The following is an 82,929-nucleotide window of genomic DNA, read 5'->3' as shown; positions in this document are numbered from 1 at the left end:
CTAGACAGCTCCACTCCACAACCGGAGGCCTTCGTCATCACGTCTATCTACGTCGTGTCGTCACACAACCTCAACCAACGTCCCTGGGCAGTACAGCTAGGTCGTGATCTCGTGTGGTTGAAGGGGGCAGCCATGCAACTTGCGTTGCTGGAGCTGCTGTCGTGGATCGCGCTCGGCCTGGGGTTGGCCAGCTCGGCCTTGATCGTCGCCGATATTCGTATTCTCGGGTACCACCAGCCGATCAAGAGCCTGGAGTTTGTCTGGGCCGTGACTGGCGTCTACCTGGGCCCGGCCGGCATCGCGGCGTACCGGCGTTGGGCTAGGCCACAGTCGCCCCGGTGGCAGCGGCGACACGGCAGGCCGCCGGCACGGCCACGGCAGATAGCCATTCTGACCGGGCTTTGTCACTGCGGCGCCCACTGCGTTCTCGGCGTCATCCTCGGTGAGCTGGTGGTATCTTTCAGTGGCGTCAGCGTGGCGGGTGAGACGCTGTGGGCAAGCTACATCAGTGATTATTCAGGGGCGCTAGTAGTTGGTGTCACGTTCCGATACATCACCTCGGTGCGCAGAGGCCGGCAGCGGATGCGGGACGCGGTGGTGAATGTCGCAAAAGCTGATCTGCTCGGTGTGACCACCTTCGAGATAGCTTTGTTTATCTGGTTGGCGATTTCACATTATGTCACCGGCCCGGAGCCAGCAACGGATCCGTCGAGCCCGGTATTCTGGTTCGTCATCCAAATCGGGCTGGCCAGTGGTTTCGTCGTCGCTTGGCCGGCAACCGCCTGGTTGGTCCGTCGTGGAGTCAAGATGACGCCTGATCACAGCCCGAGCCGTGCGCGATAGTCGAGCGCCGACTGGCATGCGTGTCAAGGGCAAAGACATGTCGTACGACCAGCAGGGCAGAGCCTCGCAGATGGACTTAGCAGTCCACCCGACGCCCTGTAGGGGATTCGTCAGATGAGATCCCCGGCCTGCCCGTTGGACGCGTTGCTGCTGCTCAGGGCAGCGGCGGTCGGCGAAGTTTGCCCGTCGACGCCGTGCCGCCCTATGCTGGACGTGATGGTCCAACTTATTTGCGCAGGGTCGTGGGGGACCACGTTCCCACCGCAGGGAATCTCATCACCGGGGACCCGCTGACCATGACGTCATGGGCGGGTACCACATCGACTTCCACCGGCGGAGTGGAAGCACGGGCGGCAGCGGAATCGCGGCCGCCCTGCCACCTGGGGAGAGGCACATGGCATTGATCACACGCGGCTTCGGCGGCCGCAGACGCGACGACCCCAACCTCCCGCCCGGCCAGTACCGCACGGACGACTTCCCGGTGCTGTCGGCGGGGCCCACGCCGCGCATCAGCCTCGACGACTGGGAACTCGCTGTCGTCACCGAGAGCGGCGAGCGGAGCACGTGGTCATGGGCGGAGTTCACCGCCCTTCCTGCCGACGAGCCGACCGTGGACATCCATTGCGTCACGCACTGGTCGAAGTTCGGCACGAGGTGGCGAGGCGTCTCGCTGGACACCTTGCTGGCCGATGTCGAAACTGCGGCCGAGTACGTCGTCGCCCACTCCTACGGCGGCTACACCACCAACATCCCGCTCGAGGACCTGCTCGACGGCCAGGCTTGGGTGGCGTACGAGTTCGACGGCGAGCCGCTGGTTCCGGCGCACGGCGGGCCGGCTCGTCTCCTCGTTCCTCACCTGTACTTCTGGAAGAGCGCGAAGTGGCTGCGCGCTCTGGAACTGCGTCTCGACGACGAACCCGGGTTCTGGGAGACGGCCGGCTACCACAACTATGGTGACCCGTGGCGCGAGCAGCGGTACCAGGCAGATTGACCTGGCAGCCGGCGACCGTCGCCGCCGCCCGGGCGGAGACTGCGACGGCACGGACCCTGGTCCTCGACGTCGACGGCTGGGCAGGTCACGTGCCGGGCCAGCACATCGACCTCCGGTTGACGGCTCCCGACGGCTACCGGGCCTACCGCAGCTACTCGATCTCGTCGGCCCCGGGACCCGGCCGCCTCGAGGTGACCGTCCAGGCGGTGACCGACGGTGAGGTCTCGCCGTACCTCGTCGACGTCGCGGAGCCGGGTGATCAACTCGAGATCCGTGGACCGCTCGGCGGCTGGTTCGTACGTCGACCCGCCGATCCGCGTCCGGCGTTGCTGATCGGCGGCGGGTCGGGCGTGGCGCCGCTGATGTCGATGCTGCGTGCGGCGACACATCCCACCAGGCTGCTCTACTCGACCCGATCCCCGTCCGAGGCGCTGTTCACCGCGGATCTTGCAACTGCCCGAGCCGCAGACGATGGGCGAATCGACGTCACGTACGTCTATACCAGGGTCGCGCCCCCGGGCTGGCCGGCCCCACCCGGACGACTGGACGCGGACGCCCTCGCCCGCGTCGCCTGGCCCCGCGATGCCGACGCCGTGACGTTCGTCTGCGGGCCTACCGGATTCGTCGAGGCCGTTGCCGACCTCCTCGTCGACATCGGCCACGATCCCGCGAACATCCGTACCGAACGTTTCGGACCCACCGGAGGATGACCATGTCGACCACCAACGTCGGAGCCGACGACGCACCGTGGGTGGACGGTAACGCCCTCGCCGGACCGCTCGGCGAGGTCATGGGCACCGACCTCACCGTTGCCGAGCTCACCTGCGCCGGGTGCCGGACGAGCCGTCCGCTGGCCGCGATGCGCGTCTTCGACCGAACCCCCGGCCTCGTCGCCCGCTGTCCCGGCTGCGAGGACGTCGTCATGCGCGTGGTGCGCACGGCCGACCGGGTCCTGGTCGACCTGCGCGGATCGCTCCTGCTCAGCCTCCCGGTGCCGACTTCCTGAGCAGAGGGTGTTCGGGAAGGTGCTGCCCTACTGCGCCGGCCGCAGGTGACGGGCGAGCCTTCTCGAACACCCTCCATGGGTATGCCCGCCTTGCGGTGGCGGCCGCCAGTCAGCCTCTCGGGCCTCAGTTGGCAACAGGTCGCGGCGGGATACTGTTGCCGCACCATTCGGCCTGACCGGGGCACTCCCGGACGGCTGACCAAGGTGAGATTCAGGAGACAACATGGCGGCCAACGCCGAGGACATGGTCACGTTGACCAGTGCCGAGAACGATCTGCACGACTCGAACGCGGCGGACGCCACCGCGCCCGACGGGGAAGACTTCGTCATTACCGACAACAGCGCGCTCGGCATCTACGAGGCCGCTATAGGGGGCCGGACTGTCGCTGGGCTCGTTTACAACAAGGTCGGCAACCGCGTCGTATTGTCGGCGACGTCGGTGTTCCCTGAGTTCCGGGGCAGGGGAGTGGCCGGCAGGCTCATCGGCGGCGTCCTCGACGAGCTGCGTGCGCAGGGAAAGACCGCCACTATCACGTGTCCGTTCGCTGCGGCATTCGTCAATGCTCATCCGGAATATGCCGACGTGCTGGACCCGGCATTCCCCGGGTCGCACGCAGCGGCGCAGCAGCATTGAGTGAGATCGTCCGCGGCTGAACGCGCGGAACTCGGCCGGCCAGGACGCGGACGTCGGCGACGGCGCTGGTCGATGACGTCGACCGGCCCTCCCCGCGGTTGGCGCTGATCCGCACGGAGGGCCGGACACTCGTTGTTCCCCAGTTCTCACGGACGAACGCGGATGACCGTCTTCCCCCTGGTCGGCTGGGTCGAGTTGAAGGCGGCGACGGCGTCGTCGAGGGCCGCGACGGTGCCGATGTTCGTGCGTACGCGTCCGTCCCGGACCAGCCGCGCGATTTCCCCCAGCTGGGCGCGGTCGGACACGACGACGAAGTCGATCGCCAGGCCGTCAGCGGGCCGCGCCTCCGGCGGCCCGGTGACGGTCACCAGCGTTCCTCCGGCTCGAACCAGACGTGCGGACCGCTTCTGGATGTCGCCGCCGATGACGTCGAAGACCAGATCCACTCCGCCGACGTCTTCCAGGGTGTCGTTGTCGAGGTCGACGTACTCGTGTGCGCCGAAGTCGACTGCGGTCTGCCGGCCGCTGGCACGTCCGGTGCCGATGACGTGGGCGCCGGCGTGACGGGCGAGCTGCGTCGCCATCGAACCGACTGCGCCGGCCGCGCCGTGCACCAGGACGCTCTGCCCCTCCAGGAGGCGGCCGTGATCGAACAGCCCTTGCCACGCGGTCAGGCCCGCCATCGCGACGCCGGCACCCACCGTGAAGTCGACGTCGGCCGGCAGCGGCGCAAGGTTGCGCGCCTCGACGACGACATACTCCGCCAGCGTGCCGTCGCGAGTCCAGTCGGTGAGGCCGAACACCCGCTGCCCCACCGACAACCCCGTTGCGCCATAGCTGAGAGCGGTGACCACCCCGGCCACCTCATGGCCTGGGATCGACGGAGTCCGGTAGAAACCGCGGCGATCGACCCAGGTCGAGGGCCACTCCAGCTCATTGCCGGTGAATCCCGAGGCGTGAACTTCAACGACGACATCGCCGTAGTTCGCGCCCTCGAGACTGGCGAGCATCGCCACGTCCGGCTCGGGCCGCTCCACCAGCGTCATCCCCGCCGTTCCCGCGGTCCGGTCCGTTACCACGATCGCTTTCATTCAAATGCTCCTCTTCCTCAGTTCTCGTCCATCCCGGACCGCTGGACGACTCGAACGACGTCCGAAGGCCGGAGGGCTACCGCACGTCGTTCTCGAACGCGGTGAGTTCCTCGTCGTGGTCGCCTGCCGTGGTTTCCTGCTTCGGGTAGGCGCCGGCGCCGGGATGAACCTTGTCGATGAGATCGAGGTATTTCGGGTTGCGGGCGATGAACCTGCCCACGACCGGGCAGATGACGGTGATCTTCTTGCCACTCTCGCGGACCTCGTCCAGCACGCGAGCGATGAGCTCTGTCGCCACCCGGTTGTGGCGGTAGGCGGGGTCGACCCAGGTCGTCAGTAGCACGACACGGCCGCCCACGAACCGATACTGGAGCTCGGCGATCGCTTCGGCGCCGAGGGCGGCGATCCACCGACCGTGCTCCGCGTCGTTGATGACATCGAGCACCCAGCTGGATTCCACCTCGCTGGGACTCGTCTCGTTCAATGCGGCGATGAGCGCCGCGTTGTTCTCTTCCCGAGTGGCTGCCTCGAGATCGATCGTCATTGTCACACTTTCTGCCGAGGAGCTGATAGGAAGTCAGGACGAATGGGGGCGACGCTGGGTCACTCCCGGGTGCTTGACGTCGATGAGGTCGGCGTACTCGGGGTTGTGCTCGATGAAGGTGCGCACGATCGCGCACAGGATGGTCACCGTCTTCCCTTGCGCGCGCACGTCGTCGAGGACGTGTCGGATCAGCGCGGTGGCGACGCCCTGTTTGCGGAACTCGGGCAACACCGAAGTGCCCAGTAGCACGATTCGGTCGTCTCCGGTCGTGCTGTAGGTCAGCCCGGCCACCTCTCGGTCCCCGACGATGGCGTCGTAGGTGCCGCGGTTCTCGTCGTGGACGACTCGAAAGCCGGACGCGGTGGTGTGCGAGGCGTCGATCACCTCGTCGATGAGGACGGCCTGGTCCTCGCTGAGGGTGCCGTTCTCGTCGTGTCCGGCTTCGTCGGGGCGCTCGGCGGAGCGTACCTGCCCGCTCGGGTCAGTCATGAGGCTGCGCTCTTGCTGGTCATCAGATCACTCCCGGATCGGTTCTCGTGCTTGGAGGTGCAACGTCCTCACGGACGGACGCGGATGATCGTCTTCCCCATGATCCGCTGGGTCGGGTTGAGGGCGGCGACGGCGTCGTCGAGGGTCGCGACGTTGCCGATGATCGTCCGCAGTCGTCCGTCCCGGACCCGCCGGACGATTTCGCCGAGTTGGGCGCGATCGGGCACGACGACGAAGTCGACCGCCAGGCCGTCTACGGGTCGCGCCTCGGGCGGCCCGGCGATGGTCACCAGCGTTCCGCCGGTCCGGATCACGTCTGCGGACCGCTTCCCGATGTCGCCGCCGATGACGTCGAACACCAGATCGATTTCGCCGACGTCCTCCAGGGCGTCGTTGTCGAGGTCGAGGAACTCCTGCGCGCCGAAGTCGAGCGCCGTCTGACGGTCGGCGGTGCGTCCGGTGCCGATGACGTGGGCGCCGGCCTCGCGTGCGAGCTGCGTCACCATCGATCCGACTCCGCCGGCCGCGCCGTGCACGAGGACGCTCTGTCCCGCCTGGAGTCGGCCGTGCTCGAACAGCCCCTGCCAGGCGGTCAGGCCCGAGATCGGCAGGCTCGCGCCCACCGTGAAGTCGACGTCGCCGGGCAACGGCGCGAGGTTACGCGCTTCGATGGCCACGTACTCCGCCAAAGTGCCGTCGCGAGTCCAGTCGGCGAGGCCGAACACCCGCTGTCCCACCGACAGTCCCGTCGTGCCATAGCCGAGCGCGCTGACCACTCCGGCCAGCTCGTGCCCGGGGATCGACGGGGTCCGGTCACGGCCGAGTCGATCAGCCCAGGTCGAGGGCCAGGTCAGCTCACCCGGGGTGAATCCCGACGCGTGAACCTGGACGACGACGTCGTTCAGCGCCGGCGCCGGCTCGGGCCGCTCCACCAGCGTCATCCCTGCCGTTCCCGCGGTTTCGTCCGTCACTACGATCGCCTTCATCCGGCGCCTCCCTGTATCCAGGTTCTGGTCCGCACCCTCAGGTGCAGGTTTCGGTTCATCACCTTCACGCGGCGCACGGTCCTCGGTGTCTCACCACGTCGACCGGTAGCGGTTGTGGCGTACGGGTTTCGAGAAACGAGCGCGACTGCGAATTGGCCGGGACGGCGCCGGCGGAGCCGAGGCCCCGCCGGCGCCGTCCCGGCCTTCCGTTTCGAGGTCAGTTGCGGCCGGCCATGATGCCGCCGTCGACGTCGACGATGGCGCCGGTCATCCAGCTCGCCTGGTCCGACAGCAGGAACGACACCGCGTTCGCGATGTCCTCCGGGCTTCCCACACGCCCCAGCGGGTGGAAGCCGTCGAAGCTGTCGACGGTCTCATCGAACTTGTCCGCCGGGACGAAGCCCAGGTACAGGGGCGTCTTCACGACCGCGGGCGCGACCGCGTTGACCCGGATCTTGTGCGGCGCCAGCTCGATCGCGAGGGCCTTGGTGAACGAGTGCAGGCCGCCCTTCTGCACGGAGTAGCCGGTGTGCGGCGTCGCCGCGATGCCCTGGTGCGCCCACATCGAGCCGACGTTGACGATGGCGCCGCCCCGGCCCCCGGCGACCATGCCCGCGACGACGGTCTGCGTGATGAAGAACAGCGCCCGGTTGAGTTCGTTGTACGAGTCGTAGAAGGCCTCGTCGTACTCGCTGAACGCCTTCGGGATGAAGAAACCCGCGGCGTTGACGAGCAGCGTCGCGTCGGCGTGCTCGGCGGCGAGCTGCTTTCGGAGCTCCGGCACCTGGTCGCGGTCGGTCAGCTCGGCGGTGATGCCCCATGCCTTTCCGTGCTGCGACAAGGCCTCGACCGCGGCCCCCACCTTGTCCTGGTCTCGACCTGTGATCACGGCAGTGCCGCCCCCGGCGACGACCTGGTGGGCCGTGGCCAGGCCCATGCCACTGCTGCCGCCGACGACCACGACCTTGCGGCCCTCGAAACTCTTACTCATACCAATTAGTCCTTCCCACCGATTCGCGTGTTTTGTCGGCGGCACCCGATTCCCCGGGGTGGCCCGACGTCCGTAGAACTCGGCGCCGGTGGGCACGCCGGACAGTTCGTCGCCAGCGGAGGCACCGAGTCGGACGCCCCGAAACCTAGCCGCGCTGGAACTGGTCGGTCAAGTCCAGTTCCGGGACCGAGCGGATGCTACTGTGGAATCGAGGCACCCAGGCGGTACGCCGTAACAGCGGCGCTCATCCGGCCATCGCCGGGCATGTTCCCGGGACCTGATGGTCCATAAAAGATGGGTCCTGCGGGAATACCAGCGGCCCGTAAGGCGTCTGTACGTATGCGTGTCCAGGCGCATCTCGCCTGGTTCCTCAGCTCTGCGCCGAAAGGCCGGGAAGGGAGAGCTGTGTCCCAGCACACCCAGTACCACAAGAGCCCGGAGGCGGTCTCGCGGCTCGACCCGGAGCAGTACCGGGTCACCCAGCAGGACGGCACCGAACGTCCGTTCGCGAACGCCTACTGGGACAACCACGAGCCCGGCATCTACGTCGACGTCGTGTCCGGCGAGCCGCTGTTCGCATCGGTCGACAAGTACGACAGCAGGTCCGGCTGGCCGAGCTTCACGAAGCCGATTACCAGGACGAACGTTGTCGAGCGCGAGGACTCAAGCCACGGGATGATCCGGGTTGAGGCCCGTTCGCTGCACGGCGACAGTCACCTCGGCCACATCTTCAACGACGGTCCCCGCGACAAGGGTGGACTGCGGTACTGCATCAACTCGGCGTCGTTGCGGTTCATCCACCTCGACGACCTGGAGAACGCGGGGTACGGCGAATACCGCACCCTGTTCACGAGTGACACCAACCCTGACACCGACGACAAGTAGGGAGACGACGTGAGCACCGAGAAGGCGATCCTCGCCGGAGGCTGTTTCTGGGGCATGGAGGAGTTGTTCCGCCACCAGCCCGGCGTCGTGTCCACGCGCGTGGGCTACAGCGGCGGCGATGTCCCGAACGCCACCTACCGCAACCACGGCACCCACGCGGAGTCCATCGAGGTCATCTACGACACCGAGAAGACCGACTTCCGCGCGCTGCTCGAGTTCTTCTTCCAGATCCACGACCCGTCGACGAAGAACCGCCAGGGCAACGACATCGGCACGAGCTACCGCTCGGCGATCTTCTACACCAACGACGAGCAGAAGCGGGTCGCCGAGGACACGATCGCCGACGTCGACGCCTCGGGCCTGTGGCCGGGCAAGGTCGTCACCGAGGTAACCCCGGCAGGCGACTTCTGGGAGGCCGAGCCCGAGCACCAGAACTACCTGCAGACCTACCCCAACGGTTACACCTGCCACTTCCCTCGCCCCGGGTGGAAGCTCCCGAAGCGGGCGACGGCCTGACATCTCCGGCGCGCGGACCTCGGGTCCGCGCGCCGGTCCGTTTCCCCCGGCGGCTCGCCAGAAGGCCGGCCACGCGACAAACGGCCTGGACCGTGCTCACCTGCGCCGTCGAACGCGTTACTCCCGGGTCGCTGGCGCCTCGCGGCCGAGGCGGGCCCGGGCTCGGGCCATACGAATGGCCTCGGTCAGGGTCGTGATGTCGTACGCGCCGTAGTGGCGGCGACCGTTGATGAAGAACGTCGGCGTGCCGGACACTCCGCTCCTGTCGGCCGAGTCGATGTCGCTCTCGATGCGCTCGGCGTGGGTCTGGCTGATCAGATCGTCGTGGAAGCGTTCCTGATCCAGACCGAGGTCGACGGCATATTTGATCAGGTCACTGATGTTCAGCTTGTCCTGGTGGTCGAGCAGCAGGTCGTGCATCTGCCAGAACTTGCCCTGGGCGCCCGCCGCTTCCGCGGCCTCGGCGGCGAGCCGGGCGTGCGGGTGGATGTCCGACAGCGGCAGGTGACGCCACACGAAACGCAGGTCGGCGTGGCCCAGCAACTGCCGGACGACCGGCTCGGCCTTCCCGCAGTACGGGCACTGGAAGTCGCCGTACTGCACCAGCGTCACCGACGCGCCGGCCGGGCCGCGGACGTGGTCGTACCTCTCGTCGACCTCTGGGATGAGATCGATCAGCTCCGTCACATCGCCGAAGAGCGCTCGGATGCGCTTGTCGTTGGGCAGCATGTTCGTGACGCGGAACGCGATCCAGGTCAGCGCGGAGGATACGATCGCGGCGCTGAACACCCCGACCTTGGCCTCGGCCAGTTGATCGCCGGTGAAGGCCAGGCTGGCGACCAGAAGCGACACCGTGAAGCTGACACCGGCGATCGTGCCGCTGCCGAGCACGCCCGCCCACCCCACAGCCGGACGGATGCGGCCGTGTGAGATCCAGGTGAGCACGGCAGAGGTACCGATCACGGCGAGCGGCTTGCCGGCGACATACCCGAGCAGCACGCCCCAGGTGACAGGCGACGTGAACGCCCGGCTCAGGAACGGACCGTCGATGCTGATGCCAGCGTTGGCCAGGCCGAACAGCGGGACGATGACGTAGCTGGACCAGGGGTGGTAGATGCGCTGAAGGCGGTCGTTGGGCGACAGCGTGTTCGCGAGTCCGAGCGAGGCCGTCCGTGCGAGCCTGGGCGTCGGCTGTTCGCGGAACGACCGAAACATGCCGCTGAGCTGCTCGAGCTCAGCTCGGCCGGGGGAGTAGGCGAACGCGGTCAACCCGATGGCCAGCCCGGCCACCACCGGATCGACTCCGCTGACCAGCAGCGCGCCCCACATCACGACGGCGACCGGCACGTACGCCGAGTCACGCCGGATGCCGGCTGCGCGGATGGCCAGCATGACCGCGAACGCCGCTACGGCCACCACGATGGGCATCATCTTGATGTCGTCGCTGTAGACCAGAGCGATGACGACGAGCGCGATCAGGTCGTCGACCACGAACACGGTGAGCAGGAAGATCCGGACCCGGTCGGGCACGCCCCGGCCGAGCAGTGCCAGCAGGCCCAGCGCGAGGGCGGTGTCGGTCGACATGGCCACGCCCCAGCCGTGCGCGCCCGGCCCGCCGTGGTTGATCACCAGGAAGATCAGCACCGGGATCAGCATGCCGATCACGCCGGCCACGCTGGGCAGCACGAAACGTCGCCGGTCGCGCAGGTCGCCGAGGTCGAACTCGCGTCGCGCCTCAAGGCCGACGACCAGGAAGAACAGCGTCATCAAGCCGCTGTTGATCCAGGTGTGCAGGTCGCGAGAGAGCTCGAGGGGCCCGAGTCGCAGGGAGAGTTGGGTACGCCAGACGGCTTCGTAGGAGCTGACGTCGATGTTGGCCCAAAGCAGTGCGGCGACGATGGCGGCCACGAGCACACCGGCGCTGCCGGACTCGGTTCGCAGGAAGGACCGCAGCGGTGCCGCGAGACTTCCCATCCAGATGCTTCGGTCGCTCATCTTGGTTCCGGTCACACGTCACCTTTCGACGCGCTGGCCGGGCCAGCACGGGTAGCAACAAATCGTGCCGCGAGGCAGGCGCGACCCCACGGCTCAGTCCTGATCGCGCTGCCGCAGCTGAAGTGGGCTGCGGAGCGAGCGTCGAGGCCGGCGATACGGGGTGCGGGTGACTACCAGTGAACTCATGGCCGGGCCGCGTCGATGGAAACACCGTCACTGCCGCCCGCGGCGCAGCGGCAACCGCTTGCTGCTCGGTCGTGATGGCCGAGCAGCAAGCTGCCTGACGTCAGCGCGGCCCGACGAACTCCGTCTTCACGCTCCAGGCGAACTGGATCAGCAGGGTCACCGGCGACCTCTCGGCGATCTCATGCATCACCTTCAAGTCGTCGGGGTCAGGTTCCTCGCTCAGCGTGATCGTGCGCTTCAGGTAGCGCTCTGCGCCCTCCTGCTCGGGCTCGTGGTAGTCGATCTCGACGATGATGTCACCGGCGTTGTCGTACTTGTAGTCGACGTACTGCCGCAGCGTCTGAGCGGTGCAGGACGCGAGCGCCATCAACAGGTACTCCGTCGGCGTCGGGCCGTCGCCGACCGCGCCGTTGTGCGGTTCATCGGCGACGAACGTGAAGCCGCGGCTGGTCATGTCCGTGCGCCGGCGCTCAGTGAGCGGAAGGACAGCTCGGGCGGATGCGACGACACGATCCCGATCGGTTTCCATGAGCCGTGCCTTCCTGTAGATCGATCCTGGTAGTGACGGTCCGGATACGCGCATCCAGCAACAGCCGAGCCGCAGTCCGAGCGGGGTGGTGGCCAGGCGTCCCACCCCTGACCGAGTGCGTGAGCAGGCTAGCCTCCACGGACTGAATAGTCCAATCGGTCATTCGTCGCCAGACCGCTCGGCCCGCGTGGATCCTCACCTCTGGGTAGATCAGGACGCGCAACGGACGTGGCGACGGGCGACTCGCCCTCAGCTGGACGTGCTGAGTGTCGAGCTGCGGATCGGACCAAACAGTCCGTGAAGGTGTGGGATGTGCCGTCGCTCACGCACCAGGACGGCGAGCCTCGTCGCCCTCTGGCGGCGTGGTCGCACTCGAATCCGGACGACATGAGGAACATCCCGATGCGCGATGGCCCGCAGTCGCAGCACAACCGATCAAGAAACGCGGGGGACGACATGATGGCGTTCTCACCGCGGTGAAGGCGACCGGCATCTGCTGTCGGCCATCGCGTCGCGGGCAAGGATCCCCGCACCTGGCTGTGACCCGGATCCGCGCGATCATCGACCTCCGGGCTGCTCGCACCCCCGCCGGCGAACAGCCTGAGCGCGATGAAAAAGGGGCTCAGTTAACGGGTCGGCTCACCGGTCGGCTCCGTGAGGAACGACTTGATGTGGTCCAGCGCCATGTCCAGCGCAACTTCCATGGGCGCCACATCGTGGGCAGCGTTCGCCAGGAGGTAGCCGCCTTGCAGAGCTGCCATCAACCCGGTGGCCAGCTTCTCCGGGTCGGCGTCCTGGCGCAGTGCACCGCTGTCCCGCATCCGGTGCAGGCCATCGCTGATCAGCTTCTCCCATGCCGCGAACGTCTCCGACAGCATCGATCGAGCCTGCTCGTCTTGGTCGGACAGCTCGACAGCCATTGACCCGAGGCCGCACCCGTATTTGCCGTTGTTGAGCGAGTTGGCCTGGACCAGCGCGTTACGCCACCGGACCAGCCCGGAGAATGATCTCAGTCGTTCGAGTCCGCCACGCTCACGCTGAAGCACGAGCGCGCCCCGATATTTGACCAACGCGCGGACGAGTTCCTGTTTGTCGGCGAAGTGGTGGTAAAGCTGAGACTTGCTCGTCTGGCTTGCCTCGCGGATGTCGTCAAGGGTCGTCGCGTTCACTCCGCGTACGAACATCAGCCGATTCGCCGCCTCGAGAATCCGCTCCCGGGTCGCGATGCCCCGTTGACTGATCCTCCGCTGCTTCGTCGGCGCAGCCACCTGCTCGTCGGCCATCCCTCAAGTGTATCCAGTAGTGCCCCTAAACAGCGGAGATTGGGACCGCAGAGTCCATCTCGTGATGCGCCGCATTTCGGCTGACGGTGGCCGACGAGCGCCGCGCTGCCAGCTCGATTAGCCGGTCCGATGTCCGCTGGACCGCCGACAGGCGGAGCCTTGATTTGGACTATCCGGTCCTCGCCGCGACAAGCTTCCGCTTGGGGGCTGCCCCGCGTTGACCCGGCAGCGGCGGCCGGGGCAGGCGAGTGTCGACGCTTCGGTGTGGCGCGCGCATCACCCGCAGCTGGATCCGGTGGCCACCATTACCGTAAAAAAGGGGACCAATGTCGCGTATTCCGGTACCGGGGGTCGAATGCATCCCTGCTGCCCCGCGACCCGCCCTGGACGTAACCGAGATGCGGCTGGGTGCCGTTCCCGACGGGCGCGCGGCCTGTCCGCCAACGCGGGCGCCCTGAACGGTTGGAACGATCTTCGTCGCCCCTGGTCGGCGGATCTTCAGTCAAACCGGCAACGCCTCACCTTAACGGCTGTTATCGTGATTGACCGTGCTCACCGTGCGTGTTGCTGTCGCCACGCCTGGTGTCGCCCTGGTCGTGCCTGGTGTAGGGGTCGCGCCAGCAATGCGGGAGGCGGTGGCAGCGGACGTAGCGTGCCCGGCCGCCAGGTCGCCGGCTTCTCCGCTACCACGGCAGTGACGTTCCGACGAGGTTGTCATCCCCCGTCACTGGCATTGCATTCAATGCCCCGCGGTGAGAGGGAGATTGTTCTGCAATCAACATGGCTCGTGGTGCTCTCGTGGGCCACGCTCATAGTGGGCCTCGCGAGTACCGTCGTCATAGTTGTCGACCATTTCGTTCTTCGATACCGCCAGCCGGTCAAAGTCATGGAGATCGTCTGGCCGGCAACCGCTCTCTACTTTGGTCCGGCGGGTGTCCTGGCCTACCGGCGGTGGGGTAGACCCCAGTCTCCTCGCTGGCTGGAGCGGCACCGTACCCCGCCAAAGATCTCACGACACGCGGTCACGATAATCGAAACACTACATTGCGCGACGCACTGCGTTCTGGGTGCCATCATTGCCACTGTGGTCGTCTTCGGCTTCAGCCTCGAGATGTTCGACAAGAGATTGTGGCCAGAATTCATAGGCGACTACTTAGCCGCGGTCCTGGTAGGTTTCGCATTCCGATACTCCACTGAGGCCGACCGGGGTGCTCGAAGGGTGCGGGCGGCAGTGCGGAGATTTCTCAAGGGAGACCTGTTGAGCGTCACCGTCTTCGAGATCGCCCTGTTGGGTTGGCTGGCGCTGATGGAGTTGGCGGTTTTCCATGAGACCCTGCCACCCAGCAATCCGGTGTTCTGGCTCATCGTCCAGATCGGGTTGATCATCGGCTTCCTTGTCGCTTGGCCGCCGACCCAGTGGCTGATCCGCCGCGGTGCCAAGGGGGAGCTGCTGGGTGCGCCGTAGTAGGCGCGCCGCGCCGACGCCCATGGCGGAAAGCTCAGCTCGTGCTCCGCCGAGCATCCTGGCGGAAGCCGGTCATGGGCACCGACCCGACCGGCCCGAGCGCCGCTCACGCACCCCAGGTAAGCGGTCAGGTGGCCCTGAGAGCGGCGGCGCCGAAGGAGACGCTGAAGCGCTTGCACCAGATCGACACGCTCCGGAACTTTGCCGGATCGACGGAGGTCGGCAGGTCGTACACCTGGTCGCCGCGGTTGCCCTTGAGTCGTGCCACCTCGAACCAGGTGCCGTCGTCGAAGACCCGCCAGCCGGCCACCCCGCTTTTCACCGGCTGGTCGGTCAACCAGACCCGTAGGTCCGGCCCGTCGGACGTGTCGAGATCGCGCAGGACGAGCTGGTGCCGCCCGTCGGCGAGCCGGACAATCTCCGCACCGCCGGTCGTCTCATGCTCCTGAGTGATGAAGTCGCCGGCGGACACGATCCGATTCGCGACCGGCGTCGTGGTGGCCGAGCTGGGCAGCGCGCCGGCGGAGACGGAGCCGGTCGGCGGGGGAGTCCGCTCGACCACCGGTAGCGCCTCGTCGACGTGAGTGTCGGTGAGCAGCTTCCACGGCTGGAACCAGAAGAGTCCAAGAGCGGCGATCATGCCGACCACGACCATGCTCGCCCAGGCCAACGGCGACCGTAGTCTCTTCGTCCACACCCCTGCGAGGGTACGGCGCATCGGTCGCCGGATCGGCAACCATTGTTGCGAAACCCTTACCGCCGCTCCACCCGCCGCAGACGGCGAAACAGCGGAGCTGCGACAGCTTCCGGCAGTTCCCAGCACATGCGTTGGCCCCGGTCGCGTCAGCGACCGGGGCCAACGATGGACGTCAGTCAGGAGGCGGCGATGCCTTCCATCCCGATTCCGTTCTCGAACTTCGGCAGGCCGCTCACCTCGGTGACGAGGTGGAGGGAGCCGTCCTTGCCGATCTCGTAACCCTGCACGTTGCCGGCTGCGGCGTTCTGCACGTAGAGGAATCCGTCGGCGGCCGTCAGGTCGATTGAACCGCCGCCGGTGTCGGCGGCGACAGCCTTCACGAGGACCAGTTTTCCGTCCCTGTCGACCTTGTACGAGCTGATGGTGGAGCTTCCGGCGTTGGCGACGAAGAAGTAGTCGCCGACCTGCTGGATCCAGCACGGCGCCTGCTGGCCGTTGGGCACCGACGGCCCGATCTGGTCGAGCCGGCCGTCCCTCTCCAGTTCGAACCGGCTGACCTCGTTGCTGCCGGACTCGGTGACCAGCAGCGTGTCCTCGGTGTCGAAGGTGAACCCGAACGGCGTGTTGCCCGCGTCGCTGATCACCGGGTTCCGGGACAGCTCACCGTCGCGGCCGATCCGGTAGGTGAACATGACGTTGGCGGCCTTGGTGCTCACCAGCACGAACTTGCCCTCCGGGTCGATCTCGACCTGGGCCGGGGCGGTCATGAAGGCGGGCGGGTTGCCGTTGTGCAGCCCGAGCGACCGGTGGGCTCCCTCGATCGGCGACAACCGGCCCTTGTGCAGGTGGAAGCCCTGCACCGAGCCTTCACCGCCGGCGTTGAGCACGTAGACGAGGTCGTCGCGTACGTCGATGCTGACCGGCAGCAGGCCGTGCGACCAGATCACCTGCAGCCGGTTGAGTTTGGTGCCGTCGACCCGGAACACGGTAACCGTGTTGCTGCCCGCGTTCACCGCGAACAACAGCCCGTCGTGGTACCTCAGCGAACCCTGCGACGCCAGTGCGTCGCCCGGCGCGCCGACGGTGAAACCGCCCAGGCCACCGGTCTCGAACTCGCCTCTGGGCGAGAGGCGGCCGTCCTCGTCGCGGTCGTAGACCTTGATCGTGTTGCCCTCCGCCTTGTTCGTCTGGACGAACACGGCTCCGTCGTCGCCGTCCTCCTGGTGGTGTCCGTGACCACCGCGGTCGTCGTTCCGGTAGTCCGGGCCGCCCCCGTCGGCGAATGCCAGCCCGGGGACCGCTCCGACACCGGTCAATCCGGCGAGCAGCACAGCGGCGGCGAACGTTTTGCGCTTCATGATCCACCTTTCGCGCCTGACCAACCTGAACGGGAAGAACCTTCCTGTTTGCAGGCTATGGTCACCGGACGCCATGCTCGTTCCGTTTACCCGGAAGGAGGATTTTGGGTGAAGTTGTGGTCCTTCCTGCCGATCCGCCCAAGCGAGTGTTTCCCACCGCTGCGAAGTCGCGAGGCCGGGCCGCTGTCGGTCACGCTGTAAGCCGCCCCAGCCTCAAGTTCGTCGCAGTCACGACATCGGTGAGATCCCGGTACGGTTCGTCCCACGGGTCCTTCAGCCCGAAACCCCGGTGCGGGTTCTCCAGCCAGCTGCACCAGTGCCAGCCCAGGCACCATGGCCGCTCGGCGAACGCCTCACCGAAGGCCACGTAGGCCAAACCGCGTTCACGCTGATTGCGGAAGGAACCGGTACGGCCCGGGCTCATCACGGTCGGACACCAGTTGCCGGTATCGGCGATGAGGACCGGCCGGCCGGTTCGTTCGTGCCAGCGGTCCACCACGTCCAGAGCCGCCTCCAGGCGCCCCGGCCCGGGCCCGGGAAACACCTGCACGGAGAGAACGTCGATGTACGGCGCCATGGCGTCGAGTACCGGCTCGGGCGCGCCGACCCGAATGCCGTACCGGTCACCCAGGATCAGGTGGTTCGGGTCGTGCCGCCGGATCGCCTCACTGGCGACCCGGTAGTACGCCTCGGCGATGGCCGCCAGCTCTCCCCCCGGATGGCCGGCACCGGTCGGGTGCCGGCCCCAGCAGGGGACGTCGACCAGGAAGTAGCCGAGCAGGTTCGGGTCGTCGGGGCGGCAGAGCGTACGCGCCAGGTGGTCGCACCACTGCGCGAAGGCGGGCTCACGCGGATCGCGGTACGCCGGCACGCCGTTCCAGTGCTCGATCTCGGCGACCCGCAGCGACAGCGTGTACGGCAGACCGGTGTCGGCGAGCTCGTCGGGAGGCAGTCCCTCCGAGTGACCCAGGTCGACGACCCGCCCCTCGGTGGCCAGTCCGCTGCCGCTGACGTACTCGGAGGTCCAGCCCACGGTGTTGAATCCCCACGACGTCATCTCCGGGATCAGGCCCTCGCGCAGCCAACGCCGGCGCGAGCCGCCGTACCGGGCCCGGTAGATGTCGATGTTGTGGGGATAACGCAGGTTGGTGTCGTCGGCGTGCACGACCCCGATGGAGCGGAACGGCTCACCGCCGGGCGTACGGAACCGCCAGCCGTCGCCGTGCTCAACGGTGAAGGCGGGAAGGGTGCTGGTCATCTCCTGGCTCACTTCCGCGGTGTTCGGCGCTACGCGGTCTGGTGCTCACGCAGGTATCGGACCAGGCCGGCGACATCCTCGGGGACGAGGCGTCCGATCGCACCGCTGGAGTAGACGCTGACCACGACCTTGCCCTCCGGGTCGAGCACGAAGCCGGTCGACTGGAGGTGCCTCGGGTCGTCGTTGACGAATGCGCCGGTCGCTTCGGCGAACGCGGCGGCGTCGGCGCTGTGGCCCACCGGGAACTCCAGACCGTGCTCGGCGATCGTCTGCTTCGTGGTCGCCTCGTCATCGACGGAGACCGCGACCACCTTGACGCCGAGTTCGGCGAGCTTCCCCAGTGACCGCTGGAACGCGCGCAGTTGCGCCTTGCAGTACGGACACCACGAGCCGCGGTAGAAGAGCACCACACCGAAGCCGCCGGCGAGGGCGTCGGGCACTCGCAGGGTCTCCCCGTCGGGCAGGGAGAACGTCAGCGCGGGAAACTGCTCACCAGGCTGCAGCAGGCTCATTTCTGAATCTCCTTCGTTTCGATTTGCGGATCGTTTCTGGGTCGGGTCGGCGAGTTTCCGGCGCGGATGGAGAACCCGCGTGGCAGGTCGCCGTCTCGCCGGGCCGTCGGGCGACCGGTGGCCGGGCGCGCGGCGGAAGGCCCGGGTGCCCGCTCACCGGCCGGGTCAGGCGGGATCGAAGACGTCCCAGACCTGTGCGGTGCGGTCGTCCGCGCCCAGGCGGGCGAGCAGCACACCTGCGGAGTGCTCTGGAGTGAGCAGCTTCCCGTCGGCGTGCGAGCGGACGAACCGCTGGTGCAGCGCGGAGCCGATCGCGGCCGGATCCTGGTCGCGGATCCAGGTCTGGATGGCGGTGTCGACCGGCCCGGGGCGGTAGACGTTGGCGGTGACGCCGCTGCCGTCGAGTTCCAATCCGAGGTTGATCGTGTGAGCCTCGAGCGCGGCCTTGCTCGCGAGGTACGCGTTGCCGCCGATCATGCTGGCCATGTTGGCGACGGCGCCGGTGGAGACGTTCACGATCCGCCCCCAGCCGCGCTCGACCATCCCGGGCAGGAAGGCGAACGTGAGCGTCACGGCCGCGACCACGTTGATCTTCATGGCCGCGGCCCACTCGGTGGGGTCTGCCCGGACGCTCGGCGCGAGCGGCCAGACCACCCCCGCGTTGTTGACGAGGATGTCGACGTCGCCCAGCTCGTCGCGTACGCGCCCGATGGCGCTGGAGAGCTGCTCGTCCTCGCCGAGGTCCACCGGTACGACGAGTGCCCGGGAACCCGCCTCCTGGATGAGAGCCGCGGTTTCGGCGAGTTCGTTTTCGGAACGCGCCAGCAGAGCGACGGTCGCGCCCGCCCGGCCGAGTCCTACGGCGATCGCCCGGCCGATGCCCCGACCGGCGCCGGTCACCAACGCGGTCCTGCCTGCGAACGAATCAGTCATGCAATCTTGGCGTCGTGCTCCGGGCGAGTTCTTACCGCCATGAGACCGCCGTCACAGCGTAGGCCCGCGAGGCGTCTCGGCCGACCCGCCTCCTGGGCCGCGCTGGAGGTCGTTGGGCGTGGCCGTGGTTAGAGTTCGGTACGTGATGCCGGCAGACCCGACGACGCTGGACGACGGCCTCGACGCCTCAAGCCGACTCGACCCGGAGTCGGCCGAGTGGGTGCGCGCCCTCACCGGCAGCGGCGCGGAGCGGGAGGCGGCTGTCGTACGGCTGCACGAGCTCCTGCTGCGGGTCGCACGCGGTGAGGTACGGCGCCGCAGCGGGCTGCTGCGCGTCGACGGACCGGAGCTCGACGACCTGGCGCACCAGGCGGCGGCCGACGCGCTGCTGGCGATCACCAGCAAGATCGGGCAGTTCCGGGGAGAGAGTCGCTTCAGCACCTGGGCCTACAAGTTCGTGATCTTCGAGGTGTCGAGCAAGATCGGCCGCCACTTCTGGCGCCGGCCCCAGGTGCCGCTGGAGGCCGAGGACTGGGAGCGGCTGCCGGACCGGTTCGGCCTCGACCCGGCGCGGGAATCCGAGTGGCGCGAGCTGATCACCGCGCTGCGCCGGGCGGTGGAGACGGAGCTGACCGACCGGCAGCGCCAGGTATTCGTCGAGATCGTGCTGAACGGCGTACCGTTGGATGCCCTGGTCGCGCGGCTCGGCTCGAACCGGAACGCGGTCTACAAAATCATGTTCGACGCCCGGCGTAAGCTGCGGACCGCTCTCGCCGCTCATGGGTATCCGCATGTCAACACCTCGGAGCAGCGATGAACGGCTTGTCCGCACTCGACCGGTTTCTGCACACCGATCCTGAAGACGTCGGCTGCGGCCAGGCGATGGAGCTTCTGCACCTGTACGCCGAGCTGGCCGCCACAAACGCCGAGGCGGCGGCCGAGCGCTACCGCGGAGTCGCCGCCCACCTGCGCGACTGCGGCCCGTGTAAAGAGGACCTCGAAGGTCTGCTGGCCGCGATGACCGAGCCAAGGCCCTGACCCGAGGCACTCGTCGGGCCTGACGTCGAGGCCCTTGACCGCTGCCCCTTACGGCGCCCAGGTGCGGAAGCACGTGCGCCACCGCGCGAATCGCGCTGTGAGGTGCGCGTCGGCAGGCCCAGCCCGGGTGGCGGGAAGTCAGGGAGTCACGGTTCGGGCGAGCGTCGCCAGTAGGTGCTCGAGCGCTCTGCGGTCATTGTCGGTGAGGCCGCGGAGCACGGCCTCCTCGTTGGCCAGATGCTTCTCGATGAGCTGGTCGGTCAACGTGACTCCGGCCGGGGTCAACCCCACCACTCTGCCGCGGGCGTCGGCTGCCGAGACCGAGCGTGACACGAGGCCTCGGGCGATCAGCCGATCCACCCGCTTGGTCACCGCGCCGGTGGTGACAAGCATCCGCTGGCTCAGCTGACCCGCTGTTAGCGTGTACGGCTCGCCCTCTCGGCGTAGGGCCGCGAGCACGTTGAAGTCGCCATTGCCGAGATCTGCCGCGGCGAACGTCGGCCGCAGGGCAGCGTCGAGCGCCTCGGCCAGCTGTTGGATCCGCCCGATGATCAGCAACGGACTGGCGTCGAGGTCCGGTCGTTCACGGCGCCACTGACCAACGATCTCGGCGATGCGGTCCTCATCCACTCTTGCATCTTACCTTCCGTGGAAGATAAATTCTCTTCCGTGGAAGATAACTTTGATGGTACGTCGGCCTCGGTGGTGACGACGTACGTGGACCCATCCTGTCCGTTCGCCTGGATCACCTCGCGCTGGCTGATGGAGGTAGCGCGGATGCGTCCGATCGAGCTGCGGTTCGAGGTGCTGAGCCTCGCGGTGATCAACGAGCATCGCGACCTGGAGCCCTGGTACCGCGAATTCAACGACCGAGCCTGGGGCCCGGCGCGGGTGTGCGCGGCGGTAGTCGCACAACACGGCGCCGCTGCCCTCGCCCGGCTGTACCCGGCACTCGGGCGCCGGATCCACGACCAGGCCGACAAGGACTTCGACACCGTCATCCCGGCGGCCCTGGCGGAGGCGGGCCTGCCCGTCGAACTGGCCGACGCGGCTCATCGAAGCGACTTCGACCAGGAGATGCGGGCGAGCACCGCCCGCGCACAGCAACTCGTCGGCGAGGATCTCGGTACCCCGACGATCGCCGTCGATGACGTCGCCTTCTTCGGCCCCGTGCTGACCTCGATCCCCCGCGGCGAAGAGGCTCTGCGCGTCTTCGACGGCGTCCGCCTACTCGCAGGCTGTCGAGCGTTCTCCGAACTGAAGCGCGCCCGGGCTGAGGACCTCAGTTTCGCGTAGTTCTTCACGGTGATTAGAGAACACGCCCATCGCCGGTCGGGCCGCCGCGCGGGGCCGTGATCCACGGCGCGGCCCCGCGCGTGGCCCTGCCCACGGCCCCGTTGCCTCCCCTTGGAGGTGGCCTCGGTGGACGCACCTCTCTTCTCGTCGCCGGCCCGGTTGCGGCCATGGCGAGCCGTGCGCCTCGACGCCGCGGCGAAGTGTCTCTTGCCGCGGCGTCGAGGCGCTGCGGCGAAGTGTCTGTCGCCGGCCGTCACGCCGTCGCCCGGCCCGAGATTCCGACAGACCTGCACGGCGTGACCATTCAAGAGGCGGGTCAACCGGCATCGGAGCCCGAGGCGGTTTCGCTGACGCGGACGGACCTCGCCCGCCAGTCAGGGTGAGAGCGTTAACAATCGTGGGCCGCGAACCTCGATTCGCAGGCCTCAATGGATTGCCGAGGACGACCTGGAGCGGTGGAACGCCCGCCTGAAACAGGACGACCTGTGCGGTGCACGATTCATCGTGCCGAGCCTTTTGTCCCGCCGAGGAAGTGGCCACGGGTCAGGCGGCCCTGCGCAGTTGAGCGTCGTGGTCTACCGGCGCGGGCATCCGGCTCGGCGTGCTCGAATCCGGGTCACCGAGCATCTGTCCAAAGCGGACAATCGCCGTCTTTCGGGGGCGCGGCCCGCCCGGCGTCACCCGGGAGGAGCGCACCCAGCGCCGTTGACAGTGTTTTTCATCGATGTTTCAATGGGGCACCGTAGAATGTTACCGTTAACAGTGGAGACATCATGAGCAACCGAAGGGTGTCCCGGTTATGTGTCGGGGCATCAGTAGCCGTGGCGGTGCTGGCCCTGACGATGGCCGCACCAGCGGCCGGGGTTGTCGCCGTCGTTCTGGTTCTCGCCGCCGCCCTGGTGAAGCACTTGAGTGCCGGTGTGACCCGGCACAAGAGCGTGCGTGGACTCTCGATCGCGACGATCGGTGCGCTCGTGTGCGCCGGTCTGATGGCGCCGGCCGGCGTGGCGTCTGCCGCCGAAGGATGGTCGCCCCGGTCGTCGTACACGTCGACCGACAAGGGTGACGGCTCGTACTCGGTGCCGCTGCTCAACTCCGACGTGCCGGACATCAGCGTGGAGCGGGTCCCCGCCGCGGAGAACGACGAGGGCCGGGACGTCTACTACATGATCAGCACGACGATGCACCTGAGCCCCGGTGCGCCGATCATGAAGTCCTACGACCTGGTGAACTGGGAGATCGTCAACTACGTGTTCGATCGGGCGAGCATCGGTGACGCGTTCTCGCTGCGCAACGGGCAGAACTCGTACGGTCAGGGCCAGTGGGCGTCGTCGCTGCGTTACCACGACGGCATGTTCTACGTCGTCTTCAACACGAACAACCTCGGTGGGGCGTACCTCTACCGCACCGACGACATCGACAACGGGGCGTGGCAGCGCACCCCGCTGGGTCGTGGCCTGCACGACCCGTCACTCTTCTTCGATGTCGACGGTACGGCGTACATCTTCTACGGCTCCGGCGGGACGAGCGCGGTACGTCTCAACTCCGACCTGACCGCCATCGAGCAGACCTACTCCAACATCTTCACGGCGAACGACTACGCCGGTAAGCCGTTCATCGGCGGCCTGTTCGAGGGCGCCCAGTTCTACTACATCGACGGCTACTACTACGCGGTCATCATCACCTGGCCTTCGGGCCAGGGGCGCCAGGTGGTCATGTTCCGCTCACGAGATCTGCTCGGGCGCTACACGTCCGCGGGCGGCGTGAACACGTACGAGGCGCGTGGGGTGCTCAACTCGAACGGCTTCGCGCAGGGCAGCCTGGTGCCGATCTCCCGCGAGGGCGGCGGGACCGACTGGTACGGCATGTTCTTCCGCGACACGTTCCCGATCGGCCGCATCCCGGCGCTCATCCCGGCCACGTGGCAGGACGGCTGGCCGACCTTCGGCAACAACGGGGTCGTACCGGTGGACGGTGTGTTCGAAAAGCCGATCAAGCTCAGCCCGGCCGATGAGCTGTTCGAGCGGCAGAAGAGCGTCGTCGCCTCGGATGACTTCGCCAACGACGCGCCGCACAGGAAGTACACGGACGAGGAGTGGGCGATCCCGGAGCCGCCCGAATACGACGAGTCCCTCATCGGCGTCGAGCTTCTGCAGAATCCCGGTTTCGAGTCCGGATCGGTGTCGCCGTGGGGCGCTCAGTACGGTGCGACGGTCAGCCTGGGCTCGGCCGATCCGGCTGCGGGATCGGCGGCGTTGAAGGTGAGCAACCGGACCCTCAACGGTTCCGGTCCGAACCAGTTCCTCAACGGCAAGATGCAGCACGGCTTGACCTACACCGTCTCCGCGAAGATCAAGTACACCTCCGGCCCGAGCGCGGTGCAGTTCAACCTGGCCGCTGACTGGGGTGCGGGCGTGCAGGTCATGGCGTCCAGGAGCGTGCCGGTCGGGCAGTGGACGACGGTGTCGGGCCAGTACACGGTGCCGGCGACGGCGAACCTGGACAACTTCAAGTTCGCGGTGGAGACGCCGTGGGCCAACCCGCAGCCGCCGTCGTCGAGCGTCGAGTACCTGATCGACGACGTCTCGATCATCGGGCAGCCGGTGACGGCCGAGTACCCGACGGAGGAGGAGATCAAGCCCAACGGGTCGCGCCTGGACGTGGCGTGGCAGTGGAACCACGCGCCCGACAACCGGTACTGGTCGCTCACCGACCGGGACGGATGGCTGCGGCTGACGACCGGCAAGGTGGTGACCGGCAAGTACGTCTACACGAAGCTCTCCAACCGCGCCGAGCTGGCCTGGTTCGAGGAGGCCCGGAACACGCTGTCGCAGCGTACGTTCGGGCCGCGGCAGTCGGCGGAGACCAAGCTGGACATCGGCGGGATGAAGAACGGCGATGTCGCCGGCCTGGCCGCCTACAACCGCGGATTCTCGTACGTGGCGGTCAAGCGCACCGGCGGTGCGAACACCCTCGGGATCGTCAACCGGGTCCAGCCGTTCGCGGTCGACCTCGACCAGGCGACGCTGGAGAACTTCCTGCCGGGCACGACCGTGTCGCTGGGGGACGCGACCGAGGTGTACCTGAAGGCCGACCTGGACTTCGCGTCCCCCGTCGGCCAGCTGTGGACGACCTTCTACTACAGCCTCGACGGGCTCAACTGGACGCGCCTGGGCAGCCGGGTCGGCCCGCAGACGCTGGACGGCAGCCTCGCCCACTTCATGGGGCACCGGGTCGGCTTGTTCAACTACGCGACCCAGGAGACCGGTGGACATGTCGACTTCGACTACTACCTGCTCAGCGACAAGCTGACCGCGCAGGGCCTGCCGCTCGACACCACCGACCTCGACGCGGCCATCGCGCACGCCGGCACGCTCGACAAGCACTACTACCCGAAGGACGCGTGGGCGGCGATGCAGGCCGCGCTCGCCGGCGCGAAGGCGGCGCGGGCCGGTGGGTTCGGCAGCCAGAACCAGATCGACGCGCCGGAGCGGGCACTCAGCTACCAGCTCGCCCGACTCGGCGTGCTCAGGACCGACACGCCGTCGTTGGACCTGTCCGTCGTCGCCGGCACCCGGTGCGCCGACGGCAGGGCGATGGTGACGGTGCAGGTCACGAACAACGAAACGGTCCAGGTCAGGGCTTCGGCGACCTCGGCGTACGGACAGACGCCGTTCGGGGTGCTGCCGGCGGGGAAGCAGAAGTCCCGGGTCTTCCCGACGGGCGCGGCACGTGTGCCGGCCGGCGAATTGACGGTGACCGGGTCGGCGAGGCTGAACGGCGTGCCGGCCGAGGTGACGGTGACGGCACCGTACGAGGCACGATCCTGTGACTGAGTGACGGACGGGGCGGCCCGGCTGAGCCTCGGGCCGCCCCGCCCTCCAACACACCCCCTGGCTCCGGTCGAGCCGGCCGACGCACCCCGACGGCGGCCCGCTCAGCGACCGGATCCGCTCCGGGCCGTACCGCAACCGACACCGGGCACCCACGAACCGTTTCCCGGTTCACCTCGCAGATCAAGGAGGAAGTGTCGTGGAACAACGTCTGCTGAGATCGACTCGACGGCGGATCACCGCCGTCGCGGCGGTCGTCGCACTGGTGATGGGATCCGGCGCCGTCGCGGCGGCGCCCGTCCAGGCGGCCAGCTCGAACCTCATCGTGAACGGCGGGTTCGAGGACGGCCTCGCCGGTTGGTTCGCGAACAACGGCAACGCCGCCGACACCGCCGCGCTGTCGACCACGACGGACGCCCACTCCGGTACGAGCGCGGTGCTCGTCACCAACCGGAGCACGACCGGTTCCGGCCCGATGCAGGACCTCTCCGGCAAGGTGCAGGCCGGCAAGACCTACCTGGTCACTGCGCAGGTGAAGTACGAGAACCCGAACAGCCCGTCGACCAAGCAGTTCTTCGTCACCATGCACTACGGCGGCTCCACGTACACCAACCTCGGCACGGTCACCGTGCCGCGCGGGCAGTGGGGACTCATCCAGGGCACCTTCACGATCCCCGCTGGGCAGAATGTCAGCACCGCGCGGATCTTCGTCGAGACGCCGTGGACGTCGACCCCGTCGAGCGCACCGGACACCCACCTCATGGACTTCAAGGTCGACGACGTGACGCTCCAGGAATACGTCGTGTCGAAGACCATCGAGGTGGTCGGCAAACTCCCCGGCGAGCACAACCCGCTCATCGGGCACAAGTTCGGCGCCGACGGGTTCGGCTTCGTGCACGACGGCCGGGTGTACCTATACATGACCAACGACACCCAGGGGTACGCCCCCAACCCGTCCACCGGTGTCTCCCCGGGCATCAACTACGGCGACATCAACCAGATCACCGTGATCTCCTCCACCGACCTGGTCAACTGGACGGACCACGGTGAGATCCAGGTGGCCGGCCCGAACGGCGTGGCGCCGTTCACCGGCAACTCGTGGGCGCCCGGCATGGCGAAGAAGGTCGTGAACGGGCAGGAGAAGTTCTTCCTCTACTACGCCAACGGTGGCGGCTCGAGCAACGTGATCACCGGCAGTTCACCGGTCGGCCCGTGGACCAGCGAGCGCACCAGCACCCTGATCAACGGTGGCACTCCCGGCGCGGAGACCGTCGCCTGGAAGTTCGACCCGGCGCCGCTGGTGGACGACGACGGCCAGGCGTACCTCTACTTCGGTGGCGGCCCGGCGTCGACGAGCCTGCCGCCGGTCGAGCGGTTCAACAACCCGAAGAACCTGCGGGGGATCAAGCTGGGTGACGACATGGTCTCCACCGAGGGATCCGCGGTCGTGGTCGACGCCCCGGTCGCCTTCGAGGCGGGTCATGTGTTCAAGCGGGAGGGCAAGTACTACTTCTCGTACTCCTCGCACTTCGGCGGCAACGACTTCGGCGGTAACCAGCCGCGCGTGCCCGGTTACCCCGGCGGCGGCCAGATCGGCTACATGATCTCCGACGACCCGATGTCGTGGCCGAAGGAGACCTACGCCGGTGTGCTGTTCCCGAATCAGTCGCAGTTCTTCGGCGCCGGCACCGGCGGCAACAACCACCAGTCGGTGTTCGAGTTCGAGGGCAAGTACTACTTCACGTACCACGCGCCGACGCTGAACAAGCGGATCAACGGCAACACCACCCAGGGGTACCGCAGCCCCCACCTGCAGGAGCTGACGTTCAACCCGGACGGCACCATCCAGCAGGTCGTCGGCGACTACGCCGGGGTCGACCAGGTGCGCAACTTCGACCCCTACCGGGTGTTCGAGGCGGAGACCCTGGGCTGGAGCAAGGGCATCGCGACCGCGAAGGTCGACGGCGCCTCCGCCGAGTTCGGCACCGCGGCACCGAACCTGGTGGTGCGTGACATCGACGACGCGGACTGGACGGCGCTGTCGTCGGTCGACTTCGGCGCCGACGGCGCGGCCAGCGTGACGGCCAAGGTGCGTGCGCTCGCCGCCGGCGGACGCATCGAGGTGCGGTTGGATGACGTCGCTGGCCCGGTGGTCGGCACCATCCAGGTCGACACGCCGACCGGCGACTGGGCCGAGGTGACCGCCGACCTCCAGGGCGCGTCCGGCGTGCACGACGTCTACTTCACCTACCGCGGCCCGGCTGGTGAGGACCTCTTCGAGATCGACTCCTGGGCGTTCGAGGCCGTACCCCCGCTCGACCTGTCGGTGACCGCGGACACCCGCTGTGTCGGCGAGAAGGTGATGGTCACGGTCCGGACGGCGAACAACGAGGCGGTCCACGTGTCGGCGTCGGCGGAGTCGGCGTACGGGACGCGGCCGTTCGGGTCGGTGCCGCCCGGCAAGGAGAAGTTCCGGTCGTTCCCCACCGCGGCGGCCAGCGTGCCGGCGGGTGAGGTGACGGTGACGGCCACGGCGACCGTCGACGGCGAGCCGGTGTCGGCGTCGTTCACGGCGAGCTACGCCGCCCGCTCCTGCGGCTGATCATCGCGATGGTGGCGGCGGCTCGGCATCACCGGGCCGCCGCCACCTGCAGTTCAGCGCCCGGATACAGCGCCGGCGCCGATGCTCTGCGCGTCGTTGCCGCCCAGCGCACCGCCTGTGCTCCGCGGGCGGTCGCACGGACGGCGCCCGCCTGAGAGGCCGGGCTCAGGCAGTCAGATCCATCGACTCGCTTCGCACGTCTGCCGGCGTGCGTTGACCGACTGGTCGTCGGGCCTCGGCAGGATCACGGTCCGCCGAGGACGCAGGTGTGTAGCCGAGTTCGTGCGAGATCCGGTTCGCGGTCTCCAAGAGGAGCGGAAGACTGCTCTTCAGTTGGTCGAGGTTCGAGATGACCTCGATCGCGGTGATCGAGGCGGCGGCGATGACCCGCCCGCGCGAATCCCTGACCGGTGCGGCGACGCACATAACGTACGCGTCGTGCTCGCCGTTGTCCGTGGCCCAGCCGTGTTCGCGGATGCGGGCGAGTTCGGCTTCGAGGGAGTCGCGGTCGGCGAAGGTGGTGTCGGTGAACCGCTCGTAGGTGACGTGGGAGAGAAGGCGGTCTCGTTCCTCGGCCGGCAGGTAGGCCAGGATCGTCTTGCCGACGGCGCTCGCGTAGATCGACACCGCGCGCCCTATCCGGGACGGCAGCTTCACCGCGTCGAACGCCGGGCTGTCCACCTTGTCGATGTAGATGATCTCGTCGCCGGTCAGCTGCGCCAGGTGGACGGTGTGGCCGGTCTCGCGCTGCAGCACACGTAGGTGCGTGGCGGCGAACTGGCGCAGGTCCATCGAGCCGAGCGCGAGCTCCGACAGTTCGATGAGGCCGCTGCCGAGCACGTACGTCCCCGCACCGGTGCGGCGAACGAAGCGCGCGGACTCCAAGGTCTGCAGGATCCGCAGGGCTGTGGACTTGTGGACGCCCAGCACGTCCGCCGCCTCGGTGAGTGACAGCGGGTGCTCTGCGGAGCGACGGATCAGGTCGATCGCGCGGCGAATCGATTGCGACAAGGCGAAGTCTCCCTTCGCACGGCGGCTCTCTGCCGCCGCCACATTGCAATATGCGCAATGATAGGGCGCTCCACGCGCAACCGCCACTTGACACCGTTGCATATGTCGCTACGATCGTTGCAAATTTAATCTCGACGACTCTGACCTGTTGCAGAGGAGTAACGATGAGTAAGCAGCCCGCCCGCTTCCGCGTCGTCGGGGCGGCATGTGCCCTCGGCTTGGTCGCCGCTCTTCTGACTGGCTGTGGCTCCGACGGCGGTTCCGGTGATGGCGTCGCGAAACTGACCTTCGCCGCTTCGACCTTCGGCGACCCGGGTCGCGGTCCGCAACTGACCGCCTGGCTCGAGGAGTTCAACAAGAGCCAGGACAAGGTGCAGGTCTCCGCCGCCGCGGTGCCGTACCCGACCTTCGGTCAGACGGTGCTCACGCAGATGGGCAGCGGCAAGGGACCCGACCTGGTCCGCTTCGACATGCCCGAGTTCGAGGCCGCCGCGGACGCCGGCCTCATCGCGCCGCTTGACAAGCTGGTCGACGCCGGCAAGTACGACCTGCTCAAGCAGCCGGACCAGTTCATGGTCCACGATGGCGTCCGGCACGGCATCATCTTCGAAGCGTCGAACTACGCGATGTTCTACAACGCGGACCTGATCCCGAAGCCACCCGCCACCTATGAGGAGTTCACCGCCACGGCCAAGTCGCTGACCAAGGGCGACGTCTTCGGCCTGGCGTTCCGCCAGACCGAGGCCGAGGAGGCCGGCGTCTGGCAGGACATCTTCAATTACGTCTACGGCTTCGGCGGTGCGTGGTCCGACGGCAAGAACCTGACGATCAACTCGCCCGAGAACCTCAAGGGCCTGCAGGCGTACAAGGACCTCTACGACGCGAACGTCATCCCGCGCGGCGCGGACGCGGCGACGTTCCGACGGATGTTCGCCGAGGGCAAGGTCGGGATGGAACTCAACAACGGGGGGTACGTGACCGCGACGCGCGGCCAGAACCCGCAGCTCAATTTCAACGTCGCGCCCATCCCGTTCCCGGTACGCAAGCAGGGCGCGATCCTCGCACCGATCGTGATCAACGAGGCGAGCCCGGCCAAGGACGAGGCGGCCACGTTCATCAAGTGGGCGCTGGAGCCTCAGAACCAGGTCAAGTTGCAGGAGATCCTCGGCGCGAGCAGCGTCGCCACCACCACGCAACGCAGCGCGGCATCGCTGGAAAAGACCCCGTTCCTCACCGTCTTCGACGAGCTCACCGAGACCAGCCTGCCGCAGATCGTGCTCGGCTTCGAGGCCAAGACCCCGGACATCCGCAAGGTGGTCGTGCAGAACGTGATCGCGGCACTGCAGGGCAAGGCCGACCTGAAGTCCGCACTCGATCGAGCCCAGCAGCAGGCGACCGAACTGGTCGGCTGACAGCTCGACAGGACGACGCCGCCGGCGTGACGGTCGGCCCCGCCGGCGGCGTCCTACCCCGAAGGATCACACCCGATGACTGTGCTCGACCAGACGAGAGCACCGGGCACGACGCGTGGCCCCGGAGCACGGCGCAGGCGCAGCCCGCTCGGCAGCAAGTGGACGCCGTATCTGTTCCTGGCACCCGCCGCCCTGTTCATCCTGGTCTTCCAGGCGGTACCGCTCCTCCAGGAGATCTACCTCAGCTTCACGCGAACGTCGCTGCTCAATCCCACCCGCAGTGAGTGGGTGGGGCTCGGCAACTTCAACCGCATCTTCGGCGACCCCGACTTCCGCCACACCCTGCTGATCACCTTCGTCTACGTGGTCGCCTGCGTCGTCGGCGCGGTCGGCACCGGACTCGTCGTCGCGCTCCTGCTCAACAGGGGTTTTCGGGGCCGGGGCGTGGCTCGGGCGCTCGTGACCATTCCCTGGGCCGCCCCCGGAATCGCGGTCGCGCTCATCGCGACGTGGATGCTCAACGCGCAGTACGGCATCGTCAACCGGCTCCTCGACGCGGTGGGCCTCGGCGTACCCGGCGGCGCGATCCTGGACAGCCCCCGGTACGCGCTCCCGGCGGTGCTCGCGACGACCATCTGGCAGCTCTTCCCGTTCACCTCCGTGGTGCTGCTCTCCGCGCTGCAGGCCGTTCCACAGGACCTCAACGAGGCCGCGACCATGGACGGCGCCGGGCGGTGGGCGAGCTTCCGTGCCGTCACCTGGCAGGTCATCAAGCCGACCGTCGGACTGCTGGCGCTGCTCATGACGATCTGGTCGCTGCGGCGGTTCGAGCTCATCTGGCTCATGACCAAGGGCGGACCGGTCGGTGCGACCGAGACCCTCGTCATCGACCTCTACTCGCAGGCCTTCGACTCGAAGGAACTCGGCTCGGCGGCGGCCATCGGCATGGTCGGCGTCATCATCTCGCTCATCGTCATCACCGGTAGCCGACTGGTCGCTCGCGCCGTGGAGAAGGAGAACGTCCGATGAGGCGCTTGCGCTTCGGCCTCACCGCGCGGATCGTAGCCGTGCTGGTCGTACTGGGCATCGCGGTGTTCCCGCTGTACTGGATGCTCGTCACGGCGCTGTCCAGCAACGGCGACCTGTTCGCCGAGCGGCCGCGCCTCACGCCGGACCTCGGCCGGTTCGGGATCTTCGTCGACGCGCTGGCCGAGGGCAAGGCGGCCGGGTGGCTGCTCAACAGCCTGGTGATCGCCGTCGGCACGATGGTCCTCTCCGTCGGCCTGGGTATCCCGCTCGGTTACGCGCTGTCCCGGTTCTCGTTCCGGGGCAAGGCCGTGCTGACCGTCGTGCTGCTGTTCACCCAGATGCTTCCCGAGGCGCTGATGGTGGTGCCGCTGTTCGCGCTGTTCCGCCGCTTCGACCTGCTCGACTCGCTGACCGGCCTGGTCCTGGTGAACTCCGCGTTCGTCCTGCCGATCGTCGCGCTGATCCTCAAGGGCGCGATCGACGGCATCCCGAAGGAGCTGGAGGAGGCAGGACGCGCCGACGGCGCACGGCCCTTCACCATCCTGACCCGCATCAACGTACCGCTGATCGCCCCCTCGATCGCGGCGACCGCGGTCATCGCCTTCTTCCACGCCTGGAACGAGTACGTGTTCGCGGTGACGTTCGTCTTCACTCCGGAGCTGCAGCCGGCCTCCGTCGGGATCGCGAACTTCATCGGCGAGCTGGGCACACCGATCCAGACGGTGATGGCCGTCGCCTTCCTGTTCACGCTGCCCGCCGTCGCCTTCTACCTGTTGGCGCAGAAGTACGTCGTGTCCGGCATGACCGCCGGTGCGGTGAAGGGTTGACCCGACAAATGAAGATCATCTCCGTCGACACGCTGGTCGTCGACTTCTACCGCACCAACCTCGTCATCGTCCGCGTCCACACGGACGAGGGGATCGTCGGGCTCGGCGAGGCCACCCTGGAAGGCAAGGAACGGGCCGTCCAGGGCGCGATCGCCGAAGTCGCGGAAGCAGTCGTGGGCCTGGACCCCACCCGGATCTCGAAGATCCTCTACGAACTCGCACGCGACTGGTACTGGCGCGGCGGACCGGTCATCATGACCGCGCTGAGCTCGCTGGAGATGGCCCTGTGGGACATCTCGGCCCGAGACCTCGGCGTCCCCGTCTCCCGGCTGCTCGGCGGCGCCACAAGGGACCGCGTGCGCGCGTACGCGAACGGCTGGTTCTCCGGGGCGGTCACACCGGAGGACTACGCGGCCGCCGCACGCAAGACGGTGGATACCGGCTTCCGGGGCCTCAAATGGGACCCGTTCGAGAACTACGACCTGACCATCACGACCCAGCAGCTGGACCGGGTGCTCGCCCAGATCGACGCCGTTCGCGCCGCGGTCGGTCGCGAGGTCGAGCTGTTCATCGAGGGGCACGGCCGCTTCGACGTCCGCCACGCGATCAAGATCTCGAAGGAGATCGCCCAGTTCGACCCGGTGTGGTTCGAGGAGCCGTGCCCGCCGGACAACCTCGACGCGCTGGTCGACATCCGCCGGGCCTCGCCCGTGCCCATCGCCGCGGGCGAGCGGTGGTACGGCCGGCAGGGCTTCGCGCCGGCGCTCGCGCGCCAGGCCGTCGACTTCGTCCAACCCGACGTGACGCACGCCGGCGGGATCGCCGAGCTCGCCTTCATCTCGACACTCGCCTCGACCAGCTATGTGGGATTCGCGCCGCACAACCCGAGCGGTCCGCTCAGCACGGCCGCGACGCTGCAGCTCGGCGCTACGCTGCCGAACTTCCGGTACCTGGAGATCATGGCGACGGACGTACCCTGGCGCCCCGAGATCACCAACGAACGGCTGGTGCTGACCGACGACGGCGACCTGCTGATCCCGACCGGGATCGGCCTGGGCATCGAGGTCGACCTCGATGCGATCGAGCGCCACCCGTTCACACCGCACCCGATGCGCATGTTCCGTGATGCCGTCTACGACATCCGTCCTCGCGACGAGCGGTCGTTCTTCAACCTGGAGAGCGGCTCATGACCGTGCCACGTCCCCGCGCCGCCGAGTCGCAGTGGTGCGGGACCGCCAGCGACGCGTTGCCGTACGACGGCGAACACAGCGTGCTCATCGGCCGGATCTGGGACCCGTCCGTCGACGGCCCGTCACCCGTGGTCGTACGAGACGGCGAGGTCTTCGACATCAGTCACCAGTTCCCGACGGCCCGCGACATCTGCGAGCTGCCCGATCCCGCCGCGGTGGTCGCCGGGCTCGACGGGCCGCGGGTATGCGGATTCGGGGAGATCCTGGCCAACACGGGCGCCGAGACCCGCGACCCCGACCGGCCCTGGCTGCTCGCCCCGGTCGATCTTCAAGCGCTCAAGGCCGCCGGGGTGACCTTCCCGGTCTCGATGATCGAACGCGTCATCGAGGAGCGGGCCAGGGGAGACCTCGCGCTCGCGGCGGACATCCGTCACCGGATGCTCGCCGACATCGGTGTCGACCTGCACGGCCTGGTTTCCGGCTCGGCGGAGGCGGAGCGGCTGAAGAATCTGCTGGTCGCCGAGGGCATCTGGAGCCAGTACCTGGAGGTGGGAATCGGACCGGACGCCGAGATCTTCACCAAGGGGCAGATCCTCTCCGCCGTCGGCACCGCCGTTCCGGTCGGCGTGCTCGCCGCATCGACCTGGAACAACCCGGAGCCCGAGGTGGCTCTCATCGTCGCGTCCAGCGGCCGGATCGTCGGCGCCACCCTCGGCAACGACGTGAACCTGCGGGATGTCGAGGGGCGCTCGGCGCTCCTGCTTCCCAAGGCGAAGGACAACAACGCCTCCTGTGCGCTCGGTCCCTTGATCCGGTTGTTCGACGAGCGGTTCGGCCTGGAACGGGTGCGCGAACTCGAGGTGCGCCTGCAGGTCCGGGGCGCGGACGGCTTCCAGTTGGAGGCAGTCTCGGAGATGTCCCGGATGTCGCGGGATCCGGAAGCACTGGTGCGGCAGTTGATCGGCCCGCACCACCAGTATCCCGACGGTGCCGTCCTGATGCTCGGGACCATGTTCGCGCCCGTCGAGGACCGGGACCGCCCCGGCGACGGGTTCACCCACAAGCTCGACGACGTGGTCCGGATCAGCTGCCCGGCGCTCGGCACCCTGGTCAACCGGGTGCGGCACGCGGAGGAGTGCGCGCCCTGGCAGTTCGGCGTCCGCGATCTCATGGGAAACCTCGTCCGGAGGGGGCTGCTGTGAACGTGGTGACCACAGTCGACCCGCGCGACGGTCGGAGCCGCTCGGCCGACCTCACCGAGACGGGCGGGTCCCGGCTGAAGACGATCGCGGGCGACGACGCCGCAGTGGTGCACGGGCTGGTCGACGTGCCGGCCGCCGGCGTGTGGGTCGCATCGTCTTCGACGGTTGTCGGTTCTGCCTGAGGAACTGCGAGATGAATACCGGGTCATTCCCCGGCGGGTAGATGGGAGGTTGGAACCAGGAGCGGAATAGTCGCGTCGACAAGTGGATTCCGACCGGCGCTTCGCGGCGACAGCCGGCGGCTCTCGATTGTTCGAACGACCAAAACCTGGGAAGAATCTGCGCGCCAGCACTTCTGGCGCCGATCCCGCCTGCCCTAATTGCATTCCTTGCGATTTGCCAACCCTATTTCCTCTTCAGGCATTGACCATCGCTAAAATTCATGGTTGTATCTTTTGCAGGGAACGATGTGAGCGCTCACATAGCGACATCTCTCGTCACTGGTATCCGTTCACCTCACCATCGATTGGTCGGTCGGCCGCTCGATGCGGTCTGACCACGAGCCGAAGAGGGAGCAGGAACATGCCCGTTGCACCTCCCCGTCCCCTGACACCGGCGCCGAGGCGCCGGCTGATGCTCGCACTGCTCGCCACCGCCACCGTCGCGGCCGGAGCGGTCGCCGCCGCCCCGGTGTCCGCCGCCCCACCTGCACCCGTGGGGCCGACCGTCACCCGTACCGACCAGCCGCCGACCGGGTACTCGGTCACCTTCAGGTACCGGGCGCCCGCGGACGTCCAGCAGGTCCACATCTACGGCGACTGGTTCTACTCCCGGCCCGAGAACATCCAATGCCAGGACTGCGGCGACGCCCGGCCACCCGCCGAGTGGCAGCCCGGCGACGTCGCGGCCACCCCGTGGCACATCCAGGCCATGCAGAAGGGCCCCGACGGGGTGTGGACGTTCACCACGCCGCTGCCCGCGGGCACCTTCCGCTACGCGTTCACGCACGACTGCACCAACGAACTCGCGACCGGTTGCACGCTGCACGACGACCCCGCCAACCCGTGGCAGATCCAGCCGCAGTACCCGGGCGCGCCCGGTGCCGTACGCAGCACCATCTACGTCCCGACCAGCAACAAGTTCCCCACGTACGACACCGGCTACCAGGCGCCGGTCGCCAAGGTCGGCACGCTGGAGACCCGGCGGTACACCTCGCCGCTGTCGACCAACCCGCCGGGGGTGCACGACATCGTCGTCTACCTGCCGCACGGCTACGACCCCGACCGGGAAAAGCCGTACCCGACCCTGTACCTGAGCCACGGCGGCGGTGACCACTCGACCGCCTGGACGATGCAGGGCGTGGCCCACCTCATCCTGGAGAACGCGATCAAGGATCGGGCCGTGGAGCCGATGGTGATCGTGTCCACCGACTTCAACGGCCTTCCCGGCGGCAACGAGGGCTACGTCAACGAGCTGCGGAACAACATCTTCCCGTTCGTCGAGCAGAACTACCACGTCTCCACCCGCCCGCAGGACCGGGCGTTCGGCGGCTTCTCCGCAGGCGGCAGCCGGGCGTACACCCTCATGTACAACCACACCGACCTGTTCGGCTACCACGCCGCCTGGAGCGCGGGCGGACCCGCCGCCACCCAGGCGCAGATCGACCGCATGAAGGCGGTGGCCGGCGGCATCATGATCGGCACCGGGCTCCAGGACCGCCTGGGCAACATCGCCGAGAACTCGCAGCGGAACGCCGCCGCCCTGCGGGCCGCCGGCGTCGAACTCGACGAGTACAACGTGCCCGGCGTGCACACCTGGCACGTCTGGCGCCCCCTGCTGAACCACTACCTGCGCGACCTGGCGTTCCGCACCACCGCGACCGGACTCGACGTCGAGACCGCCCCCGCGGGCGCCTCGCCCAACATCAAGGTCACCGCGACCGCGACGGTTGACGCCGTCAGCACCAGCATCGCCGCCCCCTCCGGCACTGTCGATTTCTACGCCGGCGACACGTACCTCGGGTCCGCTCCCGTGCACAAGGGAGTCGCCCAGCTGAAGAAGACCGTCCACGGCGAGCTCGACGCCCCGGTCGTCGCCCACTACCAGGGCGACAAGCTCTTCAACGGTTCGCAGAGCGCACCGGTCGCCGCCCGGTGACACCAGCCCCCGTGCCGACCTCCTAGGACCCCGGCCGCTCGCCCCCGGTCACACCGGGAGTGGGCGGCCGGGGCGTGCCACCTCGGCGCCGTGGCGAGGTGACGGCGAGCCCTCTGGCCGTGGTGGCCACAACCGGCACTGCGCCACGTCGGGAACGGCTCGTCCGGTCGGGCCCGGCCAGGCATCCCAGGCAATGCCTGGTCAGGCGGACATGGGCTCGCTGGGGCTGACCGTCAAACGCGCCATGCTCCACGACGCGGGCGGGAGGGTCAGCCGGATGTCGGAGCCGACCCGCCGTGCCGTGTCGTTGGGGCGAGGGGCGGCGTGATCCGGACCGCGGGCGGTGTTCCTGGCGTCGAGGTCGGTGCCGCCGACGGTCACGCACTCGATGATCCCTCGCACCTGGGCGCCGCTGAGGTCGACGGTCACCTCGGCGGGTGCGGCCAGGGCGCGGTTGACCAGGAACACGGCCATCTCGCCGGCGGCGTCGTCCCAGGTGGCGACCGCGTCCACCGCATCGATCTCGCCGTGCCGGTCGGTGGTCGTCGTGCTGCCGTCACGGAGTACGTCGAGGACGGCTCCGCGGGCGTGCCGGGCGGTGCGGGCGAAGGGGTGGAAGATGGTCTGGCGCCAGGCCGATCCACCCGGTTCGGTCATGATCGGTGCGATGACGTTGACCAGCTGGGCCTGGCAGGCCGCAGTGACCCGGTCGCTGTGCCGGAGCAGGCTGATGAGCAGGCCGCCGACGACGACGGCGTCCGCCACGCTGTAGTGATCCTCCAGCAACGGCGGTGCGACCGGCCAGTCCTCACCGCTCGGCGGCGTGGACGGCGCGGCGGACTGGTACCAGACGTTCCACTCGTCGAACGCGATCATGATCTTCTTGCTGGACCTGCGGATCGCCCCGACGGAGTCGGCGATGGCGGTGACGGAGTCGATGTACCTGTCCATCTCCTCGGCGGAGGCGAGGAAGCTGGGCAGGTCGTCGTCGACCGGCTGGTAGTAGGCGTGCAGGGAGATCAGGTCGACGTCGTCGTACGCCTCGGTGAGCACGTCGCGTTCCCAGCTGCCGAAGGTGGGCATGCCCATGTACGACGACCCGCAGGCGATGAGTTCGAGAGCGGGATCGAAACGGCGCATGGCCTTGGCGGTCTGCGCGGCGAGGCGTCCGTACTCGGGCGCGGTCCGCGCGCCCACCTGCCACGGGCCGTCCATCTCGTTGCCGAGGCACCACAACCTGATCCCGTACGGATCGGTAGCGCCGTTGTCGCGGCGCTGGTCGGCGAGGTGACTGCCGCCGCGGTGATTGGCGTATTCGAGCAGGTCGACGGCTTCGGCGGTGCCGCGGGTGCCGAGGTTGACCGCCATGATCGGTTCGGCGCCGGCCTTGCGGATCCAGCGCATGAACTCGTCGAGCCCGAACGCGTTGGTCTCCAGGCTGTGCCAGGCGAGGTCGAGCCGCGGCGGTCGTCGGTCGACCGGACCGACGCCGTCCTCCCACCGGTAGGAGGAGACGAAGTTCCCGCCCGGATAGCGGACCGTGGTGACGCCCAACTCCCGCACGAGCGCGAGGACGTCACGCCGGAACCCGTCCGGGTCGGCAGTCGGGTGCTCCGGCTCGTAGATGCCGGTGTAGACGCAGCGGCCCAGATGCTCCACGAACGACCCGAAGAGCCGGCGCGGTACCGGCGCGACCCGCCGGCGTGGGTCCAGCATCAAACGTGCCGTGTTCACGACGCCTCCCGGCGGACGGTCGACCGGGGCTCGGCCCGCAGGTGCCGCCGCGACCGGGCCGGCAGTCCGTGGCGGTGGGGGAGTGGGCTCTCGGCGCCGGCCAGGCGTTCCGGCGCTTCATCGAGGTGGGGGTTCAGGGGTGGCTCCCTTCGTGCGTGATCCCGACGCCACGATCTGCGCCGCTGCTCGGAACCGAGGGGTGGTGGGGACTGTGCGGGCTCTGGACAACACGACAGTCATCTATTACGGTCACGATCAATGTAAACGTTACCGATTACGTTTACGATAGGGGACACGATGCCCTCGATCAATGTCTGGACCGGGCGTACCTGAGCGATCGGCTTCTCGGTCGTCGGGCTTGCCGCAACCACGGAACGGTGCCGGCAGACGTCAGGGTGACCGTCCCCGTCCCTCCTTGCTCCGGCGACGGCCGGCGGCCGCACCAGGCCCGATCCGAAGTGGACGAACGGCTTCGAGGATCGGACACCGGCTCGGCGACGGCCGTGACGGGGGACACGGCCAGGGGCATGGAGCGTCCTGACCGGTGGGGCCGGAAGACAGGTTGTGGCGGTGATTGGGGTGACCGGATGACCACTGTGAAGCCGGAGGCTGGGGCGACCTACGCCGATGCGACAGCGCCTGTCGCGGAGCGGGTGTCGGATCTGCTGGCGCGAATGACCCGTGCGGAGAAGCTCGCACAACTGGGCAGCACGTGGGCGTTCAGGGTGCTGGAGGGCGGACGGTTCTCGGCAGAGCGGGCCCGGCCGATCCTCGGAAACGGTCTGGGCCACGTGACCCGCGTCGCGGGGGCGACCAGCCTGAAGGCGGCGCAGGTGGCGCGCGCCGCCAACGCGATCCAGCGGTTCCTGGTGACCGAGACTCGGCTGGGAATCCCGGCGATCGTGCACGAGGAGGTCTGCTCGGGAGTGATGGCGCGCGAGGCGACCATCTTTCCGCAGGCGATCGGCGTCGCGAGCACCTGGGCGCCGGAGCTCAACCGGCAGTTGGCGGACGCCGTTCGCGCCCAGATGCGCGCCATGGGAGGCCACCAGGGGCTGTCGCCGGTGCTGGACGTGGTGCGTGACCCGCGGTGGGGCCGGACGGAGGAGACCTACGGCGAGGATCCGTATCTGGTGGCCCGGATGGGCGTGGCGTTCGTTCGGGGACTCCAGGGTGCCGACCTGACCGACGGCGTGCTCGCGACGGCCAAGCACTTCGTCGGCTACGGCGCGTCCGAAGGCGGGTTGAACTGGGCGCCGGCCCACCTGCCACCGCGCCTGCTGCGTGAGGTGTACCTGTATCCGTTCGAGGCGGCGGTCCGCGAGGGCGGGCTCCAGTCGGTGATGGCCGGCTACCACGAGCTTGACGGCATTCCCTGCCATGCCAACCGGGAACTGCTCGCCGACATCCTCCGGGGGCGGTGGGGCTTCGCGGGAAGCGTGGTGTCCGACTACTTCGCCGTCAACGATCTCCACTCGTACCACCACTTCGCACAGGACAAGCAGCGGGCCGCGATGCTGGCCCTCAGTGCGGGTGTCGACGTCGAGCTTCCGGCGACGGACGCGTACGCCGACGCCCTCGAGCACGCCCTGGACGCCGGTGAGGTCAGCGAGGCCCGGCTCGACGAAGCGGTCTCGCGGGTTCTGCGGCACAAGTTCGAACTCGGGCTATTCGAGGATCCGTACGTCGACGAGGGTGCGGTCCTGACGGCGGTGAGCGCCGAGCGGCATCGGGACGTGGCGCTCGAGATCGGGCGCCGCAGCCTCGTCCTGCTCAAGAACGACGGTGTCCTGCCACTGCTCGATGGCCCCGGAACGGTCGCGCTCATCGGGCCGAATGCCGACGACGCGCGACACCTGCTCGGTGACTACTCGTTCGCGGCCCACATCGAGGCCCTGACCGAAGCGCGCGAGCGGCGGGGGCTGCTCGGCGAGATGATGACGATCCCGGACGACCTGGAGATCGACGAGAGTACCGACGGTGTGCCCACGGTGCGGGACGAGCTCGCGGTCCGACTGGGTGACCGGCTGCGCTACGTACCGGGCTGCGATGTGGTCGATCCCTCGACGGACGGATTCGCCGCGGCCGTCGCGGCAGCCGCGGCCGCCGACGTCGCCGTGCTGGTGCTGGGGGACCGCTCGGGGCTGACGCCCAGGGCGACCACGGGCGAGTCGCGGGACAGGTCCAGCCTGGACCTCCCCGGCGTACAGGAGGATCTCGTCCGCGCCGTCGTAGCCACCGGTACCCCCGTCGTGGCGGTGCTCGTCGCCGGTCGACCGGTGGGCAGCGACTTCCTGCACGAGAAGTGCGCCGCGGTGCTGATGGCCTGGCTGCCCGGCGAGACCGGGGCCCAGGCGATCGCCGAGGTGCTCCTCGGCGAGGTGAATCCGAGCGGAAAGCTGCCGATCTCGTATCCGCGTACGGTGGGTCAGATCCCCGTCTTCTACGGCCACAAGGTGTCCGGCGGCCGGTCGCACTGGCACGGTGACTACGTGGATTCGCCGGTCGGGCCGCGCTACGCCTTCGGTCACGGCCTCGGATACGCGCCCTTCACGATCGACCGGGCCGCGGTGGAAGCCGCGGAGGTCCGGGCCGGAGACAGCGTCGGCGTCGCGGTCACGCTCACCAATGCCGGAGACCGGGCCGGCGAGGAAGTCGTCCAGCTCTACGTCCGTGACCCGCAGGCAACGGTCACCCGGCCGGTGCTCGAGCTGAAGGGCTTCGCCCGGGTGTCGGCCGCCGCCGGCCAGCGGGTGGCGGTGCGGTTCGAGCTGCCCACGGGCCAGCTCGGCTTCTACGACCGCGACCTGAACTACACCGTGGAACCTGGCGAGATCGAGGTGTACGTCGGCCTCTCGGCCCACGACCGCGCCCTCGCCGGCAGCTTCGTCATCCGTGCGGACGCGAACCGGCCGGTGACGCCGAAGGCGTATACGGGCACGACCGAAGTCCGTGACCTGTCCGGCGAGGCCGTCGCGTCGCCGTTCGGCGGAGACGGCGGTGGCCCAGGTCCGGCGGTGGGACGGGTATGAGTCCGGCGCCGAGGTGAACGACAGGCGCGGTCATGGTGCCGGATTACGCGTTTCCGTCGGCCATGCCGCACTGCGAAATCAATCCACCCCGACGATCACGCCTACGGGTTGCCGGGCCGAACGACCCACCGGAAACGAGTTGCCGCATTGGGGCGTCGAGGGCGACAGCCGCTCCCGCGTCCACAGCAGCGGCCGGTCACCGATTGCGCCATTGCGCGCCTCCGGGTGAACGGTCACAACCGGGTTGCGAGAGATCGAAGAGGTCTTGTGTTCGTAATCGTTGCCGGTTACGTTGACAACATCCTGGAAACGTAACCGATAACGATTGCAGTCCAGAGAGAGCGGGCATGACCGAAGTCAATGCGCCGGTAACGATGAGTGACGTCGCTCGGGCGGCCGGCGTTTCCACCGCCACCGTGTCGCGCGTGGTCAACGGGCATTACGGCGTCAGCGCCCGCACGAGCGCGCAGGTCCGTTCAGCCATTGAGCGACTCGGCTACGAGTCCAGCCTGGTGGCGACCAGCCTTCGGCGTAGCCGCACCAACGTCCTGGGTCTTGTCACGCACAGCTTCCAGTCGTATACGGCAGAGGTGCTCAAGGGGGTGATGAAGGCCCTGAGCCGCTCCGGATTCGACCTCATCATCTACGCCAACAGTGATCTCTACGGGTCCTATTCGGAGGGTTGGGAGCAGCGGCATCTGACCCGCCTGTCGGGCACTCTCACCGACGGGTGCATCGTTGTCACGCCATGGGGCGAAGTGCAGAGCCGGACGCCGGTTGTGGCCATCGACCCGGCGAGGCACTCGACAGCGCCCTCGGTGACCGCCGACAACCTCGCCGGCGCCACCGCCGCCGTTGAGCACCTGCTCGGCCTGGGCCATCGGCGCATCGGGTTCATCGCCGGCCGATCCAACCTCGCGGCGGCATGGTCGCGGGAGGAGGGGTACCGGACCGCGCTGACCGGCGCGGGCGTCCCGGTCGATCTGACGCTGATCGGCAGAGGCGATTTCAACCCCGAGTCCGCCTCTCCCTTGGCGCGCGCGTTGTTGCAACGGGCGGACCGGCCGACGGCGATCTTCGCGGCGAGCGACGGGATGGCGCTCAAGGTTCTGGAAGTGGCAAAGGAGTTGGGGATCTCCGTGCCCGGGGACCTGTCGGTCGTCGGGTTCGACAACATCCCGGAGTCGGCGTTGACCGAGCCCGGGTTGACCACTGTGGACCAGTCGATGTACCAGCTCGGATACGAGGCCGCGCGGATGCTGAAGTCACTGGTGACCGGCGAGTGGGAGGGGCCGCGCCAGGTGGTGCTGCCTACCAGGCTCGTGGTCCGCGGCTCGACCGCGCCGCCGAAGAGCACCACAAGATCCTGAAACGTCCCCGGTGCGACCGACTGGTCGCACCGGACACCGAAGCCGCACCGGGCGATCACGTCAGGTGCATCCGTGGCGAACCTGTGAAGGAGGCATGGACGCAGACCAGCAGCGAAATCCACCGATGAGTTGAGCCGGCCAGTCGGGTCGCATCCGCGGTCGGCGCAGAAAAGGAGTGGAACGTGACAACTGGATTCTACCATGGGCGCTTACGCCGTACGGGCGTGCGTCGGCTCTCGGCGGCGTTCACCGCCGGAGCCATGGCAGTCGCGGCGGTTCTGTTCACGCCGCAACCGGCTGCGGCGGACACGCCGTGGCTGGGTGTCTCGGAAGACCGCTACGCGTCGTTCAGCGTCCCGGCCGCCTATGTGCAAGACCACGTGGGCGCGGTGTCGCAGGTCGTCGTCGAGGGGAACTTCGGTCCCTCCTCCAGCTGGGCGGAGTTCGGTCTGACCCGCCGTGGTGACGTCTGGTCGGGGGTGCTCGGTCCACTGGAGCCCGGCCAGTACCACTACCAGGTCACCGGCGACGACACCAAGAGTCTGAAGGACCCGACGAACGGCACCAGTGTGACGTCCGAGCCGCTCTGGAGCACCTTCTTCGTCCCCGGTGACTCGGCACGATGGCTCGCGGACGCCCCCGAGGGGACCGGCGGCAAGGTCGAGCCGCTGACGTACCGGACCAGGACGGGGCAACGGTCGGCCCTGGTCTGGACACCGCCCGACTACGTGGCCAAGGGTGGCAAGGGCTATCCGGTGCTGTACCTGCAGTCCGGCGATGGCGAGGCCACCACCGACTGGCTCGACCTCGGCCGAACGAAGCAGATCCTCGACAACCTCTCGACCGCCGGCGCCATCAGACCGATGGTGGTCGTGATCAACGACGACGACAGCTCGGACGACAAGGAGCTGAAGGACCTCCGCAAGGCGGTCGCGGACAGCTACCACGTCCTGCGTGACCCGGCGCACCAGGCGATCGCGGGGGTGTCGGACGGCGGATCGAAGGCGTTGGCGACGGCGCTCACCAAGCCGCGGCAGTTCGCCTACGTCGGCTCGTTCTCCGGCCTGCAGGTCCCCGACGTGGACCGCGGGAACGCCAAGGAGATCAACCGCGAGGTCAAGCTGCTGCGCCTGTACACGGGGAACGTGACCGACCCCGCGTACAACGTCACCTACCGTCTGATGAAGGCGCTGGGCCGAGCCGGCGTCGAGTTCGAGTTCGACGGGGTCAACCCGGACGGTGGCGGGAACTGGGACACCTGGCAGGAGAACCTCGTCGATTTCCTGCCGCGGCTGTTCCGTGACGTGTCGGACCACGGCCCGAGCCCGGGCCACGGGCGGCTGGACGGCGAGTTCGCCCCGCCGCCGGCCGGCACCACCCCGACGCCGTTCGTCACCGAGGACGGCTTCGTCACCTTCGAGACGACCACGGGCTTCGCCGACGCCCAGCACGTCACGGTGTGGGCGAACGTGGCGCCGGGCGGCAGTTGGCTACGGGTGCCGCTGTCCCGCGACGGCGACCGGTGGCGCGGGACAGTGGGCCCGCTGGACCCGTGGTTCTACTACTACCGGCTCATCGTCGACCGGGTCGCGGTCAAGGACACGTCCAACCCGACGAAGGTGACCACCGAGCCGACGTGGAGCACCTTCCTCATTCCGGGGGCGGCCGCGCGCCTGCTGTCCGACGTGCCGGCCGGTCAGGGCGGGCAGGTCGAGAGCATGACCTACCGAAGCACCGTGGCAGGCCAGGACCGCACCGCCCTGGTGTGGACGCCTCCCGGGTACGACCCGAGCAGGGCGCAGCCGTATCCCGTCCTCTACCTGCAGCATGGTGGCGGCCAGAACTACACGGACTGGGTCGAGATGGGACGCGCCAAGCAGATCCTGGACCACCAGTTCCTCGACGGCGACCTGGTCCCGATGGTGGTCGTGATGGGCAACGGCAACTCGTCCAACTTCAACAGGGAGCTGCTGGAGAACATCGTGCCGACGGCCCGCGCCCGGTACCACATCTCGAGCGAGCCGTCCCAGCAGGCCATCGCCGGACTGTCGATGGGCGGCGGGCAGGCGCTGGGGGTGCTCAGGACGTACCCCGGTCAGTTCGCCTACGTCGCGGCCTTCTCGGCGGGGTTCGGTAGCGGCACCGGCGTCGACGTGGAGGCGATCAACAACGGGACCAAGATGCTGCGCCTGTACGTCGGCGACCAGACCGACTTCGTGTACCCGAGCTTCATGGCGTCCCTGACCACGCTGAACGACCTCGGTGTCCGCTACGAGTTCGACGGGGTGACCCCCGGGCCGCACGGTTGGGACGTGTGGCAGAAGAACCTCATCGACCTGGCGCCGCGTCTGTTCAAGCGCTAGGAGCCCGTGCGGGCGACGCCACCGGGAGCCGGACGCTTCCTGCGCCCGGTGGCACCCGCCAGGCATGGGCGTGTTCCGCGAAGAGGATCGGCGTGCGGGACGGGCCGGGGGCAGCCGCCCCCTGCCTGTCCCCGGTCGATCGCCAGCCCCACACGACGGCGCGTGGACGTCGCGCATCCCCCCGATCCCCCGAAGGGAATCACGTCAATGAAGAGGAAACAGATTCTCGCCACGGTAGCCATGCTCGCGGCCGGCGCCGGCCTCGCCGCCTGCTCCGACGGGGGTGGGGGCGGTGGCGGAAGCGACGCGAGCAACTGCACGAACACGATCACCAAGAAGGACCTGCCGGCCGTGACGATGTGGGGCTGGTATCCCAACATGCAGCTCGTCGTCGACAACTTCAACAAGTTGAACGACGAGGTGCAGGTCTGCTGGACCAATGTCGGGCAGGGCGGCGACGAGTACGACAAGTTCCAGACGGCCATCTCGGCGGGCACCGGTGCGCCCGACGTGATCATGATCGAGGCGGACCGGATCCCGACCTTCCAGATCCAGGGCGCGCTCGTCGACATCAAGCAGTACGGCTTCGACGCGGTCAAGGCCAACTACAGCGAGGGCGCCTGGAAGGACGTGTCGGTCGGCGACGCGGTCTACGGCGTCCCGGTCGACGGTGGCCCGATGGGCATGATCTACCGGAAGGACATCTTCGACAAGTACAAGATCACCCCGCCGAAGACCTGGGCCGAGTACGAGCAGGCAGCGCAGAAGGTGAAGGACGCCGGCGGTCCGCTCTTCGGGGACCTCGGCGCGAACGTCCCGGCGGTGATGATGGCGCTGCAGATCCAGAAGGGCGCCACCCCCTTCGCCTTCGATCCGGCACAGCCGAACTCGATCGGCGTCAAGCTCAACGACCAGGCGTCCAAGGACGTGCTGGACTACTGGGGTGGCCTCGTCAAGAAGGGGCTGGTCGGGACGCAGAACCAGTTCACCCCGGAATACATCTCCGGCGTGATCAACGGCAACTACGCGACGTACATCTCGGCGGCGTGGGCGCCCGGCTACCTCACCGGCGCGGGCGTCGGCAAGGGCCAGGACACCGGCAAGTTCGCGGTGGCGCCGCTGCCCCAGTGGGACCCGGCCAACCCGGTGCAGGTGAACTGGGGCGGGTCGGCGTTCTCGGTGACCAAGCAGTCCAAGAAGCCGGAGCTGGCGGCGAAGGCCGCCTACGGGCTCTACGCCGACAAGGAGTCGCTCACCGACGGCTGGACCAACCAGATCATCTTCCCGCTGAACCTCACGGCGCTCAAGGATCCCGCGTTCATCGACCTGAAGGTGGCGTTCTTCGACGGCCAGCAGGCGAACAAGGAGGTCTACGTTCCCGCCGCGGACGCCTACAAGGGCGTCCAGTACGCCCCCTTCGGCCAGTACTACCTAGACGCCATGGAGAAGCAGGTCAGCGAGGTCATCAAGGGTTCCATCACGGGATCGCAGGCGGCCGACCGGATTCAGGAGGACGTGGCGAAGTACGCCAAGGAGCAAGGCTTCACCGTTCAGTGACCGGACGGGTGGGCCGTGCCGTCAGCGGGCGGCCCACCCCCGACCCCTCGGCGTCCACGTCCCGGAGACCACAAATGACAGTCCTGACCGAGCAGCGCGAGCCGCGTACCCAACCCGAGACGCGCAAGATCCGTGGCAAGGTGCACCTCCGTGAACACCTGATGGGGTGGTTCTTCGTCGGGCCGTTCGGGATCGTGTTCCTGGCGTTCCTCATCGCCCCGCTGGGGTACGCGCTGTATCTCAGCCTCTTTCAGAAGAAGCTGATCGGCGGCACCAGCTTCGTCCTGTTCGACAACTACGTGAAGGCGTTCACCGACCCGAGCTTCCTGTCCGGGGCGTGGTTCGTCATCCGCTTCTCGCTGGTCTCCATCCCGGTGCAGATCGCCCTCGCGCTCGCGATGGCCCTCATCCTGGACGCGGTGACCACGCTGTTCGCGCGCTTCTCCCGCCTGATGATCTTCCTGCCGTACGCGATCCCCACCGTCATCGGGGCCGTGATGTGGGGCTTCCTCTACAGCAAGGGCTTCGGTCCGTTGACCGACATCTTCGGGTTGTTCGGCACCACCGCGCCCGACTTCCTGGGCAGTAACCTGATCTTCTACGGTCTGCTCAACGTGGTCACCTGGCAGTGGGCCGGCTATTACATGATCATCCTGTACTCGGCGTTGCAGGGCATCGACCCGACGCTCTACGAGGCCGCCCGGATGGACGGTGCCGGGCGATGGCAGATCGCGACCCGGATCAAAATTCCGCTGATCGCCCCTGCGCTGATCCTGATCCTGGTCTTCTCGCTCATCGGCACCCTGCAGTTCTTCAACGAACCGCAGATCCTGCGCTACCTCGCCGCGGGCACGATCGGGACGGACTTCACCCCCAATATGTACGCGTACCAGCAGGCGTTCGGGCTGGCCAACTTCAACTACGGCTCGGCGATCTCGTTCGCCCTCGGCGGAGTCGTGTTCATCTGCGTGTACGCATTCCTGTTCTTCACCCGCAAGCGGAGGAGCTTCCTCTGATGGCCGACCGCACCAGCGTCCGCGCAGGCTCCCGCCGACCGCAACGCTACCTCCCGCTGCAGATCCTCCTCGGCTTCCTGGTGATCTATTTCCTCGTGCCGTTCTGGTGGATCATCGTCAACAGCTCCAAGGACGCGCCGGGCCTGTTCGGCGGCGGAAACACCCTGTGGTTCACCGACCGGATCGACTACCTCGGGAACCTCGAGCAGTTGTTCACCTACGACGGTGGCATCTACCTCCGGTGGATCCTCAACTCCACGCTGTACGCCATCGCCGGCGGGATCGGCGCCACCGTCCTGGCGGTCATGGCCGGCTACGGGTTCGCCAAGTACCGTTTCGCCGCCCGGCGTTTCAGCTTCGCCGTCGTGCTCGGCGCGTTGATGGTGCCCGCCACCGCACTGGTCATCCCGACCTTCATCATGTTCTCTCGGCTCGGCATGACGAACACGATCTGGGCGGTCATCCTCCCGTCGCTGCTCAACCCGTTCGGCGTCTACCTGATGCACGTGTACGCCCGCGACGCGGTCCCCGACGAACTCCTCGACGCGGCACGGGTCGACGGCGCGGGAGAGCTGCGAACCTTCCTCCAGATCGCCCTGCCGATGATGCGACCCGCCGTCGTCACAGTGCTGCTCCTGTCGGCCGTGGCCTCCTGGAACAACTACTTCCTGCCGCTGGCCATGCTCTCCGACAACCGCCTCTTCCCGGTCACCGTCGGCCTCGGCCTCTGGCAGGGCATCGCCTCGGCGAACAACTCGGGCAGCACGTCCCTCTGGAGCCTCATCATCCTGGGGTCGCTCGTCTCGGTGATTCCGCTCATCGTCGCGTTCTTCAGCCTGCAACGGCACTGGCGCGGCGGTCTGTCGGTCGGCGGCCTCAGATAGGCCGCACGGTGCCACCAGCCGATCAAACACTTCGATCGCCGCGTACCCCCGCGGCCGCTCAGATCACGGAGGCGTGCTGATGACGACCACCGATCGACCGCTGCGCAGCGGGCAATGGTTCGGCGCGGAGGGCCGCAACGGGTTCATCCATCGATCCTGGATGCGCAACCAGGGGTTCGCCGACGACGTCTTCGACGGTCGCCCGGTGATCGGCATCGCCACCACCTGGTCCGAGCTGACACCCTGCAACGCCCACCTGCGAGACCTGGCGGAATCGGTGAAGCGGGGTGTATGGGAGAGCGGGGGCCTGCCGCTGGAGTTCCCGGCGATGAGCCTGGGCGAGCCCCTCATGCGGCCGACGACCATGCTCTACCGCAACCTGCTGGCGATGGAGTTGGAGGAGTCGGTCCGCGCCAACCCGCTCGACGGGGTGATCCTGCTCTCCGGTTGTGACAAGACGACTCCCGGCCTGCTGATGGGCGCGGCGAGCGTCGACCTGCCGACCCTGATGATCACCGGTGGTCCGATGCTCAACGGCAAGTTCCGCGGCCAGGACATCGGCTCCGGCACGGTCGTCTGGCGCTTCACCGAGGAGATGCGGGCCGGCCGGATGACCGCGGCCGACTGCGCCGAGGCGGAGGTCGGCATGTCCCGCAGCCGGGGTCACTGCATGACCATGGGCACCGCCTCCACGATGGCCTGCGTGACCGAGGCGCTCGGCGTGCAACTGCCGGGGGCCGCCGCCGTGCCGGCGGTCGACTCCCGGAGGTACGCGCTCGCGCACGCCGCCGGACGCCGGATCGTCGCCATGGTCGGGCAGGACCAACGCCTGTCCACCGTGCTCACCCGGCAGGCGTTCGAGAACGCGATCCGGGTCAACGCCGCGATCGGCGGTTCCACCAACGCCGTCGTACACCTGCTCGCGATCGCCGGACGCCTCGGCGTCCCGCTGTCGCTGGACGATTTCGACACCCTCACCGCGGACGTGCCCATGCTCGTCAACCTGATGCCGTCCGGGACGTACCTGATGGAGGACTTCGCCTACGCGGGCGGCGTTCCCGCGGTGATGAAGGAGATCGGTTCATTGCTCCACCTGGACCACATCACGGTCAGTGGGGAAAGCGTGGCCCAGAACATCAGCGGCGCCCAGTGCTGGAACCGCGAGGTCATCGGCACCATGACCGAGCCGGTCCAACCCGCCGGCTCCGGCACCGTGGTGCTGCGCGGGTCGCTCGCACCGTCCGGAGCTGTGCTGAAGGTCTCCGCCGCCTCCGCCCACCTGCTCAAGCACACCGGACCGGCGCTCGTCTTCGACCGGATCGAAGACTACGTCGTCGCAGCCGACGATCCCGAGCTCGACGTCACCCCCGACACGGTGATCGTCGTACGAAACGCCGGACCACGCGGCTACCCCGGCTTTCCCGAGGTGGGTAACGTGCCCATGCCCCGGCGGCTGCTCGCCGAGGGTGTCACCGACATGGTGCGGATCTCCGACGCGCGGATGAGCGGCACCGGGTACGGAACCTGCATCCTGCACGTGGCCCCGGAGGCGGCGGTGGGCGGCCCGCTCGCGCTCGTGCGCACCGGCGACCAGGTCCGGGTCGACGTTCCAGCCCGGTGCCTGGACCTGCTGGTCGACGACGCGGAACTCGCCCGACGCCGCTCCGCCTGGCAGTCACCACCACCGGTCGCCGACCGGGGATGGGTACGGCTGTACAGCGAGCATGTCCTGCAGGCCGACCGAGGCGCTGACCTCGACTTCCTCGTCGGCGGCAGCGGCAGCGCCGTGCCCCGTCACTCACACTGACCACCGCGGAACTGACGAGGCCCACGAGGAACTGATCCCATGGGAGAACGGACGGCCCGCCAGGGCGAGTTTCGTACGGCGGCAGTCACGGCGGCGACCGCTCGGCCGCCGGTCATGGCCGACGTCGCTCGACTCGCGGGCGTGTCGCACCAGACGGTGTCGCGGGTCATCAACGGCGCGGCCGGTATCCGGCAGGAGACGCGGCAGCGGGTCCTCGAGGCCATCGAGCGGCTCGGCTACCGCCCCAACATCGCCGCCCGGGCGCTGGTCCGTGGACGCTCCGGAATGATCGGCATCATCGGCACGGCCAGGACGCTGTTCGGTCCGACGAGCATCCACCGGAGCGTCGAGGATGCCGCCCGCGCCGCCGGATACTTCGCCACCTCCGTGAGCCTCTCGGAGGTGACGCTGCACGCCCTCATCGACGCCACCGAACACCTGATGCGCGTCGGGGTGGAGGGCGTCGTGATGATCGCCGGCAACGACGAGGCTCTCGACGTGGTGCGCATGACCCGCACCAGCGTTCCCTTCGTCGTCGTGGAGGGCGACTTGTCCAGGGCCAACGTCACCGTCGGCGTCGACCAGGTGCTCGGCGCTCGGATGGCCACCGAACACCTCCTCCAGCTCGGGCACCGCGAGATCGTGCAGGTGAGCGGCCCGCTCAACTGGGCGGAGGCCCGCGCCCGCATCGAAGGCTGGCGCCGGGCGATGACCGGAGCGGGCCTCCGCCCGCCCGAGCCGGTTCAGGGTGACTGGAGCGCCCACAGCGGCTATGTCGCCGGGCTGCGGATCTGCGAGATGCGCGGGACCACCGCGGTGTTCGCCGCCAACGACCAGATGGCGATCGGCGTGCTCCGGGCGCTGCACGAGCGCGGTCGACGGGTGCCGCAGGACATCTCCCTCGCCGGATTCGACGACGTCCCAGAAGCGGCGTACCTCGTTCCGCCGTTGACCACCATCCAACAGGACTTCGCCGCAGTCGGCCGTCGCGCGATCACGGCCGTCACCCAGGCGATCAACGGAACCGAGCCGCAGGCCTTGCCGCTGGTCGTTCCGAAGCTGGTCGTACGGCAGAGCACCACCCGCCCGCCCAGGATCGAAACGTGATCAGGCCGTGTCCCCTTCGACCGGCCACGCCTGTCTGAGCCGCAAGGTCCTGCCGGTCAGGTGGTCTCGGAGCGGTCCACCGCTCCGGCGAGGGGGGTGCCGTCCGGGAAGGCGCGGTCGAGCAGCGCCACCCCGTCCTGCGGGTGAGCGCGGTCCACCAGTCCGGAGCGCGAGGAGCGTTTCTCCATGCGGTCGACTCCCATGGCCTCGTTACGGTGCTGTTCCAGGGCCGGGTCGCACTGCCCGTCGCGGTTGAACGACCACATCAGCATCGGGTCACCCATCGGTAGCGGGTCACCCGGACCGGTATCGAGCCGGCCGGTGTGCCAGGTGTGCCAGGTCTTCCCATAGCTGTTCATCAGCATCGCCATGAACGCCCGCTCGGCCGGCTCCGGCAGGCCCGGCGCGATCAGGGAACCGCCGAGCACCTCGAAGTTGTGCGGGTGCCAGTAGTGGCGTTCACCCTCGGGTAGCGTCCCGTACAGCCGCTCGGAGACGATGTACTCGACACCGATGAGGTTCGCCTCGGCGGTGTTGCCGTCGAAAAGCACGCACTGCAGGAAGTCGTCGTTGACCTGACGGCAGTAGTGGTGCGCCTCCATCTGCATCGACGGGTCGTCCTTCGCCGGATGGAAACCGACGACGTACGCGTCGAAGCCCTTCAGCGGCGTCGTCTCCTGCATGACCTTGGCGCCGAGGTTCAGCCCCTGGTGCCAGAGACCGGTCGACTCCCCAGGCGGCTGCACCGGGCTGTCGCGGCGGTGTCTGTCCACGATCCGCTCCCGTTCTCGCGGCTCGGCAGGTCCTTCCTGACGCTAAGTCGTCCGCCGCCTCCGCCGGTGGTGCTCGCCGGCCAGATACCACGAAGGGAATCGTGTCCGAGCAGCCGCACCCGCGCACCGCACCGAAGCGGGTGGGGGGCACTATCGTTCTGGCGTGCACATCCGCTTTGACGTCCCGGCCGATCCCACCTACCCAGGCCGCGTGGCCGCTGCGCTCAGCAGTGTCCGGCTGCGCAAGTACGGATACATCGGCGCGGTGCTGGCGGCGGTCGGGGCGATCTTCTTCGCCGTCTCGCGGGGCTTCGCGTGGGGCGACCGGGTGGTACCGCTGTGCACGGCCCTGGTCGTGGGTGGCCTGCTGTCGATGCTGTACTCGCCGTGGGTGCGGTCGCGCGCCCGGCGCCGCTCCAGCCGCTACGCCGTCGCGGGTGCCTACGACATCACCGACGACAACATCATGATGCGCAGCGGCTCGGAGTCCGGCGGTATCGCCTGGGACGGGGTCGCCCAGGTGAGGGACACTCCCGACTTCTGGATCGTGTACGTCGGCCGGATGCCGGCGACCGTGATTCCGCGCAGCTTGATGTCCGCCGAGGACGCAGAAACGCTGCGAGCCTATATGGCCGAGCGTGGGCTGCTCCGACGCCGGTGAAATCGGGTAGCGCCATCACCTGACGGCGGGCTGACCGGCGGCCGACGATTCGTCGTCGAAGCTGGTGTCTGCGATCTCCTTGACGGTGCGCACGAAGGCCGCCACCGCAGGTGAGCGCGACTCGGCGGGCCAGGCAACCGCAAGCGTCGTCGGCTCGAGTCCATCCACCGGTCGATAGGCGATGTTGGGGCGGGGGAAGCGCCGAGCCACCCAGTCCGGCAGGAACCAGACGATGTTGCCGACTTCGACCAGGTTGAAGATCTGCGACAGGTCCAGCCTGCTCCGCCAGTTCGCAGGCGGCTGCTGCGTGCGGCCCGTCTCGGCCGGCGTGCCGTCCGGAAGCCGCCGCCCGGCCAGGTCGGCCAGGCGTACGGTCGTCCGCGCGGCCAGCGGGTCGGCGGCCGCCAGCGCCACCAGGCGTGGGCCTGTCACCAGCGGTTCCGTGTCCAGTCCACGCTCGTCGAACGGCGTCGGCAGCAGCGCCACGTCGGCACGCCCGTCACGCAGCGCCGGAACCTGCTCGCCGTGCCCACCGAGAAGCAACTCCACCGGCAGGGTCCGGTACGCGTCAATGATCTTCGGCAGCAGGCCCGCGTCGTAGTCTGCCTTCAACGCCAGCCGCAGCGTCGGTACCGGCCGCCCGGCGTGACGCGCCCGGTGTTCCGCCGCGGCGACCGCATCCAGTGCCACCCGGGCGTCGGCCAGCAGCGTCTCCCCGGCCGACGTGAGCGTGACCTGGCGCGTCGTGCGGATCAGGAGCTGCACGCCGAGCTGCCGCTCCAGGTCGCGGATCGCACGGGACAGTGGCGGCTGAGCCATGCCCAGCCGCTCGGCGGCCCGCCCGAAGTGCCGCTCCTCGGCCACCGCCACGAAGTAGCGCAGCTGCCGCGTCTCCAGACCACTCATACCGCCAGGGTATCAATCGGGACGGAAGCGATCCTTCCGCCGAGCACCTGACCGGCGTTCACTGGACCGCGTCAAGTTCGATACCGAATTGAGGAAAGACATGATCGTGGTTACCGCTCCGACCGGCAACATCGGCCGTCGGTTGGTGCAGGATCTGCTCGACACCGACGCGTCGGTCCGCGTCGTGGTCCGGAACCCGGCGCGGCTCGCGCCGGGCGTAGCCGAGCGGGTCGAAATCGTGCACGGCTCCCACAGCGACCCTGCCGTCGTGGCCGAGGCGTTCGCCGGCGCCGACGCCGTCTTCTGGCTCGTGGCGGCCGATCGGCGCGCGGACGATGTCGACGCCGCGTACTCCGGCTTCACGCGCCCGGTGCTCGAAGCGTTCACGGCGCAGAGCGTCGGACGGGTGGTCGGTATCTCGGCTTTGGGGCGGGGCACTCCGGTCGCCGGGCACGCCGGTCACGTCACCGCGACGCTGGCCATGGATGACCTGATCGCCGACACCGGTGTGCCGTACCGGGCTCTGGCCATGCCGTCCTTCATGGACAACACGCTGTGGCAGGCCGGCCCGATCGCGGCCGAGGGCGTGTTCTACGGGCCGAATCTGCCGAACCTGCCGGCACCGATGGTCGCCACCCGGGACATCGCCGCGGTCGCCGCCCGGCTGCTACGCGATGACACCTGGACCGGGTTCGACGAGGTGCCGGTGCTCGGCCCGCAGGACCTCACCTACGACGAGATGGCCGCGATCATCTCCGACGTGCTCAGTCGACCGGTGCGTTACCAGCAGATCCCAGGCGAGGTGTACAAGGCGAACATGACGCGGGTCGGCTACTCCGAGCCGATGGCCCAGGCCCTGCTCGACATGGCTCTCGCCAAGAACGACGGCCTGGACAACGGCGTCGCACGTACGGCACAGAACAGCACCCCGACCACGTTCCGCCAGTGGTGCTCCGATGTGCTGAAGCCGGCCGTCGACTCGCTGTAGGCGCCCACCGTCGCCGCCGGTGGCCTCTCGCACGACGAGGTGTGGATTCACGACCTCTGCGGAGGCTGCGGCACCAGGAGGAGGTCGGCCAGGCCGGCGGCGGTGAACGCGGCACGGACGTCGGCGAGGCCCTCGGTGAAATGGGACCAACTGTCGACGTGAGCGGGGACCACGGTCGACGCGCCGAGGATCCTGGTCGCCTCCACCATCTCGTTCGCGTCGAGGGTCAGGTTCGCGTCCGCGACCAGCGGGGTCCGGGCGGCACCGCCGAACAGGATCGCGACGTCGATGTCCGGGAACCGGGCGGCGATCTCCCTGACCACCCGCAGCGAGGCGTTGTCGCCACTGACGTAGACGGTGGGCACCCCGTCGCCGTCCAGGACGAACCCGGTGACGGGGCCGGTGAGGTGTTCGGTGCCGTCGGGTCCGTGCTGGGCGGGGACGGCGGTGACCCGCAGATCGCCGGCGCCGTCCGGCCGGGGCAGGTCGATGTGTGTGAAGGTGGGCAGCGCGCGGGCGGGCGGACCCAGCCGCTCGGCCGCGGTCGTGGTGCACAGCACCAGCGGCACGGTGGCGCAGAAGTCGCGGCCCGCGGCGTCGAGGTTGTCCGGGTGCTGGTCGTGGGAGAGCAGGACAACGTCGACCGGGCCGGCGTCCGCGGGTGTGCCGGCCGCCGCGGCGGTCTTGGTCAGGGTGCGGGTACCCATCGGGTATTCGCCCGGGGCGTCGAACGTGGGGTCGGTGATGAAGGTGAGGCCCCCGAGGGTAAATGTCACGGTTGGGCCGCCGAAGAGGCGGATCGCAAGGCTCATGCAGGCAAGTATGCGGCCCGCCGATCCTGCACGGGAGCGCCCGGAAACCAGTCCTCCGGCACACTCGAGCTGGTACGCCACTGCTCCCGGACCGGTTCGGCGATGCCGGCGTCGGCATGGCGGTCTCAGTGCTGAATCAGACCACCGACCGGGACGGGAGCGACGTGGCCGGTGGCCGGAAGGGTCTGTGCCAGTGCGAGGCCGACGTCGACCAGCGATGATCGGCGCAGGCGGGCCACGTCGCGCATCGGCGTCCAGACCGACTCGGCGACGGCGCCGTTCGCCTCGGGACGGAGTGTGCCACCGGTGATACGGACCCGATAGAAGATGCCGACGTTCTGGTGCTCGGTCCCCAGCCAGGCCTCGGCGGCGGGAATCACCCTCGAGTCCACGCCCAGCAGGCGCTCAACCAACGCGTCGTAGCCGGTCTCTTCGGCGACCTCCCGGAGCACCGCATCGAACGGATCCTCCATGTGCTCGACCTTGCCACCAGGAAGAGTCCAGTGGGCGCCCGCGGGTGACACGCAATGGGCGAGCAGTACCCGTTCGTTTTCGATGCACACGGCGTATGCCGCCAGCCGGAAACTCATCCGCGTACCCCCGGGCGGACCCTACCCGAGCGACCTCTCGGTGTCGCGGACCGGCGATCACGGGCGCGAGCCAGAACCCGACAGCCATCGAGTTGGGGCGGCAGGTCCGCCGCTGACAGTGCTGGCCGACGTTCTGGGGAGCCGGGCGCTGCGTGCCCGTACGATCTCGGCCGTGCACACGACCCCGCAGGTTCCGATCGACATGGATGCCGTCTTCCCGCAGTTGCGTGCGCTCGCGCAGACCACCACGCGGTTGCATCCACGAAAGGGCTCGCCGTCGGAGGAGCAGAGTTCCGTCGGCGGCCCGCTGTTGTGGCCCGTGAGCGAGCCCTGGCCGACCTGCGACGGCAGCGGCCTGGACGACCACCCCGGCGAGGTCGGGGTGCCGCTCGTGCCGGTCCTGCAACTGTTCGCCGACGACGTGCCCGAGCTGCCATTCCCGAAGGGCTCGGACGTGCTGCAGGTGCTGTGGTGCCCGTTCGACCATGATCCCTGGAGCGCTCCGCTTCCACGCGTGCGCTGGCGGCGACGATCAGCGATCGGACCACGACTTGCGACGATGCCGGAGCCGCACGAGGACGCCGAGGCGTGGTATGTGCCCGACCCGTGCGTCGTCGATCCCGAGCGCGTGGTCGAGTATCCGTCGTACGACCTGCCAAGGGAGGTGTGGTCACAGATCCAGGAAGCGGCCCGGCGTGTCGAGGCTGACCACGGCTGGGAGTACGACACCGACCTGGCGGTGGCCCCAGGGATCAAGGCCGGCGGCTACCCCGGCTGGACGCAGTCGCCCGACTGGCCGGTTTGCCCGTGCGGCAGTCGGATGGAGCATCTGCTCACCATCGCGACCTGGGAGTTCAGCCGGGGCGACGAGCAACGTTGGATCCCGCTGGAGGATCGGCCCGCAATGATCGGGTGGGGCTTCGACAGCCCCGATGACGATCCGTGGCGGTCGCTTCAGAACCCCACAGGATTGATGCTCGGCGACGCCGGAGGCATCTACCTCTTCGTCTGCACGGCATGCCCGGAGCGTCCCTACGACCACCGATTCGACTGCTCCTGATCTGCGCGACTGCCCAGCGTGGCTCGTTGCGTTCAGCTGGACGACTGACTGCACCGCGCCGTCGGGGTTTCACCCGTGCAGCGCTACAGGTCCACTGTGGTCGCGCGGTCCAGCCGCAGGGTGATCTCCTCGTGCACGCGCAGCCGCCGTCCAGGTCAGCTGAGGGTCGATGTGCGCGGTGCGAGACTTCGGATCGCGCTCACCACGTAGAGCGGCACCACGGGTAGGAACGCCACCCCGATGCCGAGTGCCAGCAACAGTCCCCAGCCGCAGATGACGGCCGCCGCGACGAGGTCGGCGATCCCGGCGAGGCGAGCGGAACGGCTGGCCAGCATTGGAACCGTCGCCGCGAGGACGGGCACACCGAGCAGATAGCTTGCCGCTGCTCCGGAATCCTGCACGGTCCATGGGGTGAGAACGGCGGCGACCAGCACGGTGATCACCAGGCCGGCCAGGCGGACGAGCCGTTGGGCGGCTGCGGGCCGGCGGATCAGCAGCAGGACACCGACCGCCACAACAGCCGCGAGAGCACCCAGCGTCACGAAACTGGTCATTGTCCCTCCCAGATCGCGTAGCGCTGGTCTAGGCAGTCCTTGCGGCCATGCTGGTCACGATAGCGGGCCTCTTGAATCGGTGGCATGCTGCTGCGCCCCCACGACCGCCGCGAGGGCCCGATTCCACGTCCCATCTGCGGTCCACCGACGCATCCTTGACGAACTTGCACTACACGACCGACAGGACAGGTCTAGAGGAGAACGGAGACGACCCGCGCCGTGGCCTCGGAAATCAGGACGTCTACGGGCGGGGTGTCGTATCCGCGCCGGTCGGACATGACGGCCACCACGAGCGGGCCGGTGTCGGGTGGCCAAACGACGCCGACGTCGACTGCGCGGCCGTAGTCGCCGGTTCCGGTCTTGTCGGCCACGGTCCATCCCTTGGGAACTCCAGCCCGGATGCGCTTGGCGCCGGTGGTGTTGTGGTTGAGCCAGCCCGTGAGCAGGGCGCGTTTGTCGGCGCTCAGCGCGTCACCGAGTAGAAGCTTCCGGTAGTTGGTGGCGATGGCCCGGGGAGTTGTGGTGTCGCGCGGATCATGTGGGGGGACCCGGTTCAGCTGCGGCTCGTAGTCGTCCATGCGGCTCACGGTGTCGCCGAGTCGGCGCAGGTAGGCGGTCAACTCTGCCGGACCGCCGAGGTCGCGCATCAGGAGGTTTCCCGCCGTACCGTCGCTGTAGCGGACGGCGGCGTCGCATAGTTGCCTGATGGTCATCCCACTGCGGACGTGGTTCTTGGTGATCGGCGAGATTGAGTTGACGTCGGCCTCGGTGTAGGTGACGCGCTCGGCCAGATGCTGGAGCGGGTTTCGGTGCAGGACGGCCGCCGCGGCGAATGCCTTGAAGGTGGAGCAGAACGCGAACCGTTCATCCGCGCGGTAGGCCACTGTGGCGCCGGTACCGGTCGCCAGGGCATACACACCGAGACGGGCATCGTGCTTGCACTCGAGCGTCGCGAAGCGCGAGCCGTCTCCGGCGGCGCTGCGGTTCGGCGTTGGGGACGGCGCGGGGACCGATCGGCGGCCGGGTGTCGGGGACGGTCTGGCGGCAGAGCGATCAGATGCGCCGCACCCTACCAGCGGCAGGAGGGCGGTGGCGACCAGCAGAGAGCGTCGGGACGGGCCGGACCGCGCGGAGGACATCCGGTGATACCTACTTTCCCTCTTGCAACCGGTCGATCCCCGAGGATCGGTTCAGGGTATGACTGGCGCCCAGGGTGTCCGCCGGGTCTCAGGCCGGCGGACAGCCCTGGGGCCTCACAGCGTCACAGCGGCAGCTGGAACGGGCGGGGGTACGGGTCAGGCCGGTATGTGGCGTAGGCGTGGATGGCCGTGGGATCCAGTTCAGCCGCGAGTCTGTTCAGCGCGGCTGGTCCGGTGTCGGGCCACTGCCCCGTGCCGATCCGGTGTTCGAGGGTGCGGACGGCTGCCAGCATTTCACCGGTGGTGAAGGTGCAGTGTCCGGCGCGATGCACGTACGCCTGGCGTAGCAACGGCGAGCGCCCGGCGTCGCGGGCCGCTTCGGCATAGGCTTGCTCCGCCTGTACCGGAACGAGCGGGTCACCGATGGTGTGGATGCTTACCATCGGCTTGGTGAGCCGGCCGGTGAAGGAAATGTTCCGGCTCATGTAGCTGACTGCTGTCGGATCAGCGGTGATGCGCGGCGCGGCGTCCAGCGCGGCCAGGTCATTGCGCGGCGACATTCCGGACCGCGCGTACAACTCCTCGACCTCCTGTCGGTTGGGGGAGTGAGCCAAGATTCGGGCGTAGTCGACGCCGGTGTTCCAGGACATGTTGCCGCCGGCATGCTCTTCGGCGTCCTGCCGCCAGGTGAGCGTCTGGGTGATGACCTGGTGGAGTATTTCGAATTGGTTGCGCTGCGCGGTGTCGTAGTCGTCCGCGTCTGGCTCCGGCTGCGCCGGGTTGGTCCACGCCGGGGTGTTGCGCAACGCCGCGGCCAGCGCGATCCGTGCGCGGCCCTGCGCTGTCGCTTGTGCCGCATCGAGGGCGGCGGTCAGTTCGGCGGCCGAGGCGAGTGCCGTGGCCTGGTCGGGCAGGCGAACCAACGGCGCGGTCGAGCCCGGCGCCAGCAGGGTACGGATGGCGAAAATCGTGTCGAGGCCGTTGTTGTAGTTGGCCACGGCGCCTTGTTCGAGCCCGCACATCGCCACCGCGCCGTCGAACCGGCCGCCGAACCGTTCGGCGAGCCCGGTCGTGATCATGCCGCCCATGGATGTGCCCCAGGCGATCGTTCGCCGAGCCGGGCCGAACCGGGCCTGAAACTTGTCCAGCGTGGCGAGTTGGTCGGGCAGCGCCTGCTCCACGACCCAGCCGGTCTCCGGGTACGAGGATCCGATCTGAGCGTATCCGGCCTCCAGCAACGCGTCGCGGGCATAGTCACTGGGCGCATTCCGGGCCGGGTTCGACGAGTTGTCCGGCACGTACCCGTGGCTGTACAGCAGCACGGTGCCGTTCCAGTTCGCCGGCACGTCCATCACGTAGGGGGAGCCATCCGGGAGAACACCTTCGACATGGGAGGCCGCGGCAGTGTGCTCGAGCGCGGCCTCCGCACTGCCGGCGGGGCCGAGCAGGGCGGCGAGTAGTACTACGCCGACGGTGGTGGCGGCCCGGCGGTGTTTGGTGAGTCGGCTACGGCCACGGCGGGTCCGCGGTGCAGGCGCGCGGCGGAAGGGGGAAGCGTTACGCGGCATCGGTACTCCGCTCGTCGAACTAGTTTCGGCTGCAAGGTCAAGCCGAGCTAACCAGCGTTTTTGATCTAGGTCCAAGAGCTATATCTCAAGGAGCTATAGCGTTGTGATATGCATGGTCCGGATGGGTTCGAGCGGCGGTCAGCGCTCGGCAGGCGCTGGACGTTGATACGCGAGCGGCCAGGTCCGGGGTTCAGCGGGCCGGCCTCGATGCGTGTGGCTCGGTGCACCCGACGAGACCCGCACGGTAACTCCGAGCTCAGCCGCGGAGCCGTTCGAAGGCGGAGCGGGCGGCGGCACCGATGGCGAGGTCGATGTCGTGGGCGATGCTCGCTCGACGGTGAGAGCGGGTGAGAGCGGCGATCGCTACCCGCTCGCCGGATTCTGTCGTCACGACGCCGATCTCGTGCCGCAGGTGTAGGAAGGAGCCGGTCTTGCCGCTGACACGTACCGTGTCGGCACGTAGGTCGCTGGAGAGGCGCTGGTTGAAGACCTGCAACGCCATCAGGCGGCGAAGCTCGGCAGTGGCCTCGGGTCGCGAGATTCGGTCGAGCCACACCCGCTGCAGCAGTTCGACCAAAGCCGCGGCGCTGCCGACGTTCGCATAGGCGGGATTGAGCGTCTCGATGGAATGCTGGCCGGCGGCATCATCCCGGATCGCCAGTTCCCGGGCGAGTTCGAAGTCGTTACCGGTGATGCCGACGGCGCATTCGTACATGCGCTGCATGCGGTGACGCACCCGGATCCCGCCGCATCCCCACGCGCGCAGGCGCTCGTCGACGGCGCCGACACCGACCAGGTCCAACAGCGCGTCGGCGCTGGCGTTATCGCTGACGGTCAGCATTTGGTGGATCAGGTCGGCGACGGCCAGCGTCGCGGGGTAGCGGAACGCGGCCACGCCCGTGGGGCCGAGGCTCTTGGTCGCCGGGTCGATGGTCACCGGCATCGCCGGATCGAGCTCTCCGGCCGCGATCCGATCCAGAACCACCAAGGCCAACGGGACCTTGGCGACCGACGCCAGCGGTACAGCTACGTCGATGTCGAAGCCGAGTTCTTCGCCGGTGTCGATGTTGCGGGCGAGTAGATGGCCCCCGGCGCCGACCTGCTGCCACTGCTCGGCGATCGACTCGGCGACTGAGAGGAGATCCGCCGTACTGGCGACGAACGCGGGGCGAGGAGGCGTCATCAGCGCGCCGTCGACCGGATCTGCGGGGCCGGCGCGTTGGAGCCGCTGCCTGCCGCAGCCGGTTTGTCGGAGGGACGGCCAACAGCGCCGATCGCGTCGGCGACCAGGGGCTCCAACCAGTCGAGCACGGAGTCTTCGCGGTTGCTGACGCGGCTGGCCACCGCGAATTCGTAGCCGCGATGCAGTGCGGAATCGGCCAGCGGAGTCCACGCCAAGTCGTGGCGGCGCGCGAACGGTTTCGTGCACAGCAGTACGGCATGCCCCGCGAGGGTTTCGGCCACCGCGGTGGCGGTGGCCGCGACGCGGCGGACGCGCGCGGGCGGTAGGCCGGCGCGAGCGATCGCCTTGTCGAACCGTTCCGCGGCGAATCCGACCTGGTCCTCGGAGGTGAGGAGGATCGCCGGTGAGGAGACGTTGCCGGCGCCTCGTCGCGGCCGCAGACTCTCGAGATGCATCGGCCGGCTACCCGACGAGCTGCTCATCGCTACGGCGGAGGCCAGGCCGAGCGGTACCTGATGGGTTGCTGTCTCCGGCGGCACGCGCAGCAGCGCGAAGGCCAGCGAGCCGTCGCTCAGAAGACTCGCCCGCTGCTCAGCGGACAGTTCCTGCACGCGGATCGTCACGCCCCGCTGGGCTCCGGCACGGATGGCGCGGGCCAGTGCGGTCGGGTCGGAGTCCGGCGGCACACCGAGGGTCTGCGGCGCCGAGGTCCGCGCCGCCGTGGCAACCTTGCGCAGACGGTCGACACGGCTCAGCACGTCCTTGGCGTACGGGAGCAGCAGGACGCCGAAGTCGGTATTGGTGATCTGGCGCCGGGAGCGGTCGAACAGTTCGCCGCCGAGGCGCTGCTCCAACGTTTTGATCCGTCGGCTGAGCACCGGTTGCGCGACGTAGAGGCGGTCCGCGGCCCTGGAGAAGCTGGCCTCCTCGGCGACGGCGACGTACGCCTCAAGATGTGCGAGCAGGTCCACAAGCCACGTATATCACGTTGGTATAGGCCCTTGACCTATGGCTCTTTGGTCTAGATCAGACGCGTTGGTCAACGCGGTTGAACTTGCAGCTTCGCTGCTTCAACGCCCTCCGTCGCGCTTCTCGATCGCACGGAGGTTCGCGCACAGCTGCTCAGTCCCGACCTGCCACATGCTCCCCACCAGCGCGATGGGGTAGCTGAACTCGCTGATCCGTCCATCGCCGGTCTCAACCGAAAATCGCATCGACAACGGCTCACTCCCGAACGCCGTCACGCAGTCGAGGCGCAGCTCGACATCGATCCACGTCGTACCGCCGGGGCGCAGCGACCGAGACGTGCCGGTGTCACGGACCAGCACTCCCTGCCCCTGCCCAGTCGCCGCACGAACCGTGATCGGTGCGGGTCCGGCGTTGATCACTGCCAGTTGCCCGTCCAGTTGGAGAGCGCCCAGAGCGTCCGTACCCCCGCCACCGATGGATGCGGGGAATGCCACGAGTGCGACCGAGGAGTTCCGCGCCCGCTCCTCCTGCGAGCCCCGAAGCTCGCTCACAGCGAAACCACCGAGCAGGACGCCGACCACAAAGGCGGCGACGAGCCGGACAGCCGCCCTCCGTCTGGCCCGGAGATGGTCGTCAGTGATGCCCGCCGTCGCCGGCTGGTCACGCTCATCCAGGTCGATCACTTCACGCTCCGCCGGCATGGCGTCAGCCTAGGGCTCGATGAGGGCACAGCGGTGGTCGTCGACGGTCGGGTGGCGCAGGTGGCATGCACCAGCGCGGCCGGCAGCGCGGCGCAGGAGCGACACCGGAGCCATCGGGTGGACGCGGATCACGACCTCGGCGGGGACGAACGATCTGGCCGGTTGCCGGGGTATCGGAGCAGGCCGCGTCGCCGAGTAACGACCCGCCTTCGAGGCGCGGCCTAGTAGCGGGCGCCCACGACCTGATCGGCCAGATCGTCGAGGTCTCCGATGTCTTCCGCTGTGAGCTGCACCTGCAGGGCGGCGGCGTTCTGTTCGATCCATGACACCCGCTTGGTGCCGGGGATCGGCACCACCGGAATGCCCAGTTTCTCGCTCCGGGCGGCGACCCACGCGATAGCCACCTGGCCCGCTGTGACGCCCTTGCTTTCCGCGATCCGCCTGACCTCGTCGGCGATCGCCTGGTTTGCTGCCGCCGCTTCCTGGGCGAAGCGGGCCAGGCGGCGGCGCCCGTCGCTCGGAGCGAGCTGGGCAGGGTCGACGGTCCCGGTGAGGAAGCCCCGGCCCAGTGGCGAGTAGGCGACGAGTCCGACTCCCAGTTCCCGAGCCGCCTCGGCCACCACCGTCTCGGGGTCGCGCGTCCAGAGCGAGTACTCGCTTTGAACGGCCGCGATCGGGTGGATTCTGTGCGCGGCGCGCAACTGATCGCCGGTGACTTCGGATAGGCCGAGGTGACGCACCTTGCCCTCTTGGACGAGTTCGGCGAGGGCGCCGATCGAGTCCTCGAGGGGCACCTCGGGGTCCACCCGATGCAGATAGAACAGATCAATGTAATCGGTGCCGAGCCTCAGCAGCGAGGCGTCGGCGGAGGCCTTGATGGCGTCAGGATCGTTCCTGATCACGACCTTGCCGCGCGCCGTGGTGAAGTCCATGCCGAACTTGGTGGCCAGTTGCACCTCCTCGCGCCGGCCGGCGATCGCCCTTCCGACGAGTACCTCGTTGTGGCCGGTGCCGTACGCGGCGGCAGTGTCGATCAGGGTGACGCCGAGATCCAGTGCGCGCCGGATGGTGGCGATGGACTCGTCCCAGTCGGCCGCGCCGTAGACGGAGCTCATGCCCATGCAGCCAAGCCCTTCCGCGGAGACGGTGAGGCCGCCGAGCGAGACTCTTTGCATATTATCCGCCTGTCTGCGAGGTATCTAAGAGTCGTTGATCAGGTTGACCGCTCCAGAATCGCCCTTCTGGATCCGCTCAACCAGGTCCCCGACTTCCTGGGAACAGCAGGGACAGTCACCGAGCGCAGCAGCAACCTACTGTTGTGCGCATGGAGGAGCGGATCAACGCGATCGGTGAGTTCCTACGCGCCCGACGCGAGCGGCTGCGGCCCGAGGATGTGGGCCTGCCAGCGACGGGATACCGCCGTACTCCGGGATTGCGTCGTGAAGAGGTCGCGATGCTCGCCGGCATCAGCACCGACTACTACCTGCGCCTGGAGCAGGGGCGCGACCGCACCCCGTCCGCCCAGGTGCTGGACGCCCTCGCCCGGGTCCTTCAACTCGACGTAGCCGAAACGACTTATCTGTACGCCCTCACGCAGCCCCGCCCCAAGCGCGCCCCGCAGGTACGCGTCGAAAAGGTACCCGCCGGCACGCTCCGCCTGCTCGACGCGCTGCCCATGCCCGCGTTCGTCGAGGACCGCTATCTGACAGTGCTCGCCGCGAACCAACTGGCCCAAGCCTTGTCGCCAAACATGCGTACCGGCGTCAACCGGCTGGCCGCCGCGTTTCTCGACCCGCGCGACCGGGAACTGCACGACGACTGGGAGCAGGCGACTGCCGCCGCCGTCGGCCAACTGCGCGCCGTCATGGGCACCGAAACGACGGACCCCCGGATGCTGGCACTTGTCGGCGAGCTCTCCAATAAGAGCGAACGCTTCAGACGGCTTTGGGTCCGGCAGGACGTCGTCCGACGCACCAGCAGCCAGGCTCGCCTACACCATCCTGAAGTCGGTGACCTCGAGCTGTACCGGGAGAAGCTGATCGTCGCCGGCACCGACAACCAGGTCCTCGTGATCTACCATGCCGAACCTGGCACACCCTCAGAGCAGGCGCTCGCCCTACTGGGCAGCATTGCCGTCAGTGCGGAACGCACAGCGAACCCCGCCCAGCAGACGAACCAGCCCAACCGAGGTGAACCATCAACGCCGCCGTGACCTGTCGGACCATCCACGATCCGTGCCGGCACGTGGACGGTCCGACAAAACAGCATGGGGGCCAGGCGTAGTGCCTAGGGTCTGGGAAGGGCGCCCGCTTACGCCTTGAGCAGCTCCTCACTCAGGTCCCAGAGGCGCTGTGCGGACTGCGGGTCGATGGCATGCGGCACGACGGTGGCGGGCGGTAGCGTCCCGGAGCCGAAGATGATGGGCTCTGGGTTCTCGTCCAGCGGCGAGATGTCGTTGTCCTTGAGGTAGACGCCGCCGATATCGGTCAGCAGCGGGCTGGTCGCGGCGAAGACGCTGGTGCTGGCGCCCTGCTGTGGCGTCTTGTGCTCGCGGTCGGGGTCGATGACCGGCCGGCCCGACTCGTCGATCAGCCCCATGGTCCGCAGCTGCTCGTCGCTCAACGTGTCCGTGCGCGCCACCCCCTCAGCGATGTGGGGTCCCAGATTCGTTCCGTGGATGATGCCCGGGTGCACGGCGTAGCCCCGGATTCCGTCCGCAGCCCATCGGCGGTCCAATTCGACGGCGAACAGCACGTTGGCAGTCTTCGACTGGCCGTATCCGAGCATCCCCATGGGGTCGTACCCGCTGGTGAAGTGCGGGTCGTCCCAGCGGATGTCGGACACGCGGTGCCCTCCGGAGGTGAGGTTGACGACTCGGGCGCCGCTCGCGGCCCGTAGGGCGGGCAGCAGACCGAGGGTCAGCTGGAAGTGTCCGAGGTGGTTGGTCGCGAACTGCGACTCGTACCCGCGGGCGTCCCGGACCAGGGGGCCGCCCATGATGCCCGCGTTGTTGATCAGGATGTGCAGCGGGCGCCCCGAGTCGAGGTACTGGGCGACAAAGGCGTCGATCGAGCTTGGGTCGAGGAGGTCGAGCCGGCCGGTGTCGACGCGCTCGATGCCTGTCAACCCGGCCGCCGCCCGGTTTGGGTTACGCGCGGCCACCATCACGGATGCGCCCGCCTTGCTCAGCGCCCGAGTCGTCACCAGGCCGAGTCCCTGGTGGCCGCCGGTGACGACGATGTTGGTGCCGGACAGGTCGATCCCCGCGAGCACCTCGTCGGCCGTCGACGCCGCGGTGAACCCGGAGCCGATGGGGTGCTGCCTGTGGGCCATGTTCTGCGTCATAGCCACCACTGTGCGCCCGCACCTGCGGACCCTGAATAGTTGTCGGTCCGAATTTCTTGCGTGATAGTACGGGGATGGCCGCCGATCAGTTATCCGAGGTGTTGGACTTCGTCGAGGTGCGCGGGCTACTGACCGGCGGGATGGCCGCCACGGGTCGGTGGGTCTCGCGCGCGTCGGTGCAGGATCCCCTGAAGTTCTTCGCGATGGTGAGCGGCAGCGCCCGGCTGACCACCGACGGCGTCGGCGACCCGGTCGAGCTCGAGCCGGGCGACGTCGCGATCGTGAACAGCCGGTCGTGGCTGGAGCTCGAAGGCGGCACCGGCGATGGCCCGCCCCACGTGATCGTCCCGGAGGCGGCCGACCCCCAGGCCGGCCTCGCCGGCGCCGACCGTCACACCGACGACGTCGTCATCGGTGTACGCGTGGACCTGAACCAGGCTGGTCGGACACTGCTGCTGCAGGCGCTCCCTCCGGTCGCGCACGTACGGGCATCGGTCGCCGCGGCCAGCAGCCTGCGCGCAAGCCTCGACCGGCTGTTCGACGAGGCGACGGCCGATCGGATCGGATCGGCGTTCGCGATCCGGCAGCACGGTCAGCTTCTGCTGCTGGAGGTGCTGCGCGCCTACGTCGACCAGGCCGAGCTGACTCCAGGCTGGCTACGGGCGCTGACCGACGAACGGCTGCGCCCGGCGCTCACCCTCATGCACAACGAACCTGGAAAACCCTGGGGCCTGCAGGAGTTGGCGCGTGCGGCGGCGATGTCGCGCACGTCGTTCGCTGAACGCTTCCGGACCGTTGCGGGGATGCCGCCGGTCACCTATCTCAACCGGTGGCGGATGCTGCTCGCGCAACGAGCGCTCCGCGACGGCGACGTCCGTGTCGGGTCGCTGGCCTCCGACCTGGGATACGCGTCCGAGAGTGCCTTCAGCACCGCCTTCAAGCGCGAGGTGGGCGTGTCACCACTGCGCTACCGGTACCGGGTGCGCGAGGAACAGGGGGAGGTGGCAGTCGCAGCTTCTCCGTCGGCGGGAACGACCGCCGCCGCGGCCGCTCCGATCAAGGTCCGCCTGTCGTCATGACCCATCGCGCCCGGCGGGCAGGCCGGCCCTGCAAATCGCGGCGGGCGCACTGGACGCGATGCCTGAGTCGTCTCAGCCTGGCGCGGTCGGCGAACAGTCGGTCGGCAGGCACACGACCGGATGACCGGATCTACCGCCGGCCGGTTGCCACCTTCGCCTCACTTGCCTGTCGTCTATACCGTGCGGGCGTGGATCGCCGACCTGCGGCGCCGTGGGCGCCAGGCGCCGTCGCGCTGCTGACGGTGGCATGGCTCATCGGCGCGCTGGTGCTGCTCGGGTGGATCTTCAGCATCGGCCTCGAGGGCTGGGCGGACCAGCACAGCGACCAGGGCGCCGGCGCCGACGCACTGGCGCGCAAGGCGAACGTGGCACTGCTGCTCCTGGCCGCAGAGGTGGTGGCCGGCCCGGCGGTGATCGCCGTCGTGGCCCGCAGCGGGCTCTTGCGCCGGACCGCCGCCGTCTACCTGGTCATCGCGCTCGGTCTGGGCGTACTCGCTGTCCCGGTCGCCGTCGGAGCGTACCGCGATTTCGCCCCGGCCCCGCCTCCCCCTCCACCGCCCACGATCTGCCAGGAGCACAGCGGCGGCGATACCCGCTGCCCCGGTGGGTAGCGGTATCCCGAAGGCTGACCGCCACCTCAGCTCGAGCGCCCTGCCAGGGAGCCGGTCCCCTGACGACTGCGCCCGCCTTGGCGCGATTACTCGGAGGTCAGCTCCTGCGTCAGCCGGTCCATGCCGCTCTTGATCAGCTGCGCGTACTCGTCATCGCCGAGCGCGCCGATTCCCGCCTGCGCACGCTGGAGGTGCTCGCGGGCACGGTCGAGGTCGCCGAGCTTGCGGTAGCACTCTGCCAGGTTGAGGTGCAACGACGGATACAGGCCGGCCACCGGCAGCGTCACCCCGGCCTGCGCCACCCGGGTGTCGGTAAGCAGGTCGGCCGCCGCCAGTGCTCGCTGGTCCCAGATCAGCTCCTGGTGGACGTCGTCCTGCACATCGGCCATCGCGTGCGCGAGGACGCAGATGTGCAGGGGATCGCCCTGTTGCCCGCCGATCTCGTCCCAGATCTGCGCGAACAGGTCACGCGCGGCCTCACGCCGGCCCTGGTGATGATGCAACTGCACCGCTTCGTTGATCCGGGTGAGCGTTGCGTCGCTGATCATCGGCTGCTCCTGGGGAACTCGTCTCGCAGCGATGGCTCAACTCGTGCGTGCCGCGAGTCCTTGGCGGGTCTGATGCCTCTGCCGGTCGACGTGGGCATCTCAGCTCACCGCCATGATGATGCCTCAGTCACACCGGGCAGGCGATAGCAGCGGCGTGTCGTCGCCGGAGCGCACTTTGAGAACCGTCTCCAGGTAGTCGGCGATTGCGTCTCGGTTGCGGGTCAGGCACTCGATGCGTTCGGACAGCCGAGCTTGTTCGTGTTGCAGTGTGTCGACCATTTCGGGTGTCACGTCGGGGACGTAGAGGGTCTGCGGCTTGTCCAGGCACGGCTGCCGTTCCTCAGCACCCCCGGGCCGGCCGGAGCCGCAGAATTGCGGGCAAGCTGGGACCGTATCCGGGAGATGGCCGCTGGCCATGGCCGGGACACGAGCCGGATGGAGATGATCGTGGTAGGGAACGTGACCTTCACCGACCGTCCGGCCGGACCTGGCCGAGCCCCGTTCGTCGGCACCCTCGACCAGATCATGGACGATGTCCGAACGGCCGCCGAGGCTGGCGCAGACGAGCTCATCGTGGATCTGAATCTGCAGGACTGGTTCACCAGCACCCAGCAGATGCTCGAGACGGCGGTGGAGATCCGCGAACGGGCCGCGGCCTCGTGACCGATGTCCGACGAAGGGCGAACTGAGTGGATTGAAGCCGAGTCAAATCTTGAGCAGTTCCAGAAGATTGGGCTATGTTCAGCAGATGACGTCCGGTTTCGAGGCTCAGCTTCGGGCGGCCTCGTTGCGTGTGACCGGGCCCCGTTTGGCGGTGCTCGCGGCGCTGCGCGACCATCCGCACGTCGACACCGACACGGTGATCTCACTGGTACGGGCGGACCATCCCACGGTCTCCCACCAGACGGTGTACGACGTGCTGCGCGCACTCACCGACGCCGGTCTGGCGCGACGCATCCAACCCGCCCGCGCGACCGCGAGGTACGAGTTGCGGGTGGGCGACAACCACCACCACGTCGTGTGCCGCTCCTGCGGTGCCATCGCCGACGTCGACTGCGCCGTGGGCCACGCTCCCTGTCTCACCGCCTCCGGAGATCACGCGTTCGTGGTCGACGAGGCGGAGGTCGTCTACTGGGGTACCTGCCCCGACTGTGCGGCCGAACGTACGTCCCAGCGATCCGTCAGTTCGGAAGGAAGTTCATGAGCGACACCCAGGACCAGCCCTCCAGCGCGCAGGGTGTGGACAAGAAGGCGGCCGCCGGCTGCCCGGTCGCGCACGACTCGGTGACCGCGCACGGCAGCGAGAGCGAGAACCCGGCCATCGACTCGCCGACGCCCAAGACCGGCGGCCGGCCGCGCACCAACCGCGACTGGTGGCCCAACCAGCTCGACCTGTCGGTGCTGCACGCCCAGTCGCCGAAGGGCAGCCCGCTGGGGGCGGACTTCAGCTACGCCAAGGAGTTCGCCAAGCTCGACGTCGAAGCCCTCAAGCAGGACATCATTCAGGTCCTCACCACCTCCCAGGACTGGTGGCCGGCCGACTTCGGCCACTACGGCGGCCTGATGATCCGGATGAGCTGGCACGCCGCGGGCACCTACCGGATCCACGACGGTCGCGGCGGCGCGGGCGACGGCGCGCAGCGGTTCGCCCCGCTCAACAGCTGGCCGGACAACGCGAACCTGGACAAGGCACGCCGGCTGCTGTGGCCGGTCAAACAGAAGTACGGTCAGAAGATCTCGTGGGCCGACCTGCTCGTGCTCGCCGGCAACGTCGCCCTGGAGTCGATGGGCTTCAAGACCTTCGGCTTCGGCTTCGGGCGGGAGGACGTCTGGGAGCCCGAGGAGATCTTCTGGGGCCCGGAGGACACCTGGCTCGGCGACGAGCGCTACGCCTCCGAGAAGGAGATGGTGGGCGGCGTCGGTGCGACCGAGATGGGTCTCATCTACGTCAACCCGGAGGGGCCGCGCGGCAACGCCGACCCGGCCGCGGCGGCGCACTTCATCCGCGAGACCTTCGCCCGCATGGCGATGAACGACGAGGAGACCGTCGCCCTCATCGCCGGTGGGCACACCTTCGGCAAGACCCACGGCGCCGCTGTCGCCGACGACCACGTGGGCCCGGAGCCCGAAGGCGCCCCGCTGGAGGCGCAGGGTCTGGGCTGGCTGAGCACCCATGCCAGCGGCAAGGGCCCGGACACGATCACCAGCGGTCTCGAGGTGACGTGGACCGACCGGCCGACGCAGTGGAGCAACCGCTTCTTCGAGATCCTCTTCGGCTTCGAGTGGGAACTCACCACCAGCCCGGGTGGCGCGAAGCAGTGGGTCGCCAAGGACGCCCCCGAGATCATCCCGGACCCGTTCGACGCGTCGAAGAAGTACAAGCCGACGATGCTCACGACCGACCTGGCGCTGCGCGTCGACCCGGCGTACGAGAAGATCTCCCGCCGTTTCCTCGAGAACCCCGACGAGTTCGCGCTGGCGTTCGCGAAGGCCTGGTACAAGCTGCTGCACCGCGACATGGGCCCGGTCAGCCGCTTCCTCGGGCCATGGGTCCCGGAGACCCAGCTGTGGCAGGATCCGGTGCCTGCCGTCGACCACGAACTCGTGGGTGACGACGACATCGCCGCCCTCAAGTCCAAGGTCCTGGCCTCCGGCCTCACCACCGCGCAGCTGGTCTCCACCGCCTGGGCCTCCGCCGCGAGCTACCGGTCCACCGACAAGCGCGGCGGCGCCAACGGGGCGCGAATCCGCCTCGAGCCGCAGCGCAGCTGGGAGGTCAACCAGCCCGAGCAGCTCGCGACGGTCCTGGAGACCCTTGAGGGCATCCAGCGGGAGTTCAACTCCGCCGGTGGCGCGAAGATCTCGCTCGCGGACCTGATCGTGCTGGCCGGCTCGGCCGCGGTCGAGAAGGCGGCACGTGACGCCGGCGTCGAGGTGACCGTGCCGTTCCACCCGGGCCGTACCGACGCCAGCCAGGAGCAGACCGACGTCGAGTCCTTCCGGGTCCTCGAGCCGCGCGCTGACGGATTCCGCAACTACCTGCGTCCCGGCGAGAAGACCCAGCCGGAGGTACTGCTCGTCGACCGTGCCTACATGCTCGACCTGACCGCCCCGGAGATGACCGTCCTCGTGGGTGGCCTGCGCTCCCTCGGGAACAACGTCGGCGGCACGGCGCACGGCGTCCTCACCGACCGGCCCGGCGTGCTCACCAACGACTTCTTCGTCAACCTGCTCTCCCCGGGCACCCGGTGGAAGGCGTCGGAGTCCGAGGAGCACGTGTACGAGATCCGGGACCTGGCCACCGATGAGGTGAAGTGGACCGCCACCGCGGTCGACCTCATCTTCGGCTCCAACTCGCAGCTGCGGGCCCTCGCGGAGGTCTACGCCAGCCAGGACGCCCGCGAGAAGTTCGTGGTCGACTTCGTCGCGGCCTGGGCCAAGGTCATGGAACTCGACCGGTTCGACCTCGCCTGACCCGGCTCCAGCAGACGAGCCCCGGTCGATCCTTCAGTGATCGACCGGGGCTCGCCACGATTGAGAGCCTCGACGAAACGATGTCGGGGCCGCCACGGGCCGCTGGTGGTGCCGGTGCGTCCGCAGCCGCGTACCGGTCAGGGTGGGGTGGTCCCGAGGATCGAGAAGAACGCCCCCTGCGGATCGGTGAGCACCGCGAACCGGCCCCGCGTCAGATCGGTCGGTGGCACGGACACCAGCCCTTCCAACCGTTGCGCCTCGTCGGCGACGGCGTCGGTGTCCGATACCGCGAAGTAGACCATCCAGTGCGGCTGGAGGTCACCCCAATCGTCGCCGAGCATGGGCATCATCCCGGCAACCGGCCGGCCGTCCAGATGCCAGGTGGTGTAGTTGATCGGGCCCATCGGTTGGTCGTCCGCCGTCCAGCCGAACACCGACCCGTAGAACTCCTTCGCCCCGTCCCACTCCCGCGTGGCCAGCTCGGGCCAGGTCAGCGAGCCGGGCACGTCGAACACCTCGGCCCCCGGCATGCCGAGGGACTGCCACACCCCGAACGGTGCCCCGGCCGGGTCGGCCAGGAGCGCCGTTCGCCGGGACCCGGGGACGTCGATGGGCTCGCTCAGGATCCAGCCGCCGGCGGCCGTCACCCGCTGGCAGGCCGCCTCGGCGTCGTCGGTCGCCAGGTAGGGCATCCAGGCGGGCGGTTGTTGCGGGTCGGCCCGCAGCCCGGCACCGGCCACCGGTTTGCCCTGCTGATGGAAGACGAGGTGACCGTCAGTGGCGGCTTGCCGGTCCGCCTCGGCGACGGCCCAGCCGAACAGGGGCGCGTAGAACCGCGCCGCGCCGGGCAGGTCGGTGGTGACCAGGTCGACCCAGGCGGGCGCCCCCGGTGGAATGTCTGTCATCGCTTCGGCTTCGCTTCCTCTACTCGGGCAACTCTCGGCACTACGACCCGTACGAGCGCCCGCGTCCGGTCAACTCCTGCGGCACACCGAGCGCGAGCAGGTCGTTGGTGCGGCGGCGGTCCTGACAGCGGAGGTCAAACGCCGGGGTGGCGGCCGGTGGAGCGGATGGACTTGCCACCGTTCTCCTGATCCGGACCGTTGTCCGCCACCGGCTTGCCCAGCTGGTTCACCCAGTCGACGAACTCCGCGTCCTGTCTCGGCAGCGGCCCGCCATCCGCTCGAGTGCCCGCGCCGTCCGCGTCGCCCCGGGACCTGTTGCGCCGGAACAGGCCCAGCCGGCCGCCGGCCCGTCCCGCCTCGACTGCGGATGCCGTGGCGGCGGCGGTCGTGGGTGGGGGACCGGCGCGTCGGGCGGTCGCGAGAGCGTCCCAGGTCGCGGCCCGATCCAGGTTGGGCAGGGGCGGCCGGTGCCGAGGTGGCAGGGCCGGTTGCGGCCCCTCCTGCGGGCCGGCCTGGTGGGTCGCCTCGGCACCCGCGCCTGGCTCGGTCGAGGGTGGCACCCGCCGCGCCGGAACGACCGGCCGGGGCGCCTGGACCCGTACCCGATCGGTCTTCGGCGGCTGGTAAATCCGGCGGGTCCCCGGGGCGGCAAGTGTCCCGTCGGTCGCCGTCCCGTCCGGCTCGGTGTTGCCGGCCTCCGCCGCCACCGTCCCGGAGCCGTCCCCGCCGGGGACCGCGGGAAGATGGGCAACGGTCGCGGGCTCCGATGTCTCCCGGATGTGGTCGAGGTCGGCGGCTGTGGCGAGGTCGCCCGGTGCGTGGAACTCGGCGGGTGTGGCCGATGTGGCGGTGGCAGCCGGTACGACGCCGGCGTCCCGGCTGCCGGCCGGCGCACCGAAGCCCAGCGGTTCGGCCGCGATCGTGGACTTCGCCGCGGTCGCGCCGGCGACCGGTCGCAGGCCGGCCAGGGGCTCCGGCTCGTCGGTCGTACCACCAGCGGCCGGCGTCATGGCCTGCGGCACGGCCGGGTCGGCGGACAGCGGACGGAGGACGTCGGTCGGCTCGTCGGCCGGCGCTTCGGCGGCGCGCCGTACGCGCGGCCAGCGGAACGACGCGGCGACGCCCGAACCGAGCACACCGGCGGCGACGGCGAGCAGCGCGCCGTAGTACGGCGTGATCTGGTACCGGTCGACGGCGTCGCCCGGACCGGCGGCCAGGTAGGCGAACGCGACCAGCACCATGCCGGCCGCGCCGGTCACGCCGTTGACCAGCGGCGAATGCCCGCGCCAGCGAGCCAGCCCACCGGTCACCGCGCCGATGAGCAGGGCCGCCGCCGGCAGAATCAGGACCGCCTGACGGCCGGCCGCGCCGATGTCGAGGACGGTCGGCTCCAGCACACCGAGCCGTACGGCGGGCAACGGCCCGGCGGTCGAGAGTGATGGAACGACCGAGACGAGCGCCACCAGCCAGACCACGACGCCCACCGCCGCCAGGTTCCAGCCCAGCGGCGGCCGCACCAGTACGGCAATCGCGGCACCGGCGCCGACCAGCGCACCGAGGATCGCGCAGATGCCGACGGCCGAGATCGGGTCCACAGAGAAGTGCTCGGCGGCCTGAGCCGGCCGGGCGCAGAGCGGTGCCACAACGGTGGCGCCCAGCGCGGCGGCGGCGGCGATGGCCACCAATCTGCCCGTGCTTCCCAGCAGCCCGTGCCGGCGGGCCAGGCGTGCGGTGACGACGGTGCCGGCTACGGCGGCGTGCGCCGCGAACCAGCCCACCCAGACCAACTGGGCAGGCCACTGGTTGACGGTGGCGCCGGCGGGCGCGCCGGTGAGCTGGACGATGCCGAAGGCGAACGCGATGCCGAGCTGGCCGGCGCCGGCGAGCACGCCCATCCCGAGTGCTGTGAGCAGAAGGTTACGCCAGGTACGAGAGACCATGTCCGGCAGGTTACGCACCTGACACGCCGATTTTCACTGAAATGCGGCAATTTGCGGTGTATCGATGTGCCGGTGAACCTCAGCCCGACCAGGCGCGGTGTGCCGCCCACATTGGTGAACATGTGGACGGTGCCCGGCCCGGCCCGAGTGGGCGGAAACCCACCATCCGGACCGGGCCGAACTGATCTGTCCTACGCGTCGCCGAGGGCGGACGCGAGTGCGGACGCACCGCCGACGACCGGGAGGTCGACTCTGGTCTGGTTGTGGTGCGTGTACAGGCTCAGCTCCGTACCCGGCGGCGGCCGGAGGGTGAAGACCCGGTCGCTGGAGTACACGACGAGGCCGATCTGGCTACCTTCGCTGAACACGTAGTCGTGCGGCTGCAGGTCGAAGTCGTGAATGAACGGTGCGCCCGGCTCGATGCCGAAGCTTCGGTCCAGTCCGAACCGCTTCAGCGGGTCCGACCAGCCACGCGCGATGATCTTCGGGTCGCCCGACTTCGGATACTCGACAAGCATCGCGCTGACGAGCCCGGCCCGGGCGTTGATCGACATCCGGGTCGAGACGTGCACCGTCCCGCTGAGGTGGACCGGCTCGGTGAGCCGCGCGGTGCGGTAGGCGAGGCGGTTCTTTGACTGTTCGGCGCGGGCGAAGGACGTCGCGTCGATCGTCATGTCGTCGATGAAGGTCTCGGTGACCGGCCCGTCCGCGGCGTTGCGGGTCAGCGTGAGCTTGCCGGTGGTGTTGTCGCCACTCGCGCCCAGGAAGAGGGGTGTGGCGGCGGAACCGGGCGCCGGCCAGCTGTCGTACGACGTCCAGGTGCCGTCCTCACGCTCCACCACTGCTGCGGGCTCGTCCAGCACGTCGTTGTCCACCCCGTGCAGCCAGTAGCTCCACCAGCGGTTGAGCAGATCCAGCCAGGCCGCCCGGTTGTTCGAGAGCGCCCGGTCGCCGTGCCCGCCCTGGTGCAGCCACACCTGGTGGGGGATGCCGTTCTTTTCGAGAGCGTCAACGAGCTGGGCCGCGTTCCGGAGCTTCACGTTCTGGTCGTTCAGGCCGTGTTGCACCAGGACGCCGCCGGCGATGTTGCCGATGTTCGGTAGGTAGTTGCGCTCGCGCCACCAGTCGTTGTACTCGCCGGTGAGCCGGTCCTGACCCCGCCGGACCTCTTCCTTGGTGTAGTCACAGACCTCCGGGTACTTCCGGGAGATGTTGGAGTTGTGGTTCGAGTTCTGGTCACCGCCGAGGTTGGTGTTGGTCGAGATGGGCGTGCCGTTCATCCGGCGGTAGTCGTAGTAGCTGGAGATCGCCGCGATGGGCACGATCGCCCGCAGTTCCTTCACACCGGTCGTGGCCACGCCGATCGGTAGCGTGCCGTCATAGGAGGTGCCGATCATCCCGACCAGGCCTGTGGTCCAGTTGGCCTCGACCGCGTTGCCCTCGATGTCGTAGGCGTCGGCCCGGCCGTTGAACCAGTCGATGACCGCCTTGAGTGACTCGTGCTCCTCGGGACCGCCTCCAGTGGTGCATCCGGTCGAGCTGCCCGTACCGAGCATCTGTGCGTGGGCGAAGATGAAGCCGCGCGACAGGAACTCGTTCTGGTACGTCCCGCCGTTGATGGTCTGGTGCGGCGGCTCGGTCCCGTCGTACGGCTTGTCGGGCAGCGGGAAGTACGGGAACGGGCCGGGCTCCGGCGGCGGCGCGTAGCCCGGCCGCTCCGGGGCGTAGAGCGGGACGTGGACGTCGTTGTTCAGGAACTCGCCTCCCTCGCCCCAGTAGGGGCTGGCCTGCATGATGATCGGCAGCTGGATGCCCTTGTCGGTCGACGCGGGACGTCGGATCTGCACCCGGATGCGGTCGTTGACACCGTCCCGGTCGGTGTCCATGCCCTCGACCTCGACCCAGACGTTCTGGGTGATGATCTCTTCACCGGCGTACACCGGCTGGGCTCGGCCGTTCTCGAACACCGGACGCTGCCCGGTCGGCTGCTCCTGCGCGGCGGCTGCCGGGGCGGCGAACCCGAGCGAGGCCACCAGCGCCAGCGCTGCGGCGCCGGGCAGCCAGCCTCGTGGTCGTGATCGTCGCTGTCGATGGATGAGATGCTTGGTCGCGAACTCCTCCGGTGCGTGGGGCATGGGCATGACGTGCTGGGACCGCCGACCGGTTGGTGAAGCCGGCGGGTTCGAGCGACGGTGCGGGCATCTGCGACCGTCACCACCGATGCCCCGAGTGGACGGAGCCCGTCCGGGCTCGTCTCGCTGGCGAAGGGGTTCGATGGCAGCTCCTCGGGTCGGCGACCTTCGGAGCGTATGTTGTATACGAAGGTGGGTGCAAGACCTTCGATGTTCGGCGAACGGTCGCCCTGCACTTGCCGAGAACCTCGTCCGTGCAGGTCACACCGCATGCTCGTGGTTGTGGAGAAAGCCGCCGAGGCAGTCTTGTCTTTGTTGGCGAAGCGGGCGACTTGTCGGGTGGGGGACCTATTGTTCGCCAGTGGTGTCGTGTGGGTGACTGGCCGAGCCCGTAAAAGCCGTTGAGGTCGAGCGGATGCCCGATACCGCTGCCGTTTGAAGCTGAGCACAAAAGACCGATGAGAATCGATGTTATCCGGCGCGGACGGATGAGCTGCCGAAGGGGACGACTTCGGCCAATATCTCCGGAAAGAACGCGCCTTTTGCCGCCTCGACCAGCCCGTCGACCAAGCGTCCGTGACGTTTTCCGCGCGCCAGACGCTTGAGCACACAACGGCGGCTGCGGCTGCCGGTGCCGCACGCCCGACGGCTGTTCCGAAATCGACTGGGCGCGCGGACCCTTTGCCAGCCGTGCGCCACGAACCCACCCCGCCTACGGCCGGCTGCCTTGACCGAGCGGCGCAACAAAGGAGGTCCCAGATGTCGAGGCTCAACTGGACGCCGCTGCGTTGCGACAAGAGCGGCCCGAACTGCCCCGAGATCGCGATGGACGGCGACAACAGGTACCTGCGGGACAGCGGGAACCCGGCGTACGTTGCGAAGTTCCCCGTCGCCTCGGTCGGGGCGTTGGAGCAGACGATTCGCGGCGGCGAAATCTAATGCCGCGCAAGCGGAGGCCGGCCCCAGCCGTCAAGGACTCGACGTGTCTCGGCTGCGCGCCCGTGATCCTCGCCGGGATCGTCAACCACGGCTGCGGCGGCGATCGGATCCCGTCTGCCGAACTCGGCTGGCGGTGCGTGTGCCCGGAGCCGGAGTGCCGGCGACGTCAGGCGGGCGACTGGTCTGATGTGGACGAATCGACTGCCGCCAGGACGGAGGATCGGCCAGACGCGGTGATCCACCGGCCGGGCTCATGGTCAGAAATGGGGTCCTGACCCGTGAGCGCCCTACCGTTCGTGCCGCCCAGCTGTGGCCAGGCGGCCAGCGACCGCATCGAGATCTACAGCAGTGCCTCCCTCGATGCCTCCGTGTACACCTGCCCCCAGCACACCGACGAGGTCTCGTTGACGGTCATGGCCGGCGGCCTCACCCCGCATCCGGTGCGGATGCCACCGGGCACCACCCGTTGCTGCGGCCACGTCTACGTCTACCCGACCGGCGCGTTCGGCAATGAGCGCTGAGCCGCTCCTGACGTCAGACCGCGACGAAGCGCGCGGCCGTGCGTGTGACTACTTCCGCCAGGCGGGAGCCATGCGTTCGGACATCTCCCGCCAGAAGGTCCGAAGGTCCTCCCGGTTGACCGCCTGCCAGTTCGCCCGCCCCGGAGCGCGAAAGCGGTGGCCGACGAGGTCGATCTGGTGGGCACAGAAGGCTTCGTCCATCTGGTATGGCAGCTCGTCACCCTTCGGCGGCAGCGGGCACAGCCGGAACGGGCAGTCGTCGATGCAAGTGGAGCCCGGTTGGACGTCGTGGGCCTGGCGGCGGCTGAGGGTGACGCGCATGGCACTGCGGTCGATGGTGAGGCACGGGGGCAGCTCGGCGCGGCTGGCCCGGCTGAGCCTGCGCGCCCGTTCGGCGTTGTCCTGTCCCCGGTCGGCGAGGTTGAGCAGCAGCATCACGTCGGCCAGCAGCCGTTGCGCGCGTGGTTCCAGGACGGCCCAGCCGTGTGATGGCGGCAGCCAGGAGTTCTGCATCCGGCGGACGCCGGGTTGGGGGCTGGCCGCTCCCACCCGTCCGACCACCTCCCGCTCGTCCACCCAGAGGTGCCGTTCCGGGTGCCGGTCGGTGAGCGTCTCGACGCACATGTCGGCAACCTCGAGAACGAGCGGATGTGTCGTACCGCTGCCGCGCGCGGGGGCGCGCTGCCCACCGCCGGCGATGGAAGTCCAGAAGGTGACCAGTCCGTGTGGGTCCGAGCCGTGGCCCCGCTCGCGCAGCGTCTCGTTCGGATCCCTGGGCAGGGCCAGCAGGGTGAGCGCCTGCAGGAGTGCCAGGTGCGAGTACCAGAATTGGGAGTGTCGCAGCGCCTTTTCGGCTTCCTCGATCAGAGTGCTGCGGTGCGCCGGGTACGTGCGGCAGTTGGCGGCCAGCCGGAATCCCTGCGCCAGCGTGAGCTCGTAGACGCGGGCCCCGTCTGACGCGTCGGTGGCCAGGCGGTGCACCCAGCGCCGCAGGGTCTTCCGGGCCACGCCCTGCCATTCTTCTTCACCGGGGGCATACGCACCCTCGGCGAAGAGGAACAGTGACGGGGCGATCCAGGTCCGTAGCTCCTCCACGCGCTCCCGGCCCTGGGTGTCAGCCGCCGCCTCCGGCGGTTGATCGAGTAGGTCGTGCAGCGCCCGGACGGCCACGTCGCCGCCATTGGCGATCTCGCGAGCGGCGGCCAGCCGCGGCAGGTAGGACGTCTCTTCGGCCATCGTCTGGAACAGTTTCCGGTACTGCGGCTCGGGATGCTGGCCCCGGGGCCTGCTGCTCTCCCGGGAACCCTTCCCGAGCTGCCGGGCGGCGTCGCCGTACCGGTGCACAAGGGCGATCTTGGCGTCTTCGAGCGGGCGGTCGGTGACCGAGCCGTCCGCCTGGTAGATGGGCCACGCGCGGCGAATGGCATCGGCGATTTTCCGGTGAAACGTGTGCCCGCTGGCGGCGTCCATCTCCAGCGCGGTCGCGAACATCTCCAGGGCCCGGGTGCGGTTCCGCGTCCGGGTCGCCTCGGCGCAGAGTCTCTGTACGAGGCTGATAGACCGGCTCCGGGTGATCGTCGAGTCCTCGACGGTCGGCCAGAGCGGCACGGTCTGCCGGATGGCGTCACCGAGGCGGTGCAGCCCTCCGCGTGCGGACCGCGGCATGCGCCGCCCGTCCAGCCGTTCGAACACCCCGCCGCTGCGGCTGTAGAGGGTGAGGGCTGAGAGCAGTTCCCGTCCGGGACCGTGGTGGCGGGTGAAGGCCCGATCGAGGAAGGCCTCGTCGCGCAGGGCGGCGGTGAGGAAGCGTGAGCCGAGGTACGCCTGAATCACTCCGTGCTGGAAGCGCACCCCGTCCTGCCCTTTCACCACGATGTTGAGCGCGTCCCCGGTGGTCTCGGCGAGGCCGATGTCCTGAGGGTTGTCGGCGCTGAGTTTGTGCAGCCGGCATCGGAGTTCGGCCAGGATCCACTGACGGCCGGCGTCTGGCGTGCCGTCGGCGCCGCTGAGCGCGGTGGTGCGCACCGACTGCTGGTTGTCACGCAGACCGAGGCAGGCGAGCGCGGAGAGCACCTCGATCGTGTCGGACCGTTCGGTCGGCGGCATGCCGTAGTCCTCGTACAGGTCGCCGGCGACGGTGGCCTGGTACCACTCCTCGAGCAGGCGCCAGCGCAGCGCGGATCTGCCCTGGCCCTCCGGCTCGACGCGGTCGAGGCGGTCGATCTCGTAGAGCTGGCCGATGACGCGCAGGTAGAACGGCGAGTCGGCCACGTCCGCGGCCTTGACCAGCCCGATGATTCGGTCCGACCGCTGTCCGGCGTCCGAGCGGCGGCTGCGGCTCTGCACGTACTCCAGAGCGGCGCCCTGGGCGAGCGGCTCCAGTTGCAGCAGCAGCGCGTCCAGCCCGCGCAGTGGATCGGCGGGGCGCGATGCGACCACCAGGGGGAGTCGCTCACGGACCGCGCCTCGAATGGCCTCCCGCAGCAGACTGTCCCGGTCGGTGGGCTGGTCGGTGTCGGCGAGAGCCTCCTCCAGGCCGTCGGCGAGCACGACGATGCGATTCTCCAGCCAGAGCCGTCGCCACACCTTGTCCGCCTCGCCTGCGGCGTGCAGTTGGGTGTCGATGGTGCGCTCGAGCTGTGCCTGGGCGAGTCGGCGGAAGTCCAGTTGCTCGGGAGCGGTCACGGTGCGTAGGTCGATCCCGATCGGTACGACGTCGGTGGCCATCAGCAGCTCCGCGAGGCGGACGAGAGTCGCCGTTTTGCCGGTGCCGATGCCGCCTACCAGCAGCAGCGGACGACGGTGGTGCTCGTCGCGGAGCCTTTCGATCATCAGATCGCACAGTTCGTCGCGACCGACGACGTGGACGCCGCTGATGTCGCGTTCGGCGGTGGGGACCACCATCCGACGGTTACGCAGGGCGTTGTGGTCGTACCACCGGCGGACCCGCAGGTACCGCCACAGAAGGAAGACCGCGATGCCCAGCGCCAGGATCAACGGCCCCTTGACGAAGCCCTCCACCTGCCCGCAGTAGTACGACCTCGGCGGCTGTCCCGCACACCACTTCGACACCGGCAGGAAACGGGGCTCGGTGTCGAGAACCGTCAGAACCAGCGAGTAGGCGGTCCACACCACGAGTACCGCGGCGGTCGCGATGATCGCCCAACGCAGTCCGCGATAGTGCCGCCAGCTCATCCGACGGTCGGTCCGCTCGTCGGTCCGTCGGCGGAGACTCCGCTCGGTCCGTCGTTCGCGCCGGGTTCGCCACCTGCGCCGCCGCTGGCGTAGCCACAGCTCGGCCGCCCAGATCGGACCACGTCCAGGCCCGCGCATGGACACCCCCCATGATCTTCATGGTCGGCTACCGGGCAGTCGCCTGGACGCCCCACTCAACAGACGCCCGCATCTGACCGCTGTGGCCCGGCGGGTCCGTGAGTGCGCCAACCCGGCACCTCGGCCGCGACCTCGATGCCTGGATAGCCGCAGTCGAGACCGAACACCTGCCCGCGCTGCACGCCCATGCACGCAAGAACTCGCCGGCCGTCGTCGCCGGGCTGACCCTGCCTAGTGCAACGGCCCCATCGTAGGCACCAACACTCTGGTCATGTTCCTGAACGGAGGTGCGGGCGTGATGACGTCTGAGAACCGCAGCGCCATGACGTTCCTTCGCCGCTTCGATTGGGGCCAGTCTGATCATCAGGTGCAGGGAACGAGCGGCAACGGTGGTGGCTGCGACTGGGGCGGAGCGGGACACGGTGCTTCAGTGTGTGGAGAGCCCTAGTGCCGTGACCACGAACGTTGACGGTGTTGGTCAGGCCGCTCGGGTAGTGGGTTGGCCCCATCGTCGTTGTCGTTCGCTGCGGATGCGGGCG

General features: G+C 68.6%; 72 protein-coding genes. 39 read left to right on the top strand and 33 right to left on the bottom strand.

All coding sequences use genetic code 11. The annotated features are described in order from the left end of the window. From BXA10_RS26365 to BXA10_RS26345, 5 genes are all read left to right on the top strand, one after another. Nucleotides 1-843 (top strand): DUF4396 domain-containing protein (locus BXA10_RS26365; RefSeq protein ID WP_217696855.1); only part of this gene is annotated, 843 nt, incomplete at its 5' end. 394 nt (nucleotides 844-1,237) lie between these two features. Continuing rightward, a complete protein-coding gene (locus BXA10_RS26360) occupies nucleotides 1,238-1,834 on the top strand; it encodes a sulfite oxidase-like oxidoreductase (protein ID WP_076473542.1) in 597 nt (198 codons plus the stop codon). After that, nucleotides 1,831-2,544, top strand: a complete 714-nt coding sequence (locus tag BXA10_RS26355) for an FAD-binding oxidoreductase (protein WP_217696854.1) — start codon at nucleotides 1,831-1,833, stop codon at nucleotides 2,542-2,544. The genes BXA10_RS26360 and BXA10_RS26355 overlap by 4 nt, the downstream gene beginning before the upstream one ends. Nucleotides 2,545-2,546: 2 nt before the next feature. Further along, nucleotides 2,547-2,840 carry a DUF6510 family protein gene (locus tag BXA10_RS26350; protein ID WP_076473540.1) on the top strand — a complete coding sequence of 98 codons (294 nt, stop codon included), beginning with the start codon at nucleotides 2,547-2,549 and terminating at the stop codon, nucleotides 2,838-2,840. 223 nt (nucleotides 2,841-3,063) lie between these two features. Further along, nucleotides 3,064-3,474, top strand: coding sequence for a GNAT family N-acetyltransferase (locus BXA10_RS26345; protein ID WP_084753331.1), 411 nt, complete (start codon nucleotides 3,064-3,066; stop codon nucleotides 3,472-3,474). Nucleotides 3,475-3,620: 146 nt separating this feature from the next. On the opposite strand, the gene BXA10_RS26340 is transcribed toward BXA10_RS26345, so the two are convergent. The 5 genes from BXA10_RS26340 to BXA10_RS26320 form a co-directional block, all read right to left on the bottom strand. Continuing rightward, the gene (locus tag BXA10_RS26340; protein ID WP_076473539.1) at nucleotides 3,621-4,565 is read right to left on the bottom strand and encodes an NADP-dependent oxidoreductase; all 945 of its coding nucleotides are present in this window, start codon (nucleotides 4,563-4,565) and stop codon (nucleotides 3,621-3,623) included. 76 nt (nucleotides 4,566-4,641) lie between these two features. After that, nucleotides 4,642-5,109: a GNAT family N-acetyltransferase gene (locus BXA10_RS26335; protein WP_139338155.1), complete on the bottom strand. Its 468-nt coding sequence runs from the start codon at nucleotides 5,107-5,109 to the stop codon at nucleotides 4,642-4,644. Between the two features lie 33 nt (nucleotides 5,110-5,142). Further along, nucleotides 5,143-5,598, bottom strand: a complete 456-nt coding sequence (locus BXA10_RS26330; protein WP_084753328.1) for a GNAT family N-acetyltransferase — start codon at nucleotides 5,596-5,598, stop codon at nucleotides 5,143-5,145. A 68-nt stretch (nucleotides 5,599-5,666) separates the two neighbouring features. After that, on the bottom strand, nucleotides 5,667-6,584 hold the full coding sequence (locus tag BXA10_RS26325; protein WP_076473537.1) for an NADP-dependent oxidoreductase: 918 nt from the start codon (nucleotides 6,582-6,584) through the stop codon (nucleotides 5,667-5,669). A 217-nt stretch (nucleotides 6,585-6,801) separates the two neighbouring features. Then, nucleotides 6,802-7,575: an SDR family NAD(P)-dependent oxidoreductase gene (locus BXA10_RS26320; protein WP_076473536.1), complete on the bottom strand. Its 774-nt coding sequence runs from the start codon at nucleotides 7,573-7,575 to the stop codon at nucleotides 6,802-6,804. Nucleotides 7,576-7,980: 405 nt separating this feature from the next. Between BXA10_RS26320 and msrB the strand changes: the two genes are divergently transcribed. Together msrB and msrA are read left to right on the top strand one after the other, a co-directional pair. Beyond that, a complete protein-coding gene (gene msrB, locus BXA10_RS26315) occupies nucleotides 7,981-8,460 on the top strand; it encodes a peptide-methionine (R)-S-oxide reductase MsrB (RefSeq protein WP_076473535.1) in 480 nt (159 codons plus the stop codon). Nucleotides 8,461-8,469: 9 nt separating this feature from the next. Next, nucleotides 8,470-8,976 carry a peptide-methionine (S)-S-oxide reductase MsrA gene (gene msrA, locus BXA10_RS26310; RefSeq protein ID WP_076473534.1) on the top strand — a complete coding sequence of 169 codons (507 nt, stop codon included), beginning with the start codon at nucleotides 8,470-8,472 and terminating at the stop codon, nucleotides 8,974-8,976. 117 nt (nucleotides 8,977-9,093) lie between these two features. Here msrA and nhaA read toward each other — a convergent pair whose 3' ends face one another. The 3 genes from nhaA to BXA10_RS26295 all read right to left on the bottom strand — a co-directional run bounded on the left by nhaA (nucleotide 9,094) and on the right by BXA10_RS26295 (nucleotide 12,969). Continuing rightward, entirely contained in the window at nucleotides 9,094-10,971 is a 1,878-nt protein-coding gene (nhaA, locus tag BXA10_RS26305) for a Na+/H+ antiporter NhaA (RefSeq protein WP_076473551.1), read from the bottom strand. 286 nt (nucleotides 10,972-11,257) lie between these two features. Continuing rightward, nucleotides 11,258-11,611, bottom strand: a complete 354-nt coding sequence (locus BXA10_RS26300; RefSeq protein WP_245828512.1) for an OsmC family protein — start codon at nucleotides 11,609-11,611, stop codon at nucleotides 11,258-11,260. 701 nt (nucleotides 11,612-12,312) lie between these two features. Further along, on the bottom strand, nucleotides 12,313-12,969 hold the full coding sequence (locus BXA10_RS26295; RefSeq protein ID WP_076473532.1) for a TetR/AcrR family transcriptional regulator: 657 nt from the start codon (nucleotides 12,967-12,969) through the stop codon (nucleotides 12,313-12,315). Between the two features lie 355 nt (nucleotides 12,970-13,324). Between BXA10_RS26295 and BXA10_RS32620 the strand changes: the two genes are divergently transcribed. Then, nucleotides 13,325-14,434 carry a DUF4396 domain-containing protein gene (locus BXA10_RS32620; protein WP_084753324.1) on the top strand — a complete coding sequence of 370 codons (1,110 nt, stop codon included), beginning with the start codon at nucleotides 13,325-13,327 and terminating at the stop codon, nucleotides 14,432-14,434. 127 nt (nucleotides 14,435-14,561) lie between these two features. On the opposite strand, the gene BXA10_RS26285 is transcribed toward BXA10_RS32620, so the two are convergent. The 5 genes from BXA10_RS26285 to BXA10_RS26265 all read right to left on the bottom strand — a co-directional run bounded on the left by BXA10_RS26285 (nucleotide 14,562) and on the right by BXA10_RS26265 (nucleotide 19,192). Beyond that, the gene (locus BXA10_RS26285) at nucleotides 14,562-15,131 is read right to left on the bottom strand and encodes a DM13 domain-containing protein (protein WP_076473530.1); all 570 of its coding nucleotides are present in this window, start codon (nucleotides 15,129-15,131) and stop codon (nucleotides 14,562-14,564) included. 176 nt (nucleotides 15,132-15,307) lie between these two features. Next, nucleotides 15,308-16,489, bottom strand: coding sequence for a lactonase family protein (locus BXA10_RS26280; RefSeq protein WP_076473529.1), 1,182 nt, complete (start codon nucleotides 16,487-16,489; stop codon nucleotides 15,308-15,310). A gap of 190 nt (nucleotides 16,490-16,679) precedes the next feature. Beyond that, entirely contained in the window at nucleotides 16,680-17,747 is a 1,068-nt protein-coding gene (locus BXA10_RS26275) for a glycoside hydrolase family 113 protein (protein ID WP_076473550.1), read from the bottom strand. A gap of 29 nt (nucleotides 17,748-17,776) precedes the next feature. Then, a complete protein-coding gene (locus tag BXA10_RS26270) occupies nucleotides 17,777-18,259 on the bottom strand; it encodes a peroxiredoxin family protein (protein WP_076473528.1) in 483 nt (160 codons plus the stop codon). Nucleotides 18,260-18,424: 165 nt separating this feature from the next. Then, nucleotides 18,425-19,192 (bottom strand): SDR family NAD(P)-dependent oxidoreductase, encoded by a 768-nt coding sequence (locus BXA10_RS26265; protein WP_076473527.1) that lies wholly within the window; start codon nucleotides 19,190-19,192, stop codon nucleotides 18,425-18,427. Between the two features lie 145 nt (nucleotides 19,193-19,337). On the opposite strand from BXA10_RS26265, the gene BXA10_RS26260 reads away from it, so the two are divergent. Together BXA10_RS26260 and BXA10_RS26255 are read left to right on the top strand one after the other, a co-directional pair. Next, nucleotides 19,338-20,009: an RNA polymerase sigma factor gene (locus BXA10_RS26260; protein WP_076473526.1), complete on the top strand. Its 672-nt coding sequence runs from the start codon at nucleotides 19,338-19,340 to the stop codon at nucleotides 20,007-20,009. Continuing rightward, on the top strand, nucleotides 20,006-20,230 hold the full coding sequence (locus BXA10_RS26255) for a hypothetical protein (protein WP_076473525.1): 225 nt from the start codon (nucleotides 20,006-20,008) through the stop codon (nucleotides 20,228-20,230). Before BXA10_RS26260 ends, BXA10_RS26255 begins: the two co-directional genes overlap by 4 nt. Nucleotides 20,231-20,368: 138 nt before the next feature. Here BXA10_RS26255 and BXA10_RS26250 read toward each other — a convergent pair whose 3' ends face one another. Next, complete coding sequence (locus tag BXA10_RS26250; protein WP_076473524.1) at nucleotides 20,369-20,860, bottom strand: MarR family winged helix-turn-helix transcriptional regulator; 492 nt, start codon at nucleotides 20,858-20,860, stop codon at nucleotides 20,369-20,371. 39 nt (nucleotides 20,861-20,899) lie between these two features. Between BXA10_RS26250 and BXA10_RS26245 the strand changes: the two genes are divergently transcribed. The 3 genes from BXA10_RS26245 (at nucleotide 20,900) to BXA10_RS26235 (ending at nucleotide 27,961) form a co-directional block, all read left to right on the top strand. Further along, nucleotides 20,900-21,526, top strand: coding sequence for a mycothiol-dependent nitroreductase Rv2466c family protein (locus BXA10_RS26245; RefSeq protein WP_084753320.1), 627 nt, complete (start codon nucleotides 20,900-20,902; stop codon nucleotides 21,524-21,526). Between the two features lie 773 nt (nucleotides 21,527-22,299). Next, a complete protein-coding gene (locus tag BXA10_RS26240; RefSeq protein WP_245828510.1) occupies nucleotides 22,300-25,362 on the top strand; it encodes a beta-xylosidase family glycoside hydrolase in 3,063 nt (1,020 codons plus the stop codon). Between the two features lie 196 nt (nucleotides 25,363-25,558). Beyond that, the gene (locus BXA10_RS26235; protein ID WP_076473522.1) at nucleotides 25,559-27,961 is read left to right on the top strand and encodes a family 43 glycosylhydrolase; all 2,403 of its coding nucleotides are present in this window, start codon (nucleotides 25,559-25,561) and stop codon (nucleotides 27,959-27,961) included. Between the two features lie 165 nt (nucleotides 27,962-28,126). Here BXA10_RS26235 and BXA10_RS26230 read toward each other — a convergent pair whose 3' ends face one another. Continuing rightward, nucleotides 28,127-29,014 carry an IclR family transcriptional regulator gene (locus BXA10_RS26230; protein ID WP_076473521.1) on the bottom strand — a complete coding sequence of 296 codons (888 nt, stop codon included), beginning with the start codon at nucleotides 29,012-29,014 and terminating at the stop codon, nucleotides 28,127-28,129. A 122-nt stretch (nucleotides 29,015-29,136) separates the two neighbouring features. Here BXA10_RS26230 and BXA10_RS26225 point away from each other — a divergent pair, with 122 nt between their 5' ends. The 7 genes from BXA10_RS26225 to BXA10_RS26195 all read left to right on the top strand — a co-directional run bounded on the left by BXA10_RS26225 (nucleotide 29,137) and on the right by BXA10_RS26195 (nucleotide 36,789). Next, nucleotides 29,137-30,384 (top strand): ABC transporter substrate-binding protein, encoded by a 1,248-nt coding sequence (locus BXA10_RS26225; RefSeq protein ID WP_076473520.1) that lies wholly within the window; start codon nucleotides 29,137-29,139, stop codon nucleotides 30,382-30,384. 75 nt (nucleotides 30,385-30,459) lie between these two features. After that, on the top strand, nucleotides 30,460-31,413 hold the full coding sequence (locus BXA10_RS26220; protein ID WP_084753313.1) for a carbohydrate ABC transporter permease: 954 nt from the start codon (nucleotides 30,460-30,462) through the stop codon (nucleotides 31,411-31,413). Further along, nucleotides 31,410-32,240, top strand: coding sequence for a carbohydrate ABC transporter permease (locus BXA10_RS26215; protein ID WP_076473519.1), 831 nt, complete (start codon nucleotides 31,410-31,412; stop codon nucleotides 32,238-32,240). Before BXA10_RS26220 ends, BXA10_RS26215 begins: the two co-directional genes overlap by 4 nt. 8 nt (nucleotides 32,241-32,248) lie before the next feature. Further along, nucleotides 32,249-33,430: a mandelate racemase/muconate lactonizing enzyme family protein gene (locus tag BXA10_RS26210; RefSeq protein WP_076473518.1), complete on the top strand. Its 1,182-nt coding sequence runs from the start codon at nucleotides 32,249-32,251 to the stop codon at nucleotides 33,428-33,430. Beyond that, nucleotides 33,427-34,632, top strand: a complete 1,206-nt coding sequence (locus tag BXA10_RS26205; RefSeq protein WP_076473517.1) for a fumarylacetoacetate hydrolase family protein — start codon at nucleotides 33,427-33,429, stop codon at nucleotides 34,630-34,632. Before BXA10_RS26210 ends, BXA10_RS26205 begins: the two co-directional genes overlap by 4 nt. Further along, complete coding sequence (locus tag BXA10_RS26200) at nucleotides 34,629-34,814, top strand: hypothetical protein (protein ID WP_076473516.1); 186 nt, start codon at nucleotides 34,629-34,631, stop codon at nucleotides 34,812-34,814. Before BXA10_RS26205 ends, BXA10_RS26200 begins: the two co-directional genes overlap by 4 nt. A 451-nt stretch (nucleotides 34,815-35,265) precedes the next feature. After that, nucleotides 35,266-36,789: an alpha/beta hydrolase-fold protein gene (locus tag BXA10_RS26195; protein ID WP_076473515.1), complete on the top strand. Its 1,524-nt coding sequence runs from the start codon at nucleotides 35,266-35,268 to the stop codon at nucleotides 36,787-36,789. A gap of 201 nt (nucleotides 36,790-36,990) precedes the next feature. On the opposite strand, the gene arfA is transcribed toward BXA10_RS26195, so the two are convergent. Further along, entirely contained in the window at nucleotides 36,991-38,523 is a 1,533-nt protein-coding gene (arfA, locus tag BXA10_RS26190) for an arabinosylfuranosidase ArfA (protein WP_076473514.1), read from the bottom strand. A gap of 587 nt (nucleotides 38,524-39,110) precedes the next feature. On the opposite strand from arfA, the gene BXA10_RS26185 reads away from it, so the two are divergent. From BXA10_RS26185 to BXA10_RS26150, 8 genes are all read left to right on the top strand, one after another. Continuing rightward, nucleotides 39,111-41,555, top strand: coding sequence for a glycoside hydrolase family 3 N-terminal domain-containing protein (locus BXA10_RS26185; protein WP_175649317.1), 2,445 nt, complete (start codon nucleotides 39,111-39,113; stop codon nucleotides 41,553-41,555). A gap of 347 nt (nucleotides 41,556-41,902) precedes the next feature. Continuing rightward, nucleotides 41,903-42,925: a LacI family DNA-binding transcriptional regulator gene (locus BXA10_RS26180; protein ID WP_076473512.1), complete on the top strand. Its 1,023-nt coding sequence runs from the start codon at nucleotides 41,903-41,905 to the stop codon at nucleotides 42,923-42,925. A 182-nt stretch (nucleotides 42,926-43,107) separates the two neighbouring features. Next, the gene (locus tag BXA10_RS26175) at nucleotides 43,108-45,288 is read left to right on the top strand and encodes an alpha/beta hydrolase (protein WP_076473511.1); all 2,181 of its coding nucleotides are present in this window, start codon (nucleotides 43,108-43,110) and stop codon (nucleotides 45,286-45,288) included. A gap of 207 nt (nucleotides 45,289-45,495) precedes the next feature. Further along, nucleotides 45,496-46,845, top strand: a complete 1,350-nt coding sequence (locus BXA10_RS26170) for an ABC transporter substrate-binding protein (RefSeq protein ID WP_076473510.1) — start codon at nucleotides 45,496-45,498, stop codon at nucleotides 46,843-46,845. A gap of 74 nt (nucleotides 46,846-46,919) precedes the next feature. Next, complete coding sequence (locus BXA10_RS26165) at nucleotides 46,920-47,861, top strand: carbohydrate ABC transporter permease (RefSeq protein WP_076473509.1); 942 nt, start codon at nucleotides 46,920-46,922, stop codon at nucleotides 47,859-47,861. Beyond that, nucleotides 47,861-48,745, top strand: a complete 885-nt coding sequence (locus tag BXA10_RS26160; protein WP_076473508.1) for a carbohydrate ABC transporter permease — start codon at nucleotides 47,861-47,863, stop codon at nucleotides 48,743-48,745. Before BXA10_RS26165 ends, BXA10_RS26160 begins: the two co-directional genes overlap by 1 nt. Before the next feature lie 79 nt (nucleotides 48,746-48,824). Next, nucleotides 48,825-50,552: an IlvD/Edd family dehydratase gene (locus tag BXA10_RS26155; RefSeq protein WP_076473547.1), complete on the top strand. Its 1,728-nt coding sequence runs from the start codon at nucleotides 48,825-48,827 to the stop codon at nucleotides 50,550-50,552. Nucleotides 50,553-50,591: 39 nt separating this feature from the next. Then, nucleotides 50,592-51,659, top strand: coding sequence for a LacI family DNA-binding transcriptional regulator (locus BXA10_RS26150; RefSeq protein WP_076473507.1), 1,068 nt, complete (start codon nucleotides 50,592-50,594; stop codon nucleotides 51,657-51,659). Nucleotides 51,660-51,715: 56 nt separating this feature from the next. Here BXA10_RS26150 and BXA10_RS26145 read toward each other — a convergent pair whose 3' ends face one another. Continuing rightward, nucleotides 51,716-52,432 (bottom strand): OBAP family protein, encoded by a 717-nt coding sequence (locus tag BXA10_RS26145; RefSeq protein ID WP_217696853.1) that lies wholly within the window; start codon nucleotides 52,430-52,432, stop codon nucleotides 51,716-51,718. A gap of 163 nt (nucleotides 52,433-52,595) precedes the next feature. On the opposite strand from BXA10_RS26145, the gene BXA10_RS26140 reads away from it, so the two are divergent. After that, complete coding sequence (locus BXA10_RS26140; RefSeq protein WP_076473505.1) at nucleotides 52,596-53,093, top strand: YcxB family protein; 498 nt, start codon at nucleotides 52,596-52,598, stop codon at nucleotides 53,091-53,093. 15 nt (nucleotides 53,094-53,108) lie between these two features. On the opposite strand, the gene BXA10_RS26135 is transcribed toward BXA10_RS26140, so the two are convergent. Then, entirely contained in the window at nucleotides 53,109-53,999 is an 891-nt protein-coding gene (locus BXA10_RS26135) for a LysR family transcriptional regulator (RefSeq protein ID WP_076473504.1), read from the bottom strand. Between the two features lie 100 nt (nucleotides 54,000-54,099). Here BXA10_RS26135 and BXA10_RS26130 point away from each other — a divergent pair, with 100 nt between their 5' ends. Then, nucleotides 54,100-54,987, top strand: a complete 888-nt coding sequence (locus tag BXA10_RS26130; RefSeq protein WP_076473503.1) for an NAD(P)H-binding protein — start codon at nucleotides 54,100-54,102, stop codon at nucleotides 54,985-54,987. A gap of 47 nt (nucleotides 54,988-55,034) precedes the next feature. On the opposite strand, the gene BXA10_RS26125 is transcribed toward BXA10_RS26130, so the two are convergent. Together BXA10_RS26125 and BXA10_RS26120 are read right to left on the bottom strand one after the other, a co-directional pair. Next, nucleotides 55,035-55,799, bottom strand: coding sequence for an MBL fold metallo-hydrolase (locus tag BXA10_RS26125; RefSeq protein ID WP_076473502.1), 765 nt, complete (start codon nucleotides 55,797-55,799; stop codon nucleotides 55,035-55,037). Nucleotides 55,800-55,924: 125 nt separating this feature from the next. After that, nucleotides 55,925-56,389, bottom strand: coding sequence for an NUDIX hydrolase (locus BXA10_RS26120; protein WP_076473501.1), 465 nt, complete (start codon nucleotides 56,387-56,389; stop codon nucleotides 55,925-55,927). 40 nt (nucleotides 56,390-56,429) lie between these two features. Here BXA10_RS26120 and BXA10_RS26115 point away from each other — a divergent pair, with 40 nt between their 5' ends. Next, on the top strand, nucleotides 56,430-57,449 hold the full coding sequence (locus tag BXA10_RS26115) for a YwqG family protein (RefSeq protein ID WP_217696852.1): 1,020 nt from the start codon (nucleotides 56,430-56,432) through the stop codon (nucleotides 57,447-57,449). 155 nt (nucleotides 57,450-57,604) lie between these two features. Here the strand turns inward: BXA10_RS26115 and BXA10_RS26110 are convergent, their stop codons facing one another. The 7 genes from BXA10_RS26110 to BXA10_RS26080 form a co-directional block, all read right to left on the bottom strand. After that, a complete protein-coding gene (locus tag BXA10_RS26110; RefSeq protein WP_076473500.1) occupies nucleotides 57,605-58,003 on the bottom strand; it encodes a hypothetical protein in 399 nt (132 codons plus the stop codon). Nucleotides 58,004-58,194: 191 nt separating this feature from the next. After that, a complete protein-coding gene (gene bla, locus BXA10_RS26105) occupies nucleotides 58,195-59,142 on the bottom strand; it encodes a class A beta-lactamase (RefSeq protein WP_076473499.1) in 948 nt (315 codons plus the stop codon). A 122-nt stretch (nucleotides 59,143-59,264) separates the two neighbouring features. Further along, on the bottom strand, nucleotides 59,265-60,785 hold the full coding sequence (locus BXA10_RS26100) for a hypothetical protein (protein ID WP_217696851.1): 1,521 nt from the start codon (nucleotides 60,783-60,785) through the stop codon (nucleotides 59,265-59,267). Nucleotides 60,786-60,966: 181 nt separating this feature from the next. Next, nucleotides 60,967-61,893, bottom strand: coding sequence for a serine hydrolase (locus BXA10_RS26095; RefSeq protein ID WP_076473498.1), 927 nt, complete (start codon nucleotides 61,891-61,893; stop codon nucleotides 60,967-60,969). Further along, nucleotides 61,893-62,864, bottom strand: a complete 972-nt coding sequence (locus BXA10_RS32475) for a LysR family transcriptional regulator (protein WP_076473497.1) — start codon at nucleotides 62,862-62,864, stop codon at nucleotides 61,893-61,895. The genes BXA10_RS26095 and BXA10_RS32475 overlap by 1 nt, the downstream gene beginning before the upstream one ends. A gap of 99 nt (nucleotides 62,865-62,963) precedes the next feature. Beyond that, nucleotides 62,964-63,563: a hypothetical protein gene (locus BXA10_RS26085; RefSeq protein ID WP_076473496.1), complete on the bottom strand. Its 600-nt coding sequence runs from the start codon at nucleotides 63,561-63,563 to the stop codon at nucleotides 62,964-62,966. Between the two features lie 221 nt (nucleotides 63,564-63,784). Then, nucleotides 63,785-64,738, bottom strand: a complete 954-nt coding sequence (locus BXA10_RS26080; protein ID WP_076473495.1) for an aldo/keto reductase — start codon at nucleotides 64,736-64,738, stop codon at nucleotides 63,785-63,787. A gap of 149 nt (nucleotides 64,739-64,887) precedes the next feature. Here BXA10_RS26080 and BXA10_RS26075 point away from each other — a divergent pair, with 149 nt between their 5' ends. Next, nucleotides 64,888-65,775, top strand: coding sequence for a helix-turn-helix domain-containing protein (locus tag BXA10_RS26075; RefSeq protein WP_076473494.1), 888 nt, complete (start codon nucleotides 64,888-64,890; stop codon nucleotides 65,773-65,775). Between the two features lie 98 nt (nucleotides 65,776-65,873). Here BXA10_RS26075 and BXA10_RS26070 read toward each other — a convergent pair whose 3' ends face one another. Continuing rightward, the gene (locus BXA10_RS26070) at nucleotides 65,874-66,908 is read right to left on the bottom strand and encodes an SDR family NAD(P)-dependent oxidoreductase (protein ID WP_076473493.1); all 1,035 of its coding nucleotides are present in this window, start codon (nucleotides 66,906-66,908) and stop codon (nucleotides 65,874-65,876) included. A 74-nt stretch (nucleotides 66,909-66,982) separates the two neighbouring features. Here BXA10_RS26070 and BXA10_RS26065 point away from each other — a divergent pair, with 74 nt between their 5' ends. Continuing rightward, entirely contained in the window at nucleotides 66,983-67,987 is a 1,005-nt protein-coding gene (locus BXA10_RS26065; RefSeq protein ID WP_084753304.1) for an AraC family transcriptional regulator, read from the top strand. Nucleotides 67,988-68,175: 188 nt separating this feature from the next. Next, nucleotides 68,176-68,598 carry a DUF6234 family protein gene (locus BXA10_RS26060; RefSeq protein ID WP_076473492.1) on the top strand — a complete coding sequence of 141 codons (423 nt, stop codon included), beginning with the start codon at nucleotides 68,176-68,178 and terminating at the stop codon, nucleotides 68,596-68,598. 86 nt (nucleotides 68,599-68,684) lie between these two features. Here BXA10_RS26060 and BXA10_RS26055 read toward each other — a convergent pair whose 3' ends face one another. Beyond that, nucleotides 68,685-69,146 carry a tetratricopeptide repeat protein gene (locus BXA10_RS26055; RefSeq protein ID WP_076473491.1) on the bottom strand — a complete coding sequence of 154 codons (462 nt, stop codon included), beginning with the start codon at nucleotides 69,144-69,146 and terminating at the stop codon, nucleotides 68,685-68,687. A 402-nt stretch (nucleotides 69,147-69,548) separates the two neighbouring features. On the opposite strand from BXA10_RS26055, the gene BXA10_RS26045 reads away from it, so the two are divergent. The 3 genes from BXA10_RS26045 (at nucleotide 69,549) to katG (ending at nucleotide 72,620) form a co-directional block, all read left to right on the top strand. Continuing rightward, the gene (locus tag BXA10_RS26045) at nucleotides 69,549-69,809 is read left to right on the top strand and encodes a hypothetical protein (RefSeq protein ID WP_217696850.1); all 261 of its coding nucleotides are present in this window, start codon (nucleotides 69,549-69,551) and stop codon (nucleotides 69,807-69,809) included. 85 nt (nucleotides 69,810-69,894) lie between these two features. Further along, a complete protein-coding gene (locus BXA10_RS26040; protein ID WP_076473489.1) occupies nucleotides 69,895-70,350 on the top strand; it encodes a Fur family transcriptional regulator in 456 nt (151 codons plus the stop codon). Beyond that, nucleotides 70,347-72,620 (top strand): catalase/peroxidase HPI, encoded by a 2,274-nt coding sequence (katG, locus tag BXA10_RS26035; RefSeq protein WP_076473488.1) that lies wholly within the window; start codon nucleotides 70,347-70,349, stop codon nucleotides 72,618-72,620. The genes BXA10_RS26040 and katG overlap by 4 nt, the downstream gene beginning before the upstream one ends. Nucleotides 72,621-72,757: 137 nt before the next feature. On the opposite strand, the gene BXA10_RS26030 is transcribed toward katG, so the two are convergent. The 3 genes from BXA10_RS26030 to BXA10_RS26020 all read right to left on the bottom strand — a co-directional run bounded on the left by BXA10_RS26030 (nucleotide 72,758) and on the right by BXA10_RS26020 (nucleotide 77,600). After that, nucleotides 72,758-73,525: a VOC family protein gene (locus BXA10_RS26030; RefSeq protein WP_076473487.1), complete on the bottom strand. Its 768-nt coding sequence runs from the start codon at nucleotides 73,523-73,525 to the stop codon at nucleotides 72,758-72,760. A gap of 134 nt (nucleotides 73,526-73,659) precedes the next feature. Beyond that, on the bottom strand, nucleotides 73,660-75,465 hold the full coding sequence (locus tag BXA10_RS26025; protein ID WP_139338152.1) for a hypothetical protein: 1,806 nt from the start codon (nucleotides 75,463-75,465) through the stop codon (nucleotides 73,660-73,662). Between the two features lie 191 nt (nucleotides 75,466-75,656). Continuing rightward, on the bottom strand, nucleotides 75,657-77,600 hold the full coding sequence (locus BXA10_RS26020) for a CocE/NonD family hydrolase (protein ID WP_175649316.1): 1,944 nt from the start codon (nucleotides 77,598-77,600) through the stop codon (nucleotides 75,657-75,659). A gap of 756 nt (nucleotides 77,601-78,356) precedes the next feature. On the opposite strand from BXA10_RS26020, the gene BXA10_RS31685 reads away from it, so the two are divergent. Both BXA10_RS31685 and BXA10_RS26010 read left to right on the top strand, forming a co-directional pair. Beyond that, nucleotides 78,357-78,536, top strand: a complete 180-nt coding sequence (locus BXA10_RS31685) for a hypothetical protein (RefSeq protein ID WP_076473485.1) — start codon at nucleotides 78,357-78,359, stop codon at nucleotides 78,534-78,536. Between the two features lie 278 nt (nucleotides 78,537-78,814). Beyond that, complete coding sequence (locus BXA10_RS26010) at nucleotides 78,815-79,057, top strand: hypothetical protein (RefSeq protein WP_076473484.1); 243 nt, start codon at nucleotides 78,815-78,817, stop codon at nucleotides 79,055-79,057. A gap of 48 nt (nucleotides 79,058-79,105) precedes the next feature. Here the strand turns inward: BXA10_RS26010 and BXA10_RS26005 are convergent, their stop codons facing one another. Continuing rightward, entirely contained in the window at nucleotides 79,106-82,252 is a 3,147-nt protein-coding gene (locus BXA10_RS26005; RefSeq protein ID WP_076473483.1) for an NACHT domain-containing protein, read from the bottom strand. Nucleotides 82,253-82,929 lie beyond the last annotated feature (677 nt).

This window comes from Micromonospora avicenniae (assembly GCF_900156065.1).
GTDB lineage: Bacteria > Actinomycetota > Actinomycetes > Mycobacteriales > Micromonosporaceae > Micromonospora > Micromonospora avicenniae.
This window is presented reverse-complemented; position numbering and strand designations above follow the sequence as displayed.

Excerpts from the sequence above, each read along its gene's own strand:
- BXA10_RS26360 (WP_076473542.1), top strand. The coding sequence starts at position 1,238 with ATGGCATTGATCACACGCGGCTTCGGCGGCCGCAGACGCGACGACCCC.
- BXA10_RS26350 (WP_076473540.1), top strand. The coding sequence starts at position 2,547 with ATGTCGACCACCAACGTCGGAGCCGACGACGCACCGTGGGTGGACGGT.
- BXA10_RS26345 (WP_084753331.1), top strand. The coding sequence starts at position 3,064 with ATGGCGGCCAACGCCGAGGACATGGTCACGTTGACCAGTGCCGAGAAC.
- BXA10_RS26340 (WP_076473539.1), bottom strand. The coding sequence starts at position 4,565 with ATGAAAGCGATCGTGGTAACGGACCGGACCGCGGGAACGGCGGGGATG.
- BXA10_RS26335 (WP_139338155.1), bottom strand. The coding sequence starts at position 5,109 with ATGACGATCGATCTCGAGGCAGCCACTCGGGAAGAGAACAACGCGGCG.
- BXA10_RS26330 (WP_084753328.1), bottom strand. The coding sequence starts at position 5,598 with ATGACTGACCCGAGCGGGCAGGTACGCTCCGCCGAGCGCCCCGACGAA.
- BXA10_RS26325 (WP_076473537.1), bottom strand. The coding sequence starts at position 6,584 with ATGAAGGCGATCGTAGTGACGGACGAAACCGCGGGAACGGCAGGGATG.
- BXA10_RS26320 (WP_076473536.1), bottom strand. The coding sequence starts at position 7,575 with ATGAGTAAGAGTTTCGAGGGCCGCAAGGTCGTGGTCGTCGGCGGCAGC.
- nhaA (WP_076473551.1), bottom strand. The coding sequence starts at position 10,971 with ATGAGCGACCGAAGCATCTGGATGGGAAGTCTCGCGGCACCGCTGCGG.
- BXA10_RS26300 (WP_245828512.1), bottom strand. The coding sequence starts at position 11,611 with ATGACCAGCCGCGGCTTCACGTTCGTCGCCGATGAACCGCACAACGGC.
- BXA10_RS26295 (WP_076473532.1), bottom strand. The coding sequence starts at position 12,969 with ATGGCCGACGAGCAGGTGGCTGCGCCGACGAAGCAGCGGAGGATCAGT.
- BXA10_RS32620 (WP_084753324.1), top strand. The coding sequence starts at position 13,325 with ATGCATCCCTGCTGCCCCGCGACCCGCCCTGGACGTAACCGAGATGCG.
- BXA10_RS26280 (WP_076473529.1), bottom strand. The coding sequence starts at position 16,489 with ATGAAGCGCAAAACGTTCGCCGCCGCTGTGCTGCTCGCCGGATTGACC.
- BXA10_RS26275 (WP_076473550.1), bottom strand. The coding sequence starts at position 17,747 with ATGACCAGCACCCTTCCCGCCTTCACCGTTGAGCACGGCGACGGCTGG.
- BXA10_RS26270 (WP_076473528.1), bottom strand. The coding sequence starts at position 18,259 with ATGAGCCTGCTGCAGCCTGGTGAGCAGTTTCCCGCGCTGACGTTCTCC.
- BXA10_RS26265 (WP_076473527.1), bottom strand. The coding sequence starts at position 19,192 with ATGACTGATTCGTTCGCAGGCAGGACCGCGTTGGTGACCGGCGCCGGT.
- BXA10_RS26260 (WP_076473526.1), top strand. The coding sequence starts at position 19,338 with ATGCCGGCAGACCCGACGACGCTGGACGACGGCCTCGACGCCTCAAGC.
- BXA10_RS26255 (WP_076473525.1), top strand. The coding sequence starts at position 20,006 with ATGAACGGCTTGTCCGCACTCGACCGGTTTCTGCACACCGATCCTGAA.
- BXA10_RS26240 (WP_245828510.1), top strand. The coding sequence starts at position 22,300 with ATGAGCAACCGAAGGGTGTCCCGGTTATGTGTCGGGGCATCAGTAGCC.
- BXA10_RS26225 (WP_076473520.1), top strand. The coding sequence starts at position 29,137 with ATGAGTAAGCAGCCCGCCCGCTTCCGCGTCGTCGGGGCGGCATGTGCC.
- BXA10_RS26220 (WP_084753313.1), top strand. The coding sequence starts at position 30,460 with ATGACTGTGCTCGACCAGACGAGAGCACCGGGCACGACGCGTGGCCCC.
- BXA10_RS26215 (WP_076473519.1), top strand. The coding sequence starts at position 31,410 with ATGAGGCGCTTGCGCTTCGGCCTCACCGCGCGGATCGTAGCCGTGCTG.
- BXA10_RS26210 (WP_076473518.1), top strand. The coding sequence starts at position 32,249 with ATGAAGATCATCTCCGTCGACACGCTGGTCGTCGACTTCTACCGCACC.
- BXA10_RS26205 (WP_076473517.1), top strand. The coding sequence starts at position 33,427 with ATGACCGTGCCACGTCCCCGCGCCGCCGAGTCGCAGTGGTGCGGGACC.
- BXA10_RS26195 (WP_076473515.1), top strand. The coding sequence starts at position 35,266 with ATGCTCGCACTGCTCGCCACCGCCACCGTCGCGGCCGGAGCGGTCGCC.
- BXA10_RS26185 (WP_175649317.1), top strand. The coding sequence starts at position 39,111 with ATGACCACTGTGAAGCCGGAGGCTGGGGCGACCTACGCCGATGCGACA.
- BXA10_RS26180 (WP_076473512.1), top strand. The coding sequence starts at position 41,903 with ATGACCGAAGTCAATGCGCCGGTAACGATGAGTGACGTCGCTCGGGCG.
- BXA10_RS26170 (WP_076473510.1), top strand. The coding sequence starts at position 45,496 with ATGAAGAGGAAACAGATTCTCGCCACGGTAGCCATGCTCGCGGCCGGC.
- BXA10_RS26165 (WP_076473509.1), top strand. The coding sequence starts at position 46,920 with ATGACAGTCCTGACCGAGCAGCGCGAGCCGCGTACCCAACCCGAGACG.
- BXA10_RS26160 (WP_076473508.1), top strand. The coding sequence starts at position 47,861 with ATGGCCGACCGCACCAGCGTCCGCGCAGGCTCCCGCCGACCGCAACGC.
- BXA10_RS26155 (WP_076473547.1), top strand. The coding sequence starts at position 48,825 with ATGACGACCACCGATCGACCGCTGCGCAGCGGGCAATGGTTCGGCGCG.
- BXA10_RS26150 (WP_076473507.1), top strand. The coding sequence starts at position 50,592 with ATGGGAGAACGGACGGCCCGCCAGGGCGAGTTTCGTACGGCGGCAGTC.
- BXA10_RS26135 (WP_076473504.1), bottom strand. The coding sequence starts at position 53,999 with ATGAGTGGTCTGGAGACGCGGCAGCTGCGCTACTTCGTGGCGGTGGCC.
- BXA10_RS26130 (WP_076473503.1), top strand. The coding sequence starts at position 54,100 with ATGATCGTGGTTACCGCTCCGACCGGCAACATCGGCCGTCGGTTGGTG.
- BXA10_RS26125 (WP_076473502.1), bottom strand. The coding sequence starts at position 55,799 with ATGAGCCTTGCGATCCGCCTCTTCGGCGGCCCAACCGTGACATTTACC.
- BXA10_RS26120 (WP_076473501.1), bottom strand. The coding sequence starts at position 56,389 with ATGAGTTTCCGGCTGGCGGCATACGCCGTGTGCATCGAAAACGAACGG.
- BXA10_RS26110 (WP_076473500.1), bottom strand. The coding sequence starts at position 58,003 with ATGACCAGTTTCGTGACGCTGGGTGCTCTCGCGGCTGTTGTGGCGGTC.
- bla (WP_076473499.1), bottom strand. The coding sequence starts at position 59,142 with ATGTCCTCCGCGCGGTCCGGCCCGTCCCGACGCTCTCTGCTGGTCGCC.
- BXA10_RS26095 (WP_076473498.1), bottom strand. The coding sequence starts at position 61,893 with ATGACGCCTCCTCGCCCCGCGTTCGTCGCCAGTACGGCGGATCTCCTC.
- BXA10_RS26085 (WP_076473496.1), bottom strand. The coding sequence starts at position 63,563 with ATGCCGGCGGAGCGTGAAGTGATCGACCTGGATGAGCGTGACCAGCCG.
- BXA10_RS26080 (WP_076473495.1), bottom strand. The coding sequence starts at position 64,738 with ATGCAAAGAGTCTCGCTCGGCGGCCTCACCGTCTCCGCGGAAGGGCTT.
- BXA10_RS26075 (WP_076473494.1), top strand. The coding sequence starts at position 64,888 with ATGGAGGAGCGGATCAACGCGATCGGTGAGTTCCTACGCGCCCGACGC.
- BXA10_RS26070 (WP_076473493.1), bottom strand. The coding sequence starts at position 66,908 with ATGACGCAGAACATGGCCCACAGGCAGCACCCCATCGGCTCCGGGTTC.
- BXA10_RS26065 (WP_084753304.1), top strand. The coding sequence starts at position 66,983 with ATGGCCGCCGATCAGTTATCCGAGGTGTTGGACTTCGTCGAGGTGCGC.
- BXA10_RS26055 (WP_076473491.1), bottom strand. The coding sequence starts at position 69,146 with ATGATCAGCGACGCAACGCTCACCCGGATCAACGAAGCGGTGCAGTTG.
- BXA10_RS26045 (WP_217696850.1), top strand. The coding sequence starts at position 69,549 with ATGGCCGCTGGCCATGGCCGGGACACGAGCCGGATGGAGATGATCGTG.
- BXA10_RS26040 (WP_076473489.1), top strand. The coding sequence starts at position 69,895 with ATGACGTCCGGTTTCGAGGCTCAGCTTCGGGCGGCCTCGTTGCGTGTG.
- katG (WP_076473488.1), top strand. The coding sequence starts at position 70,347 with ATGAGCGACACCCAGGACCAGCCCTCCAGCGCGCAGGGTGTGGACAAG.
- BXA10_RS26030 (WP_076473487.1), bottom strand. The coding sequence starts at position 73,525 with ATGACAGACATTCCACCGGGGGCGCCCGCCTGGGTCGACCTGGTCACC.
- BXA10_RS26025 (WP_139338152.1), bottom strand. The coding sequence starts at position 75,465 with ATGGTCTCTCGTACCTGGCGTAACCTTCTGCTCACAGCACTCGGGATG.
- BXA10_RS26020 (WP_175649316.1), bottom strand. The coding sequence starts at position 77,600 with ATGCCCCACGCACCGGAGGAGTTCGCGACCAAGCATCTCATCCATCGA.
- BXA10_RS31685 (WP_076473485.1), top strand. The coding sequence starts at position 78,357 with ATGTCGAGGCTCAACTGGACGCCGCTGCGTTGCGACAAGAGCGGCCCG.
- BXA10_RS26005 (WP_076473483.1), bottom strand. The coding sequence starts at position 82,252 with ATGAGCTGGCGGCACTATCGCGGACTGCGTTGGGCGATCATCGCGACC.